100 protein-coding genes (1 of these 100 running past the window's edge) are annotated in these 115,343 nt (G+C 72.7%); 67 read left to right on the forward strand and 33 right to left on the reverse strand.

Translation table 11 applies throughout. The features are described 5' to 3' along the window. Positions 1-161: 161 nt before the first annotated feature. The 3 genes from ACFO4E_RS16625 to ACFO4E_RS16635 all read left to right on the forward strand — a co-directional run bounded on the left by ACFO4E_RS16625 (position 162) and on the right by ACFO4E_RS16635 (position 10,339). Positions 162-4,037, forward strand: coding sequence for a DNA-directed RNA polymerase subunit beta' (locus ACFO4E_RS16625; protein WP_378575878.1), 3,876 nt, complete (start codon positions 162-164; stop codon positions 4,035-4,037). 156 nt (positions 4,038-4,193) lie between these two features. Further along, the gene (locus tag ACFO4E_RS16630; RefSeq protein WP_378575880.1) at positions 4,194-7,976 is read left to right on the forward strand and encodes a hypothetical protein; all 3,783 of its coding nucleotides are present in this window, start codon (positions 4,194-4,196) and stop codon (positions 7,974-7,976) included. A gap of 419 nt (positions 7,977-8,395) precedes the next feature. Continuing rightward, positions 8,396-10,339: an ABC transporter ATP-binding protein gene (locus tag ACFO4E_RS16635; protein WP_378575882.1), complete on the forward strand. Its 1,944-nt coding sequence runs from the start codon at positions 8,396-8,398 to the stop codon at positions 10,337-10,339. Between the two features lie 88 nt (positions 10,340-10,427). Here the strand turns inward: ACFO4E_RS16635 and ACFO4E_RS16640 are convergent, their stop codons facing one another. Continuing rightward, complete coding sequence (locus ACFO4E_RS16640) at positions 10,428-11,678, reverse strand: DUF418 domain-containing protein (RefSeq protein WP_378575884.1); 1,251 nt, start codon at positions 11,676-11,678, stop codon at positions 10,428-10,430. Positions 11,679-11,792: 114 nt separating this feature from the next. Here ACFO4E_RS16640 and ACFO4E_RS16645 point away from each other — a divergent pair, with 114 nt between their 5' ends. The 39 genes from ACFO4E_RS16645 to truA all read left to right on the forward strand — a co-directional run bounded on the left by ACFO4E_RS16645 (position 11,793) and on the right by truA (position 37,417). Beyond that, entirely contained in the window at positions 11,793-12,581 is a 789-nt protein-coding gene (locus ACFO4E_RS16645) for a TetR/AcrR family transcriptional regulator (RefSeq protein ID WP_378575886.1), read from the forward strand. 214 nt (positions 12,582-12,795) lie between these two features. Next, the gene (locus ACFO4E_RS16650; RefSeq protein ID WP_378575888.1) at positions 12,796-13,956 is read left to right on the forward strand and encodes a Flp family type IVb pilin; all 1,161 of its coding nucleotides are present in this window, start codon (positions 12,796-12,798) and stop codon (positions 13,954-13,956) included. Further along, the gene (locus ACFO4E_RS16655; protein WP_378575890.1) at positions 13,937-14,497 is read left to right on the forward strand and encodes a hypothetical protein; all 561 of its coding nucleotides are present in this window, start codon (positions 13,937-13,939) and stop codon (positions 14,495-14,497) included. Before ACFO4E_RS16650 ends, ACFO4E_RS16655 begins: the two co-directional genes overlap by 20 nt. A gap of 433 nt (positions 14,498-14,930) precedes the next feature. Continuing rightward, positions 14,931-15,302: a 30S ribosomal protein S12 gene (rpsL, locus tag ACFO4E_RS16660; RefSeq protein WP_067964557.1), complete on the forward strand. Its 372-nt coding sequence runs from the start codon at positions 14,931-14,933 to the stop codon at positions 15,300-15,302. 2 nt (positions 15,303-15,304) lie between these two features. Further along, positions 15,305-15,775, forward strand: coding sequence for a 30S ribosomal protein S7 (gene rpsG / locus ACFO4E_RS16665; protein WP_378575892.1), 471 nt, complete (start codon positions 15,305-15,307; stop codon positions 15,773-15,775). Positions 15,776-15,819: 44 nt separating this feature from the next. Then, the gene (gene fusA, locus ACFO4E_RS16670) at positions 15,820-17,934 is read left to right on the forward strand and encodes an elongation factor G (protein WP_378575894.1); all 2,115 of its coding nucleotides are present in this window, start codon (positions 15,820-15,822) and stop codon (positions 17,932-17,934) included. A gap of 53 nt (positions 17,935-17,987) precedes the next feature. After that, positions 17,988-19,181 (forward strand): elongation factor Tu, encoded by a 1,194-nt coding sequence (gene tuf / locus ACFO4E_RS16675; RefSeq protein ID WP_378575896.1) that lies wholly within the window; start codon positions 17,988-17,990, stop codon positions 19,179-19,181. 259 nt (positions 19,182-19,440) lie between these two features. Next, positions 19,441-19,749, forward strand: coding sequence for a 30S ribosomal protein S10 (gene rpsJ / locus ACFO4E_RS16680; protein WP_013156110.1), 309 nt, complete (start codon positions 19,441-19,443; stop codon positions 19,747-19,749). 13 nt (positions 19,750-19,762) lie between these two features. Further along, positions 19,763-20,413 carry a 50S ribosomal protein L3 gene (gene rplC, locus ACFO4E_RS16685; protein ID WP_378575898.1) on the forward strand — a complete coding sequence of 217 codons (651 nt, stop codon included), beginning with the start codon at positions 19,763-19,765 and terminating at the stop codon, positions 20,411-20,413. 2 nt (positions 20,414-20,415) lie between these two features. Then, a complete protein-coding gene (gene rplD, locus ACFO4E_RS16690) occupies positions 20,416-21,087 on the forward strand; it encodes a 50S ribosomal protein L4 (protein WP_378575900.1) in 672 nt (223 codons plus the stop codon). After that, a complete protein-coding gene (rplW, locus tag ACFO4E_RS16695) occupies positions 21,084-21,374 on the forward strand; it encodes a 50S ribosomal protein L23 (protein WP_378575902.1) in 291 nt (96 codons plus the stop codon). Before rplD ends, rplW begins: the two co-directional genes overlap by 4 nt. 67 nt (positions 21,375-21,441) lie before the next feature. Then, positions 21,442-22,275, forward strand: a complete 834-nt coding sequence (gene rplB / locus ACFO4E_RS16700) for a 50S ribosomal protein L2 (protein WP_378529506.1) — start codon at positions 21,442-21,444, stop codon at positions 22,273-22,275. Positions 22,276-22,287: 12 nt separating this feature from the next. Further along, on the forward strand, positions 22,288-22,566 hold the full coding sequence (gene rpsS, locus ACFO4E_RS16705) for a 30S ribosomal protein S19 (RefSeq protein WP_378529507.1): 279 nt from the start codon (positions 22,288-22,290) through the stop codon (positions 22,564-22,566). 69 nt (positions 22,567-22,635) lie between these two features. Next, positions 22,636-23,013 carry a 50S ribosomal protein L22 gene (rplV, locus tag ACFO4E_RS16710; protein ID WP_378576088.1) on the forward strand — a complete coding sequence of 126 codons (378 nt, stop codon included), beginning with the start codon at positions 22,636-22,638 and terminating at the stop codon, positions 23,011-23,013. Beyond that, positions 23,013-23,843 carry a 30S ribosomal protein S3 gene (gene rpsC / locus ACFO4E_RS16715; protein WP_378575904.1) on the forward strand — a complete coding sequence of 277 codons (831 nt, stop codon included), beginning with the start codon at positions 23,013-23,015 and terminating at the stop codon, positions 23,841-23,843. Before rplV ends, rpsC begins: the two co-directional genes overlap by 1 nt. A 3-nt stretch (positions 23,844-23,846) precedes the next feature. Continuing rightward, a complete protein-coding gene (rplP, locus tag ACFO4E_RS16720; RefSeq protein ID WP_378529509.1) occupies positions 23,847-24,263 on the forward strand; it encodes a 50S ribosomal protein L16 in 417 nt (138 codons plus the stop codon). Further along, a complete protein-coding gene (gene rpmC / locus ACFO4E_RS16725) occupies positions 24,263-24,511 on the forward strand; it encodes a 50S ribosomal protein L29 (protein WP_378575906.1) in 249 nt (82 codons plus the stop codon). The genes rplP and rpmC overlap by 1 nt, the downstream gene beginning before the upstream one ends. Next, the gene (rpsQ, locus tag ACFO4E_RS16730) at positions 24,508-24,792 is read left to right on the forward strand and encodes a 30S ribosomal protein S17 (RefSeq protein WP_378575908.1); all 285 of its coding nucleotides are present in this window, start codon (positions 24,508-24,510) and stop codon (positions 24,790-24,792) included. The genes rpmC and rpsQ overlap by 4 nt, the downstream gene beginning before the upstream one ends. Before the next feature lie 100 nt (positions 24,793-24,892). Continuing rightward, positions 24,893-25,261, forward strand: coding sequence for a 50S ribosomal protein L14 (gene rplN / locus ACFO4E_RS16735; RefSeq protein ID WP_067964586.1), 369 nt, complete (start codon positions 24,893-24,895; stop codon positions 25,259-25,261). Between the two features lie 3 nt (positions 25,262-25,264). Beyond that, on the forward strand, positions 25,265-25,570 hold the full coding sequence (gene rplX / locus ACFO4E_RS16740; RefSeq protein WP_378575910.1) for a 50S ribosomal protein L24: 306 nt from the start codon (positions 25,265-25,267) through the stop codon (positions 25,568-25,570). Next, complete coding sequence (gene rplE / locus ACFO4E_RS16745; protein ID WP_378575912.1) at positions 25,570-26,145, forward strand: 50S ribosomal protein L5; 576 nt, start codon at positions 25,570-25,572, stop codon at positions 26,143-26,145. Before rplX ends, rplE begins: the two co-directional genes overlap by 1 nt. An 11-nt stretch (positions 26,146-26,156) precedes the next feature. Beyond that, positions 26,157-26,342 carry a type Z 30S ribosomal protein S14 gene (locus ACFO4E_RS16750; RefSeq protein WP_184079638.1) on the forward strand — a complete coding sequence of 62 codons (186 nt, stop codon included), beginning with the start codon at positions 26,157-26,159 and terminating at the stop codon, positions 26,340-26,342. Positions 26,343-26,615: 273 nt separating this feature from the next. After that, positions 26,616-27,014 carry a 30S ribosomal protein S8 gene (rpsH, locus tag ACFO4E_RS16755; protein ID WP_067964593.1) on the forward strand — a complete coding sequence of 133 codons (399 nt, stop codon included), beginning with the start codon at positions 26,616-26,618 and terminating at the stop codon, positions 27,012-27,014. Between the two features lie 16 nt (positions 27,015-27,030). Then, entirely contained in the window at positions 27,031-27,567 is a 537-nt protein-coding gene (gene rplF / locus ACFO4E_RS16760) for a 50S ribosomal protein L6 (RefSeq protein WP_378575914.1), read from the forward strand. Between the two features lies 1 nt (position 27,568). Next, on the forward strand, positions 27,569-27,955 hold the full coding sequence (gene rplR / locus ACFO4E_RS16765) for a 50S ribosomal protein L18 (protein ID WP_378575916.1): 387 nt from the start codon (positions 27,569-27,571) through the stop codon (positions 27,953-27,955). A gap of 33 nt (positions 27,956-27,988) precedes the next feature. Further along, the gene (rpsE, locus tag ACFO4E_RS16770; protein WP_378529517.1) at positions 27,989-28,591 is read left to right on the forward strand and encodes a 30S ribosomal protein S5; all 603 of its coding nucleotides are present in this window, start codon (positions 27,989-27,991) and stop codon (positions 28,589-28,591) included. 2 nt (positions 28,592-28,593) lie between these two features. Then, positions 28,594-28,779 carry a 50S ribosomal protein L30 gene (gene rpmD, locus ACFO4E_RS16775; RefSeq protein WP_378575918.1) on the forward strand — a complete coding sequence of 62 codons (186 nt, stop codon included), beginning with the start codon at positions 28,594-28,596 and terminating at the stop codon, positions 28,777-28,779. Then, positions 28,776-29,240 (forward strand): 50S ribosomal protein L15, encoded by a 465-nt coding sequence (rplO, locus tag ACFO4E_RS16780; protein ID WP_378575920.1) that lies wholly within the window; start codon positions 28,776-28,778, stop codon positions 29,238-29,240. The genes rpmD and rplO overlap by 4 nt, the downstream gene beginning before the upstream one ends. 345 nt (positions 29,241-29,585) lie before the next feature. After that, the gene (gene secY / locus ACFO4E_RS16785) at positions 29,586-30,899 is read left to right on the forward strand and encodes a preprotein translocase subunit SecY (protein WP_378575922.1); all 1,314 of its coding nucleotides are present in this window, start codon (positions 29,586-29,588) and stop codon (positions 30,897-30,899) included. An 11-nt stretch (positions 30,900-30,910) separates the two neighbouring features. Then, complete coding sequence (locus ACFO4E_RS16790) at positions 30,911-31,549, forward strand: adenylate kinase (protein ID WP_378575924.1); 639 nt, start codon at positions 30,911-30,913, stop codon at positions 31,547-31,549. Continuing rightward, complete coding sequence (gene map, locus ACFO4E_RS16795) at positions 31,549-32,370, forward strand: type I methionyl aminopeptidase (RefSeq protein ID WP_378575926.1); 822 nt, start codon at positions 31,549-31,551, stop codon at positions 32,368-32,370. The genes ACFO4E_RS16790 and map overlap by 1 nt, the downstream gene beginning before the upstream one ends. A 200-nt stretch (positions 32,371-32,570) precedes the next feature. Continuing rightward, on the forward strand, positions 32,571-33,023 hold the full coding sequence (locus ACFO4E_RS16800) for a DUF1707 SHOCT-like domain-containing protein (protein ID WP_378575928.1): 453 nt from the start codon (positions 32,571-32,573) through the stop codon (positions 33,021-33,023). A 269-nt stretch (positions 33,024-33,292) separates the two neighbouring features. Further along, a complete protein-coding gene (gene infA / locus ACFO4E_RS16805) occupies positions 33,293-33,514 on the forward strand; it encodes a translation initiation factor IF-1 (protein ID WP_017593374.1) in 222 nt (73 codons plus the stop codon). Positions 33,515-33,573: 59 nt separating this feature from the next. Then, positions 33,574-33,687, forward strand: coding sequence for a 50S ribosomal protein L36 (gene rpmJ / locus ACFO4E_RS16810; RefSeq protein WP_082206327.1), 114 nt, complete (start codon positions 33,574-33,576; stop codon positions 33,685-33,687). Positions 33,688-33,873: 186 nt separating this feature from the next. Further along, positions 33,874-34,254 (forward strand): 30S ribosomal protein S13, encoded by a 381-nt coding sequence (gene rpsM / locus ACFO4E_RS16815; protein WP_378575930.1) that lies wholly within the window; start codon positions 33,874-33,876, stop codon positions 34,252-34,254. Positions 34,255-34,319: 65 nt separating this feature from the next. Beyond that, a complete protein-coding gene (rpsK, locus tag ACFO4E_RS16820; protein ID WP_179645417.1) occupies positions 34,320-34,724 on the forward strand; it encodes a 30S ribosomal protein S11 in 405 nt (134 codons plus the stop codon). A gap of 162 nt (positions 34,725-34,886) precedes the next feature. Beyond that, entirely contained in the window at positions 34,887-35,906 is a 1,020-nt protein-coding gene (locus tag ACFO4E_RS16825) for a DNA-directed RNA polymerase subunit alpha (protein ID WP_378575932.1), read from the forward strand. 75 nt (positions 35,907-35,981) lie between these two features. Continuing rightward, positions 35,982-36,512, forward strand: coding sequence for a 50S ribosomal protein L17 (gene rplQ / locus ACFO4E_RS16830; protein WP_378575933.1), 531 nt, complete (start codon positions 35,982-35,984; stop codon positions 36,510-36,512). 74 nt (positions 36,513-36,586) lie between these two features. Further along, positions 36,587-37,417: a tRNA pseudouridine(38-40) synthase TruA gene (truA, locus tag ACFO4E_RS16835; protein WP_378575934.1), complete on the forward strand. Its 831-nt coding sequence runs from the start codon at positions 36,587-36,589 to the stop codon at positions 37,415-37,417. Positions 37,418-37,713: 296 nt separating this feature from the next. Here the strand turns inward: truA and ACFO4E_RS16840 are convergent, their stop codons facing one another. Next, positions 37,714-39,774, reverse strand: a complete 2,061-nt coding sequence (locus ACFO4E_RS16840; RefSeq protein WP_378575935.1) for a hypothetical protein — start codon at positions 39,772-39,774, stop codon at positions 37,714-37,716. A gap of 1,144 nt (positions 39,775-40,918) precedes the next feature. Between ACFO4E_RS16840 and rplM the strand changes: the two genes are divergently transcribed. The 3 genes from rplM to glmM all read left to right on the forward strand — a co-directional run bounded on the left by rplM (position 40,919) and on the right by glmM (position 43,476). After that, positions 40,919-41,368, forward strand: coding sequence for a 50S ribosomal protein L13 (gene rplM / locus ACFO4E_RS16845; protein WP_378529529.1), 450 nt, complete (start codon positions 40,919-40,921; stop codon positions 41,366-41,368). Between the two features lie 35 nt (positions 41,369-41,403). Beyond that, positions 41,404-41,919: a 30S ribosomal protein S9 gene (gene rpsI / locus ACFO4E_RS16850; RefSeq protein WP_378575936.1), complete on the forward strand. Its 516-nt coding sequence runs from the start codon at positions 41,404-41,406 to the stop codon at positions 41,917-41,919. A 213-nt stretch (positions 41,920-42,132) separates the two neighbouring features. Continuing rightward, positions 42,133-43,476 carry a phosphoglucosamine mutase gene (gene glmM, locus ACFO4E_RS16855; RefSeq protein ID WP_378575937.1) on the forward strand — a complete coding sequence of 448 codons (1,344 nt, stop codon included), beginning with the start codon at positions 42,133-42,135 and terminating at the stop codon, positions 43,474-43,476. Between the two features lie 77 nt (positions 43,477-43,553). On the opposite strand, the gene ACFO4E_RS16860 is transcribed toward glmM, so the two are convergent. Together ACFO4E_RS16860 and glmS are read right to left on the reverse strand one after the other, a co-directional pair. Continuing rightward, entirely contained in the window at positions 43,554-45,071 is a 1,518-nt protein-coding gene (locus ACFO4E_RS16860) for a M1 family metallopeptidase (protein ID WP_378575938.1), read from the reverse strand. A gap of 329 nt (positions 45,072-45,400) precedes the next feature. Beyond that, positions 45,401-47,254, reverse strand: a complete 1,854-nt coding sequence (glmS, locus tag ACFO4E_RS16865; protein ID WP_378575939.1) for a glutamine--fructose-6-phosphate transaminase (isomerizing) — start codon at positions 47,252-47,254, stop codon at positions 45,401-45,403. A gap of 351 nt (positions 47,255-47,605) precedes the next feature. Between glmS and coaA the strand changes: the two genes are divergently transcribed. Continuing rightward, positions 47,606-48,511: a type I pantothenate kinase gene (coaA, locus tag ACFO4E_RS16870; protein WP_378575941.1), complete on the forward strand. Its 906-nt coding sequence runs from the start codon at positions 47,606-47,608 to the stop codon at positions 48,509-48,511. 43 nt (positions 48,512-48,554) lie between these two features. On the opposite strand, the gene ACFO4E_RS16875 is transcribed toward coaA, so the two are convergent. Then, positions 48,555-49,076 (reverse strand): DUF4913 domain-containing protein, encoded by a 522-nt coding sequence (locus ACFO4E_RS16875; RefSeq protein ID WP_378575943.1) that lies wholly within the window; start codon positions 49,074-49,076, stop codon positions 48,555-48,557. Positions 49,077-49,305: 229 nt separating this feature from the next. Here ACFO4E_RS16875 and ACFO4E_RS16880 point away from each other — a divergent pair, with 229 nt between their 5' ends. Both ACFO4E_RS16880 and ACFO4E_RS16885 read left to right on the forward strand, forming a co-directional pair. Then, entirely contained in the window at positions 49,306-50,010 is a 705-nt protein-coding gene (locus tag ACFO4E_RS16880) for a Uma2 family endonuclease (RefSeq protein WP_378576090.1), read from the forward strand. 156 nt (positions 50,011-50,166) lie between these two features. After that, the gene (locus tag ACFO4E_RS16885; protein ID WP_378575945.1) at positions 50,167-51,663 is read left to right on the forward strand and encodes an NAD(P)H-hydrate dehydratase; all 1,497 of its coding nucleotides are present in this window, start codon (positions 50,167-50,169) and stop codon (positions 51,661-51,663) included. 78 nt (positions 51,664-51,741) lie between these two features. On the opposite strand, the gene ACFO4E_RS16890 is transcribed toward ACFO4E_RS16885, so the two are convergent. Together ACFO4E_RS16890 and ACFO4E_RS16895 are read right to left on the reverse strand one after the other, a co-directional pair. Beyond that, the gene (locus ACFO4E_RS16890; RefSeq protein WP_378575947.1) at positions 51,742-52,236 is read right to left on the reverse strand and encodes an NUDIX hydrolase; all 495 of its coding nucleotides are present in this window, start codon (positions 52,234-52,236) and stop codon (positions 51,742-51,744) included. Positions 52,237-52,379: 143 nt separating this feature from the next. Beyond that, complete coding sequence (locus ACFO4E_RS16895; protein WP_378575949.1) at positions 52,380-53,027, reverse strand: TetR/AcrR family transcriptional regulator; 648 nt, start codon at positions 53,025-53,027, stop codon at positions 52,380-52,382. A gap of 127 nt (positions 53,028-53,154) precedes the next feature. Here ACFO4E_RS16895 and ACFO4E_RS16900 point away from each other — a divergent pair, with 127 nt between their 5' ends. The 4 genes from ACFO4E_RS16900 to ACFO4E_RS16915 all read left to right on the forward strand — a co-directional run bounded on the left by ACFO4E_RS16900 (position 53,155) and on the right by ACFO4E_RS16915 (position 59,679). Further along, positions 53,155-54,216, forward strand: coding sequence for a hypothetical protein (locus tag ACFO4E_RS16900; protein ID WP_378575951.1), 1,062 nt, complete (start codon positions 53,155-53,157; stop codon positions 54,214-54,216). A 598-nt stretch (positions 54,217-54,814) separates the two neighbouring features. Continuing rightward, positions 54,815-56,167 carry a methyltransferase family protein gene (locus ACFO4E_RS16905; protein ID WP_378575953.1) on the forward strand — a complete coding sequence of 451 codons (1,353 nt, stop codon included), beginning with the start codon at positions 54,815-54,817 and terminating at the stop codon, positions 56,165-56,167. Positions 56,168-56,832: 665 nt separating this feature from the next. Then, positions 56,833-59,001: a PrsW family intramembrane metalloprotease gene (locus tag ACFO4E_RS16910; RefSeq protein WP_378575955.1), complete on the forward strand. Its 2,169-nt coding sequence runs from the start codon at positions 56,833-56,835 to the stop codon at positions 58,999-59,001. A gap of 207 nt (positions 59,002-59,208) precedes the next feature. After that, on the forward strand, positions 59,209-59,679 hold the full coding sequence (locus ACFO4E_RS16915; protein WP_378575957.1) for a DUF6194 family protein: 471 nt from the start codon (positions 59,209-59,211) through the stop codon (positions 59,677-59,679). Positions 59,680-60,150: 471 nt separating this feature from the next. Here the strand turns inward: ACFO4E_RS16915 and ACFO4E_RS16920 are convergent, their stop codons facing one another. After that, positions 60,151-61,233 carry a hypothetical protein gene (locus tag ACFO4E_RS16920; protein WP_378575959.1) on the reverse strand — a complete coding sequence of 361 codons (1,083 nt, stop codon included), beginning with the start codon at positions 61,231-61,233 and terminating at the stop codon, positions 60,151-60,153. Between the two features lie 405 nt (positions 61,234-61,638). Here ACFO4E_RS16920 and ACFO4E_RS16925 point away from each other — a divergent pair, with 405 nt between their 5' ends. The 4 genes from ACFO4E_RS16925 to ACFO4E_RS16940 all read left to right on the forward strand — a co-directional run bounded on the left by ACFO4E_RS16925 (position 61,639) and on the right by ACFO4E_RS16940 (position 65,758). After that, a complete protein-coding gene (locus tag ACFO4E_RS16925) occupies positions 61,639-63,012 on the forward strand; it encodes a sensor histidine kinase (RefSeq protein WP_378576091.1) in 1,374 nt (457 codons plus the stop codon). 3 nt (positions 63,013-63,015) lie between these two features. Beyond that, positions 63,016-63,735 carry a response regulator transcription factor gene (locus ACFO4E_RS16930; RefSeq protein WP_378575961.1) on the forward strand — a complete coding sequence of 240 codons (720 nt, stop codon included), beginning with the start codon at positions 63,016-63,018 and terminating at the stop codon, positions 63,733-63,735. Continuing rightward, positions 63,732-64,661 (forward strand): DUF4097 family beta strand repeat-containing protein, encoded by a 930-nt coding sequence (locus tag ACFO4E_RS16935; protein WP_378575963.1) that lies wholly within the window; start codon positions 63,732-63,734, stop codon positions 64,659-64,661. Before ACFO4E_RS16930 ends, ACFO4E_RS16935 begins: the two co-directional genes overlap by 4 nt. A gap of 386 nt (positions 64,662-65,047) precedes the next feature. After that, positions 65,048-65,758: a M50 family metallopeptidase gene (locus ACFO4E_RS16940; protein ID WP_378575965.1), complete on the forward strand. Its 711-nt coding sequence runs from the start codon at positions 65,048-65,050 to the stop codon at positions 65,756-65,758. A gap of 99 nt (positions 65,759-65,857) precedes the next feature. Here ACFO4E_RS16940 and ACFO4E_RS16945 read toward each other — a convergent pair whose 3' ends face one another. Further along, a complete protein-coding gene (locus ACFO4E_RS16945; protein ID WP_378575967.1) occupies positions 65,858-66,223 on the reverse strand; it encodes an STAS domain-containing protein in 366 nt (121 codons plus the stop codon). A gap of 511 nt (positions 66,224-66,734) precedes the next feature. Here ACFO4E_RS16945 and ACFO4E_RS16950 point away from each other — a divergent pair. Continuing rightward, positions 66,735-67,574, forward strand: coding sequence for a TauD/TfdA dioxygenase family protein (locus ACFO4E_RS16950; RefSeq protein WP_378575969.1), 840 nt, complete (start codon positions 66,735-66,737; stop codon positions 67,572-67,574). Here ACFO4E_RS16950 and ACFO4E_RS16955 read toward each other — a convergent pair. Next, positions 67,540-69,921, reverse strand: coding sequence for a hypothetical protein (locus ACFO4E_RS16955; RefSeq protein ID WP_378575971.1), 2,382 nt, complete (start codon positions 69,919-69,921; stop codon positions 67,540-67,542). The two genes, ACFO4E_RS16950 and ACFO4E_RS16955, sit on opposite strands and share 35 nt — an antisense overlap. Positions 69,922-70,322: 401 nt before the next feature. Between ACFO4E_RS16955 and ACFO4E_RS16960 the strand changes: the two genes are divergently transcribed. Further along, a complete protein-coding gene (locus ACFO4E_RS16960) occupies positions 70,323-71,015 on the forward strand; it encodes a DUF6879 family protein (RefSeq protein ID WP_378575973.1) in 693 nt (230 codons plus the stop codon). A 258-nt stretch (positions 71,016-71,273) separates the two neighbouring features. Here ACFO4E_RS16960 and ACFO4E_RS16965 read toward each other — a convergent pair whose 3' ends face one another. From ACFO4E_RS16965 to ACFO4E_RS17050, 18 genes are all read right to left on the reverse strand, one after another. Then, on the reverse strand, positions 71,274-72,239 hold the full coding sequence (locus tag ACFO4E_RS16965) for a TIM barrel protein (RefSeq protein ID WP_378575975.1): 966 nt from the start codon (positions 72,237-72,239) through the stop codon (positions 71,274-71,276). Positions 72,240-72,384: 145 nt separating this feature from the next. After that, on the reverse strand, positions 72,385-74,505 hold the full coding sequence (locus ACFO4E_RS16970) for a PQQ-dependent sugar dehydrogenase (protein ID WP_378575977.1): 2,121 nt from the start codon (positions 74,503-74,505) through the stop codon (positions 72,385-72,387). Between the two features lie 38 nt (positions 74,506-74,543). After that, complete coding sequence (locus tag ACFO4E_RS16975) at positions 74,544-75,548, reverse strand: sugar phosphate isomerase/epimerase family protein (RefSeq protein ID WP_378575979.1); 1,005 nt, start codon at positions 75,546-75,548, stop codon at positions 74,544-74,546. Positions 75,549-75,645: 97 nt separating this feature from the next. Next, positions 75,646-77,031 (reverse strand): alkaline phosphatase family protein, encoded by a 1,386-nt coding sequence (locus ACFO4E_RS16980; RefSeq protein WP_378575981.1) that lies wholly within the window; start codon positions 77,029-77,031, stop codon positions 75,646-75,648. Positions 77,032-77,407: 376 nt separating this feature from the next. Further along, on the reverse strand, positions 77,408-78,577 hold the full coding sequence (eboE, locus tag ACFO4E_RS16985) for a metabolite traffic protein EboE (protein ID WP_378575983.1): 1,170 nt from the start codon (positions 78,575-78,577) through the stop codon (positions 77,408-77,410). 4 nt (positions 78,578-78,581) lie between these two features. Beyond that, positions 78,582-79,469, reverse strand: coding sequence for a TatD family hydrolase (locus ACFO4E_RS16990; protein ID WP_378575985.1), 888 nt, complete (start codon positions 79,467-79,469; stop codon positions 78,582-78,584). Continuing rightward, the gene (locus ACFO4E_RS16995) at positions 79,469-80,299 is read right to left on the reverse strand and encodes an EboA domain-containing protein (protein ID WP_378575987.1); all 831 of its coding nucleotides are present in this window, start codon (positions 80,297-80,299) and stop codon (positions 79,469-79,471) included. The genes ACFO4E_RS16990 and ACFO4E_RS16995 overlap by 1 nt, the downstream gene beginning before the upstream one ends. Before the next feature lie 616 nt (positions 80,300-80,915). Beyond that, the gene (locus tag ACFO4E_RS17000; protein ID WP_378575989.1) at positions 80,916-81,800 is read right to left on the reverse strand and encodes a sugar phosphate isomerase/epimerase family protein; all 885 of its coding nucleotides are present in this window, start codon (positions 81,798-81,800) and stop codon (positions 80,916-80,918) included. A 103-nt stretch (positions 81,801-81,903) separates the two neighbouring features. Then, positions 81,904-83,049, reverse strand: a complete 1,146-nt coding sequence (locus tag ACFO4E_RS17005) for an SCO3242 family prenyltransferase (protein WP_378576093.1) — start codon at positions 83,047-83,049, stop codon at positions 81,904-81,906. 164 nt (positions 83,050-83,213) lie between these two features. Next, on the reverse strand, positions 83,214-84,395 hold the full coding sequence (locus ACFO4E_RS17010; protein WP_378575991.1) for an inositol-3-phosphate synthase: 1,182 nt from the start codon (positions 84,393-84,395) through the stop codon (positions 83,214-83,216). A gap of 796 nt (positions 84,396-85,191) precedes the next feature. Beyond that, a complete protein-coding gene (locus ACFO4E_RS17015; protein WP_378575993.1) occupies positions 85,192-85,959 on the reverse strand; it encodes a hypothetical protein in 768 nt (255 codons plus the stop codon). Between the two features lie 549 nt (positions 85,960-86,508). Beyond that, a complete protein-coding gene (locus ACFO4E_RS17020) occupies positions 86,509-91,293 on the reverse strand; it encodes a ThuA domain-containing protein (RefSeq protein WP_378575995.1) in 4,785 nt (1,594 codons plus the stop codon). Between the two features lie 135 nt (positions 91,294-91,428). Next, entirely contained in the window at positions 91,429-92,295 is an 867-nt protein-coding gene (locus tag ACFO4E_RS17025) for a sugar phosphate isomerase/epimerase family protein (protein WP_378575997.1), read from the reverse strand. Beyond that, a complete protein-coding gene (locus tag ACFO4E_RS17030) occupies positions 92,295-93,500 on the reverse strand; it encodes a substrate-binding domain-containing protein (protein WP_378575999.1) in 1,206 nt (401 codons plus the stop codon). Before ACFO4E_RS17030 ends, ACFO4E_RS17025 begins: the two co-directional genes overlap by 1 nt. A gap of 13 nt (positions 93,501-93,513) precedes the next feature. Then, the gene (locus ACFO4E_RS17035) at positions 93,514-94,587 is read right to left on the reverse strand and encodes an ABC transporter permease (RefSeq protein ID WP_378576001.1); all 1,074 of its coding nucleotides are present in this window, start codon (positions 94,585-94,587) and stop codon (positions 93,514-93,516) included. Further along, complete coding sequence (locus ACFO4E_RS17040; RefSeq protein ID WP_378576003.1) at positions 94,584-95,699, reverse strand: ABC transporter permease; 1,116 nt, start codon at positions 95,697-95,699, stop codon at positions 94,584-94,586. Before ACFO4E_RS17040 ends, ACFO4E_RS17035 begins: the two co-directional genes overlap by 4 nt. Then, entirely contained in the window at positions 95,696-97,231 is a 1,536-nt protein-coding gene (locus ACFO4E_RS17045) for a sugar ABC transporter ATP-binding protein (RefSeq protein WP_378576005.1), read from the reverse strand. The genes ACFO4E_RS17040 and ACFO4E_RS17045 overlap by 4 nt, the downstream gene beginning before the upstream one ends. After that, complete coding sequence (locus ACFO4E_RS17050) at positions 97,210-98,349, reverse strand: Gfo/Idh/MocA family protein (RefSeq protein WP_378576094.1); 1,140 nt, start codon at positions 98,347-98,349, stop codon at positions 97,210-97,212. The genes ACFO4E_RS17045 and ACFO4E_RS17050 overlap by 22 nt, the downstream gene beginning before the upstream one ends. Before the next feature lie 114 nt (positions 98,350-98,463). Between ACFO4E_RS17050 and ACFO4E_RS17055 the strand changes: the two genes are divergently transcribed. Beyond that, positions 98,464-99,699, forward strand: a complete 1,236-nt coding sequence (locus tag ACFO4E_RS17055) for an ROK family transcriptional regulator (RefSeq protein ID WP_378576007.1) — start codon at positions 98,464-98,466, stop codon at positions 99,697-99,699. Between the two features lie 28 nt (positions 99,700-99,727). Here ACFO4E_RS17055 and ACFO4E_RS17060 read toward each other — a convergent pair whose 3' ends face one another. Together ACFO4E_RS17060 and ACFO4E_RS17065 are read right to left on the reverse strand one after the other, a co-directional pair. Further along, entirely contained in the window at positions 99,728-100,432 is a 705-nt protein-coding gene (locus ACFO4E_RS17060) for a DUF6069 family protein (RefSeq protein WP_378576008.1), read from the reverse strand. A gap of 58 nt (positions 100,433-100,490) precedes the next feature. Then, positions 100,491-101,804 carry an aminotransferase class I/II-fold pyridoxal phosphate-dependent enzyme gene (locus tag ACFO4E_RS17065; RefSeq protein WP_378576010.1) on the reverse strand — a complete coding sequence of 438 codons (1,314 nt, stop codon included), beginning with the start codon at positions 101,802-101,804 and terminating at the stop codon, positions 100,491-100,493. A gap of 413 nt (positions 101,805-102,217) precedes the next feature. Between ACFO4E_RS17065 and ACFO4E_RS17070 the strand changes: the two genes are divergently transcribed. From ACFO4E_RS17070 to ACFO4E_RS17085, 4 genes are all read left to right on the forward strand, one after another. Then, positions 102,218-103,873: a glycine/sarcosine N-methyltransferase gene (locus ACFO4E_RS17070; RefSeq protein ID WP_378576011.1), complete on the forward strand. Its 1,656-nt coding sequence runs from the start codon at positions 102,218-102,220 to the stop codon at positions 103,871-103,873. Positions 103,874-104,012: 139 nt separating this feature from the next. Beyond that, positions 104,013-104,915 carry a universal stress protein gene (locus ACFO4E_RS17075; RefSeq protein WP_378576013.1) on the forward strand — a complete coding sequence of 301 codons (903 nt, stop codon included), beginning with the start codon at positions 104,013-104,015 and terminating at the stop codon, positions 104,913-104,915. A gap of 73 nt (positions 104,916-104,988) precedes the next feature. After that, entirely contained in the window at positions 104,989-105,801 is an 813-nt protein-coding gene (locus tag ACFO4E_RS17080; RefSeq protein ID WP_378576015.1) for a dioxygenase family protein, read from the forward strand. A 39-nt stretch (positions 105,802-105,840) separates the two neighbouring features. Further along, positions 105,841-106,998, forward strand: coding sequence for an anhydro-N-acetylmuramic acid kinase (locus tag ACFO4E_RS17085; RefSeq protein ID WP_378576017.1), 1,158 nt, complete (start codon positions 105,841-105,843; stop codon positions 106,996-106,998). Positions 106,999-107,055: 57 nt separating this feature from the next. Here ACFO4E_RS17085 and ACFO4E_RS17090 read toward each other — a convergent pair whose 3' ends face one another. Beyond that, positions 107,056-108,534, reverse strand: coding sequence for an NADH-ubiquinone oxidoreductase-F iron-sulfur binding region domain-containing protein (locus ACFO4E_RS17090; RefSeq protein ID WP_378576018.1), 1,479 nt, complete (start codon positions 108,532-108,534; stop codon positions 107,056-107,058). Beyond that, positions 108,531-109,385, reverse strand: coding sequence for a hypothetical protein (locus tag ACFO4E_RS17095; protein ID WP_378576020.1), 855 nt, complete (start codon positions 109,383-109,385; stop codon positions 108,531-108,533). Before ACFO4E_RS17095 ends, ACFO4E_RS17090 begins: the two co-directional genes overlap by 4 nt. A gap of 314 nt (positions 109,386-109,699) precedes the next feature. On the opposite strand from ACFO4E_RS17095, the gene ACFO4E_RS17100 reads away from it, so the two are divergent. The 4 genes from ACFO4E_RS17100 to ACFO4E_RS17115 all read left to right on the forward strand — a co-directional run bounded on the left by ACFO4E_RS17100 (position 109,700) and on the right by ACFO4E_RS17115 (position 114,370). Further along, positions 109,700-110,320 carry a hypothetical protein gene (locus ACFO4E_RS17100; protein ID WP_378576021.1) on the forward strand — a complete coding sequence of 207 codons (621 nt, stop codon included), beginning with the start codon at positions 109,700-109,702 and terminating at the stop codon, positions 110,318-110,320. Between the two features lie 153 nt (positions 110,321-110,473). Beyond that, positions 110,474-111,112: a DUF4142 domain-containing protein gene (locus ACFO4E_RS17105; RefSeq protein WP_378576023.1), complete on the forward strand. Its 639-nt coding sequence runs from the start codon at positions 110,474-110,476 to the stop codon at positions 111,110-111,112. 109 nt (positions 111,113-111,221) lie between these two features. Further along, entirely contained in the window at positions 111,222-112,355 is a 1,134-nt protein-coding gene (locus ACFO4E_RS17110) for a DUF1996 domain-containing protein (protein ID WP_378576024.1), read from the forward strand. Positions 112,356-112,561: 206 nt separating this feature from the next. Further along, positions 112,562-114,370: a phosphoenolpyruvate carboxykinase (GTP) gene (locus ACFO4E_RS17115; protein WP_378576026.1), complete on the forward strand. Its 1,809-nt coding sequence runs from the start codon at positions 112,562-112,564 to the stop codon at positions 114,368-114,370. A 70-nt stretch (positions 114,371-114,440) separates the two neighbouring features. Here ACFO4E_RS17115 and ACFO4E_RS17120 read toward each other — a convergent pair whose 3' ends face one another. Further along, positions 114,441-115,343, reverse strand: the 3' portion of a protein-coding gene (locus ACFO4E_RS17120) for an FAD-dependent oxidoreductase (RefSeq protein ID WP_378576028.1). 255 nt of this gene lie beyond the right edge of the window; the window shows 903 of its 1,158 coding nt (coding positions 256-1,158); its start codon lies off the right edge, out of view — the gene reads right to left on this strand; the stop codon is at positions 114,441-114,443.

The raw sequence follows: 115,343 nt of genomic DNA on the forward strand, positions 1-115,343 counted from the left end.
GAGGTGCTGTCCAGCGACGGTATGTCCATCGAGATGCGGGACACGGACGAGGATGTCTTCCGTGCGGCGGAAGAACTGGGAATCGACCTGGGTCGGCGCGAGCCGAGCAGTGTCGAAGAGGTCTGACTTTCCGCGATCTTCAAGAGCAGGGGACGAAATAAGTGCTCGACGTCAACTTCTTTGACGAGCTGCGAATTGGCCTCGCGACCGCCGACGACATCCGCCAGTGGTCGCACGGCGAGGTCAAGAAGCCGGAAACCATCAACTACCGAACCCTGAAGCCGGAGAAGGACGGGCTCTTCTGCGAGAAGATCTTCGGCCCCACCCGCGACTGGGAGTGCTACTGCGGTAAGTACAAGCGGGTCCGCTTCAAGGGCATCATCTGCGAGCGCTGCGGCGTCGAGGTCACCCGCGCCAAGGTGCGGCGCGAGCGCATGGGCCACATCGAGCTGGCCGCGCCCGTGACCCACATCTGGTACTTCAAGGGCGTGCCCAGCCGCCTGGGGTACCTGCTGGACCTCGCCCCGAAGGATCTGGAAAAGATCATCTACTTCGCGGCGTACATGGTCACCTGGGTCGACGCCGAAGCCCGCGAGCGCGACCTCCAGTCCCTGGAGGCGCACATCTCGGTCGAGCGGCAGCACCTGGAGCAGCGCCGCGACTCCACCGTCGAGGAGCGGCACAAGAAGCTCGAAGCCGACCTCGCCGAGCTGGAGGAGCAGGGCGCCAAGGGCGACGCCCGGCGCAAGGTCCGCGAGTCCGCCGAACGCGAGATGCGGCAGATCCGCGACCGCGTGCAGCGTGAGATCGACCGCCTCGAAGAGGTCTGGACCCGGTTCAAGAACCTCAAGGTCCAGGACCTCGAGGGCGACGAAATGCTCTACCGCGAGATGCGGGACCGCTTCGGGAAGTACTTCCGCGGCGGCATGGGCGCCCAGGCCATCCAGGAGCGGCTCGCCAACTTCGACCTCGACGCCGAGGCCGAGAAGCTGCGCGAGACCATCCGCAGCGGCAAGGGCCAGAAGAAGGCCCGCGCGCTCAAGCGGCTCAAGGTCGTCTCGGCGTTCCTGAACACCCGCAACAGCCCCATGGGCATGGTCCTCGACTGCATCCCGGTCATCCCGCCGGACCTGCGCCCCATGGTGCAGCTCGACGGCGGCCGGTTCGCCACGTCGGACCTCAACGACCTGTACCGGCGGGTCATCAACCGCAACAACCGGCTCAAGCGGCTGCTCGACCTCGGCGCGCCCGAGATCATCGTGAACAACGAGAAGCGGATGCTCCAGGAGGCCGTCGACGCGCTGTTCGACAACGGCCGCCGGGGCCGGCCCGTCACGGGCCCGGGCAACCGCCCGCTCAAGTCGCTGTCCGACATGCTCAAGGGCAAGCAGGGCCGGTTCCGGCAGAACCTGCTCGGCAAGCGCGTCGACTACTCCGGCCGTTCGGTCATCGTCGTCGGCCCGCAGCTGAAGCTGCACCAGTGCGGCCTGCCCAAGCAGATGGCGCTGGAGCTGTTCAAGCCGTTCGTGATGAAGCGGCTGGTCGACCTCAACCACGCGCAGAACATCAAGAGCGCCAAGCGGATGGTCGAGCGCTCCCGCCCCGTGGTGTGGGACGTCCTCGAAGAGGTCATCACCGAGCACCCGGTGCTGCTCAACCGTGCGCCGACCCTGCACCGCCTGGGCATCCAGGCGTTCGAGCCGCAGCTGGTCGAGGGCAAGGCCATCCAGATCCACCCGCTCGTGTGCACCGCGTTCAACGCGGACTTCGACGGTGACCAGATGGCCGTGCACCTGCCGCTGTCCGCCGAGGCCCAGGCCGAGGCGCGGCTGCTGATGCTGGCCACGAACAACATCCTCAAGCCGTCCGACGGCAAGCCGGTCACCATGCCCACCCAGGACATGATCATCGGGCTCTACTACCTGACCACCCTCAAGGAGGGTGCCAAGGGCGAGGGCCGGGCGTTCCGCACGCCCGCTGAGGCGATCATGGCCTACGACCTCGGCGACCTCGACCTCCAGGCGAAGATCCGGCTCCGGGTCGAGGGCGACGCCCCGCCGCCGCGCGACTGGGTGCGCCCGGAGAACGTGGAGGCCGGGGAGTCCTACGTCCTGGAGACCACGCTCGGCCGCTACCTCTTCAACGAGACCACGCCGACCGACTACCCGTTCGTCAACTACCAGGTGGGCAAGAAGCAGGTGTCCGCCCTGGTCAACGAGCTGGCCGAGAACTACCCCAAGGTCCACGTCGCGACCACCCTGGACGCGCTCAAGGACGCCGGGTACCACTGGGCCACCCGCTCGGGGCTGACGATCGGCATCGACGACGTGCTGGCGCCGCCGCGCAAGCAGGAGATCCTCGAGGGCTACGAGCGCCAGGCCGACAAGATCCAGCGCGAGTACGACCGCGGTCTGATCACCGACGACGAGCGCCGGCAGGAGCTCACGGAGATCTGGACCAAGGCCACCAACGAGGTCGCCAAGGAGATGGAGGACAACTTCCCCGCCGAGAACCCGGTGTGGATGATGGTCCAGTCCGGAGCCCGAGGCAACCCGATGCAGGTCCGCCAGATCGCCGGTATCCGCGGCCTGGTCTCCAACACCAAGGGCGAGACCATCCCGCGGCCGATCAAGTCCTCCTACCGCGAGGGCCTGTCCGTGCTGGAGTACTTCATCTCCACGCACGGCCAGCGCAAGGGCCTGGCCGACACCGCGCTGCGCACCGCCGACTCCGGGTACCTCACCCGGCGCCTGGTGGACGTCGCGCAGGACGTCATCGTCCGCGAGATCGACTGCGGCACGGACCGGTCGCTGTGGCACGAGATCGGCGAGAAGAACGCCGCCGGCGTGGTCGTGCGCAAGCACAACGTCGAGAACACCGGCTTCGGCCGGACCATCGCCGAGGACGTCGTCGTCGACGGCCAGGTGCTGACCCCGGCGCTGACCGACACCTCCGAGCAGATGATCGACAAGCTGGTCGGCGCGGGTGTCGAGCGGGTGCGCGTGCGCAGCTCGCTCACCTGCGAGGCCAAGATCGGCGTCTGCACCACCTGCTACGGCCGCTCCATGGCCACCGGCAAGCCGGTGGACGTCGGCGAGGCCATCGGCATCATCGCGGCGCAGTCGATCGGTGAGCCGGGCACCCAGCTGACCATGCGGACCTTCCACATGGGCGGCTCGGCCGGCCAGGACATCACCCACGGCCTGCCGCGTGTCACCGAGCTGTTCGAGGCCCGCATCCCCAAGGGTGTGGCCCCGATCAGCGAGCTCGACGGCCGGATCCGGATCGACGACACCGAGAAGAGCCGCAAGATCGTGCTCATCCCGGACGACGGTTCCGAGGAGATCGCCTACCCGGTGCCCATGCGCGCGCAGCTCCTCGTGGGCGAGGGCGAGCACGTCTCCGTCGGCCAGCAGCTCATCCAGGGCGCGATCAACCCGCACGAGGTGCTCCGCATCCAGGGCCCGCGCGCGGTGCAGCAGCACCTGGTGTCGGAGGTGCAGGAGGTCTACAAGTCGCAGGGTGTCTCGATCCACGACAAGCACATCGAGATCATCGTGCGGCAGATGCTCAAGCGGGTGAACATCCTGGAGTCCGGCGACACCGAGCTGCTGCCGGGCGAGATGGTCGAGCGCCCGAAGTTCGAGGCGATCAACCGCCGCGTCGTGGCCGAAGGCGGCCAGCCGGCCGCCGGCCGCCCGGTGCTCCTGGGCATCACCAAGGCGTCGCTGGCCACCGAGTCGTGGCTGTCGGCGGCCTCCTTCCAGGAGACCACCCGGGTCCTCACCGAGAACGCGATTCACGGTAAGAGCGACCCGCTGGTCGGCCTCAAGGAGAACGTCATCATCGGTAAGCTCATCCCGGCCGGTACCGGCTTGCCGCAGTACCGCAACATCCGGGTGGAGCCGACCGAGGAGGCGAAGGCGTCGATGTACTCCGTTTCGGGCTACGAGGAGCCGAGCGAGTACACCTTCGGTCAGGGATCCGGCGAGGCCGTCCCGCTGGAGGAGTACGACTTCGGCCCGTATAACCGGTGACACAGATATCACCGGTGGGATCGGAGCGTTGACCTGACGACGGCGGTAGTTCCACCCCAAGTGGGGTGGAACTACCGCCGTTCGTCGTTGACGGTCGGCATACTCGTAGACGGATGGGGACTTGAGCGCTCACGCGCGGTCGGGAGAACGAGAACAGTGACGGACAACGGGGGAGCGCGGTTCGGGTCGTCCGGTGACGAGAACGAGCCCCGGCAGCAGCAACAGGGCTCGTGGTTCACTCCGGCCGGAGACCGCTCCCACACGGAACCGGACGGCCGGGACGGCCAGGACGGGCGGCAGGAGCAGGGCGCACCGGGCGGCGACGCCGCAGGGCGCCCCGCGGGCAGTCCCTTCGGCGGATTCCCCGCCACGGGCGGGTTCCCGGGGCTGAGCGGTGAGCGGCCGGGTATGGCCGAGCCCTACCCTGCGGCGCTGAGCGGTCTCGGGACACCCGCAACGGGGACTACCGACGCGCTTCCGCTGGGCGGCATCGGGTCGCAGACTCCCGAGCAGCAGCCCCAGGCGGGACGCCCCTACGTCCCCGCGGACACCGGGGCGCCGGGTGCGCCCGGCGGCGACCCGGGCGCTCCCGGCCGCGACCTGGGGGCGGTCCCTCCGGGGTCGCCGACGACCGAACCGTTCGCCGCGGGGCCGTCGTACCCCGACCCGCTCGCGGGCCCCGCCCGCGGAGACGGCGCGTCCGACCGCCCCGGCGCCGGGTCCGCATGGCCGGAGACCGGCCGGTCCGGGGCTCCGGAGCCGGGCGACCCCGCAGCGGGCGTGTACCGGATGCCCACGGGCGGCTGGCCGGCGTCCAGCCTCGGCGGAGGCGGCGCCGAACCGCCCGCCGGCGGCACCGGCGGCTACCCCGGTTTCGGTACCAGCGCGCGGCGCGGTGACCTTCCGGGCGGCCCCGGCGATCCCGAGCGCCCCGGCCGCGACGACCCGGCGGGCACGGGGAGCGGTACCCACGACCGGCACCCCGGTGCCGGGGCCGGCTGGTCCGACTCGCCCTCCCCCGGATACGGGCACGACCCGTTGGCCCCCCCGTCGGCGTCCCCCGGAGCCGGCGCCTCCTATGACATCTCCTCGGGCGGTTACGACGCGCCCGAGACCGCGCCTTTCCGGTCCACGGCCGACGCCGACCCCCTCGCCGCACCGAGAGCGGGAGGCCCCGCCGACCGCGCCGGCGGCGGGCGCCACGAGGCGCAGGGACCCTACGGCGACGACCTCTACCGCGGCACCCCCGCCGCGGGCTCCGGCGGCTACTCCGATCCCCTTGGACCGGGCGATCAGGGCGCGCGGGCGGGCGATTCCCACCGCGCGCACTCGGACCCCGGCACAGCGGGTTCGGGCGGTCCGGGCGGCTACTCCGATCCCCCCGGCGCCGGCGGTCCCGGGGCGTGGTTGGGCGATTCCTACCGCGGCGCGTCCGACCCCGGTCAGACCGGCTCGGGCGGCGGCCATTCGGACGTCTCCGGATCGGGTGATCCGGGGGCGTGGGGCGGTGACGCGTACCGCGGGCCGTCGGACATCGGTTCGGCCGGCCCGGGTGGTACCGGCGGTTACCCGGACACCCCCGGTTCCGGCCTCCTCGGCGCGGGCGGCCCGTCGGGCACCCCCGCGTGGGACGCGCCCACGGCGCACACCCCCTCGGGCACGGGCTACAGCGGTGAGCCCTACGGTTCCACCCAGCGCCCGGTTTCCGCCGGCTCCGACTCCCTCTCCGACCCTCTCGCCGACCCCCTCGCGCCGGGCGCGCCGCGTGCTGGGCGCGACACCCCCGCTGCGCCGGGGCAGGGCCCGGCGGACGGGGCCCGACGCGACCCCGCCACCGAGCCCTGGGCGAGCTCGCCCTCCCAAGACGGCGCCGGCGCCGGTCGCGGCGACGGGCCGTCGTCCGGCGGTCACCCGGACAGCGGCGCGGACCGCGGCTCCTACCCGGGGCCGGCCCAGGCGCGCTCCTACGACGCCCCCGGCGGCGACCCGCTGAGCGACCCCTTGGGGGCTCCGCGGGAACGGCCGCTCGGCGACCCCTCCGGCGGCCCGCTCGGCCAGTCCGTGCCGCAGTGGGGCGACGGCCCGGGTACCTCCGCCGGTCCCGCCTCCACGGGCGGTGACAGTTGGGGAGCCTCGTCGCGTTACGACGGCTCCGACCGCTATGGCGACGAGCTCTCGGCGGGCCCACGGTTCTCCCCGGGGGGATTCGAGGAGCGCGGCCCGGGCAGCGAGCCGCTGGCCGACGCGCTCGAGTCGTCCTTCCGCGGCGCGGGGACGGAACCGAAGGCCCCGGCCGACCGGTGGAGCGGATCCAGGGGCGCCGGCGACGACCCGGCCGCCGCCTACTCCGGGTCCGGCCTGGACGGCCCGGCCCCCGCGCCCGACGGCCTCCGGTCCGACGACCCCGAGTCCCCGGCCGGGCCGCGCACCCCGGCGCGTCCCGCCAGTGAGCAGACGGGCGACCTGGGCACCGGCAGCGGCAACACGTGGGCGTTCAGCCGCGACGACCCCCGGCTGCCCGCGAGTGTCCGCGAGGCGGCCATCAACGCTCAGCAGAAGCGGCGCGACGGCTCCCCCGAGCACACCACGCACGACTTCGGGGCGGCGTTCGAGGCACCGAAGCCCCCGGGTTCCGGCCGCGGGCCGGGCGAGGGCGACCCGCTCGGAGCGGACCCGCTCGGAGGGGACACGGCGTCGAAGCCGTGGGACCGCGTCGGCGACGGCCTCGGCGCGGCTCCCGGCCAGGCGGACTTCGGCCGCCCGGGATGGGACACCACGGGGGGGCCGGACTACGGCCAGGCCACCCAGGCCATCCCCGCGGTCTCCGATGAGCTGGGCCCCGACCACCGGGCCGGCCGCGACGACGCACCCTACGGGGGGTACCGTTCGGGCGCCGCAACGGGCACCGGGCAGGAGCCCGCACCGTGGGGAGCCCCCCGGGAACCGGACCACCTCGACCCGGTGCACGGGACCCAGGCCATCCCCGCGATCCCCGACGAACTGGGGGGCGGGTACCGTACCGGCGACCCCGGCGGCTACGGCTCCGGGTCCGAACCGGGCGGCTACGGCGGGGGAACCGACTTCGGCGACTCCGGGCGTTCCGCGGAGTACGGCCAGAGCCCCTACGGCAGCCCGCTCGCCGACGACGGCCGAGCCGGGTTCGCCGGCAGCGGCTACGACTCCGGCGTGCAGCCCGCGTACACCGGCGGCCCCGGGGGCGGCTACGAACCGCAGAACGGCCCGGACGCCCCCGGGCGCGGCGGTTCCGACGACCGGTTCGGCCCGGGCTACGGCCAACCGGGCCCGGAGCAGGGCTACGGCCGCCGGGACGACGGCTATGGCGGCCCGGATGACGGCTATGGCCGTCCGGACGACGGGTACGGCCGCCCCGAGGACGGGTACGGACGTCCGGCGGACGGCTACGGCCGCCCCGAGGACGGGTACGACGCTCCCGCGGACGGGTACGACGCGCCTGGCAACGGGCACGGCGGCCCGGAGCAGGGCTACGGCGGACCGGGCCATGGCGGCGACCCGGGCTACGACGGCCCTTCGGGGCCGCAGGCCCCGGCCGGCCAGCGGAACCGCCGCGGCCGCGATGCCGTCTCCGACGAGTTCCCCGGGTTCGACGGCCCTCCGGGCGGCGACTCCGGCGGCGACTACCCGGGCTACGACAACGTCGACTACTGGGGCCCCGAGAACGCTCCGGGCGCCTCGGCGACGCTGTGGCTCGGCATCGCCGGGTTCGTCCCGCTGATCGGCCTGTTCACCGCCATCGCGGCGCTCGTCGTCGGCTCCGGCGCGCGACGCGCGATCCGCCGGTCCAACGGCGAACTGGAGGGCGGCAACCTCGTCACGATCGGCACGGTCCTGGCCTGCATCAGCCTCGGACTGACCGTGGTCGGCGCGATCGGCGGCGTCGTCTCCCTGTTCCTCCTCTAACGGACACCTCCCGAGGGACACCGTGTGCCCGGTACGGCTCCGGCCGTACCGGGCACACGCGTTCTGCGGCGGCTGTAGCCCTCGGGCCGGCGGACCCGCGGGGAGCCGCGCCGGGCGGGCGGCGGGTTCCTCGTTTGTGGCCTGTGATCGTGTGGTGCGGGTGGCCGGGGGAGGTGTGGCGCGGGGGTGCGGGGGCGGGGTGATGTGGTCCGGTACTTAACCGGGGGACTCGGAGTCGCCGGGAGCGGACCGTGGGGGGCATCGGGGGAGGGGCGGCGCGACCGGGGTGGGATTCGGGCGGATACGGTCGCGACCCAACCCCGCCACCCCCGGTGACGCCCTGTCATCGCACGCCTACACTCTCCATCGTCGTCCTCGAACGTGTGTTCCCCGTCCCCGGACATGCCACTGGAGTCCGTATGCGCCTGCGCCGCCGCACCGCCCGACCCGCACCGGAACAGCCCGAAGTCAAAGCGAGCCGCTACAACCCCTGGGTCCATGAACTGGAGGCCGCGTCCTTCTGGGTGGTCGCCACCCGCCTGCCCGCGATGATCGCCCTCGCTCTAGGGCGGGCCTGGCGCGCCAGCCGTATCGACACCCTCGCCACCGTCGGGCTGAACCTGGGGGCCGGGGTGGCGAGCGCCGCCGGCCTGCTGGCGGTGTCCGGTGTCCTGGAGGAGCTGTTCGCCGCGGGCCCCACCCCCGATCGCGTGCGCGACGCGCTGCCCGCTCTCCTGGTCGTCGCCGGCGCGGCCCTGGTCCGCGGCGCCCTCAGCGCGGCCGCCGGATGGGCCCAGGCCCGGCTGGAGCCGCAGGTGGAGCGGGCGGCCGAGCTGGAGCTGTTCGACCTCACATCGCGCATGCGCCTGGAAGCCTTTGACGACTCCGACCTCGCCGACGCGATGTACCGGGCCCGCGACCGCGGTGTCGGGGAGGTCGCGCGCACGGTGACGTGCGCCATCGACATCCTCAACGGGGTGATCAGCCTGCTGGCCGTCGCCGGGGTGCTGACCGTGCTGCACCCGCTGCTGCTGGGGCTGCTCGTGCTCACGGTCGTGCCCGACGGCTGGGCCGCGGCCCGCGCCGCCCGGCTGCGCTACACCCGGATCCGGGAACTCACCACCACCCGGCGCCGCCAGTACATCATCGGCGCCCTGCTGGCCGAACGCCAGTCGGCGGCCGAGCTGCGCTCCTACAACATGCGGACCTTCCTGCTGGCGGAATACACCACCATCGCCGACCACGTCCGCGCCGTGCTGCTGGCGGTCGCCCTGCGCCAGACCCGGGTACGCGTCGCCGGCGACGCAGCGGGCGGGATCGCCGCGGTCGCCACCTACTGCGCGCTCGGGGTGCTGCTGCTGTCGGGCAGCATGCCGCTGGCGGTGGCCGGGACCGCCGTCCTGGCGATCCGCCAGGGGCAGGGCTCGCTCGCCCAGCTGCTGTACTCGGTGAACTTCTGCTACGAGTCCGCGCTGTTCTTCAACGACTTCCTGGAGTTCTGCCACCAGGCCCGCACCCGCCTGCCCGCACCGTCGTCCGGCGTGGACCCCGGTGAGCTGCGCGAGCTCACCGCCCGCGGCGTGGTCTTCGCCTACCCCGGCGACGAGGAGCGGCCCGTGCTGCGCGGGGTGGACATCGTCCTCCGCAAGGGGGAGATCGTCGCGCTGGTCGGCGAGAACGGCTCCGGCAAGAGCACCCTCGCGCGGCTCCTGGCCGGCCTCTACCTCCCGCACCAGGGCACCATCGCCTGGAACGGGACCGACACCGCGGACCTCGACCCCGAGAAGCTGCGCGACCGGATCGGGCTGATCAGCCAGGACTACACCCAGTGGCCGCTGTCCGCGCGCCGCAACATCACCATGTCGGCCGACTCCGACGACGGCCGCCTGCTGCGCGCCATGCGGCTCAGCGGCGCCGACGCCGTGGTCGGCGAGCTGGAGGACGGCCTGGACACCCTCCTGGACAAGAGGTTCGTCGGCGGCGCCGACCTGTCGGGCGGCCAGAAGCAGCGCATCGCAGCGGCCCGCGGCCTCTACCGCCGCGCCGACCTCGTGATCGCCGACGAGCCGACGGCGGCGCTGGACGCCAAGGCCGAGAAGCGGCTGTTCGACACCCTGCACGCCGCCGCGCAGGACACCACCGTCCTGCTCATCACGCACCGCCTGGCCTCGGTCCGCATGGCCGACCGGATCTACGTTCTGGACCACGGGCGGGTGATCGAGCACGGCACCCACGACGAGCTGATGGCCATCGCCGACGGCCGCTACCGCGACCTGTTCAGCCTCCAGGCCGACGCCTACACCGGCATCGCCGGCAGGGCCGAGCCCCCCGACCCCGCCCTCCCCGGCGCCGCGGCGGGCTGACCGCGGGCCCGTGCGGGTACGGCCCCGGGCCGGCCGTGCGTGTTCCCGCCGCCCCCGTGACGCGGGAGCACGCACGCGCCCCGGCCGGTCAGCCCCGGCGGCCGTAGGCGAGCCGGCGCAGGAGCACCTCGGCGGGGCCGCGGAGGGACCGGCGGTGCATCAGGTAGGCGGCGACGACCGTGGCCAGCCAGACGCCGACCGCGCATCCGGCGGCGGTGAACGCGGTGCTGCCGGAGGACGACCCGCCCAGCGCGAGGGCGTACGGCGACACCAGCACGAGCCATGCCGCGGACTGCACCAGGTAGCCGCTCAGGGAGCGCTGCCCCAGTGCGGTCAGCGCGTCGACGACCACACCCGGCCGCCCGGCCGCGTGCCGCTTCGACAGCGCCAGGGCGATCAGCCCGAACAGCGCCACATAGCCGATCCCGCCGAACTGGCCGGACGCCTCGTACAGGAGCTTGATCGTGCCGGCCGCGGCCACGTCGGCGTGCAGCCATCCGGCGCTGAACAGGCCCATCGGCAGGCCGCCGGCGACTCCGATGCCGATGCCCGCGGTGGCGGTCCACAGCAGCAGCCGCCGGTGGGCGGCGGGGTCCTCCAGGATCCGGCGGCGGGCGGCCCACGCGCCCAGCCAGACGACGAGGATGACCCCCGAGATGTAGAGCGTGTGGGTCGGCCACTCACTGAGGCGGGCCGCGACGGAGGCGGCGTAGGTGGACGCCTCCATGGACGGCCAGCCGGTGGCGATCTCGCGGATGGGCATGACGGCCGGCACGTCGGAGGAGGCGGCGACGGTCCACCAGGCCCATGCGGTGAACGCCAGGACGTAGGCGGCCTGCAGGCCCCAGATCCACAGGATGATGCGGTGCACGCGCTCCCGGCGGCCGAGGAGCAGGAGCGCGAAGACGATCCCGACGATCCCATAAGCGCCGAGGATGTCACCGGAATTGAGCAGCAGCCCGTGGGCCAGACCGAAGACGAGCAGCCACGCGCTGCGCCGCAGCAGCGCCGCGCGGCCCGCGCCGGATCCGCCGGCCGCCGCGTCCCGCCTGCGGGCGAGCTGGACCAGCCCGTAGCCGAGCAGGAAGGCGAACATCGGGTAGCCGCGTGCGTGGACGAACACGAACATGAAGACGTTGAGGACGCGCTCAAGGCCCTGTGGCGCCGGCTCGATGCCGGGTGCGGCGAGGAAGAAGGCCCCGGCGCAGTTGGCCAGCGCGATGAGCAGCAGCACGGCGCCGCGGGCGAGGTCGGGCGCGAGTGCCCGCTGCGCCCGCGGCACGGGGCCCTCGGCCCCGGTTCCGGGGCGCGGGGCGTGGATGTGGTCGTCGACGGACACGGGTCCCCCTGTCGGTTGGTGGCATTAATTTATGAGCGAAACTAAGGTAACGCAAGCGGGGGAGGCCGACGTACGGCGAGAAGGGACCCGTGGCCGGCGCGGTAGCGTGTACGCATGGCCCACGAGGATGTGCCCGCCGAGCTGGGGCGGCTGTGGCGGCTGCCGGCGGCGGCCCCGGTCGGCCGCCCCGCGGAACTCGGCGTCGACCGCATCGTCGGCGCGGGCATCGCCGTGGCCGACCGCGAGGGCCTTGCGGGGGTGTCGCTCGCGAAGGTCGCCAAGGAGCTGGGCTACACCGCGATGTCGCTCTACCGCCACGTCGGGTCGAAGGACGAGCTGTTCGTCCTCATGGGAGACGCGGCGGAGGGCGCGCCGCCCGCGTTCGGCCCCGGACCCGTCGAATGGCGCGACGGTGCGCGGCGGTGGGCCGCCGTGCTGCGGGAGCGGTTCCTGCGCCATCCCTGGCTGGCCGACCTGCCGGTCCCCGGGCCGCCGAGCGGCCCCAACGCGGTCGCCTGGCTCGACGCCGGACTGCGCGTCCTGCGCGACACCGGGCTCGGCTGGGGCGACAAGGTGGGCATCGTGTCCGTGCTCTCCGGCTACGTGCGCACCATGAGCTCGATGGCCCGGCAGATGGAGGAGGGCCGGCGGGGGACCGGCCTCGACCAGGCGCAGGTCGAGCGGGACTACGGCAGGTCGCTCCTCGGACTCGTCGACCCGGACCGCTTCCCCGACGCCGCGGCCCTCTTCGCCTCGGGCGTCTTCGAGACCGCCCCGGAGGCGCCCCCCGAGCCGGCCGACGGGCCCGGCGACCACGACTTCGCCTTCGGCCTCGAACTCATCCTCGACGGCGTTGCCGCGGCGGTCCGGGCGTCGGTCCCGCCCGTTTCCCCGGCGCCCTGAATCGCGCCGCGCACCCATGGGGCGCGTGAGGTGGATTCCGCGATTCGTGGCCGAATCCGGCCGGTGGTACGCGGAACGGGTTCAGTGGCTGCGGGCGTCAAAGGACCGATGATGTATTCGACGAAATGTCATAGGCCATCGGCTCGCTGACCTCCCCGCCTGCCCGATCAATTCGATCCCGGACCGTCCCCCACCCAGGATTGCGAATTCCATCATGCGCAGAACATTCCGGGTACCCCTGCATTCCGAACACGGTGCGACCTATGTCGAATACGGGGCCGTGATCCTTTTGGTGGCCGCGATTCTCGCGGTGGTCGCCGGCCCTGTCTCCACCCGCGTCCGCGACTTCCTCGACGGCGCGCTCGACGGGGTGACGGCGTCCGGCGAGACGGGGGAGCCGCGTCCCGACCGCACCGGCCCTCCCGCACCGGCTCCGCAGCGGCCGGAGGGCGACGAGCCCCCGGCATCAGGGGACGAGCCCGCCCCCGGGATCGACCCCGATCATCCGGATATCGACCAGGGCAGCACCTGGCCCGCCGGCCATGCGTCCACGGCGGCCAACTACGACCCCGGCGGAGGCGGGCCGCCGGAGGAGGAGGGCCCGCTCTTCGTCGACCCCGGCCCGAGCCCGCAGTTCGACGCGTTCGAGATCTCGGAGGACGACTTCGAGAGCGAGGGGCAGGGGAAGGTGTCCCCCGGCTGCTGGCCGTGGAGCGACGACTGCTGCCCCGGGCGCACCTGCACCACACTGGGCGAGGTCCGCGATGTCATCCGAGCCGTCGAATTCGCCTGCTTCACCGGTTGGGACCGGCTGGCGTCACGGTGCCTGCCGGACGCGGCGGACTACTTCGATCACTTCCTCAATGGAAACGGCGAGCCGGTGGAGCTCGACATGGACCGGTTCATGGACGACCTGCCCGAATTCGAGGAGGCGGTGGGTGATCACCAGGATGAGCTGGTGGCCACCGCCATCGCGGAGGCAGAGGACCAAGGGGCCGACGGCCCGGTGACCTTCCCCATCAGCACCGAATGGCGGAACTACGGCTATCCGCCGGACGACATCAACGGAACCGATTTCGTCTATGCCGACACGAACTGGGCGAACGCGATCGGGAGCTTTCATTACAATCTCACCGGCGAGGTGACGGTGACCCCTCCCGCGGATCCCGGCGGGGAGTGGACCTACGAGATCAGCACGGACGTGAACCTGGAGAAGATGTACGACTGGGAACGCGACGAGGACTCCAACGCACTCAACGGCCTGCCGGGTGAGCTATGGGCCTTCAGCCAGAGCGACCTGGCCGAGCTCCACCAGTGGGGAATGGCCGAGGAGTTCTGGATCGAGGGGAGCCACAATGTCACGCGAACGGGGTGAGCGCGCGGTGCGGGTGCGCGACGCGGTCCTGGTCCTGGTGGCGGCCGGCGCCATGGTCTCGGGATGCTCCGGCCCGGACGACGGTCCCGCGCCGGAGCCCTCGGTGTCCGCCTCCCCGCCCCCTACGGGGATCCCGGAACTCCAGGCGGCGTTCGAGGAGCTGAGCGGCCTGGACGTCCCGTCCGACGCCGCGGACATGGAGGCCGAGGGCGAGGTCTCCGACGACGGCCGCCGCTACGCGTACCGGCTGCGGTTCGCGACCACGCGGGGCGGTGCCGAAGTGATCTGCACCGCCGACAACCTCACGGCCCTGCGCGCCGACGGCCCGCCGAGCGCGGAGCGCCGCGAGCTGTACGGGCCGCGCGAGGACGACGACGAGATCGCGTCCGTGGTCGAATGTCGGGGGGATCACCCGACGGATCCCGTGATGCGCGGAGTCCTGGTGGTGTTCACCGAGGACGGGACGCGCAACGACGACGGCACCCCCGACGGCGGCGACGAAGCCGTCGTCTACGCCTACGCCAACCAGACCCCGGGATAGCGCGCCGCCGCGGCTCCTCAGCTTCGCGATCCCCTGATATTCGTTTGGGCACCCCTTGGGACGGCGTACACTGTGTAGTGGCCTTCGATAGATCGAGGATGCGAAGCGCGGGTACCACGGGCGGCCGCTGTCGTTTTGACCGGCTCTCGCCGGTTCGGTACTCTTCAACTTCGTGCCCGTGAGTCGACGGGTCATACGCGCGCGCTGTTAGGTCGGACCCGTACGCCGGGCGGCGAGTGAGAGCGGCGCGTAACACCTCCTCCCATGAAGTTTCGACCGCCAGGTCGGGCTCAATCGGTTCCGCCATGCTTCAGGCAGAGCGCGACACGCCCGGATACGGGGGTCGGCGGGAACCAGAGGAATAGCAGGTCAGCAGCGACATCGGCTAACGGCTAACAGAACCGGCGTAGGTCACGAGAAAGACGGAGACGCGGTGCCCACCATCCAGCAGCTGGTCCGTAAGGGCCGACAGGACAAGGTCTCGAAGAACAAGACCCCGGCGCTGAAGGGGAGTCCGCAGCGTCGTGGTGTGTGCACGCGTGTCTACACCACTACGCCCAAGAAGCCGAACTCCGCTCTGCGCAAGGTCGCCCGTGTGAAGCTCAGCAGCGGGATCGAGGTCACGGCCTACATCCCCGGTATCGGGCACAACCTCCAGGAGCACTCCATCGTGCTCGTGCGCGGCGGCCGTGTGAAGGACCTGCCCGGTGTCCGTTACCGGATCGTCCGTGGCTCGCTCGACACCCAGGGCGTCCGCAACCGCAAGCAGGCGCGCAGCCGTTACGGCGCGAAGAAGGAGAAGTAAGCATGCCGCGCAAGGGCCCGGCGCCGAAGCGCCAGCTGATCACCGACCCGGTCTACGGATCGCCGCTGGTCACCTCTCTGATCAACAAGGTGCTGCTCGACGGCAAGCGCTCCATCGCCCAGGGGATCGTCTACGACGCCCTCGAGGGCGCCCGTGAGAAGACCGGGCAGGACCCGCTCGTCGTGCTGAAGCGCGCGCTGGACAACGTGAAGCCCGCCCTTGAGGTGCGCAGCCGCCGTGTCGGTGGCGCGACCTACCAGGTGCCGGTCGAGGTCCGTTCGTCCCGCAGCACCACCCTGGCCCTTCGCTGGCTGGTCAGCTACTCCCGCCAGCGTCGTGAGAAGACGATGACCGAGCGCCTGATGAACGAGCTGGTCGACGCCAGCAACGGTCTCGGCGCCAGCGTCAAGCGCCGCGAGGACACGCACAAGATGGCGGAGTCCAACAAGGCCTTCGCCCACTACCGCTGGTAACCCCCGCGGCTGAATCGACGAGAGACCGAGAGAAGACGAGCCAGATGGCTACCACTGCTCTTGACCTTGCCAAGGTCCGCAACATCGGGATCATGGCGCACATCGACGCGGGCAAGACGACGACGACCGAGCGGATCCTCTTTTACACCGGTGTGAACTACAAGATCGGTGAGGTTCATGAGGGCGCGGCCACCATGGACTGGATGAAGGAGGAGCAGGAGCGCGGCATCACGATCACGTCCGCCGCGACCACCACTCACTGGGACGACCACACGATCAACCTCATCGACACGCCGGGCCACGTCGACTTCACCATCGAGGTCGAGCGGAACCTGCGCGTGCTCGACGGCGCGGTCGCGGTGTTCGACGCCAAGGAAGGCGTCGAGCCGCAGTCCGAGCAGGTGTGGCGCCAGGCGGACCGCTACGGCGTTCCGCGGATCTGCTTCGTCAACAAGATGGACAAGATCGGCGCGGAGTTCCAGCGCTGCGTCGACATGATCGTCGACCGCCTGGGCGCCAACCCGTTGGCGATCCAGCTGCCGATCGGCGCCGAAGGCGAGTTCAAGGGCGTCATCGACCTCGTCCGCATGAAGGCCTACGTCTGGAGCGACGAGGCCAGCAAGGGCGAGATGTACGACACGATCGAGATCCCCGACACCCACGTCGAGGCCGCTCGTGAGGCGCACGACAAGATGATCGAGACGCTGGCCGAGGCCGACGACGAGATCATGGAGCTCTACCTGGAGGGCGTCGAGCCCACCGTCGAGCAGGTCGTGCCCGCCATCCGCCGCGTGGCGATCGCCGGCACCGCCATCCCGGTGCTGTGCGGTACCGCGTTCAAGAACAAGGGTGTCCAGCCCCTGCTCGACGCGGTCGTCGCCTACCTCCCCTCGCCCCTGGACGTCGAGGCCATCGCCGGCCACGACCCCAAGGACGAGACCGAGGCGCCCGACCTGGTCCGCCGGCCGAGCGAGGAAGAGCCGCTCTCCGCGCTGGCCTTCAAGATCATGAGCGACCCGCACCTGGGCAAGCTGACCTACCTGCGCATCTACTCCGGTGTGCTGACGGCCGGCTCGCAGGTGCTGAACAGCGTGAAGGGCCGCAAGGAGCGCATCGGCAAGATCTACCGGATGCACGCCAACAAGCGCACCGAGATCGCGCAGGTTGGCGCCGGCGACATCATCGCCGTCATGGGCCTGAAGGACACCACCACCGGCGAGACGCTGTGCGACCCCGCGCAGCCGATCGTGCTGGAGTCGATGACCTTCCCGGCCCCGGTCATCGAGGTCGCCATCGAGCCCAAGACCAAGAGCGACCAGGAGAAGCTGGGCACCGCGATCCAGCGCCTGGCCGAGGAGGACCCCTCCTTCCAGGTGTCCTCTGACCAGGAGACCGGCCAGACCGTGATCTCCGGTATGGGCGAGCTGCACCTTGAGGTGCTCGTCAACCGCATGCGCGACGAGTTCAAGGTCGAGGCGAACATCGGTAAGCCGCAGGTGGCCTACCGCGAGACCATCCGCAAGAAGGTCGAGAAGGTCGAGTACACCCACAAGAAGCAGACGGGTGGCTCCGGCCAGTTCGGCCGCGTCATCATCGACCTCGAGCCCATCGTGGCCGATGCCGATGGCGACAGCGCCGGCTACGAGTTCGTCAACAACATCAGCGGCGGCCGGATCCCGCGGGAGTACATCCCCTCCGTCGACGCCGGATGCCAGGAGGCCGCCGAGTTCGGCGTGCTCGCCGGGTACCCGCTCGTCGGCGTGAAGGTGACCCTGCAGGACGGCGCCTACCACGATGTCGACTCCTCGGAGCTCGCGTTCAAGGTCGCCGGCTCCATGGCGTTCAAGGACGCGGCTCGGCGGGCGAAGCCCGTCCTGCTGGAGCCGGTCATGGCGGTCGAGGTCACGACTCCCGAGGACTACATGGGAGACGTGATCGGCGACCTCAACAGTCGGCGCGGGCAGATCCAGTCCATGGACGAGCGCGCCGGCGCGCGGGTCGTCAAGGCCCAGGTGCCCCTGTCGGAGATGTTCGGCTACGTGGGTGACCTGCGCAGCCGCACGCAGGGTCGAGCCAACTACACGATGGTGTTCGACTCCTACGCGGAGGTCCCGTCCAACGTCGCAGAAGAGATCGTGGCGAAGGCCCGCGGCGAATAACCGCGACACGTAACCAAGTCAGCTAGCAACCCTGTACGTCTAGGAGAAATCCAGTGGCGAAGGCCAAGTTCGAGCGGACCAAGCCGCACGTCAACATCGGCACCATCGGTCACATTGACCACGGTAAGACCACTCTTACCGCGGCCATCACCAAGGTCCTGCACGACGCGTTCCCGGAGCTCAACCCCTTCACGCCGTTCGAGGACATCGACAACGCTCCTGAGGAGCGCGAGCGCGGTATCACCATCTCCGTCGCCCACGTCGAGTACCAGACCGAGGCGCGTCACTACGCGCACGTCGACTGCCCCGGGCACGCCGACTACGTGAAGAACATGATCACCGGTGCGGCGCAGATGGACGGCGCCATCCTGGTGGTGGCCGCGACCGACGGCCCGATGCCGCAGACCAAGGAGCACGTGCTCCTGGCCCGCCAGGTCGGCGTTCCCTACATCGTCGTCGCGCTGAACAAGGCCGACATGGTCGACGACGAGGAGATCTTCGAGCTGGTCGAGCTCGAGGTGCGCGAGCTCCTCAGCGAGTACGAGTTCCCGGGTGACGACCTCCCGGTCGTCAAGGTCTCGGCGCTCAAGGCGCTCGAGGGCGACGCCGAGTGGGGCAAGTCCGTCCTTGAGCTGATGAAGGCCGTCGACGAGAACATCCCGGAGCCGCAGCGCGACATCGACAAGCCCTTCCTGATGCCGATCGAGGACGTCTTCTCGATCACCGGCCGCGGCACCGTCGTGACCGGCCGCATCGAGCGCGGTGTCATCAACGTCAACGAGACCGTTGACATCGTCGGCATCAAGGAAGAGAAGCAGACCACCACGGTCACCGGTGTCGAGATGTTCCGCAAGCTGCTCGACCAGGGTCAGGCGGGCGACAACGTCGGCCTGCTCCTGCGCGGCACCAAGCGCGAGGACGTCGAGCGCGGCCAGGTCGTCATCAAGCCGGGCACCACGACCCCGCACACGGAGTTCGAGGCCCAGGTCGTCATCCTGTCCAAGGACGAGGGTGGCCGCCACACGCCTTTCTTCAACAACTACCGTCCGCAGTTCTACTTCCGCACCACCGACGTCACCGGCGTCGTCACGCTGCCGGAGGGCACGGAGATGGTCATGCCCGGTGACAACACCGAGATGACCGTCAACCTGATCCAGCCGGTCGCCATGGAGGACGGCCTGAAGTTCGCCATCCGCGAGGGCGGCCGGACCGTGGGCGCGGGCCGCGTTACCAAGATCAACAAGTAGCACGAGCGCGCGGGGACGGCGCCGGCGGCGACGCCGGAACCGTCCCCGGGTGGCGGTCGGGTCGCACACCGGCCCGACCGCCACACCATGAACGACGTCATCGGGCTCTGTAGCGGTGATGCACCTCAGGGGACAGCCCTGTAGTGGTTTCTCAGGTGAATAGGGCCTCGAAGAGACAAGGGCATCCCCCTGCGGGCACAGGGCCGGTCAACTGGCACGGCGCCTCTACGGACACTAAGCGAAGGACGAAAAGGCCACCATGGCGGGACAGAAGATCCGCATTCGGCTCAAGGCCTATGACCACGAGGTCATCGACAGCTCGGCTCGAAAGATCGTCGAGACCGTGACGCGGACCGGCGCGCAGGTCGCTGGCCCGGTGCCGTTGCCGACGGAAAAGAACGTTTACTGCGTCATCCGATCGCCGCACAAGTACAAGGACTCGCGCGAGCACTTCGAGATGCGCACGCACAAGCGGCTGATCGACATCATCGACCCGACGCCGAAGACCGTCGACTCGCTCATGCGGCTCGACCTTCCGGCCGGCGTCGACATCGAGATCAAGCTTTAAGGGACGCACAGACATGGCCACCAAGCAGATCAAGGGAGTCCTGGGCGAGAAGCTCGGCATGACCCAGGTCTTCGACGACTCGGGCAAGATCGTGCCCGTGACGGTCCTGAAGGCCGGTCCGTGCGTCGTGACGCGCGTCCGCACTCCGGAGACCGACGGCTACACCGCCGTCCAGCTCGGCTACGGGCAGATCAACCCGCGCAAGGTCAACAAGCCGCTCGGCGACTACCTGCGCAAGCACGACCTGACCCCGCGCCGCCACTACGTCGAGGTGCGCACCTCCGACGCCACCGAGTACACGCTCGGCCAGGAGGTCACCGCCGAGACGTTCGAGGCGGGCCAGAAGGTCGACGTCACCGGCAAGAGCAAGGGCAAGGGCTTCGCGGGCGTCATGAAGCGCCACGGGTTCCGCGGCCTCAGCGCCACGCACGGTACCCAGCGCAAGCACCGGTCGCCCGGTTCCATCGGCGGCTGCGCCACGCCCGGCCGCGTGTTCAAGGGCCTGCGGATGGCGGGGCGCATGGGCAACGTGCGCAAGACCATCCAGAACCTCACCGTCCACGCCGTGGACGTCGAGAAGGGCCTCATCCTGGTGAAGGGCGCGGTGCCCGGCCCCAACGGCGGGCTGGTGCTCGTCCGCACCGCCGCGAAGGGGGACAAGTAACCATGGCGACCATCGAGGTCAAGAACCCCGAGGGCGCAGCCGGGCGGAGCGTCGAGCTCCCGGCGTCGATCTTCGAGCAGAAGGTCAGCATCCCGCTGATCCACCAGGTCGTCGTCGCGCAGGAGGCCGCCGGCCGCCAGGGGACGCACTCCACCAAGACCCGCGGCGAGGTCCGCGGTGGTGGCAAGAAGCCGTACCGCCAGAAGGGCACCGGCCGCGCCCGCCAGGGTTCGACCCGCGCCCCGCAGTTCACCGGCGGCGGCACGGTGCACGGCCCCAAGCCGCGCGACTACAGCCAGCGCACGCCCAAGAAGATGAAGGCCGCCGCTCTCCGCGGTGCCCTGTCCGACCGGGCCCGCCACGGCCGTGTGCACGTCATCAGCGCGTTCGTCGCCGAGGACACCACGGCCAAGCGCACCCAGACCGCCCTCAAGGCGCTCCGCCAGGTCACCGACTCCTCCAAGGTGCTGGTCGTCCTGGAGCGCGCCGACGAGGCGAACCGCCTGGCGCTGCGCAACCTGCCCGAGGTGCACGTCCTGGACGCCGATCAGGTCAACACCTACGACGTCCTGTACGCCGACGACGTGGTCTTCACCGAGGCCGGCTACGAGGAGTTCGTGGCGCACGCCACCGGCGCCGCGCAGGCTGCGACGTCTCAGGAGGACGACCAGTGAGGATCCCCGACCCTCGGGACATCATCATCGAACCGGTGATCTCCGAGAAGAGCTACGGGCTCATGGACCAGAACAAGTACACGTTCGTGGTGCAGCCCGATGCCAACAAGACGCAGATCAAGATCGCGGTGGAGAAGATCTTCGACGTGAAGGTCACCAGCGTGAACACGATCAACCGTCAGGGCAAGCGCAAGCGGACGCGGTTCGGTTTCGGGAAGCGTCCCGACACCAAGCGCGCGATCGTGAGCCTGCGGGACGGCGACCGGATCGACATCTTCGGCGTCTGATCCGGGGCGCCCCGCGCCCGCCCGACCGCTTCACACCGAGTAACACGTAAAGGAATGCGCGAAGAAGATGGGCATTCGTAAGTACAAGCCGACGACGCCGGGCCGTCGCGGCTCCAGCGTGAGCGACTTCGTCGAGATCACACGCTCGGAGCCCGAGAAGTCCCTGGTGCGTCCGCTCCACTCCAAGGGCGGGCGGAACGGCCACGGCCGTATCACCGCTCGCCACCAGGGTGGGGGTCACAAGCGCGCTTACCGCGTGATCGACTTCCGCCGCCACGACAAGGACGGCATCCCCGCCAAGGTCGCCCACATCGAGTACGACCCGAACCGCACCGCGCGGATCGCTCTGCTCCACTACATCGACGGCGAGAAGCGCTACATCCTCGCTCCGGCCGGCCTCAAGCAGGGCGACCGCGTCGAGAACGGGCCGACCTCCGACATCAAGCCGGGCAACTGCCTCCCGCTGCGCAACATCCCCACGGGTACGTTCGTGCACGCGGTCGAGCTGAAGCCGGGCGGCGGCGCCAAGCTGGGCCGCTCCGCCGGGACGCAGATCCAGCTGCTGGCCAAGGAGGGCGCCTACGCCACGCTGCGCATGCCCTCGGGCGAGATGCGCCAGGTCGAGGTCACCTGCCGGGCCACGGTCGGCCAGGTCGGCAACGCCGAGCAGTCGAACATCAACTGGGGCAAGGCCGGCCGCATGCGGTGGAAGGGCAAGCGCCCGACCGTCCGCGGTGTCGCCATGAACCCGGTCGACCACCCGCTCGGCGGTGGCGAGGGCAAGAGCTCGGGTGGCCGTCACCCGGTCAGCCCGTGGGGTAAGCCCGAGGGGCGTACCCGCAAGCCGAACAAGGGCAGTGACCGGCTCATCGTGCGTCGGCGTAGCAAGAAGAAGCGGTAAGGAGCACGTCTGATGCCACGTAGCCTTAAGAAGGGTCCCTTCGTCGACCACCACCTCATCAAGAAGGTGGAAGGGCAGAACGAAAAGGGCACCAAGAACGTCATCAAGACGTGGTCGCGGCGGTCCATGATCATCCCCGAGATGATCGGCCACACGATCGCCGTCCACGACGGTCGCAAGCACGTCCCGGTGTTCGTGTCCGAGTCGATGGTCGGCCACAAGCTCGGCGAGTTCGCTCCCACGCGCACTTTCCGGAGCCACGTCAAGGAAGACCGCCGTAGCCGCCGTTAGCGGTTGCAGTAGGAGTAGAAGCCGATACCCCACGGTGGTGGGGTGAATTCCGTGAGCGAGGGAAAAGCGATGGGAACGAGGGCACAGGCACGGTTCGTCCGTGTTACGCCCCGAAAGGCCCGCCGGGTGGTGGACCTTATTCGCGGGTTGCCCGCTGACGAGGCACAGGCGGTGCTCCGGTTCGCGCCCCAAGCGGCGAGCGAACCGGTGGGCAAGGTGCTCGCGAGCGCCATCGCCAATGCCGAGCACAACGACAAGCTGGACCGCGAGACGCTGATCGTCGGCGGCGCGTGGGTGGACGAGGGTCCGACCCTGAAGCGCATCCGTCCGCGGGGCTTCGGCCGCGCCTTCCGTGTCACCAAGCGGACAAGCCACATCACCGTGGTCGTTGAGTCGCGCGAGAGCGCGGGCGCCTCGTCCAAGAAGACGAAGGAAAGGACCCGATAGTGGGGCAGAAGGTCAACCCGCACGGGTTCCGACTTGGCATCACCACCGATTACAAGACCCGGTGGTACGCCGACAAGATGTACAAGGACTACGTCAAGGAAGACGTGGCCATCCGCCGGATGCTGAACCGCGGCATGGAGCGGGCCGGGATCTCCAAGGTCGAGATCGAGCGCACCCGCGACCGCGTCCGCGTCGACATCCACACCGCCCGGCCGGGCATCGTCATCGGCCGCCGCGGTTCGGAGGCCGACCGCATCCGCGCCGACCTTGAGAAGCTGACCAACAAGAAGCAGGTCCAGCTCAACATCCTCGAGGTCAAGAACCCCGAGACCGACGCGCAGCTCGTCGCCCAGGGTGTCGCGGAGCAGCTGTCGAGCCGCGTCGCGTTCCGCCGGGCGATGCGCAAGGCGATGCAGAGCGCCATGAAGAGCGGTGCCAAGGGCATCCGCATCCAGTGCGGCGGCCGTCTCGGCGGCGCCGAGATGTCGCGCTCGGAGTTCTACCGCGAGGGCCGCGTGCCCCTGCACACCTTGCGTGCCGACATCGACTACGGGTTCTTCGAGGCCCGTACGACGTTCGGCCGCATCGGCGTCAAGGTCTGGATCTACAAGGGCGACGCCCCCGCGACCCGCGCCGAGCGCGAGGCGGCCCAGGCCGCTCAGCGCGCGCCGGGCGGCGGCGGCGGTGGTGGCGGCCAGCGGCGCGAGCGCCCGCAGCGCCGTCGCCGCGGCGGCCAGCAGGGCGGCCCCAACCAGCAGGCCGAAGGCAAGCCCGCGGTGTCGGCCGAGGCCGGCCAGGGTGCCGAGAAGTCCGGGAACGAGGGGAGCTGACCGATGCTCATTCCCCGCAAGGTCAAGCACCGCAAGCAGCACCACCCGTCCCTGAGCGGGCGCGCCAAGGGTGGCACCAAGGTCAACTTCGGTGAGTACGGGATCCAGGCTCTGGAGTCCGCCTACGTCACCAACCGGCAGATCGAGTCCGCTCGTATCGCCATGACCCGCCACATCAAGCGCGGCGGCAAGGTCTGGATCAACATCTTCCCGGACCGCCCCATCACCAAGAAGCCGGCCGAGACCCGCATGGGTTCGGGTAAGGGCTCCCCCGAGTGGTGGGTCGCCCCGGTCAAGCCGGGCCGCGTGATGTTCGAGCTCTCGGGTGTGCCGGAGCCCATCGCCAAGGAGGCGTTGCGGCGTGCGATGCACAAGCTCCCTATGAAGTGCAAGTTCGTGAAGCGCGAAGTGGAGGCGTGATGGCGAAGTCCCTGACCGCCCAGGAGCTGCGGACCGAGTCCCAGGAGGACCTGGTCACCAAGCTCAAGGAGGCGAAGGAGGAGCTGTTCAACCTCCGCTTCCAGGCCGCCACCGGGCAGCTCGACAACCACAACCGGCTGCGCACTGTCAAGCGCGAGATCGCGCGGATCTACACGATCATGCGGGAGCACGAGCTGGGCATCATGCCGCTGGCGTCGGCTGAGGAGACGAAGGAAGCAGCCGAATGAGCGAAGAGAAGGCTCTGACCCGCGACCAGGAGCGCAACTACCGCAAGGTGCGCGAGGGCCTGGTCGTCAGCGACAAGATGGAGAAGACCGTCGTTGTCGAGGTGGAGGACCGCGTCAAGCACGCGCTGTACGGCAAGGTCATCCGCCGCACCACGAAGTACAAGGCCCACGACGAGGCGAACTCCTGCGGAATCGGCGACCGGGTTCGCCTGATGGAGACCCGCCCGATGTCCGCGACCAAGCGCTGGCGCATCGTGGAGATCCTGGAGAAGGCTAAGTAGACCCCTGTCCGGCGGCCGGTTCGTGGAGATCGGTCGCCGGGGGGTGAGACCACCTAGCGCGCGAGCGGAGTGATTTCGCGCGCACATATCAGGAGCAGACGTGATTCAGCAGGAGTCGCGACTCAAGGTCGCCGACAACACGGGGGCCAAGGAGATCTTGACCATCCGTGTCCTCGGCGGCTCGGGTCGGCGCTACGCGGGCATCGGCGACACCATCGTGGCGACCGTGAAGGACGCCCTTCCCGGCGCGGGCGTGAAAAAGGGCGATGTCGTCAAGGCCGTGATCGTGCGCACCACCAAGGAGCGCCGCCGGCCCGACGGCTCCTACATCCGCTTCGATGAGAACGCCGCCGTGCTCATCAAGGACGGTGGGGACCCGCGGGGCACCCGCATCTTCGGCCCGGTCGGGCGCGAGCTGCGGGACAAGAAGTACATGCGCATCATCTCGCTGGCGCCGGAGGTGCTTTAGGCGATGAAGATCAAAAAGGACGACGAGGTCATCGTCATCGCCGGCAAGGACAAGGGTGCCACCGGGAAGGTCCTGCGGGCCATTCCCAAGGAGCAGCGTGTCATCGTCGAGGGCGTGAACCTCATCAAGAAGCACAAGAAGGCCAACCCGGCGGGCGGCCAGCAGGGTGAGGTCGTCACCAAGGAGGGCCCCATCCACGTGAGCAACGTCGCGCTCGTGGAGGACGGCAAGCCCGCCCGTGTCGGTTACCGCTTCGAGGAAGACGGAACCAAGGTTCGGGTCTCCCGCCGTACCGGTAAGGACATCTGATGACGGTCACCACTGACACCGCCGCCCCGGCGATGCCGCGGCTCAAGGAGAAGTACCGCACCGAGATCATCGCCGGTCTGCGCGAAGAGTTCGACATCGGCAACATCATGCAGGTCCCCGGTCTGACGAAGATCGTGGTCAACATGGGTGTCGGTGAGGCCGCGCGCGACGCGAAGCTGATCCAGGGCGCGATCGCCGACCTGTCGGCGATCACCGGGCAGAAGCCGAAGATCAACCGGGCGAAGAACTCCATCGCGCAGTTCAAGCTGCGCGAGGGCCAGCCGATCGGCGCCAGCGTCACGCTGCGCGGCGACCGGATGTGGGAGTTCCTCGACCGCCTGCTCTCGCTGGCGCTGCCCCGGATCCGCGACTTCCGCGGGCTCTCCCCGAAGCAGTTCGACGGCCGCGGCAACTACACCTTCGGCCTGACCGAGCAGGTCATGTTCCACGAGATCGACCCCGACAAGGTCGACCGCCAGCGGGGCATGGACATCACGGTCGTCACCACGGCGACCAACGACGATGAGGGGCGCAGCCTGCTCAAGCGGCTCGGTTTCCCCTTCAAGGAAGCCTAGGGGGATCGACGATGGCTAAGAAGGCGCTGATCGCCAAGGCGAACAGGAAGCCCAAGTTCGCTGTTCGCGCGTATACTCGTTGCTCGCGGTGCGGTCGTCCGCGCGCCGTCTTCCGGAAGTTCGGCCTGTGCCGTATCTGCTTCCGCGAAATGGCGCACCGGGGCGAACTGCCGGGCATCACCAAGTCGAGCTGGTAGCCGCCGGCAGGGCCGGCTGCGGGCATCCGCGGCCGGCCCCGGCTTGAGGTCGCCGCCACAGCCGTACCGGCCTGGCGCGACCGCTACATCGAAGCGGCCGGTAGGACACCGCCGCGAACCACAATGAACCGACCGGGCACGGTGCGTACAACCCGCACGGTGCCCATGACCACGCCGTAGGTCCTAGAGGAATCCGCGCCCGGCGCGCGGGACCAGGCCATGAGGGAATGGCCTGCCCTTGGGGAAACCGCGGTGAGGAAGGGCCAATCGGCCATGACGATGACCGACCCGATCGCAGACATGCTCACGCGTCTGCGTAACGCGAATTCGGCGTATCACGACACCGTGTCAATGCCGTATTCCAAGATCAAGGCGCACATCGCCGAGATCCTCCAGCAGGAGGGCTACGTCCAGGGCTGGCGTACCGAGGAGGCCCCCGTGGGCCAGAACCTCGTCGTCGACCTGAAGTACGGGCCCACGCGTGAGCGTTCCATCGCCGGCGTCCGCCGGGTCTCCAAGCCCGGTCTCCGGGTCTACGCGAAGAAGGACAACCTTCCGCGGGTCCTGGGCGGCCTCGGCGTGGCCATCATTTCGACGTCCGGCGGCCTGATGACGGACAAGCAGGCCAAGAAGCGCGGCGTGGGCGGCGAAGTCCTCGCCTACGTCTGGTAGAGGGAGAGATTTCCGCATGTCGCGTATCGGACGACTGCCGATCTCGGTCCCCAAGGGCGTCGAAGTCACGATTAACGGGCAAGACGTCAACGTCAAGGGGCCGAAGGGCGAACTGAAGCACACCGTCGCCGCTCCCGTCACCGTCTCTCAGGAAGACGGTACGGTCCAGGTGGCGCGCCCGGACGACAAGCCTGAGAACCGCTCGCTGCACGGGCTGACCCGTGCGCTGATCGCGAACCTCATCGAGGGCGTGTCCAAGGGCTACAGCAAGACGCTGGAGATCCACGGCGTCGGCTACCGCGTCCAGGCGCGCGGCTCCAACCTGGAGTTCTCCCTGGGCTACAGCCACCCCGTCGTGGTGGAGCCGCCCGAGGGCATCACCTTCCGCGTCGAGAAGCCGACCCTGCTGCACGTGGACGGCATCGACAAGCAGCTCGTGGGCCAGGTCGCCGCCAACATCCGCGGTCTGCGCAAGCCCGACCCCTACAAGGCCAAGGGCGTGCGCTACCAGGGCGAGCACATCCGCCGCAAGGCCGGAAAGGCTGGTAAGTAGCATGGGCAAGAGCTCGACGCCGGTCCGCAAGGGGACGGCATCGCGCACGGCTTCCCGTGCGCGGCGGCACCTGCGAGTCCGCAAGAAGATCTCGGGTACGGCGCAGCGTCCGCGCCTGGTCGTCACCCGCTCGTCCAAGCACATGGTCGCGCAGATCGTCGACGACACCAAGGGCCACACCCTGGTGTCCGCCTCGACGCTCGACCCCTCCGTGCGCCACGACGAGAGCAAGAAGTCCGAGAAGTCGCAGAAGGTCGGCGAGCTCCTGGCGCGGCGCGCCCAGGACGCCGGCATCACCGCCGTCGTGTTCGACCGCGGCGGCTTCCGGTACCAGGGCCGTATCGCGGCGCTCGCCCAGGGTGCGCGTGACGCCGGGCTGGAGTTCTAGCGATATGAACATCGACGGGAAGAGGAACCACTGATGGCCGCAGCTCCTCGGCGCGGCGCCGGTGGCGAGCGGCGTGACCGCCGTGACGATCGCCGCGGCGGCGCCGCAGACAAGGGTGTCTCGTACATCGAAAAGGTCGTGACCATCAACCGGGTCGCCAAGGTCGTCAAGGGTGGTCGGCGCTTCAGCTTCACCGCGCTGGTCGTCGTCGGCGACGGCAACGGCATGGTGGGCGTCGGCTACGGCAAGGCCAAGGAAGTCCCCGCGGCCATCGCCAAGGGTGTCGAGGAGGCGAAGAAGAACTTCTTCCGCGTCCCCCGCATCCAGGGCACGATCACGCACCGGGTCCAGGGCGAGGACGCCGCCGGCGTCGTCCTCCTGCGTCCCGCCGCCCCGGGTACCGGTGTCATCGCCGGCGGTCCGGTGCGCGCGGTGCTGGAGTGCGCGGGTATCCACGACGTGCTGAGCAAGTCGCTCGGCTCGTCCAACCCGCTGAACATCGTGCACGCGACCGTCGCGGCGCTCAAGGGGCTCAACCGTCCCGAGGAGATCGCGGCCCGCCGCGGCCTGCCGATCGAGGACGTCGCTCCGGCGGCCATGCTCCGGGCCCGTGCGGAAGCGAAGGCGGGTGCCTGACCATGGCGAAGCTGAAGATCACGCAGGTCCGTTCCAAGATCGGCGGGGTGCGCAAGCAGCACGAGAGCCTGCGCTCCCTCGGTCTGGGCCGGATCGGCAAGTCGGTCGTCCGTGACGACCGCCCCGAGGTCCGCGGCCAGATCAACGTGGTCGCACACCTCGTGACTGTCGAGGAGGTCAGCGAATGAGCGACTACAACCCCGACGAGCTGCTCAAGCTCCACCACCTGCGGCCCGCCCCCGGCGCCAACAAGTCCAAGGTCCGCAAGGGCCGCGGCGAGGCGTCGAAGGGCAAGACCGCGGGTCGCGGTACCAAGGGAACCAAGGCGCGCAACACCGTGCCCGTCGGCTTCGAGGGCGGCCAGATGCCGCTCATCCGCCGGGTCCCCAAGCTCAAGGGCTTCAGCAACGCCCGGTTCACGACCGTCTACCAGGTCGTCAACCTGGACAAGCTGAGCGAGCTCTACCCCGAGGGTGGCGAGGTCACCGTCGAGGGGCTCGTGGCCAAGGGCGCGGTCCGCAAGAACGAGCTCGTTAAGGTGCTGGGCACCGGTGAGATCTCGGTGGCCGTCCAGGTGAGCGTGAACGCGTTCTCCGAGTCGGCCAAGGCCAAGATCACGGCCGCCGGCGGCACCGTCACCGAGCTGTAGGCCGGTTCGACGTGACGTTCCAGGGGCGTCCGCAGGCAGAACCCATGAGATGGGTCCGCCGGCGGGCGCCCCTGCGCGTTGTGGCGGGGCGGTTCACGCCGGTTCCGGCCATTGTCGCCGTATCCGCTGTACCCCGAGGGGACGGCGCGTGCGTGCGATCGGGCGGACACCGGTTGTTATCAGCGTGATCCTGCTTACCCGCCGAATCACTGTTACAGTGCGATACTGCTTCACCGATGACTTCCGAGCACCGGGCGGACGCCCGGCGCTGACGCTCTACGACGATTCAGGATCGGCCGCGATGTCTCGAACCGGTTCCGCCGCCGAAGCCTCGCAGGAGGAGACGTGCTAGGTGCGTTCGTCCGTGCGTTCCGCACGCCCGACCTGCGTAACAAGCTGTTGTTCACGCTGTTCATCCTGACCATCTACCGGCTCGGGTCGGTCATCCCCGCCCCGGGGATCAACTCGGCGGCGATCAGGGACCAGCTGGAGGCCGTGCAGAACGCCGACACCACCGGTGTCTACGCGCTCGTCAACCTCTTCAGCGGCGGCGCGCTCCTCCAGCTCGCCGTCTTCGCCCTGGGCATCATGCCCTACATCACGGCGAGCATCATCATCAACCTGCTCACCGTGGTGATCCCGCGGCTCGAAGCGCTGAAGAAGGAGGGGCAGGCGGGCCAGTCGAAGATCACGCAGTACACGCGCTACCTGACCCTCGCCCTCGCGGTCCTGCAGTCCACGAGCATCGTCGCCATGGCCCGCACCGGCCAGCTCTTCCAGAACCAGATCCCGGTGTCGGCGTACATGCCCAACCAGGACATCCTCACCCTGGTCACCATCGTCTTCACCATGACCGCGGGCACCTGCGTCATCATGTGGTTCGGCGAGCTCATCACCGAGCGCGGCGTCGGCAACGGCATGTCGCTGATGATCTTCACGACCGTCATCGCGATGTTCCCCTCCTCCATCGCCACGATGTACCAGGAGCAGGAGACCTGGATCTTCGCGCTGATCTGCATCGCGGGCCTGGTGCTCATCGCCGGCGTGGTCTTCATGGAGCAGGCGCAGCGCCGCATCCCGGTGCAGTACGCCAAGCGCATGGTGGGCCGGCGCATGTACGGCGGCAGCTCCACCTACATCCCGCTGAAGGTCAACCAGGCCGGCATCATCCCGGTGATCTTCGCCTCCTCGCTGCTCTACCTGCCGCAACTCGGTGTCGGCCTGCTCGGGCAGGACTCCGACAACGCGGCCGTGCGGTTCCTCAACGAGTACTTCGTCAGCGGGTCGCACCCCGTGTACATGGCGACCTTCTTCGTCCTCATCATCGGGTTCGCCTTCTTCTACGTGGCCATTACCTTCAACCCCACTGAAGTGGCCGACAACATGAAGAAGTACGGTGGGTTCATCCCGGGTATCCGTCCGGGTCGTCCGACCGCCGAGTACCTCGACTACGTCCTGACCCGGCTGACGACCCCCGGCTCGCTGTACCTGGGTGTGATCGCTCTGCTTCCGATGATCGCGATGGGCGCGTCCGGCGCGTCCCAGAACTTTCCGTTCGGCGGCACGAGCATCCTGATCATGGTCGGTGTCGGGCTGGACACGGTGAAGCAGATCGAGAGTCACCTCCAGCAGAGGAACTACGAAGGTTTTCTGCGATAGTGCGTGCCGTATTGGTGGGACCGCCTGGGGCCGGAAAAGGCACCCAGGCCCAGATCCTGGCGTCAGAATTGTCCATCCCGAAGGTGTCCACTGGCGACATCTTCCGTGCCAACGTGAGCGGTGGCACCGAGCTGGGTCAGCAGGCCAAGGCGTACATGGACCGCGGTGACCTCGTCCCCGACGAGGTCACCAACGCCATGGTGCGGGACCGCCTGGCGCAGGAGGACGCCCGAGGCGGCTTCCTGCTCGACGGCTTCCCGCGCAACGTCGCGCAGGCCGAGACCCTGAACAAGATCCTCGACGACCTCGGCGCACGCCTCGACGTGGTGCTCGAACTGCGCGTCGACGAGGAAGAGGTCGTCAAGCGGCTCTCCGGCCGGCGCTCCTGCCGGAACTGCGGGCACGCCCAGCACGTCGTCTTCGACCCGCCGAAGACCGACGGCGTCTGCGACTCCTGCGGCGGCGAGCTGTTCCAGCGCGAGGACGACAAGGAGGAGACGATCCGGCACCGGCTGGACGTCTACCGCGAGCAGACCGCTCCGCTCGTGCAGTTCTACGAGAGCGAGGGCATCCTGGTGACCATCGCGGCGGTGGGCGACGTCAAGGACGTCACCGCGCGGGCGCAGGCGGCGCTGGGACGCGCCTCCTGATGTTCCGCAGAGCCGACCCCGAGATCCAGCTGAAGACCTCGGAAGAGATCGGGAAGATGCGGGCGGCGGGGGAGATCGTCGCCCGCACCCTCGACGAGCTGCGCGCGGCGGTGCGCCCGGGGATCAGCACCCTGGACCTCGACGCCATCGCCGAAAGCGGCATCCGCGCGGCCGGCGCCGTGCCGTCCTTCAAGGGCTACCACGGCTTCACCGGTTCCATCTGCGCCTCCGTCAACGAGGAGGTCGTGCACGGCATCCCGCGCGCCGACCGGGTGCTGGCAGATGGCGACATCATCTCCATCGACTGCGGCGCCATCCTCGACGGCTGGCACGGCGACTCCGCGATCACGGTCGCCGTCGGCGCCCTGGCCGAGGACGACCGCCGCCTCATGGAGGTGTGCGAGGAGTCCATGTGGCAGGGCATCGCGCAGCTGCGCCCCGGCAAGCGCCTCGGCGACATCGGGCACGCGATCGACGGCTACATCCGCTCCCAGGGCCGCTACGGCAACGTCCAGGAGTACGGCGGCCACGGCATCGGCACCGAGATGCACATGGAGCCGCACGTCCTCAACCACGGCAAGCGCGGCCGCGGGCTCGAACTCGTCGAGGGGATGTGTCTGGCGATCGAGCCCATGGCCAACCTGGGGACCCGCCACGTGCTCCAGCTCGACGACGGCTGGACGGTCGTCACCCGCGACGCCGAGCGCTCGGCGCACTTCGAGCACACCGTCGCCGTCACCGCCGAGGGCCCGCGGGTGCTCACCGCCCGCGCCGAGAACCGCGAGAAGATCGCCGCCCTGGGCCTGCCCGACCCCGGGTAGCGGGTCCGCCCGCTGGGCCTGTGGGGCGCCCCCGGCACGCCGCCCGCATCCGGCGCACCGCTCCTCCGCACCGCCTGCGGGGCCGGGCCTCCGGGCCCGGCCGGGGCCGCGCAGCGCTCCCGGAGACCGCTTCGGGAACACGGCTACGATGGGGCGTGCGGCCGTCCGGCCCGACACGTCTTCGGTGAGGAAGGTGGGCGATGTCCGAGCAATCGCCTGAGATCAGGGCCTCGGACTCCGACCGCGACCGTGTGGCCAAGCTGCTCCAGGAGCACTTCGCCCAGGGCAGGCTCGACAGTGAGGAGTTCAGTGGGCGGCTGGAGAGCGCGTACCGGGCGCGGACCCACGGCGACCTGCGCCCGCTCACCGAGGACCTGCCCGAGCGCGACCTCGCCGACCTGCCCGCCGAACCCGTCCGCCCGGCCGCGCGCGGCGACCAGCCCGCGCTGCTGCGCGACCCCGCTCTGCTCATCCCGTGGGGGCTGTGGGCGGGGGTCAACACCCTCTGCTTCACCATCTGGCTGATCCTCTACCTCGCAGAGGGAGCCACCTACCCGTGGTTCCTGTGGGTGCTCGGCCCGTGGGGGATCGTCATGGTCTTCATCACCCTGGCGGCGGTGGCCACCGACCGCGGGGCCGACGCCGCCGAGTGAGCCCGGTCCGCCCGGCCGCACCGGGCGCGACCGCGCCGCGTCGGAAGTGGTGGCGCGGTGCGGGTAAGATGGCCGTGCCCACACTCGGGCTGTTGGGTCAGGCTGCCTTTACTCGCGTGCGTTCGGAGTCCGGCGTATGCTGTTGCAGTTGACCTGATTTCTCAGTGTCTGTGTTTGAAATTCAGCTCAAAGGTACGGGGCCGCCTTCGGTCGGCCCCTGACTCGTTGTTACCCCGCGCAGGCGGGGGTGATCCCGAAGCGTGGAGGATATGGCAAAGAAAGACGGCGCCATCGAGATCGAGGGCTCCGTTATCGAGTCCCTACCCAACGCCATGTTCCGAGTGGAGCTCGACAACGGGCACAAAGTCCTCGCCCACATCAGCGGGAAGATGCGGATGCACTACATCCGGATCCTCCCCGACGACCGTGTCGTCGTGGAGCTCAGCCCGTACGACCTCACGCGCGGGCGCATCGTTTACCGCTACAAGTAGACCGTCACGCGAGGCCGGCCCTGTCGGCGGCCACGGTGACGGCTGAGTCCGGAGCCACCATGAAGGTCAAGCCGAGCGTCAAGAAGATCTGCGCGAAGTGCCGAGTGATCCGCCGTAACCGCCGGATCATGGTCATCTGCTCGGACCCGCGCCACAAGCAGCGTCAGGGCTGACCGACGCCGCGACCGCAGGACCGCCGCACGGCCCCAGCGCCGTCGGCGGGAGATAGAGACCCGTTCCGATCCGCTCCCATGGGGAGCGGACCACCCCCGGTCGGAGGCCGGGGCCTCGTCGATTGGGCGACGAGAGGGCAGTGGAACGGGTGAGACCTCCGCACGAGCACGAAGGAGTTCGCCCACATGGCACGCCTTGCCGGCGTCGACCTCCCCCGCGACAAGCGGGTGGAGATCGCTCTCACCTACGTTTTCGGGATCGGGCGCACCCGCGCCATCGAGACCCTGAAGAACACGGGCGTCAGCCCCGACACCCGTGTCCACCAGCTCTCCGAGGACGAGCTGGTCAGCCTGCGCGACTGGATCGACGCCAACTACAAGGTCGAGGGTGACCTCCGCCGTGAGGTCCAGGCCGACATCCGCCGCAAGATGGAGATCGGGTGCTACCAGGGCATCCGGCACCGTCGCGGCCTCCCGGTCCACGGTCAGCGGACACAGACCAACGCCCGCACCCGCAAGGGCAAGAAGAAGACCGTGGCCGGCAAGAAGAAGGCCGGCAAGAAGTAGTCCGTCCGGACGCAACGCCAGTGTCCGGGACGCCAACGGACCGATGATCTTGGGAGTTTTGAGGTATGCCGCCTAAGGGCCGTCAGGGCGCCGCACGCAAGGTGCGCCGCAAGGAAAAGAAGAACATCGTCCACGGGCATGCTCACATCAAGAGCACGTTCAACAACACGATCGTGAGCATCACCGACCCCACCGGTGCGGTGATCTCGTGGGCGAGCTCCGGGCAGGTCGGCTTCAAGGGTTCGCGCAAGTCCACCCCGTTCGCGGCGCAGATGGCCGCCGAGGCCGCGGCCCGCCGCGCGCAGGAGCACGGGGTGCGCAAGGTGGACGTCTTCGTCAAGGGCCCCGGCTCCGGCCGTGAGACCGCCATCCGGTCGCTCCAGGCCACCGGCCTGGAGGTCGGCTCCATCCAGGACGTCACCCCGGTCCCGCACAACGGCTGCCGCCCGCCGAAGCGCCGCCGGGTCTGACCGGGCCCATGCCGCGCCGCCACGCGGGTCCGCCGCACCATGTGTCGGCAGGCCCGCGCGGCCGGGTAGAGAACCGGGTAGCACGATGATGAGGCCCCGCGACCGCGGGGCCGTCCAGTGGCCGTCAAATAGCGGGCGGCCGTGGGAAAGGAATCACGGACCATGTTGATCGCTCAGCGTCCAACGCTCAACGAGGAATCGATCTCGGAGTTCCGCTCGAAGTTCGTCGTCGAGCCCCTGGAGCCCGGCTTCGGGTACACGATCGGCAACTCGCTGCGGCGCACCCTGCTGTCGTCCATCCCCGGTGCCGCTGTCACCAGCATCCGCATCGAGGGCGTCGAGCACGAGTTCACCACCGTGCCCGGCGTCAAAGAGGACGTCACCGAGGTCATCCTGAACCTCAAGGGCCTGGTCGTCAGCTCCGAGCACGATGAGCCGGTGCTCATGTACCTGCGCAAGCAGGGCCCGGGCGTCGTCACCGCCGCGGACATCGCGCCGCCGGCGGGGGTCGAGGTGCACAACCCCGACCTGCACATCGCCACGCTCAACAGCAAGGGCAAGCTGGAGATGGAGCTGACGGTCGAGCGCGGCCGCGGCTACGTCTCGGCGACCCAGAACAAGCAGCCGGGTCAGGAGATCGGGCGCATCCCGATCGACTCGATCTACTCGCCGGTTCTGCGGGTCACCTACAAGGTCGAGGCCACCCGTGTCGAGCAGCGCACGGACTTCGACCGGCTGATCGTGGACATCGAGACCAAGCCGAGCATCCGCCCCCGCGACGCCGTCGCGAGCGCCGGTAAGACGCTGGTCGAGCTGTTCGGCCTGGCGCGCGAGCTGAACGTCGACGCCGAGGGCATCGACATGGGCCCCTCGCCCACGGACGCCGCTCTGGCGGCCGACCTCGCGCTGCCGATCGAGGACCTGAACCTCACGGTCCGGTCCTACAACTGCCTCAAGCGCGAGGGCATCCACAGCGTCGGCGAACTGGTCGCACGCTCGGAGCAGGACCTCCTCGACATCCGCAACTTCGGCGCGAAGTCGATCGAAGAGGTCAAGCAGAAGCTCATCGACATGGGGCTGTCGCTGAAGGACTCCCCGCCCGGATTCGACCCGAGCAGCGCGGCCGACTCCTACGGTTCCGACGACGAGGACGAGTCCTTCGTCGAGACCGAGCAGTACTAGAAGACCTTCGTCGCCCAAGGTCCCCGGCGTACGGGAAAACACGCCGGGGACCGGCACCCCTAGGAGAACGACACCATGCCCACGCCAACGAAGGGGCCTCGCCTGGGTTCCGGCCCGGCTCATGAGCGGCACATTCTGGCGAACCTGGCGACCTCGCTGTTCCAGCACGGCCGCATCAAGACCACGGAGGCCAAGGCCAAGCGCCTGCGCCCCTACGCGGAGAAGCTCATCAGCCTGGGCAAGCGCGGCGACCTGCACGCCCGCCGCCAGGTGATGACCAAGATCGCGGACAAGTCGGTCGTGCACGAGCTGTTCACCGAGATCGGCCCCCGCTACGAGAACCGCCCGGGCGGCTACACCCGGATCACCAAGATCGGTCCGCGCAAGGGCGACAACGCGCCCATGGCCGTGATCGAGCTGGTCGAGGCCGGCCCGGCCACCGCGGCCGCGCCGCGTGCGGCCGCCGCCCCCGCCGAGCAGGCCCCGGCCGCGGACACGGCGGAGGAGACCGCCGCCGCTCCGGTCGCCGGGGCGGCCGACACCGAGAAGGCCGAGGACGACACCCCGGCCGCGGAGACCAGTGAGGACAAGGGCGAGGACAAGTAGCCTTCGCGTCGTGGTCATCCGGTGCCCGATCCCCGCACGGGGGTCGGGCACTCTGTCGTAGAGGGGCGAAGGACATGAGTGGGGCCGGAGCGGTCCGGGTGCGGCTGGACATCGGCTACGACGGCACGGAGTTCTCCGGCTGGGCGGAGCAGCCGGGGCGGCGCACCGTCCAGGGGGAGCTGCAGGAGGCGCTGGCGCGCGTCCTGCGGGTGGAGGCGGCGCGGCTCACCGTCGCCGGGCGCACCGACGCGGGCGTGCACGCCCGCTGCCAGGTGGCGCACGTCGACCTCCCGGCCGGCGTGTGGGAGGCGGAGGGGGACCGGCTGCTGCGCCGGCTGGCCGGGGTGCTGCCCGCCGATGTCCGGGTGCGGGAGGTGGCCCGCGCCCCCGAGGGCTTCGACGCGCGGTTCTCCCCGATGTTCCGCAGGTACGTCTACCGGGTCAGCGACGCGCCCGGCGGCGTGGACCCGCTGCGCCGGCGCGACGTCCTGTGGCACAAGCGCCCGCTGGACGTCGACCGGATGAACGCCGCGGCGGCCGAGCTGATCGGGGAGCACGACTTCGCCGCGTTCTGCCGCAGGCGTGAGGGTGCGACGACCATCAGGGAGCTGCTGCGCCTGTCGTGGGAGCGCGAGGGCGACCACCTCTACGCGGGCACCGTCCAGGCGGACGCGTTCTGCCACAACATGGTGCGCGCCCTGGTGGGTGCGCTGCTGGCGGTGGGCGACGGCCGCCGCGGGCCCGACTGGCCGCGGCGGGTCCTGACCGCCGGGGTGCGCGACTCCGCGGTCCACGTGGTGCCCCCGCACGGCCTCACCCTGGAGGAGATCCGCTATCCGGCCGAGACCGGCCTCGCGGCCCGCGCGACCGCCACCCGGCGCGTGCGCACCCTTCCGGGGGTCTGAGGGGGCCGCCGCGGAATCGAGTGGAGCCCCGGCGGATCCGGCGCCGGGATGACCGGAGGCGGGGCCGTGTACAGCTGCCGTCGCCCCTCAGCGGGGGCGGCGGCGTTCGGGCACCGGGATGCGGGACCGCGCCGGGCGGAGGGGACGGATCGGATCCCCGCGCCGTTGGGGACGGCAGGGCCCCGATCGGCCCGGACCGGCGCCTCGCCGCCCCGCCGCCGAGCGGGATGAACCGGGGGGCGCCGGAGCGCGGCCGGGGCCGGCCCGGGTGCGGTGTCCCGGGCCGGCCCGCCGGGTCAGCCGGACTGTTCGGCCAGCGGCTCCATCGGGACCTCGACGAAGTCGTCGCTGAGCTCCGACAGTTCATCGGACTGGCCGGCGGCGGCACGGCCGTCGCTGTTGGCGGCCAGGGAGTACAGCAGGTAGGGGCCCCACTGCCCCCCGGAGCCGTGCCCCGCGGCGAAGGCCATGCGCTCGGCGCCGGTGCCCTCCTGGCCGGCGAGGCCGGCGAACCACTCACCCTCGCCGGGGTCCTGCGCCTCCAGCGCGGCGCCGGCGTCCTCGGGGGTGCCCATGGCCGCGATGCCGACGGTGACCGCCCGTGTGGCGTCCTCGTTGACGTAGGTCGCGCGGACGATCTGCCGGCAGTCGTTGTCGGCGAGCACCTGGCCGTATTCGCCGTGGGCGACGGTGTCGCAGTCGGTGGTGTCGTCGGTGATGGCGAGCGTGTAGGGCTGCCCCGCGACCTCGACGTCACCGGGGAAGAGGTCCCCCGATTCGAGGGACGCGGGAGAGGCCGGAGCGTCGCCCCCGGCGATCCCGGCGCCGCCGGAACCGCCGCTGGTGGCCACCCAGAACGCCCCGCCGCCGCCTGCCACGAGTAGCACCACGAAGCCGACGCCCATCAGGACCTTCGCGGTGGTGCTCAGCCCGCCGCCGGATCCGCGATCGGAGCCCCGGCCGGGACCGGGCGGGGGCGTGTAGTCGTCCATGCCCGACAGGTTGATCTCGGCCGTGGCGTCACCGCCGCGCGGCGACTCGTCGCGGAACATCTGCCGGCCGCCGTACTCGGCGGTCACCGGCGGGATGGCCTGGGTGGCGCCGTCGTCGACGACCGCGTTCATGTTCTGGGTGGCCGCCCCCGCATCGGGCGGGAACACGGGCGCTTCCTCGACGGAGTCGGGCACGGGCGTGCCGGGCTGCACGATGCGGCCCTGAAGGGGCTGCTGCGGGTCGGCGGGGACGGTGCCCCAGGGGCCGCCCATGGGCTGCCGGCCGCCGGTGGGACCGCCCATGCCGCCCATGGGAGGGTGCCCGCCTGTGGGCCCGCCGGGGTAGGTCGGCGCGCCGGTGGGGCCGCCCATCGGCCGCTGTCCGCCCGTGCCCGCCCCCGGGTAGGCCGGCGCACCCTGCGGCGGCTGCTGGGGGCCGGTCGCCGGGGCCGCGCCCAGGGGGAGCGGGGCGGCGGGCAGGCCCGGCCGGGCCGGAGCCGGCGCGGGGCCCTGCCCGCCGGGGAACCCGCCCTGCTGGACGGGGCCCGGCGCCTGGGCGCCGTAGGGGCCGCCGGGGTAGCCCGGCTGCGCGTTCTGGTGGCCCGGGTCCCCATAGGCCGGGGGCTGGGGCGCGCCGGGGCGGCCGGGGGCGGTGAAGGGCTGCTGCCCGCCCGTTGGGGAGGGCGGGGCCATGGGGCCCTGGCCGGCGGCCGGGTCCATGGCGGGCCGGTGCCCGCCGGACGACGCGCCCACCTGGTACTGGTCGGCATCGGGCGCGCCGGTGGGCTGCCCGTGCAACGGGTACTGGCCGCCGGTCGGGGGGACGTGCGGCTGCGGCGGCTCCTGCCCGGGCGCCGGCCACTGGCCCGCGGCGGGGTAGGCCGGCGCCCCGGGGGCCGCCGACATCGGGTACTGGCCGCCCATGTGCTGCCCCTGTCCCTGGGCGTCGTACTGCGGCCCGTGGGGCCCCTGCGGCCCCCGGGGCTGCTGCGCGGCGGCGGACGGGCCCATGGGATGCCGGCCGCCGGTGGGCGAGGGCATCGGCGGCTGTCCGCCGGCGGGCCCCGCCATGGGGTACTGGCCGCCCGTTGGCGGCCGCCCCGGCGGGTAGGCCGCCGCGGGCGGTGCGCCGTGGGGCTCGCCGGGGTGCCCCGGCGGGACGGGGCCGTGCGCCGCCGGCCCCTGCGGGGGGTACTGCGGGCCCGAGGCGGCCTGCGGCGCCCCGTGCGCCTGGGGCCCGCCCGGAGCGGTGTAGGGCCCCGGCGCGCCGGGGGCGTCGGCCCCGTACGGCGCGGCCGGTGCCGGGTCGGGGGGCGGGGCGATGGGGAAGGGGTGCGTGGAGTCGTCGGCGGGACCCTGGCTCATGGCGTCACCTTGGCGCTGCGGTCGGCCATCGGGGCCAGGGCGGCCGTCATTGGGATCATCTGCAGACTCCTTGCATGGAACCCCCGGTCGCGGCCGGAGGGCGAACACATCCTGGGACAGGCGCGTGTGATAGCTTCAACACGCTCGGTTAGGGAAATCCAAGGTATCCGGGCCTACCGCCCGGTCGGCGGCGAGTGATGTCTACGGGGCTCGGGTGCGACCACTGGGCGTTACACCGTCCATTGCCTCGGTTCGGGGGCGGCTGCGGGCCGGGGCGGACATCCGGTCCGCCGGTGCGGGATCCTCCGTTCACGGGGGAAGGACGCCGGGCGGGTGCGGGGCGATGACCCGAAGCGTTCGTTGGCGGGACCCGTCCATGTGGCTCCAGGTGAGGCCGTAGGCGTCGATCGGCGGGCGACCGGGCCGGAGCTGCCGGCCGCGGCGCGCCTCCCACCCCGGGTATCGGCTGTGCGGGCCGACGATAGCCGCTCGACGCGGGACGGCCCGTGGTGGTGGGCGTCGGCCCCGGTCTCCGGTGGCGGTCCCTCGCCGTTCGGGAGGCGCCGACACGGGCGTGCCGCGTGCGGCCGGAGTGCCCACCGGGGTCGGGGCGGTGCGCGCGGCGCGCCGGGGAGAGGCCGCGGCGTGTGCGCGCTATGCTCGCATCCGACTTTAGCGCCCCCTTCGACACGGGTGGGCGAGTATGACGGTAATCTCCCAAGTCCTGATATCCGGTTCGTATCGCGCACCGGCGGCCGTGCCCCTGCCGGGATCCCGCCCGACCCGCCCCCGCTCCGAGGGCGGGCGGCGCCGTGATCCGGCCAAACCACTCATCGGGCAGGGCATAATGAGAGTGGAGTAATCACGGATCGCGGTGTCGCCAGGGTTGGGTCCAAGATCGAGCAGAGTACGATCGTGGGCCGTTTTGACCTGTGGTGCCTCCGATCGGTATGATACTCCGTCGTTGTGCGTTGAGTTGCCGTGGGTTCCCGCGCTTTCCGCTGGGCGCCGATCACGCATCATTGTCTGCGCACTCAATCGTCGGTACGTCCCTCATACGACGGACCGCCGGCCCGGAAATTACGAGTTCTCCATCTCCGTCCGCGGGGATGGACCCCGCCGACTGAGACGAAGGCATACGATCGTGCGCACATACAGCCCCAAGCCCAACGATGTCCAGCGTCAGTGGCACGTCATCGACGCCAGCGATCTCGTGCTCGGACGGCTGGCCAGCCACGTCGCCACGCTGCTCCGGGGCAAGCACAAGACCTACTACGCGCCCCACATCGACACCGGCGACTTCGTGATCATCGTGAACGCCGACAAGGTGGCGCTGACCGGCCGCAAGCTGGAGCAGAAGCGGGCCTACCGGCACTCGGGCTACCCCGGCGGTCTGCGTTCCGTCGCCTACAGCGAGCTGATGGCGAAGCAGCCCGAGCGCGCCGTCGAGAAGGCCGTCAAGGGCATGCTGCCCAAGGGTTCCCTCGGCCGCCAGATGGCCAAGAAGCTCAAGGTGTACGCCGGCGCGGAGCACCCGCACCAGGCTCAGAAGCCGGTGCCGTTCGAAATCAAGAAGATCGATCAGCCCGCTTAGGCGTTCGCGAGAGTCAAGGAATTACGAGGAGAACCGTGGTCGAGCCCACCGGCATCGAAGACGCCGCAGCACAGGACTTCGAGGAGAACTCCGAGGAGTTCCCCGCGGAGTACACCACCGAGACGCCTGAGGCGTCCGTCGAGGGATACGTCCCCACCGCGTCCGGCCCCGGCGCCGGAACCGGCCGCCGCAAGCAGGCCATCGCCCGCGTCCGCATCACCCCCGGCTCCGGGGAGTGGAAGGTCAACGGCAAGCCGCTGGAGGAGTACTTCCCCGACAAGGTGCACCAGCAGCTCATCAAGGAGCCCCTGGTCACCCTCGGCTTCGAGGAGGCCTACGACGTCTTCGCGCGGCTGAACGGCGGCGGCCCCAGCGGTCAGGCCGGTGCGCTGCGCCACGGCATCGCGCGTGCGCTCGCCGGGCTCGACCCCGAGAACAACCGCCCGCCGCTGAAGAAGGCCGGCTACCTCACCCGCGACTCCCGCGAGGTCGAGCGCAAGAAGGCCGGTCTGAAGAAGGCCCGCAAGGCTCCGCAGTACTCCAAGCGGTAACAACCCCGCCGGGAGCCGCGCGGACCACGGTCCGCGCGGCAGGCTAGGCCCGCCGGTCCCCCCGCTCAGGGGGTGGCCTGTGCGGGCCACAGCTGTTTCCGGGTGGGTGGTGCGGGGCCGGGGCGTCCGGTCGCGGCCCCGCGGACCGCACGCGGCTTCCCAACTCGATGCTGTCCGCTTAGCTGTCTGCTTATACGAAGGGGCGAATGGTCCGTGGCTCGGCTGTTTGGTACCGACGGAGTCCGGGGGGTCGCCGGGCGCGACCTCACCGCCACCCTGGCGCTCGATCTCGCCGCGGCGGCGGCACGGGTGCTCACCCCCGAGGCGCGTGACGAGGGGGCGCGGCCGAAGGCGGTCGTCGGCAGGGATCCCCGCGCCTCCGGGGAGTTCCTGGAGGCGGCCGTGGTCGCCGGCCTGGCGGGCGCCGGCGTCGACGTCGTCCGGCTCGGGGTGCTGCCCACGCCGGCGGTGGCCTACCTGACAGCGGAGCTGGACGCCGACTTCGGGGTCATGCTGTCGGCCAGCCACAACCCCGCCCCCGACAACGGCATCAAGATCTTCGGCCGGGGCGGGCAGAAGCTCGCCGACTCCGCCGAGGACGAGATCGAGGAGGCCGTCGGCGTCGCCCACGAGGACGCGGTGGGTGCCGCCGTCGGCCGCGTCACCGATGCCGACGACGGCGCCGAGCGCTACATCGCCCACGTGGTGGCCTCGCTCGGCCAGTCGCTGAACGGCCTGCGCGTGGTGGTCGACTGCGCGAACGGCGCGGCGTCCTCGGTCGCCCCCGAGGCGCTGCGCCGCGCGGGGGCCGAGGTCATCACCATCGGCGACGCGCCAGACGGCCTCAACATCAACGAGGGCTGCGGCTCCACCCACCTGGAGGAGCTCCAGGAGGCGGTCCGCCGGCACGGCGCCGACGCGGGGATCGCCCACGACGGCGACGCCGACCGCTGCCTGGCGGTGGCGGCCGACGGTTCGGTCGTCGACGGCGACCAGATCCTCGCGATCCTGGCGCTGGAGCTACAGGAGTCGGGCCGCCTCGCCAAGGACACGCTGGTCGTCACGGTGATGTCCAACCTGGGGCTGAAGCTGGCCATGCGCGAGGCCGGGATCACCGTCGTCGAGACCCCGGTGGGGGACCGGTACGTCCTGGAGGCCATGCGCGAGGGGTCGTTCTCGCTGGGCGGCGAGCAGTCGGGGCACGTGGTGCTGCTCGACCACGCCACGACCGGCGACGGCCTGCTGACCGGGCTGCACCTGCTGGGCGCCATGAGCCGGCGCGGCCTGGCGCTGGGCGAGCTGGCCAAGGTCATGACCCGGCTGCCGCAGGTCCTCATCAACGTCCGCGGCGTCGACCGGACCCGCGCCGCGACCTCGCGGGAGCTGGCCGCGGCGGTCCGCGAGGCGGAGGCGGAGCTGGGCGAGTCCGGCCGCGTCCTCATCCGCCCCAGCGGCACCGAGCCGATGGTCCGCGTCATGGTGGAGGCCGCCGCCGAACCCCACGCCCACGAGCTCGCCGAGCGCCTCGCCGGGGTCGTCCGCACGACGCTGGGCTGATCGTCCGGCCGTACACCGGCCGGTGCGTGTGGGGCGCCCCCTGCCCGGGGGCGCCCCACACGCGTTCGGGCGCCCGGTCAGCCGGTGCCGGCGGTGTGCAGCAGTTCGTGGTTGTCGCGGATCCGCTGCCAGGACGCGGGCTGTTCCGGGGCGGAGCGGGTGGTGACCGCCGACGCGGCGGCGGTGTCCAGGGCGGGGCGGCCCGGGGTGTAGAGCCAGGCGTCGTAGAGGTCGCCGAGGTCCCGGCCGGAGATCTTCTCCGACAGGGCGGTGAACTCCGCCACCGAGGCGTTGCCGTGGGCGTGCTCCTCCTGCCAGGTGGTGAGGAGTTCGGTGAAGGCGTCGTCGCCGATCTCCTGGCGGAGGGCGTGCACGGCAAGGGCGCCGCGGTCGTAGACGGCGGGGTGGAAGACGTTCTCCGGGCCGGGGTCGCCCGGGGCGACCTTCCAGAACCCGTCGTCCTCGGGGTACAGGTGGTAGGTGTAGTCGGCCAGTTCCTGGGCGGTGCCCTCGCCCTCTTCCTCCGACCACATCCACTCGGCGTAGGTGGCGAAGCCCTCGTTGATCCAGATGTCCTGCCAGCCGGCCACCGAGACGTGGTCGCCCCACCACTGGTGGGCGAGCTCGTGGGCCACCACATAGGTGTTGGAGCCGCGTGCGAAGAACGCGTGGCTGTAGACCGGCCGGGTCTGGGTCTCCAGGGCGAAGCCGAGGTCGGCCGCCGGGCCGGCGACCACGCCGCCCACGGCGTTGTAGGGGTAGGGGCCGAAGCTCTCCTCCTGGAACCCGATGATCTCCTCGCCCCGCTCGATGCTGGCCTTCGCCGGGCCGGCCAGTGACCCGAGGCCGTCGCTGTAGGCGTTGTAGACGGGCAGCCCGGAGGCGGTCTCGTCCTCGTGGGTCTCGTAGCCGCCGATGGCCAGGGTGGCGAGGTAGGTGGCCGACGGCTCGTCCTGGCGCCACGTGGAGGTGGTCCGGCCGGCGCGGGTGGTCTCGCCGGTCAGGACGCCGTTGCTCACCGCGCTGGTTCCTTCGGGGACGGTGATCGCGACGTCGAAGGTCGCCTTGTCGCGCGGGTGGTCGTTGGCGGGGAACCACCACCACGACGCCTCGGGCTGGCCGAGCGCGATGGCGCCGTCGGGGGTGCGGTTCCACCCGGTGAGTGAGCCGTCGCCCCACTGCACGGTCGAGGGCACGTCTGCGTACTTCACGACGACGGTCAGCCGCCCGCCCTCGGCGATCGGCCGGGCCGGGGTGATGACGATCTTGTGCTCGCCGCTCCGCTCGGCGTCCGCCGCCTTGCCGTTGACCCGGACGGAGTCGACGTCCAGCAGGAAGTCCAGGCTGAAGGAGTCGAGGTCCTCGGTGGCCTCGGCCACGAGCGTGGCGGTGCCCGTCAGCCGGTCGGTGCGCGGGGTGTAGCCGAGCCGCAGGTCGTAGTGGGCGACGTCGTAGCCCGTGTTGCCGTAGGTGGGGAAGTACGGGTCGCCGATGCCGTCGCCGGGGGCCGCGGCCGCCGCGGTCCCGGGGGAGGTGGCCAGCAGGAGCGCCGCCAGAACGGTGATGCCGCCGTGTCGGAGCCGACGTCGTGGCATGTGGTCGTCCTTCCGTGTGCGATGGGGCGCCGTGGGCGCCGGTGGGGGCGGTGCGTTCGCCGTGCCCGCCCGCGACCCGGCGGCGGGCCGCACCATCCCTGTGCCGCGTGCGCCGCGCCGTGCCGGGCGCTGACCATGCGATACCTCGGCGCTCCCGGAGTCAAGCCCCGTGCGAAGCCGTGCGCCCCCCTGCGCGCGGCCGGAAGCGGACACGCGCGGGGGAGGCCCGCGGAGGCGTGCCCGGACGCGCGCACGGGGACGCACGGAAGGGGCGGGCCCGTGTCCACGGGCCCGCCCCCTCCGGCGGTCTGCGCTCCTGCGCCGGCCGCCTACTCCACGGTCACGCTCTTGGCGAGGTTGCGGGGCTGGTCGACGTCGTTGCCCTTGGCCAGGGCGAGCTCGCAGGCGAACACCTGCATCGGGATCGTGGCCACCAGCGGCTGGAGCAGCGTGGGGACGGCGGGGATCTCGATCAGCTCGTCGGCGAACGGCCGCACCGTGTCGTCGCCCTCCTCGGCGATCACGATGGTGCGGGCGCCGCGGGCGCGGATCTCCTGGATGTTGGAGACGATCTTGTCGTGCAGGACGCCGCGGCCCTCGCGCGACGGAACCACGACCACCACCGGCAGGCCGTCCTCGATCAGCGCGATCGGGCCGTGCTTCAGCTCGCCGGCGGCGAACGCCTCGGCGTGCATGTAGGCCAGCTCCTTGAGCTTCAGCGCGCCTTCGAGGGCGACCGGGTAGCCCACGTGGCGGCCCAGGAACAGCACCGTGCCGGAGTCGGCCAGCGAGTGCGCCAGCTCCCGGACCGGGCCGACGGTCCCGAGGACCCGCTCGACCTGGGCCGGCATGTTCGCCAACTGCTCGATGACCGCGTTGATCTCGTCGCCGAACTTGAGGCCGCGCACCTGCGCCAGGTACAGGCCCACCAGGTAGCAGGCCACCAGCTGGGTGAGGAAGGTCTTGGTGGCGGCCACGCCGACCTCGGGCCCGGCGTGGGTGTAGAGCACGCCGTCGGACTCGCGCGGGATCGTGGAGCCGTTGACGTTGCAGATGGCCAGCACGCGGGCGCGCTGCTCGCGGGCGTAGCGCACCGCCATCAGGGTGTCCATGCTCTCGCCCGACTGGGAGATCGCGATGACCATGGTCTGCCGGTCCAGGATGGGGTCGCGGTAGCGGAACTCGCTGGCGACCTCGACCTCGCAGGGGATGCGGCACCAGTGCTCGATGGCGTACTTGGCGATCAGCCCCGCGTGGTAGGACGTGCCGCACGCGATGATCACGATCTTCTCGATCTCGCGCAGCTCCGACGGTGCCAGCCGCATCTCGTCGAGGGTCAGCGTGCCGTCGACCCCGACCCGGCCCAGGAGGGTGTCGGCGACCGCCTGCGGCTGCTCGACGATCTCCTTGAGCATGAAGTAGTCGTAGCCGCTCTTCTCGGCGGCGGAGGCGTCCCAGTCGACGTGGAACTCGCGCACGTCGGCGGGGTTGCCGTCGTAGTCGGTCACGGTCACGGAGTCGCGGCGCAGCTCGACGACCTGGTCCTGGCCCAGCTCGATGGCGTCGCGGGTGTGGGCGATGAAGGCGGCGACGTCGCTGGCGAGGAAGTTCTCGCCCTGGCCCCGCCCGACGACGAGCGGGGAGTTGCGGCGCGCGGCGACCACGAGCTCGGGGTCGTCGACCGACATCGCGACGAGGGTGAACGCGCCCTCCAGGCGGCGGCAGACCGCGCGCATGGCGGCGGTGAGGTCGGCGTCGCCCTGCGCTTTGAGCTCCTGCGAGAGGAGGTGGGCGGCGACCTCGGTGTCGGTCTCGGAGGTGAACTTGCAGCCGCGCTCCTCCAGCTCCAGGCGGAGGGGGGCGAAGTTCTCGATGATCCCGTTGTGGATCACGGCGACGCGGTTGTCGCCGTCGGTGTGCGGGTGGGCATTGACGTCGTTGGGCGCGCCGTGCGTCGCCCAGCGCGTGTGCCCGATGCCGATCCCGTCGGCCGAGCGGGGGGCCTGCTCCAGGGCGGCCCGGAGGTTGGCGAGCTTGCCCGCGCGCTTCTCGGTCTCCAGCCGGCCGCCGGACAGGACGGCGATCCCCGCGGAGTCGTATCCGCGATACTCCAACCTTGCGAGACCGTCCACGACGACCTCAAGCGCCGGTTGCGGCCCGACGTAGCCAACGATTCCGCACATGGCCGCCAGCGTAGCCAATGATCGGCCGTTCTCCGACCTTCCACCGAACCAGACCATTCGTCGTTTTCCCAGGTAACGGTATAGACCACTGGGTGGTGGGCGGGTAGACCGCGCACGTCAGGAGGGCATCGGCGGCCTCCGGTGCGGCCCGCCCCGAGGCGCGGACGGGCCCGAAAAAAAATCTCCCGGCGTGTCTGATTCCTCCCGGGGGATCCGCTCCCGTGTACGCGCCCGGCGGCGCCCGCGGAGCGTTCCCGGCTCCGGGGCGGTGCGGGGGGCGCCCGATGCGCTCGTCTAGTGTGGACAAACGTGGCCAATCAAGCGACGAAGAATGGCGTCTCATCGCCGTATGTGGAGCTGGACCGGCAGGCATGGGCGGCGCTGCGCGATTCCACCCCGCTCTCCCTGACCGAAGCCGAGCTGGAGGACCTGCGCGGGACGACCGATCCCACGTCGCTCGATGACGTCCGCGACATCTACCTTCCGTTGTCGCGGCTGCTGAACCTGTACGTCAAGGCGACCCGGCAGCGGCACGCGGCGGTGCGGGGGTTCCTCGGCGAGGACGACCGGCCCGCCCCGTTCATCATCGGCGTCGCCGGCAGCGTCGCGGTCGGCAAGTCCACCACCGCCCGGCTGCTGCGGACGCTGCTCGCCCAGTGGCCCGACCACCCCAACGTGGAGCTGGTCAGCACCGACAACTTCCTCTACCCCAACGCGGTCCTGAAGGACCGCGAGATCATGAACCGCAAGGGCTTCCCGGAGAGCTACGACCGGCGGGCGCTGGTGCGGTTCGTCTCCGAGGCCAAGGCCGGCGCGCCGCGCATGGACATCCCCGTCTACTCGCACCTGGCGTACGACATCGTGCCCGGCGCCGTGCAGACCGTGCACCGCCCCGACATCCTCGTCCTGGAGGGCATCAACGTGCTCCAGCCCCCGCTGCCCGGGCGGCTGGCGGTGGCCGACTTCTTCGACTTCTCCATCTACGTCGACGCGAGGGTGGAGCACATCCGGTCCTGGTACCTGGACCGGTTCCTGGAGCTGCGGCGGACCGCGTTCTCCGACCCCCGCTCCTACTTCCACGCGATCGCCACCACGGTGGAGGAGGAGCGCGCCAAGGAGTTCGCGCTGAACACGTGGCGCACCGTCAACGAGGTCAACCTCGTGGAGAACATCCTGCCGACCCGCGGGCGGGCCACGCTCGTCCTCTACAAGGGCGAGGACCACCGGATCCGCCGGGTGCGGCTGCGCAAGACCTGACGCCCTGCCCGGCGGGCGCCGGGGCGGGGCACCGGGACCGCGGTCAGCGCGCCGGCGTGCGGGCGGGCGCCAGGCGGCGGCGCTCGACGTGCCCGGCGGGGGTCAGGCAGGCGGCGAAGGGGCCGCTGCCGGAGCACACCCGGTCCAGGAACGGGTCGAGGTGGTCGCTGTGCCACCGGCCCGGGCCCGAGGCGCCCACGGCGGCGGTGTCGGTGAGCTCGTCGTAGGCCAGCCGGAGTGCGTGCAGCCGGCCGACGGCCTCGTGGTGCTCCCACCACACCGGGCACCAGCCGGCGGTCTCGCCGACGTAGACGGGCACCAGGAAGTCGTTCACCCAGCTGACCAGCGAGGCGAGCTCGCCCCGGTAGGCGTCGCGGGACATGTTGAAGATGAACGGCGTGGAGTCGTCGGGGTCGGGCCGGGGCGGCGTGGCCGCGGCCAGCTCGGTCAGCTGTGTCTGCAGCCTGATGACGTCTGCGCCCAGCTTGTGCATGGCGTTCTGGAGGTGCGCGACACGCTTCGACAGCCCGTCGTCGGTCGCGATGCGGTCGTCCGTGGAGGTCATGCGGCGAGTCCCGTACTGCTGTCCGTGCCCGAAATGGCGTTCAGGCTAGTAAACCAGTGCCCGGGGGTCCGCCCGGGCGACGATGGGAAGGCTGCTTCGACCGTACGCCACCCCAGACACCGCCGGGGGCCACCCGCCTCCGGTTCGCGCCCGGACCTGCGGGTAGGTTCCGGGCTGCTGCGTGCGGCGATGGAAGAATCGACGGAAACACCATGACGGGATGACATCCATGGTTACTCTGGGCGACGAAAACGATCCGACCACCGGAGGTAGTGACATGGGCGCGCTCTCCGCGACCGCACCGAAGGCATCGGAGACGGAGGCACCAGAGGCCGAGGGGCACGGTGCTCCCGAGATGCCGCGAACTCAGGCCACTTCGTGGCCGGTGCCCCCGCCCGATGGCTACACCGCCGACGACCTCGACCGGCTTCCGGATCTCCCCCCGCATACCGAGTTGATCGACGGGAGCCTCGTCTTCGTGAGTCCGCAAAAGCTGTTCCACATGCTGGTCCTGCGTCTGCTGGAGCGGTCCCTCGAACCCGCCTGCCCGAAAGGTCTCCGTGTGCGCCGCGAGATGACCGTGCTTCTCGGTCCGCAGCAGCGGCCGGAGCCCGACATCATGGTAGTCCGGGCCGATGCCGAGACGGGCAGTGACCAGACGTCCTACCCCGCCGATTCCGTCCTATTGGCCGTCGAGGTGGTCTCGCCCGACTCTCGGGCGCGCGATCGCGAGCGGAAACCGCAGCTCTACGCGAAGGCCGGCATCAAGCACTTCTGGCGGATCGAGGACGAGCAGGGAGGCGTGGTCGTCTACGTCTACGAACTGGACCCCGCCACCGGCGCCTACGTCGCCACCGGCGTCCACCGCAAGGAACTGAAACTCGGTGTGCCGTTCGACATCGAGATCGACCTGACGGAGATCGACGGGATGTAGTGCCGGTGTTCCGGGCCGTCCACGGGGCGGCCTTTTCCGTTGTGCACCGTGGTCGTTTCCGGCGGGCCGTATTCCGCCTGTCAGTCGCGTGGGGCATGCTCTCAGGAAGGGCGGGCGGAGGCCGCACCGACCGCCACGATGCCTGAGGAGGCCCCGGTGCGCCAGGCACACACGGTCGATACGGTCCGGGCCGCCGAGAACCGGCTGATGGCGCGGCTGCCCGACGGCGCCCTGATGCGGCGCGCCGCCGGCGCGCTCGCCACCGTCTGCTCCCGGATGCTCCCCCGTGTCTACGGGGCCCGTGTGGTCCTCCTGGTCGGCAGCGGCGACAACGGCGGCGACGCCCTCTACGCGGGAACGAACCTCGCCCGCCGCGGCGCGTCGGTGCGCGCGGTCCTCGCGGGATCGCGGGTGCACGAGGCCGGGCTGGCCGCCCTGCGGGGGGCGGGCGGGCGGGCGCTGTCCGTCCGGGGTGAGGAGGAGCAGGCGCGCGCCGACGCCGAGGCCGAGATCGCCGCCGCGGACCTGATCGTCGACGGCCTGCTGGGCATCGGCGGACGCGGCGGCCTGCGCGCGCCCCATTCCGCCCTCGCCGCGTGCGCCGAGGGCGCGTCCGCACCCGTGGTGGCCGTCGACCTGCCCAGCGGCATCGACGCCGACACCGGGGCCGTCGAGGGCGCCGCGGTGCGCGCCGACGTCACCGTCACCTTCGGTACCCACAAGCCCGGCCTGTTCGTCGACCCCGGGGCCGAACGCGCGGGCGTCGTGGAGTTCGCCGACATCGGGCTGGGCCCGGAGCTGCCCTTCGCGCGGCTGGAGGTCCCGCAGGCCGCCGACATCGCCGCCCTGCTGCCGTCCCCCGGCCGCGAGGCCGACAAGTACCGCCGCGGCGTCCTCGGCGTGGCGGCGGGCTCCCAGCGCTACCGCGGGGCGGCGGTCCTCACGGTCGGCGGGGCGCTGCGCGGGGGCGTCGGCATGGTCCGTTACGCGGGCCACGCGGACGCCGTCACCGAGGTGCTGCACCACTGGCCCGAAACGGTGGCGTCGGAGCTCGACCCGGTCGATCCGCTCGCCGCCCTTCCGGGGCGGGTGGCCGCGTGGGTGATCGGCCCGGGCCGCGGGCTGCACCCCATGTCCGTCCTGGAGCTGGAGGCGGTGCTCGACACCGCGCTTCCGGTCCTCGTCGACGCGGACGCGCTCACGCTGGTCGCCCGCAGCCCCGACCTGGTGCGCGCGCGGACCGCCCCGACCCTGCTCACCCCGCACGCCGGTGAGATGTCCCGGCTGCTGCGCGGCACCGACCGGGCCGCCATCGAGGCCGGCCGGCTGGAGCACGCCACCCGCGCCGCGGAAGAGTACGGCTGCACCGTGCTGCTCAAGGGGTCCACGACCGTGGTCGCCGAGCCGGGCCGGCCCGCTGTGGCCAACCCGACGGGCACCTCCCTGCTGGCGACCGCGGGGAGCGGCGATGTGCTGGCGGGGCTCACCGGCGCGCTGCTCTCCGGCGGGCTCGCCCCCCGCGAGGCGGCGGTGTGCGGCGCCTACCTGCACGGGCTGGCGGCCCGGCTGGCCCATGACGGCGCCCCGATCTCGGCGTCCGACCTCGTCCCCGCCATCCCCGAGGCGATCGGCACGGTGCTCGCCGCCGGGTGACGCTCCCGGAGGGGACGCCCGGCCCCACCCCGGCCGCCGCGGGGCGTGCCGCACGCCTCCGGACCGGGCCGGTGCCGGTCAGGCGCGGAGCGTGCGGGCGCGGCGCAGGGCGATGCCGACGATGTCGGCGATGAAGTAGTCGCCGGGGTCGCGGTGGTCGTGCAGCAGGTGCAGGTCGGCGTCCTCGACCCACAGGAACTCGGTGTGCTTGCCCGGCTCCAGCCGCGGGGCCGCCAAGTCGCCCTCGACGCGCACGAGGTAGTCCACCTCGTGGCGTTCGACGCCGTCGTCCGGGGTCCACACCAGCCGGTAGATCTCGGCGAGCACGCCGGTCAGCCGCCAGCCGGTCTCCTCGGCGATCTCCCGGGTGAGGGCGTCCAGCACGGTCTCGCCCGGCTCGACGTGCCCGCCGACGATGTCCCAGCAGTGGGGGAACACCTTGCGGCCGGGGGAGCGGCGCTGGGCGAAGGCCCGCCCGCTGTCGTCCACGATCACGGCGGCCGCCACCCAGCGGTTCCCGTCGTCGGTCGCGGGGAACACGATGTCCTCCGCCACCAGCACGTCCGTGCCCATCGGCCGCCTCCTTACTCCCCTACGGCGGCCGCCACCGGCGTGGCGGCCCGACCCGGCCGGCGCGGGCTCCGCGCGCCGGCCGGAGCCGTCCGCGTGCCCGTCCGACCGGCTCGGGCGCGCTTGTCCCGCCGGTCCGACCGACGCTACACCCCACCCGTCCCCGAGGAGCGCCGAGGGAGCCGGAGGGTGAGCAGCCTCGCGCGCGGGGCCAGCCGCGCCGCCAGCTCGAACACGCCCTCGGTGCGGCTGTGGTCGGCGTCCAGCACGGAGAACAGGTTCGCGCCGAGGTAGTAGGTGATCGCGCCGTAGGCGACCTCCCGGGCCGGGAGCAGCCGGGCCAGCGGCGACCCGCCCAGGACGCGCTCCCAGTTCTCCTCGATGAGGGCGATCCAGGGTTCGGCGCGCGCGTTGATCTCCGCGCGCAGGTCGGGGTTGGCGACCGCGGCGGCCACCAGTTCGCAGAACTCGGCGAGGTAGCCGCCCTCCAGGTCGGTGCGGTAGATCTCCACCGCCACCTCCACCAGTTCCTCCAGCGATGTGGCGCGGGCGGCGGCGGCGCCGTGCAGGGCCATGCGCTTCTCCGAGGAGCGGTCCAGCGCCGCGAGCAGCACCTGGTCGACGCCGCCGAAGTGGTAGAAGACCAGCGCCGAGTTCACCCCCGCCTCCTTGGCGATGGCCCGCGCCGAGGCCGCGGCGTAGCCGTCCTCGCGCAGGACCTTCCCGGCCGCCGTGATGAGGCGGTCGCGCGTCTCCTCGCTGGTCCGCTTGGTGTGCGGGGTGCTCTTGGCCACGGTGTGTCCCCCATGCGATGTCCGAGGCGCGGACGGCCGCCGCCGCGCCATCGCTTCATCATATGGTTTAATCAAGCGATTAAATCGCCTGCCGAACAAGGCGGCGGACGGGATGGAGGGAGCGACCGTGGACCAGGATCTTCCCCCGGATGGAGAACGGCCCGGCGGAGCCGGAGAGACCGGCGGAACCGGTGGCGCGGGATCCGGCGCCATCGGCTCCGGGCCGCCCTGCGAACCCGACCGCACCGCGGGCGCCCGCGCCCGCCTGCTCCTCGCCGGGGCGCTGACGGCGCTCTTCGGCGCGCTGCTGGCCTACCGGGTGCTCAAGGCCGGGAACCTGGAGCAGACGGCGCTGTTCTACGTCGGCATCCCGGCGGTCATCGCGCTCACCGTGGTGTTCACCGCGCGCCCGCGCTCGACGGCCGGGATCGCCATCGCCGTGACCACGATCGGGCTCCTGCTGGCGGGCCCGCTGCTCGACGAGGGGTTCGTCTGCCTGCTGATGGCCGCACCGCTCTTCTACCTGGTCGCGATGCTCGTCGGGTGGATGGCGGGGGAGGCGCGGCGTGGCGGCCGCCGGTCGCGGTGGCACGCCGCGGCCCTCGGCCCCGTCCTGCTGCTGCTGTGCGCCGAGGGCGTCGCCGGGGTCGCCTACCTCCCGCCGGCCGGTGAGGGGCGGGCCGCGGTGGTGGTGCCCGCCCCGCCCTCCGCGGTCACGTCCGCGCTGGCCGCGGAGCCCGACTACGCCCCGCCGCGGGCGCTCCTCTTCCGCGCCGTCCCCTTCCCCCGCCCCACCGCCGCCGAAGGGACCGGACTCGATGTCGGCGACCGGCGGCACATCGCGTTCACCCCGCGCCGCTCGCTCGGCCTGAACGCCGAGCCGACCCCGCGGGGCATGCTGCTGGAGATCACCGAGAGCCGGGTCGACGCCGATGGCGGCCGCGTCGTCTTCACCGTCGTGGACGACACCACGCTGGCGCGCTGGCTGGATCTGCGCGCGGCCGAGGCGACCTGGCGCGCGTCGGACGACGGCACCCGGATGGCCTGGACGCTGCACTACCACCGGACGTTCGAGCCGTCCTGGTACTGGTCGCCGGTCCAGCGCCACGCGATGGACCGGGCGGCGGGCTACCTGGCCGACACCTTCGCCGCCGGAGCGGCCGCCCCCGGGGAGGTGCCCGCGCCGTGAAGACCGCCCCCCGAAGCGCCCCCCGCCCCGAGCCCGCCCCCGCGACCGCGGACACGCGCGCGGCCGAGGCCCGCCGCCGCGGCTCCCCGGGGAGCGGCGGACGGCCGGGTACCCGGCGCAGGACCGATGGCCCCGCGGCGCCCACGCCGCGAGGAGCGGCCCCACCCACTCGACTCACCGCGGCGCCCGGGCCGTGGCGACGGCGCCGTTCGTCCGTTGATGCGGATGCGGAGCCGCGCGGACTCCGCCGCCCACGACGTCCGGGGCGGGAGGTCGAACCCGGACTGCGCCGGCCCGCGGCCGTACTCCCCCGGCCGGGCGCGGCCGGGGCGCGGGCGGTGCCCCGGGCGGTGACCCCGCCCTCCATATCGGTGAGCCGAGCGGCGACGCCATGGGGGATCGCCGGGCGCGCGGGGCCGTGGACGGCCTCCTCGCGGAGGCGGGACGGGAACCCGCGGCAGCCGTCGGCGGTGCGGCCGAGCGGGAGCGGCGGGTCGCACCGGATGCCTCGTGGCGGGACGGCGGCGGCCGGCCTCCGCTGCCCCGGGGGCCCGGAGACACCGGCCGGAGCAGAGCGCGGCCCGGCACGGGGCCTCCGATGACCGGCCCGGGGCCGGTCGCGATCGCGAGCGCGGCGGTCGCGGCCGCCGCGCCGCCGGGCGTCGTGCGGCCGGGCGGCCTGCCCGAGCTGTGGCACGATCCCGCACTCATCCGCGCGGTCGCCCTCTTCGGTCCGCTCGTGGCGGTCCTCGCCCTGGTGGCGGCGGCGCGCCCCACCGCGCGCGAGACCGCCGCCGCTGTCGTCGCGACGGCGTGGAACGCCGTGGTCCTCCTGCCGCTCAACCTGGTCGCCATCGACGCGGGCTGGTGGACGTTCCACGCCGAGGGCGCGGTCGCCCGCGGCGGACTGCCCGTCGACCTGTGGCTGGGCTGGTCGCTGCTGTGGGGGGCGCTGCCCGCGCTGCTCCAGCGCGACCTCCCGGCGCCGCTGGTCGTCGGGGTGCTCACGTGGCTCGACCTCATCCTCATGCCGCTGGCCGCCCCTATTGTCCGGCTGCATGAGGCGTGGATGCTCGGCGAGGCCGTCGGAATCGCCGTCGGGCTCGTCCCCGCCGTCGTACTCGCGAAGTGGACCCTGCGCGACCGGCGGCTCGGGCCGCGGGTCGCCGTGCAGGCCGTCCTGGCGGGGGCGCTCCTCCTGGCCCTGCCGCTCTACCTGGCCGGAATGCGGCCGGCGCCGGTGCCTCCGGTGCTCATGGGGATCGGCGTCCAGGTCGCGGCCGTGCTGCTGCTGCCCGGACTCGCCGCGGCCCGCGAGTTCGCGGTGGCCGGGCGCGGAACCCCGCTGCCCTTCGAACCACCCGTCCGCGTGGTCGACACCGGCCCCTACGCCTTCGTACGCAACCCGATGCAGCTCTGCGTCGTCCTCGGCTATCTGTCCTTCGCCCTCCTCGCCTGGGACGCGCGCCCGCTGATCGGCGCAGTGGTGGCCTTCGCGTGCGCGGCGGGCCCGGCGGCGGCCCATGAGGACGAACGCCTGCGCCGTTCCTTCGGCCCCGCCTGGGACCGCTACCGGGCGGGCGTGCGGCCGTGGCTGCCGCGCCCGCGCCCCTGGCCGGGCCGTACCCCGGCGGTGCTGTACGTGGCACGGGGGTGCGCCGTCTGCGCGCCGGTGGAGGGCTGGCTGGTGAGGCGGCGGCCGACCGCCTTGAGGGTCGCGGCGGCCGAAGCCCATCCCCGGCCGCTGCGGCGGCTCACCTACGAATCGGCCGACGGACTGCGCGCCACCGGCATCGCGGCGTTCGGTCGCGCGCTGGAGCACCTGCACCTGGGGTGGGCCCTGCTGGGCTGGGTGATCGGCCTCCCGGGGGTGGCCCGGTGCCTGGGCCTCTGCGCCGACGCCTTCGGCGCGGGCCCCCGCACCACATCACGAGCCGCCCCCGACGCCTGATCCGCCCGCTGATCTCCACCGCCCGGTGACGGGCGCGGTGCGGAGAAGCCGGCCGTCCTCGGAGCCGGGGCGCACGTCCACCGCGGCGCACCCGGTGCGCCCGTCCCCGACCGGGTGCGCGCGGAACGCGCCGCGCCGGCGGGACGGTCCGCACCGCGTCGGCGGCTGTCGGCACTGCGGCGGAGCCGCGCCCCCGCGCGGGGTATCGGGGCCCGGCATCGACGGCACGGCGGCTCCAGCGGCCCGTCGGTCCTGGCCCGATGGGCCGCTGGGGCCCGGTTCCCCCGCTGCCGTGGGTCGCGCGGTGGAGGTGCGCACGCGGGGCGGCCGTCGCCGCATCGGCGCCAGGGCGGGGGCGGCCGGTGCGGTTGCCCGGCATCCGAGGCACGGCCGGTGCGGGGCGGGCGCCGGGCCTGGTCGGGCGGGTGGGGGAGCCGTGCCGCGGCCCGGGGCGGGCGCGCATTGGGCGGTGCGGGGGATCGGACGGGCGGACGGCTGTGAGGGGTGAGGTCCGAGAGGCTTGGTGGCGGGCCGGATGCTCGCGATAACGTAGGCGATCCGCCGGTGGTATGCGCTCCGGCGCGAACGGCGCACCCCAAGCGGGCTGATACCGAACCTCCCCCCGGATCCGGGCACGCGTAAGGGACCTTATGGACGAACAGGCCATGATCACCCGAGACCTCGTGTTGCGCGTCTGCGCGAACGCAACCGAGTTCGACCAGGGGTGGACCCAGGCGGACCGCAAGATCGTCGTTCCCTTCACCGCCCCCCGCGACACCGCGCTCATCGCCCGGATCGTGGCGGCGGGCCGGGCGGTGGGGGCCGACCGGCTCCTGCTCTGCCGCACCCGCGCGGAGTACGCCTATGAACCCGTGACCGAGGTCTACCCCGACGTCGCCGGCGTCGTCCAGGTCATCCGCGGGTGGGGGGACGAGCCCACCGACCTGCTGGTCGCGGTCGAGGACTTCTCGGCCGCCGTCCTGGTCACCTCGACCGATCTGACCGTCGCCGCCGGTCCGGTCGACTTCCTGCGCCCGCTCATCGGCGCCGACACCGCCGAGGCGCGCACCCGCTTCGGCGAGGAGGCGCGCGACCAGCGCGACCCCGAACTCCTGAGCGCGGCACAGCGCTACGGCTGCCTGGAGCAGGGCGCCCGGCACGCGCGCTCCCCGCGCGGCCCCGGCGCCGACATCGCCGAGCGCCTGACGGTGCGCGTCCGCTCCTTCCGGGAGAAGCGCCCCGGCGCGGTCACCGCCTTCCGCGCCGCCCGCGGCGTGTGGGGCTGGGCGATGCTGGCGGCCCTCCTGCTCGCCCCCCTCATGGTCCCGGGGCTGTCGCCGCTGCTGCCCGTGGTGGCCGGTGTACTCTGGCTCGTCACGCAGATGGCCTGGCTGTCGCGATCGCGCACCGTCGGCTTCGCCACCCTCGTCCGGGTGCTGCTGCTCGGCGCGCTCATGCTCTGGCCGATCGCGCTCGCCGAACGCGCCCTGGCCGCACTCGTGGGGGCGTCCCCCGACGACTGGGTCGGCGCCACCTACATCGCGGTGCCGGTCGAGGAGATCGGCAAGCTCGTCCCGCTGCTGTTCGTGCGGCTGCTGGCGCGCCGCCGCTTCCGCCGCTTCGCCGCCGTCGACTACCTGCTGCTCGCCGCCGCCTCCGGAGCGGGGTTCCAGCTCGCCGAGGAGTCGCTGCGCGCCGTATCCGCCGCCTCCGCGGGCGCCGTCCTTCCCTCCGAGTTCGGGCTGTTCACCCTCTTCCCCGGCGCGACCCAGATCGCGGACACCGGGGTGTACTTCTCGGGGCACGGCGTGACCACCGCCCTGATCGGGGCGGCCTTCGGCCTGGCCGCGGTCGGGTGGCGCGCCTACGGGGCGTGGCTGTGGCTGCTGCCGGTCGCGGCCGTCTGGGTGGCGGGCGTGGAGCACATGGTCTTCAACGCGGCCGCGGGCGGTACGGAGCCCACCGCGGTCACCGGGGCGGTCCACGCGCTGATCGGCGGCGGCGCCGCGACCCGCTGGATCCTGCTCGTGCTGCTCGTCGCCGCCGTGCTGATGGACTACCGGATCGCCCGTCCGGCGGCGGACGGAGCTCCGCCACTGCCGGGCGAGCCGCCGCTCGCCGGCGCGCGCCGGTGGGCCTACGGCCGCGCCATCCGCCACGGGGTGCGGGTCCCCGGCGACATCGCCCCGCTGTTCCGCCGCATGGCGCTCGCCTGGGTGCGGCTGCCCATCGGCCTGACCCAGACGCTGTCGGCGATGCTGCACGAGTTCGCCGTGCTGCTGGTCGCCGCCCGCAGCGGGTTCCCGGCGCTCGCCGGATCCTGGCGCTACCTGCGGGAACGCCGTGGTTACGCCATGGGGGCGGCGCGGGCGGGCGAGAAGCCGTGGCGCCGCTTCCCGGCGCGGGACGATCTGAGCAGAACCGGCCGCGACCTGGAGTCCGCGCTCGGCATCAGCACCGCGGCGGCGGCCGCCGTGGCGATCGCCGCCGGATGGCTGACGGTGGTGCACCCCTGGTCGGTGCACGGCGCCGTCGACGGCACCGCATACGCGGCGGCGGTCCTGGGCGATGTCACCCGGTGGTACGGCGAGGTGCCGGCGTCGGACCGGGCATGGGTGTGGGTGGCGCTGGTCGCCGTCGTCAGCCTGCTGGGGTCGGGATGGACCCCGCCCGAACGCTTCCCCAGCATGGGGGACTTCCTGCGGGAGCCGGCCCGGGGGGCCGGCCGGTTCCTGGGCGCGTTCGCGCCCGGCCAGGTGGGCTACGCGGTCGCCGGAGCGCTGGGAGCGGTCCTCCCGCGCGGCACCGTGCGCCTGCTGCGGCCGCGCGCCTGAGCCCTCGGTCCCGCCCGCACCGCTGCGCCGATCCGGACGGGGAACCGGGACGAAGGGCCGCGCCCCGAACCGCGATCCTATGACGCGATTTTAGGGTTGTCGGTGAGGAAACCCCCATGTCCTGGGGTGTTGGCGACACAACCGCCAAAAAGCACTTCAATGTGACACTTGAAGGGTCGTATCTTCCGACCCGAAGGGGGCATTGGCGTGGACGCCGATGACATGAAGCGCCACATCTGCGAGGCGTTCGAGGGAGTGAGCGTCGCCGAGAGTTCCGGCGACATGTTCTTCAGCTACGACCCCGACGGCGATGTCGTCGCATCGGAGAGCTGGACCCCGTTCATCACGATCGTGACCGGCGACACCTACGACAGCGTCTCCGACCTGAGCCGGCCGGGCGCCTACCGGCTGAACATCGGGCTGACGAAGGCCACCTACACCGCCCGGTTCGGTGCCCCGCCGCAGGAGCGCGATGAGCACGGAGTCCTGGCGACCGGGTTCGACCACGCCGCGCGCGACGAGGTGATCCCGCATCCCGTCTACGCCTCGCAGTACTGGGTGTGCGTGGTCGAGCCCCGCAGGACCACGCTCGACGACGTCCGGCCGCTGCTCGACGAGGCGTACCAGCGGGCGGTCCGCGCCCACGCCGCCCGGCGCACGCGGCGGGCATCGGCCTGACGGCCCGCGCCGGCCCGGCCGGCCCGGCCGCGTGGGCGCCCCGAGCCCCGTGGTGCGTCCGTGCGCCCGGCCGACGACGACCGGTGGCCGGCCCGCACGTATCGGGACGGAGACGGCCGCCGGCATCCCCGGGAGGGCGGCGGCATGATCGGCCGAACGGCGCTCATACGGACGCCGCCCCCGGGCTCCGGCGAGCGCCTAGGTGGAACGGGTGGTGCGGAGAGCGGGGGAGGCCGACCGCGGTGAAAGGGGGCGCGGCCGCGCGCCGTGCGCCGCCCGGTGACGGTGCGCCGCGCTGCGGTCGGCCTGAGGCCGGTGGGGAGCGCGGGCGGGGGTATTCGGAGGCGGGGGATAGGCAGGTGGTGGAGCGCGGGACCGCCGCGAACAGCGGCCCCGCGCGTGCGACCCGTTCGCGGACGGGTCGCGGTCCGGCGCATTGCGGGTACGCCGGGCCGCGGCCGATGGCCGCGTCTACTCTTCGCCGCCCCAGCCCTCGTAGCCGTGGCCGTGCTCCTCGCCGTGCCCGCCGTGGCCGTGCTCGCCGTGGTGGCCGTGGCCGTGCTCGTCGGCCTCGCCCTCGCCGTGCTCTTCGCCCTCGTGACCGTTCCCGTTGCCGTACCCGTGCCCGTCGGGACCCTCGTGCTCGTGCGGGCCCTCGTTCGTCACCCGGTCCTCGGGCTTGGTGTCCTCGCCCTTGACCTCGTCCTCGTCCTTGGCTTCGCCCTCCACGGCTTCGCCGTGGCCGTGCTCGTCGCCGTGGGCGTTCTCGTCCCCGTGCGACTCCCCGTGCCCGTGGCCGTGCCCGTGCTCGTGGTCGTACCCGTGGTCGTGCCCGTGGCCGTGGCCCTCTTCGGGCTTGTGGTCCTTGCCCTTGGGCTCGTCCTCGTCCTCGGTCTTGCCGGGCTTGTCGTCCTCGTCCTTGGCTTCGTCCTCGACGGCTTCGCCGTGGCCGTGCTCGTCGCCGTGGGCGTTCTCGTCCCCGTGCGACTCCCCGTGCTCGTGGCCGTGGTCGTGCCCGTGGTCGTGGCCGTGGTCTTCCTCGGGCTTGTGGTCCTTGCCCTTGGGCTCGTCCTCGTCCTCGGTCTTGCCGGGCTTGTCGTCCTCGTCCTTGGCTTCGTCCTCGACGGCTTCGCCGTGGGTGCTCTCGCCCTCGTGCGATTCCCCGTGCTCGTGCCCGTGGCCGTGGCCCTCTTCGGGCTTGTGGTCCTTGCCCTTGGGCTCGTCCTCGTCGTCGGCCTTGCCGGGCTTGTCGCCCTCGCCCTCGTCCTTGAAGCCCTCGCCCTCGGCCTCTTCTTCCTCCTCCTCTTCCTCTTCCTCAGCCTCGACGACCGCGTTGATCCAGTCCAAGCCGAGCCACTCCAGGACGGCGAACCCGATCTCCCGGTTCTCGCGCTCGTCGCCGTTCCCCTCGTGCTCGCCGTGGTGGCCGTGCTCGTTCTCATGCTCGTGGTGCGGGCGCTCATCCGCGATGGCGGGAGCCGACCCGAGCAGGCCGAGAGCGGTGCCGGCAGCGGCAGCCAGAACGGCCGTGCCGACGTTGTGCTTCAATGACACGTCAATCCCTTCCTCTGTGTGATCGCAATGTGACTCTACGTGGTCACTTTAGGCATGCGTTCGGCCGTTCCTCCAGCTCATCGGCTTGTTCGCGGTCAACGTCGGCAACGTTCGGCGGACCGGATCCGGGGGTTCCGGTCCTTCGGATTCCGCCACGCCGGTCCCGTCGCCGTTTCGGGCGCGGACGGCCGCGCGCCCCCCGCCCGTCAGGGGACGTCACGGGCGATTCCCGACGTCCCCCGCCATCATGGGGTGATCACCCACTCGGTCACCCGGGTACGGACCCGCTGCTCGTGGGGTGGGCGGGGAGTGCTGGCACTACTCCCGCGCGTTGTGGTGCCGTCATGGCGGCACCGCGCGCCCGCTCCTAGATTGGTGGGTACGGACGGCGGAAGAGGGCGCATGATGACGGGCACGCTGGCGACCACGGCCTCGGCCGGGTTCTCGGCCGCCCGCGCCGCGGTCCGTGCCCCCCGCACCCGGACCGACCGGCTGGTCGGCCTGCTCCACCTGCTGACCACGCTGGCGCTGTCGCTCCTCTACCTGGCGCCCGCCGGGATCCTGGTCTTCGTGATGCCGTGGGTCTCGGTGTGGCTCGCCGGCGGGGTATCGGGCGTCTTCGCCCCGGACCAGAGCGGCGATCCGTGGCTGCTGGCCGCCGGGCTCCTCCTGCTGCCCACCTCGGCGACACTGCTCGCCCGGCTGTCCTGCCGGATCCAGCGCAGCCGGCTGGAGAGCGTGTTCGGCATCGTCGAGACCCGTGTCCCCGACCCCGTCCCGCCCGAATCCGCGCCGGTCCGCGCGCTGACCTTCCTCTACGGGCGCGAGGCGTGGGCGGCCGTCCTGTACAGCACCGTCGCCGGGGTGCAGGGTGTCCTGGCGGGCGCGGTCACCGTGGTCCTGGTCGTCTACGGCGCCGCGGCCGCCGCCGGGTCGGTGCTCGGCATCGGCTACTCCTTCGCCGTGGGGTCGCTCGGGGACCTCTCCGACCCCCTTGTGCTCGCCCCTCTCGTGCTCACCCTCGTCGGCCCGCTCGGCGTGGTCGCCGGGATCCGCCTGGAGCCGCTGTTCGTCCGGCTGGAGGTCGAGGTGTCCCGGCGGATGCTGCTCGACGCGCCCGAAGAGCGCATCCGCCGCCGCCTGGCCCAAGTGCAGGACAGCCGGCTGCGGATGGTCGACGCCGCCGAGGCGGAGCGCCGCCGCATCGAGCGCGACCTGCACGACGGCGCGCAGCAGCGGCTGCTCGCCGTGACCATGACGCTGACCCGGGCGCGCGCCCGATTCGATCGCGACCCCGAGCAGGCCCGCGAGCTGCTGGACCAGGCGCGCACGGAGGCCAAGGCGGTCATGGCCGAGCTCCGTGAGGTCTCCCGCGGACTGCACCCCCGGGTGCTGACCGACCACGGCCTGGAGGCCGCGCTCCCCGTCGCCGCCGGGCGCTGCCCGCTGCCGGTGCGGGTGCACGTGGAACTGGACGAGCGGCCCTCGGCGCGCGCCGAAGGCGTGGCCTACTACGTGGCGTGTGAGGCGCTGACCAACGTCGCCAAGCACGCCGCCGCCGCGTCGGTCGAGGTCCGCGCCGAGCGCGTCGCCCGCCGCCGCGGCGACCTGCTGCGGCTCAGCGTGCGCGACGACGGCGTCGGCGGCGCGGATCCCGACGCCGGGACCGGGCTGTACGGGCTCTGGGACCGGGTCAACGCCGTGGACGGCGCGCTCGACGTGCACAGCCCCGCGGGCGAGGGGACCCTCCTCACCGCCGACATCCCCTGGAGGGCGTGAGACATGCGGATCATCATCGCCGAGGACTCGGTCCTGCTGCGCAGCGGCATGGCCCGGCTCCTCGCCGACGCGGGTGTGGAGATCCTCGCGCAGGCCGGCGACGCCGATGAGCTGATGGCGGCGGTGGACCGGCACCCCGATGCGGACCTGTGCCTGATCGACATCCGGATGCCCCCCGGCTACTCCGAGGAGGGCATCCAGGCGGCCATCGAGATCCGCCGGACCCATCCCGACATGGCCGTGCTGATGCTGTCCCAGCACGTGGTCGGCCGCTACGCGGCCGAGCTCCTCGGCGGCGGTTCGGCCAAGGTCGGCTACCTGCTCAAGGACCGGGTGGCCGACATCGACGAGTTCCTGGCGACCCTGCGGCGCGTCGCCGCCGGAGGCGCCGCCATCGACCCCGAGGTGGTGTCCCAACTGCTCACCCGTACGCGTGACAGCGCCCTGGACCGGCTCAGCCCCCGCGAGGGCGAGGTCCTGGGCGTCATGGCCGAAGGGCTCAACAACGCCGGCATCGCGGCCCGGCTGTTCATCACCGAGCGCGCCGTCGAAAAGCACATCCGCGCGATCTTCACCAAGCTCGACCTCGGCCAGGCCGACCACGACCACCGCCGGGTCCTGGCGGTCCTCGAATACCTGCGCACCACCGACCGGCACGCCGGCGGTCCCGTTCGCCGAACACAGGGCGCGGCACGCAGCCGCCCCGGAGAGGCTCTCGCATGACGTTCACCGGCAGGGGGCTGTACGCCTCCTCTAGCAAGGTTCCGCGCCCGCGCAGGGGGCGGCGGCTGGGCTGGCTGGCCATCGGGCTGGTGGTGGCGGTCGTCGTGCTCATCATCGGCGCGACCAAGGCCATCTCGTCCGTGCCGCTGTCCAAGGAGCCGCGCAGCGACGCGTTCGCCGGCGTCCGGCTGCTCTCCCTGGAGAACCAGACGTTCGGCGACGTCACGGTGGTCGGCACCGACGGCGATGAGCTGACGGTCGACCGCACGCTCGACGGATCGCCGCTGGCCGATCCCGACGACGAGATCGAGCAGGAGTCCGGCGCGCTGGAGGTCGAGGGGCAGTGCCAGGGGCCGCCGTTCGGCGGCGACTGCCGGATCGACTACGAGATCGGCGTGCCCGCCGGCACCGACCTGGAGATCGAGACCGTCGCCGGCGACGTGGAGATCAGCGGCGTCGAGGGCGACATCTCCGTGGAGACGTTCGCGGGGGCCATCAGGCTCGACGGCGTCGACGGCAGCGTGGACGTGGAGACCCGGACCGGCAGCATCAGCGCCGAGGGGTCGGGCGATTCGATCGCCGCGCAGAGCACCGCGGGCTCGATCGACCTCGCGGGCTTCGACGCCCGCACGATGGAGGTCGAGACCACGGCGGGGCGGGTCGACATCGAGGGCGCGTTCGACACCGCCGAGGTCGAGTCGACGGTCGGATCGGTCGACGTCCGCGCCACCGAGCGCTTCGACCTGCTGGAGGTCGAGTCGACCGCCGGTTCCGTGGACCTGCGCGTGCCAGACGGCGCCTACCAGGTCAGCGGCGAGTCCGTCGCGGGGTCGCGCACCGTCGAGGTGCCGACGGACGCCGGAGCGTCCGCCGTCATCGACGCCTCGACCACCGCCGGGTCGCTGGCCGTGCGCCACGGCGACTAGGTCCCGGACGGAGCAGCGGAGCCGGGGCGGCCCGCGTGTCCTGCGGGCCGCCTCCTGCGCTCCCCGCGGGGGTCCCGCATTCCCTATGGGCGGCCGCGTCCTCGCTACGGGCGGCCGCGCGCTTTCCACGGGCGGCCCCGCGCCGCCGCCCCGCCCGGCCCCCTCCGCCGGCGCCGCCGCTGTGCCGCTCCTCCGCCGGTTCCGGGGGGCGCCGCGGAGTGCATATGCCCGCGCGGCATGCCCTACAGTTCGCCTAGGTCGTCTTTCGGGCGGTTGCGGCCCCTTCCGCCGAGCGCCCGACGGGACGCCCCCCAATGCGGCCGCCCGGGCCCGGCCGGAGCGCCGGCCCGGCCCGCGTGTGCCGAGCGGAACGGAGAACGGGGCTCATGGAGGGAACTTCCCTGGCGGAGGTGTGGCAGGACGTCTTCCAGGTCCAGTCGGCGCCGCCGCCGTGGCTCGTCATCGCGATGGGCGTGGTCGCGCTGGCCGTCGTGCTGGTGCGCGGTCCCTGGCGCATCGCGCGCAACGTGGTGACGATCGCCCATGAGGGCGGGCACGCGCTGGTGGCGGTGCTCAGCGGACGCACGCTGACGGGGATCCGGCTGCACTCGGACACATCGGGGGTCACGGTCTCCCGGGGGCGCCCGGACGGGATCGGGATGATCCTCACGGTCGCGGTGGGCTACATCACGCCGTCGCTGGTGGGGCTGTTCGGCATCCTGCTGCTGCTCGACAACCGGATCACCGCGCTGCTGTGGCTGAGCATCGTCATCCTGGCGGCGATGCTGCTGCTGATCCGCAACGTCTACGGCGTGGTGTCGGTGGTCGGCACCGGCGCGGTGGTGTTCCTGGTCTCGTGGTTCACGCCGGCCGATGTGCAGGCGGGGTTCGCCTACCTGTTCATCTGGTTCCTGCTCTTCGCCGGGGTGCGCCCGGTGTTCGAGCTCCAGGCCCAGCGCCGCCGGCAGCCGTCGCCGCAGTCCGACGCCGACCAGCTCGACCGGCTCACCGGCGTGCCGGGGACGGTGTGGGTGTTCTTCTTCGGCCTGGTGAACGTGGCCGTGGTGGCGCTCGGCGTGTGGCTGCTGCTGTTCTGAACCGCCGGGCGCGGGGACCGGGATCCGAGGGGATTCCGGGGAGACGGGGCGGGGAGAGCAGGGGAGGGGGCGGTCCGGCACCGGGTACCGGTGCGGCGCTCACGCGCCGTTGGGGCTCCCCATGGGGGCGGCCAGGGCGGCGTCGACGGTGCCGAACACCGGAACGCGGGTGTCGATCGCGGTGACGCGCAGCACCTGGGCCACGCGGTCGATGGGCGCGGCGACGGACACGGTGCTGTGGTTCTGCTTGGCCATGCGGTGGCCCTGGATGAGGACGCGCAGGCCGCTGGAGTCGATGAAGGACAGGCGGGCGCAGTCGAGGACGACGCGGCCGTCGGGCCGCTTGTCGATGGCGGCGCTGAGGGCCTTGTGGAACAGCTGCTCGGTGGCCATGTCGATCTCCCCGTCGATCACGAGGACGAGGGCGTCGTCGTGGGGGCGGGGGGTGATCTTCAGCGCGGGCATGTTCGCTCCGGAGTGGGGCGCGGGTACCGCCGCTCGTGCGGGGGGCGCGGCGCTGTGGCGCGCGCCCGCGGTCCGGGGACGGGCGCCTAACCGGCCGGACAGCACGTGGGCGGGCGCGCCGCTATCGCGAGAGCTCTGGTTCATTGCTTGCTACCCCCATGCCGACAGCGGGAACCTGTCAGACACATGCGTGAATCGTCGTCGTATGCCGTAGGCACCGGCATCGGCTCGGGTGGCCGGGTCGTGTGGATGGCTCGGGCCGTTTCGGCCTGCTGGGCGGCCTGTAGGGAACAGGTCGCGCTCCCCCTCATTCCTAAGGTGCTTAGAACAAGCATCCGCCCCGGACCCTACCACACCGCCGTGTTCATTTCGTGACTTGGGGGGCGTGGCGCGGTGCGGGCGGGCGGCGTGCGGGGCGGCCGAAACCCCCGCCGGGACTGGGGTCCGGGGTGCCGCGGTGCTACGCTCAACCGAACCAAGCAACTGCTTGTTTCTCGATCGGGAGGCGACCATGACCATCGAGTTCGGCAAGGCCACGGCCCGTATCGGCGCCTACGTCACCGGCATCGACCTCCGCGCCGACCTCTCCGGCGAGGAGGTCGCCACCGTCCACCGCGGCCTCCTGGACCACGGGGTGCTGTTCTTCCGCGATCAGCACATCAGTGACGAAGAGCATCTCCGCTTCGCCCTCAGGTTCGGCGAACTCAGCGTTCCCCCGATGAAGTCGGCCAAGGCCACCGGCGACCCGGTCACCGACTCCGTCCACGTGCTGAACCAGACCAGCCCCAAAGGGGAGGGCGGCGACAACTGGCACGCCGACAACACCTTCATGCCGAGGCCGCCGATGGGCTCACTGCTGCGTGCGGTCAAGCTCCCCGCGGTCGGTGGCGACACCCTGTGGTCCAGTGCCTGCCACGCCTTCGACGACCTCTCCCCGGCGGTCCGCGACCTCGCCGAGAGACTCGTCGCCGTCCACGACATCACCCCGGGCGTGGTCAAGGCGATCGCCAAGGGTCACCCGCTCGACCTGGAACACCTCCAGAAGGCGTTCCCGCCCCGCGAGCACCCGGTGGTGCGGGTCCACCCCGAGACCGGGCGCAAGCTCCTCTACGTCCACCGCAGCTCCGTGGTCCGCCTCAAGGGCCTCAGCCCGTGGGAGAACGAGGCGCTGCTGCCGCTCCTGTGCGACCAGATCCGCCACCCCGAGTTCCAGGTGCGGCTGACCTGGGCCCCCGGCACGCTCGCCTTCTGGGACAACCGCGCCGTGCAGCACTACGCGGTGCCCGACTACACCGAGCGGCGCGAGATGCACCGCGTCACCGTCGACTTCCCGGTGGGGTTCGCCGACTGACGGCGGGCGCCCCGGCATCGGCGGGCGGCGCCGGCGCGGCCGCCGGCGACCCCGGCCCGTCCTGCTGGAGCGCCCACGCGCACGCCGACAGCGCCAGCGGCACCGCCACCGTGAGCGCCAGCGCCGGGATCGCGATCCCGGAATCGTTCACCGCGAACCCGGCCAGGGCGGAGACCAGCGAGCCGGTGAGGCCGGCGCGCAGTGTCGGCGCGTACTCGTAGGCGCGCTGGAGCGCGCCGACCTTCCAGTCGGTGGGCTTGTTGAGCACCACGAACAGGAACAGCAGCGCGCACGCCGACAGCAGGGTCAGCTGCCAGTTGCCGAGGGAGCCCAGCATCGCCTCCAGCTTGCGGTCGAGCACCGTCCACGCCGCGCCGTCGGCGATCTGGTCGGCGAACAGGCCGAAGTGGCTGCGCTCGCTGGGCGGCCGGAGGTAGTCCAGGTAGGAGAGGGCGCCGATGATCAGCACCGCCAGCACCGCGACCCCGGCCATCCACCCCGCCGTCACGCGCCGACCGGCGATCATCAGCACGGTAACCGTCAGGCCCGGGACCAGCGCGAGCACTCCGCCGAAGTCGGTGCCCAGCCCGGGCCAGCCCACGACGAACAGGGTGGCCGCCCCGACCACGGGCGGCACCGCCAGCGCCCACGCCCGCAGCCCGCGGCGCAGCAGCGCGTGCGCCACCCCGGCGACGGCCATCAGCATCCCCGTGGCGAACGTCGCGGAGGCGATGTTGCCCAGCCCGTAGAAGCGGCCCCCGACGATCGCCGTGTAGCCGGTGGGCGAGTTCATCTGGAGGTTGGCACCGGTGCACGTGTCGATGAACAGCACCGCGGTGGTCACCCCCGCGACCACCGTCATCGGGCCCAGGATGTCGCGCCGCCACGGGCCCGCGACGGCCACGGCCACCACCAGCACGTCGGTCAGCAGTACGCAGGCCGGCAGCGCGATCTGCGGCACCGGGGAGGACCACCAGGGGATGAGGTTGGCCAGGTAGCTGGAGACCGGGAACGCCGCTCCCCCCAGGGCCACGGTCCGCGTCATCGTCAGTACCGCCGCGCGCTTGGCGCGGTCGCGCGCGCCATAGCGGTGCAGCGCGTAGGCCGCGGCGGCGTAGATCAGCAGCTGGATGGCGACGAGCAGGCTGAAGAACCCCGCCATCAGCGACTGGACGACCTGCGCCGCCGTGGTGAAGTCGGCCAGGCGGTCCACCGCCGCGCGCGTGTCGGGCGGGCCGGGCTCCTCCAGCCAGGCGCGGCCCACCATGCCCGGCTGTGTGGGCAGCGCCATGGCGTGCAGCAGGGTCGTGGTGGTGTCGGTCAGCGTCACCAGGCCCTCGCGGCGGGTGGACTCCGAGGTCAGGAAGCCGCCGTCGTAGTCGGTGCCGCCGGGGCCGGGGCCGTGCATCAGCGCCGCTGTCAGCTTGGACGCGCCCGCGTCCACCGAGACCCCCGCCACCAGCACCGGCGATCCCTCGGGCAGCACGTCCAGGAGGCGGCCGGCCTGCGCGTCGATCGCGGAGAGGGCGGCCAGCCGGTCGTCGTCCTGGACGGGATCGGGTTCGGGCTCGGCGGCGGGATCGGGCGGGGGCGCGCCGTCGACGTCGTCGCCGGACGGCCGGTCGTCGGGGACCGCGGGCTCGGCATCGGGGTCTTCGGGCGGGTCGAGGTAGAGGTCGGCCAGGTCGTCGAGGTCGACCACGGCGAGCCAGGAGCCGTCGAGGTCGGCGCGTTCCAGCTCCTCCACCCCGGGCAGGTAGCGGTCGACGCGGCCCTCGGCGTCGGCCGCGGCCAGCGCGGCGCCGGGCCCGACGGCGAGGGTGGAGCCGCCGGCGTCGCGCACCGCCTGGCCGAGCAGCCCCACGCGCGCGGCATAAGACGACGCGGCGTTGTCGGCCACGTGGTCGCCGTAGTCGCCGACGACCGCGCCGCTGTCGCCGTCGGGCTCGGGGGGCACCGGGAGTTCGCAGATCGAGTGGCGCTGGCGCTCGCTGGAGGCGCGTTCGCCGGCCGACACCGTCAGCCACCCGTCCACCGGGCAGGTCCGGGAGGTGACGGTGCGGATCGACATGTCGCCGATCGCGCTGTGCTCGGCGAGGCCCCACAGGTTGGGGGTGATCCGCGGGCCCATCTCCTCCCACAGGAGCCCCGGGACGCCGACCAGAACCACCGGGCCGTCGGGTCGCTGCGGAGCGGGCGCACCGGGGGACGCGGGCGAAGCGGCGGCGGAGGCCGCGGGAGAGGCGGCGGCAGGGGCGGCGGTGAGCGCCAGCGCCGCGGCGACCGCGGCGCCCCCGGCAAGGGCCCGGCGCGCAAGGGCACATAACGGCAGCCCCCGCAGAGCCACGGCCCCTCCCCCCTCGCCCCGCGCACGCGCACGAGACCGCCCTCACATTAGCGGCCGACCCCCCGCCATCGTGGGAGGTGAGCCCACGCGCGCCCAGTGGTTCCGCGGCCGGGAGCAGTGGGATCGTGAGTCGGGAATCCGATGGAGAATACAAGGAAATGAGATGTGCGTTATATGCGAATCTCCGGACATTCTTCTCTGTTCTCTTCCATTGCTCCTTGGGGGATCTGGTTTCATGACGGCCGACGATTCCGGCGCATGAGGCTACGAGGCCGCGGGGTCCGCTAGGCTGATTTCTCCGGTCGATCATGGCCTGATCCCACCGTTTCCCAGGGCACGGTGTCCCCGTCCGGGGAGCGGGAGGGTTTACGGATCCGACCCTTGAACCCGGGAGGACCCACGTGGACCGTTCACGGGATGTCGACCCGTCCGCCCGGTTCGGACGGCGTCTTGGCAGGACCGCCCCCGGACTCGACGTGTTCGGTCGCGTCCGGGCCGCACAGGGCGCGGTCATGGATCGCGGCGCCTACCATGCCGATGCCGCCGCTTTGCGCGCGAGTGACCAGGTCACCGGAGATATCTGGAAGCTCGAACGGTCCCAGGTCTTCTTCGAGGCCGGTGATTCGGCGTGGGAGGCGTTCGCCTCCGGCGACTGGGAGCGTGTGCTCGATATATTCGACGGCGAGCGTGCCGCCATTCGGGACGATGTGGCCAGGTACGCCCGATTCGGACTCCGGCTGCGCCGGCTGCGCATCGTGGAACTTCCGCCGACGCCCTACCTGCAATGGGAGATGCACAGCCACCGGATATTCGTCGAGAGCGGCTTCGAGATCCGCGTACTCGGCGCCGAGCGGGTACGCCATTTGGAAGGCGAGCAGCCACTGCCCGAGCTCATGGTGTACGGCGGCCGGACGCTCTACCACGTGCGCTACGACGAACGCTGGGCTCCGATCGGCGCGAAGCGCATCGACGACCCCGCCTTGGCGGAGTCCGCCGCACACGCGATCACCGCGCTCTACGACCAAGCCGAACCGCTCATGGACTTCTTCCAACGGGAGATCGCCGGACGGACCCAGGTGGCCGGCCGCGGCTGATGCCTCCCGGTCGGCGGATCAGGGCGGCGTGCGCGTGCCGCCCACGGTCGCGGTGCTTCTGCGCAACGCTGTACTGCGCCAACGCTCGTCGGGCTGCGCCGGTCCCCGAGTCTCATCCTCGGGGACCGGGGCGGTCGGGTTCGGGGTCGGGGTGTTCGTCGCCGGGGTGGCGGCGGGGGTGGTCGGTGCTGTTCTGCGGGGGAGGGGCCGGCCGGCCGCTCTCGGGGCGGGGGAGAGGGCCGGCCGGCGGGGGAGGGGTCAGTAGCAGAGCTCGCGGAGGTAGCGGTAGCCGACCTCGGCGGTGTTCTCGGGGGTGTCGTCGGGGGTGTCGTTCTCGACGATGTACTCGCGGACCTTGTGGGCGCGGAAGATGCGGGCGAAGTCGATGATGCCCGTGCCCAGGTCGGCGGTGTCGCCGTCGGCCTCCGCGCGGTCCTTCACGTGGAACTGGAGCGTCTTCTGCCGGGCCGCGCGGATGACGTCGAGCGTGAAGCGCTCGGGGTCGTCGGCGCCGTCGCCGCTCTCGATCCCGCCCGTCACCGCCCAGTAGATGTCGATCTCGAAGTGCACCAGCCGCGGGTCCAGCTCCTCGGTCAGCACGTCCCAGGGGGTGCGGCCGTTGCCCAGGTCGGTCGTGAACTCGTGCGCGTGGTTGTGGTAGCCGTAGCGCAGGCCCACCGAGCGGGCCGCGGCGGCCTCGACGTTCATCTGCTCGGCCCAGCGCTTCCAGTCGTCCTCCTCCGCCGAGACGAGGTAGGGGACGACCATCGACCACTGGCCGAGGGTGAGGGCGTTGTCGAGCTTGGTCTCCAGCGCCTCCTCGCTGTCACTGATGCCCTCGTGGCTGGAGCCGGGCTCGATGCCGAGCCCGTCGAAGAACGTCCGCAGCTCCGCCGCCGTGCGCCCGTAGTAGCCGGCCACCTCCACGCGGGGGTAGCCGATGTCGGCGATGTGGGCGAGCGTCTGGTCGAAGCCGGGCTCACCGCCCAGCGAGTCGCGCATCGTGTAGAGCTGGATGCTGATCTTGTCGGCCGGGACGCGCCGGCCCCATCCGCGGCCGTGGCCGCTGTCGGCGACGGCGGGCGCGGCACCGCCGAGGCCGGTGGCGGCGAGCCCGGTGGCGGCCAGCACGGCGGCCGAGCCGCGCAGGAAGGACCGTCGGTCGCCGCCGTTCCCGGCTCGGGATCGTGCCAGCGCCGCGTGTCCGTCATACCCGTAGCACATGCAGTGCTCCTGTCTGTGACTGGTGGTGGGGGCGGGTCGTGGAGAGGTCGGAGAGGGGGCCGGCCGCGGCGGGCCGGTCCGGCCCGCCGCGAACGGGCCGGACCGGGCACCCGCGCGGCGCGGACCGCGGTGCCGGGTGCCGGGGTCAGGGCATCACGGGGGTGAGCACGGCCTCGTCGGTGCCGGTCAGCGGGGGCAGGCCCTCGCCGCCGGGGTCGGTGTAGGAGGCGACGAACACCCCGCGGAGGTTGTCGTGCTCCGGGTCGTGGCCCTCGGGGTCGGACGTCTGGATCGTTCCGGTGCAGCCGCTGGAGGTCGTCTGCGGGTGGCCGTGGTCGTCGTGGCCGAGGATGTAGGTGACGGTGACCATGTCGCAGTTCACTTCCTGGTCGTCGGTCACCTCGACCTCGAAGGGCACGGCGTCGCCGAAGGAGAACGTGTCGCCCTCCGCGGGCCGCACCAGCGTCACCTGCGGCGCCTCGTTGCCGACCACCACGCGCACGGACGCGGACGCCGACCGGCCGCGCGGGTCGGTCACCTTGAGCGCCACGTTGTAGAGGCCGTTCTCGGTGAACGTGTGCGAGGGGTTGCGCTCGCGGGAGTCGACCCGGCCGTCGTCGTCGAAGTGCCACTCATAGCGGAGCCGGTCCCCGTCGGGGTCCTCGGTGCCCTCGCTGGAGAAGTCCACCTCCAGCGGGGCCTGCCCGTCGGTGGCGCTCGCCGCCGCCTGCGGCACGGGCGAGCGGTTGCCGTCGCTGCCGATGTAGTCGATCCGCGACAGCTGCGCGTCGGGGTTCTCCGCGAAGAAGCCGTCGCCGTACTCCAGGACGTACAGCGCGCCGTTGGACCCGAACTCCAGGTCCATCGGGTTGTCGAAGACGAACGACGGCAGTACCGGCTCGATGCCGGCGACGCCCCCGTCGTCGCCGAGGGGGAAGCCCTTCACATAGTCGCGGGTGAACTCGTGGAACAGCGGCATGCCGTCGTAGTACTCGGGCCAGCCCACGGCGGTGCGGCCCTTGGTGTTGCGCCGGTCGAAGTCGTAGGCGGGCCCGGCCATCGGGCCGATGCCGCCCGTGCCGAGTTCGGGGAACAGCTCGGACTCCCCCTCGCCGTACCAGACCTGCGGCTGGGCCACCGGCGGCAGCTCGGTCAGGCCGGTGTTGTTCGGGGACTCGTTGACGGGCGCGGCGCAGTCGAACGCCTCGCCGGACTCCCCGGTCGCGAAGTCGTAGTCCACGTAGGGCATGTCCGGGGTCACGCAGTAGGGCCAGCCGAAGTTGGCGGGCTCGCGCACCGCGGCCCATTGCCCGTGGCCGGCCGGGCCGCGGGCGGGATCCGCCTCAGGGGCGTCGGGCGAGTAGTCGGCGACGAACAGGTCGCCGGTGGTGCGGTCCAGCTCGATCCGGAACGGGTTGCGCAGCCCCATCACGTAGATCTCCGGGCGCGTGTCCTCCGTGCCCTCGGGGAACAGGTTCCCGGAGGGGATCGAGTAGGACCCGTTGCGCCCCACGTCGATGCGGAGCACCTTGCCCCGCAGGTCGTTGGTGTTGGCCGAGGTGCGTTGCGCGTCGAAGGCCGGGTTGGAGTCCGGCCGCTCGTCGATGGGGGTGTAGCCGCCCGAGGAGAACGGGTTGGTGTCGTCCCCGGTGGACAGGTAGAGCAGGCCGTCGTCGTCGAAGACGATGTCGCCGCCCACGTGGCAGCAGATGCCGCGGTCCTGCGGCACGTCCAGGATCTGCTGCTCGCTGGACATGTCGATCTTGCCGTCGTCGAAGCGGAACCGGGACAGCCGCACCACCCCCTCGAACGGGGCGAAGTCCTCGGGTGAGCCGGTGGTCGGCGCGTCGCCCTCGTTGATGTCGGGCGTGGAGGGGTCGTCCTCGGGGGTGTCCATGGGCGGCGCGTAGTACAGGTAGACCCAGTCGGACCTGCCGCCCCGCTGACCGAAGTCCGGGTCGAGCGCGATGCTCTGCAGCCCCTCCTCGTCGTGCTGGTACACGTCGAGTTCGGCGGCCAGGGTGTTCAGGCCGGTCTCGGGGTCGTGCATCCACACCTGGCCGCCGCGGGTGGTGTGCAGCACCCGGTCGTCGGGCAGCACCGCGAGGTCGATGGGCTCGCCGGGGGTGTCGTTGAGGGTGACCTTCTGGAACAGGTCCTCGGGCGGGGGGCCGTCGGCGGGGTCCGCCAGCGCGGGGGTGGGTGACGCGAGCAGGATGAGGGCGGACATCGCAGCCCCCGCCACGAGGCCGGCGCGTCTGTTCATGGTGTTCCCTTCAGCGTTCGGCGCGAGCCGATGGGCGATCATTCGGATCCGAAGGCGGAGTCGAAGGACGATTCGGGCGGATCGAAGGCGTTGGCGCGAACGAACCGGACGGCCTCAGCGGCGCCGGTGAGGCGGTCCATCCCGGCGTCCTCCCACTCCACGGAGATGGGGCCCTGGTAGTCGATGCTGTTGAGGGTGCGGAAGCAGTCCTCCCACGGGACGTCGCCGTGGCCGGTGGAGACGAAGTCCCATCCGCGGCGGGGGTCGCCCCAGGGCAGGTGCGAGCCGAGCCGCCCGTTGCGCCCGTTGCCGGTGCGGCGGCGCGTGTCCTTGCAGTCCACGTGGTAGATCCGGTCGCGGAAGTCCCACAGGAACGCGGCCGGGTCGATGTCCTGCCACACCATGTGGCTGGGGTCCCAGTTCAGCCCGAACGCGGGGCGGTGCCCGATCGCCTCAAGGGTGCGCTCGGTGGTCCAGTGGTCGTAGGCGATCTCCGAGGGGTGCACCTCGTGGGCGAAGCGCACACCGACCTCGTCGAACACGTCGAGGATCGGGTTCCAGCGCGCGGCGAAGTCGGCGTAGCCGTCCTCGATGACCGAGGCGGGGACCGGCGGGAACATCGCCACGTACTTCCAGATCGAGGAGCCGGTGAACCCGACGACGGTCGACACCCCCAGGCGGGCGGCGGCGCGGGCGGTCAGTTTCATCTCCTCGGCGGCGCGGGTGCGCACGCCCTCGGGTTCGCCGTCGCCCCAGATGCGGGACGGCAGCATGTCCTGGTGGCGCAGGTCGATGGGGTCGTCGCAGACGGCCTGGCCGGTGAGGTGGTTGGAGATCGCCCACACCTTGAGGCCGTGCCGCTGGAGCGTCGCGAGTTTCTCCTTGACGTAGTCGTCGTCGGCGGCGGCCCGGCGAACGTCCAGGTGGTCGCCCCAGCAGGCGATCTCCAGGCCGTCGTAGCCCCAGGACGCCGCCAGCCGGCACACTTCCTCGAACGGCAGGTCGGCCCACTGTCCGGTGAAGAGGGTGATCGGTCGGGCCATGGTCGTGCTACCTCCAGAGATGGGTGGGAGTCGGTGGTCGGGGGGTCGGCCGGTCTCGGGGTCAGGGGGGCGGGGCCCGGCCGCGGGGCCGGGCGGGTCAGGCCGGCCTCGCCGGTGCCGGCACACCGACGAGACCGAGCATCAGGTCGCGGACATCAGTGGCGGCCATGCGGTCGCGCGCCTCGGCGCGGTCGGTGCACAGGACCACCGGCCCGTCGTCGGGGTCGTCGGGCAGCCGGCCGTGGGTGCCGCGCACCCACTCGGCCTCCATCGGGACCACGTTCATCGCGTAGCGGAGCCCGAGCTTCTTCTTGGCCAGGCCGAGGGCGGCACGCGCCTTGGCGGTCGGGTCGGCGGGGTCGAGGAACAGCTCGGCCGGGTCGTAGCCGGGCTTGCGGTGGATCTCCACCCCGCGGGCGAAGTCGGGCGCCCGGGCGTCGTCGCGCCAGTAGTAGTAGGTGAACCACGCGCCGGGGGCGGCGACGGCCACCAGCTCCCCGGAGCGGGCGTGGTCCAGGCCGTGGTCGGCCTGGCCGGCGCGGTCGAGCACCAGGTCCACGCCGGGCAGGCCGGCGAGCAGCCGGGCGACGTGCGCGACGTCGGCCGGGTCGGCGACGTAGACGTGCGCGGCCTGGTGGTCGGCGACCGCGAACGCGCGCGACGCCCACGGGTCCAGGTACTCCATGCCGTGCTGGGTGTAGACCTCCAGCAGGCCGGCCTCGCGCAGGACCCGGTTGACGTGCACGGGCTGGTGCGCACGGGCGATCCCGTACTCGCTGAGCACCAGGACCTCGGCGCCCAGGGCGCGCGCGTCGTCCAGGAGGGGGGCGAGCGCCGCGTCGGCGTCGCGCACGGCGGCGTGGGCCTGCGCGGAGTCGGGGCCGTGCCGCTGGAGGTCGTAGTCGAGGTGGGGGACGTAGCAGAGGGTCAGGTCCGCCTGGGGCAGCAGCCGCCGGGTGGCGGCCACGATCCAGGAGGTGGAGGCCAGCGACGCGGTCGGCCCCCAGTACTGGAACAGGGGGAACGGGCCGAGCGCCGCGGTCAGCTCGTCGTGCAGCGCGGGCGGGCGGGTGTAGCAGTCGGGGGACTTGCGGCCGTCGGCGTGGTAGACCGGGCGCGGGGTGACGGTCCAGTCGGTGGAGGCGCCCATGGCGTACCACCAGCACACGTTCGCGGTGGTGAACCCGGGCCGGTGCCGGCGGGCGGTCTCCCACACCTTCTCCCCGCCGACGAGGCGGTTGTGCTGCCGCCACAGCATGACCTCGCCGAGGTCGCGGAAGTACCAGCCGTTGCCGACGATGCCGTGGTCGCGCGGCAGCGCCCCGGTGAGGAACGTCGACTGGACAGGGCACGTGACCGCCGGGAGCACGGTGTCCAGCGGAGCCTGCCAGCCCTCCTGGGCCAGGGCGCGCAGCCGGGGGGCGTGGGCGAGCAGGCGGGGCGTCAGCCCGACGACGTCGATCACGAGCAGCCGTCGTGTCATGCGGACCTCCTTGTGAGCGGCCCCCGGCCCCCGCCGGGGGCGGCCGGGAAGGGCGGGGGCGCGTCCGTTGCCGCGAACACGCGGTGGCGGCGCGGCCGGCGCCGAAGGGGGGCCGCCGGTCCGGCGGGACCGGGCGGTCGCGGGGCGGGCAGGTGCGCGGCGAGCGGAGGGAAGCCCGGACGCGGCGGCATGGCGGAGCCCGCGGGCGCGCCCGGGGCCGGGAGCGCGGCCGGGGACGGGTCCGGCCGCGGGCAGGGGCGGAGGCAGGCCGGAACGGCCCGCCCGTGGTCGAGGGGCGGTGGTCCGGCGTGGGCCGTCGGACGCAGGGGAGCGCGGCGCGGCCGGTGCCGGCCGCGGGCGGCGGGGGCGGTCGCGGTCACAGGGCCTCCAGTCCGAGCGCGGTCAGCCGGTCGCGGGTCCACGCGATCTCCCCGGCGATCCCGGCGATCAGGCCCGCGGCGCCTTCCGGGCGCTGTGCGGGCGGGAGGACCGACCACGTGTAGGTCTCCACCTCGACGTGGTCGGTCAGCGCGGCGGGGCCGCCGAACACACGGCCGAGCGTGGCGGCGAGGTGGTCGCCCGTTCCCCGCAGCGGTTCGGCCGGCGGCGCGTGCACGGGGACGTGGAAGTGCACCCGCCACGGCCCCTCGCCGGGCAACGGCGCCTCCCCGCCCAGAGCGCCGGGCAGGTCGTCGCGCGCCGAGGTCGTGCCGCCGGCGTGCTCGCGGACCTGGTGCAGGAAGCGGTCCTCGGCGAACGCCGCGAGGGCCGCGCGGGTGGCGGGCTCGTCGGGGCGGGCCGCCTCGACCGCCGCCGACGCCTGGAGCTTGACCACGGGCAGCCCGGCGGCGCCCAGCCGGTCCAGGGCGGCCCCCGGGTCCTCGAAGGCGACGGCCAGATGGCAGGTGTCCAGGCAGACGCCCAGCCGGTCGCCGGGCAGGCCGGCCAGCAGGGAGGCCGCCTGGGCGGAGGTCTCCACCACGCAGCCGGGCTCGGCCTCAAGGCCCACCCGGATCGTCCGCCCCTCCGACTCCGCGACCGCGCCCAGGCCCTCGGCGAGCCGGTCGAGGTGCTCGCGCGCCGCGCGGTGCCGGTCCGGCGACCACGGGGTGCGCCACGCCAGGGGGACGGTGGAGATGCTGCCGCGTGCGGCGTCGTCGGGCATGATGCGGGCAAGTACGCGGGCGCAGTCCAGCGTGTAGTCCAGCCGCGCGCGCTCGGTCCAGTCGGGGTGGTAGACGTCGTGCTTCACCGTCGGCGCGTGGAACCCGGCGTAGGGGAACGCGTTGAGCGTGACGACCTCGCAACCGGCCGCGTCGAGCGCGGCGCGCACCCGCTCCGCCCCGCGCGGGTCGCCGGCCAGGCCGGCGGCGGCGCGGGCGGGCAGCCACAGGCCCAGGCCGAGCCGGCCGGCGCCCAGCGCGGCGCGGACGCCCCCGCCGTACGTGCGGATCTGCTCGATCAGGCCGTCGACGTCCTCGGCGGGGTGGACGTTGGTGCAGTAGGCGAGGTGGACCACGGTCCCATCGGGGTGGCGCAGGCGCATCGGATCACCCCTCCCCCGGGTCGGGGCGGGCGCCGCGCAGGATCGAATTGCCCGCGAACGTGGCGGAGCGGTCGGGGGCGGCGTCCCCGTCGCCGTCGCCGGCGAGCAGCAGCCGCCCGCTGCGGCCGAAGAACTCCACCGGGTTGCGCCACAGCACCCGGTCCACGTCGTCCTCGCCGAACCCCGCGGCGAGCATCTCCCGGCCGGTGTGGGCGGTGCTCAGCGGGTCGCTGTGCCCCCAGTCGGCCGCGGAGTTGACCACCACGCGCTCCAGGCCGCGCTCGGCGAGGATGCGCACCATGCGGCCGGGGTCCATCTTGGTGTCGGGGTAGATGGAGAAGCCGAGGGTGCAGCCGGCGTCGTCGACCATGGCGACGGTGGTCTCGTTGAGGTGGTCGACCAGGACCATCTCCGGGGGCAGGCCGGAGGCCGCGACCAGCTCCAGCGTGCGCCGGGTGCCCGCGGCCTTGTCGCGGTGCGGAGTGTGCACGAGGACCGGCAGCCCGTGGTCGGCGGCCAGGTCGAGCTGGTACCGGAACGCCTTCTCCTCCTCGGCGGTCTGGGAGTCGAAGCCCACTTCGCCGACCGCGACCACCCCGTCCTTGGCCAGGTAGCGGGGCAGGACCTCCAGGACTCCCGCGCAGCGGGGGTCGTTGGCCTCCTTGGGGTTGAGCGCGATCGCGCAGTGGTGGCGGATCCCGAACCGGGCGGCGCGGAACCGTTCCCAGCCGACGAGCGCGTCGAAGTAGTCCACGAAGGACGCCACCCCGGTCCGCGGCTGCCCCAGCCAGAAAGCGGGCTCGACGATCGCGCGCACCCCCGCGGCGTGCATCCGCTGGTAGTCGTCGGTGGTGCGGGACTGCATGTGGATGTGCGGGTCGAAGATGCGCATCACGCCTCCTTCTGGGGGTCGCCTGGAGCGTCGCGTTCGGCGGTGGTCAGAGGGCTGGGGACGGTGGGGCGCCGCGCGGCCGTACCGCCGCCGCCGGGAGCCCCGGCGGCGGATCCGGCCGCGGCGGTTCGCGCGGTGCCGGGCGGACCGTCCTCGACGGGCGGGGCACCGGCCCGGACCAGGCGTTCGACGGCGGCCCGCGGGCCCGGGTGGGCCGCCAGGAGCGGCGCCGCGTCAGCGGGCACGGTGCGACCGGCGGCGGCCCGTTCGGCGGCGAAGTCGGCGACCATGCGCGCGAGTTCGGCGTCGGTGTCGGCGCGCTCGCGCACCCCCCACACGCAGGCGAGTGGAACCTCGGTGAACAGGCATTTCAGGATCGCCTGCCGCCACGCGGCGGCGTCCAGCCGCGCCGCCGCCGGGGTACCGACGGCGGCGGCGATCAGCCGCGGGTCGTTGCTGCGCAGCGCGTCGTCGAGGAGCGGGACCGCGCGCACCCCGTCTCCGAGGTGGGGCAGCGCGCGCAGCACCGCCCGCTTCTCCTCGGCGTCGCCGAAGCGGTAGAGGGCGTCGACCTCGTCGGCGAGCCGGCCGGGCGGTACGGAGTCGCGCAGCGCCACGAGCAGTTCCGTGCGCACGAGGTCGTCGAGCGTGGGCCCGGCGATACCGTCGGGGTCGGCGCTGGGCCCCGGCCCCCGGGCGACCCGGCGGGCCGCGGCGGGAAACACCACGGCGATCCGCTGCGGAGCGGCGCCGACCTCCCGCACCAGCTCATCGAGGCGTTCCCGGGCCTCCCCGTCCAACGGCGCCCGCGCGTTCCCATCCGGCGTCATCGTGCTCCCCCCTTCAGCGACACGTCTCGTTCCCGGCCGTCCGTGCGAGCGGCGGTCCGCGGACCGCCGGGACGGACGTCCACGGTGGTGCGGCCCAGCGGGCCCGGCGGCCACGGCCCGGCCGCGTGCCCCGGCGGCCCGGCCGTGCATCCCCGTGGTGCGCCCAGGCGTTCCCGCGGGGCCGCCCCACGCGGCGCGACCACCACGGGGAGCGCGGCGGGACACGCCGCCGCAGGAGCGGGCGTGCGGTCGTGCGGACCGGCGGAGCCGCCGTCCGTCCCACCGCGCCCCGCGTCCGCGGCGGCTCGGCGCCGAGGCCGGGTGTGCGCCGATTCCCCTGGGCGTTCCGGACGGCCTGCGGAGACGGACCGGCCGGGCCCGCCCTCCCGCCGCACCGGACCGCCCCGTGGGCGCGGCGCACAATCACCCGGGGGAACCGGCGCGCCGCCGGGCACCCCGCCTACCGGGCTCCGCCGTGTCGGGTGACGCGGGAGCGCGCGCCCGCCGAGCGGCCCGCCGTCGGGTTCCCGGCGCCGGTGGCGGCCGGGCCGTTCCGCCCGGCCGGGCGGATGGACGGCGGCGGGACCCGGAGCGTCGTCGCGCGGTATGGAGACGTTCACGGCGCCTCCGATCCGGTGGCGCGGAGGGCGCCGCGGTCGGCCTCGGCCCGGTGCAGGGCGGTGCGGAGGGCGTCCAGCGACCTGGCCGCGACCGCCGGAGCGGCGTGTCCGTGCCGGGGGAGTTCCACCGATGCCAGCCCGGTGTAGCCGGTGTCGAGCAGGGCGCCCAGCACCCCGGGCAGGTCGATCTCCCCGTCGCCGAACTCCAGGTGCTCGTGGACTCCGGGCCGCATGTCGTCGAGCTGGACGTTGGCGATCAGCGCCCCCGCGCGGCGGACCGCCTCCGGGGCGGGCAGCGGCTCATTGCAGACGCAGTGCCCGATGTCGACCGTCACCCGGAGCCGGTCCGGGTCGCCCAGGCGGCGGCGCAGCTCCGCGACATCGGCGAGGGTCGCGGCGAACATCCCGGGCTCGGGTTCGAACGCGCAGACCACGCCGGCGCGTTCGGCTTCATCGAGGACGTCGGCGACCCCGGAGGTGAGCCGGTCCCATCCCGTCGCCGCGGAGACGCCGGGGGGCAGGACGCCCGACCAGAAGGAGACGGCCTCGGCGCCGAGTTCGGCCCCGATCCGCACGGCCCGCCGCAGCAGCTCCACCCGGAGGTCGCGGCCGTCGTCGGAGACCAGGGTCGGCTCGTGCTTGCGCCACGGGTCCAGCAGGTACCGGGCGCCGGTCTCGATCACCGCGGCCAGGCCCAACTCCCCGAGGCGCGCCCCGATCGCCGCCGTACGCGGCGCCGCGTCGGGGGCGAAGGGGTCCAGGTGCGGGTGGTCCAGGGTCAGGGCGACACCCTCATAGCCGAGGTCGGCGATGATCGCGAGCGCGTCGTCGAGCCGGTGGTCGCCGAATCCGTTGCTGCCGTATCCGAAGCGCAGGCTCATGCGGGCCCCCTTCGGCCGCGGGGACCGGACGGCGCCGGCGGCCGGAAGCACGGCGTGGCGCTGTGGCGGGGGGCGTCGCCTCGCGGCTCGCCGGTCGACGGCCTCACGTCGGCGACACCACCTTCGACGCGGCGGTGACGACCGGGGTCATGGCGAGGAGGGCGGCGGCGGGGGGCAGGGATCCCGTTCGGGCGATCAGGGCCGCCTGGAGGGGGATCATGCCGTGGATGCCCGCCCCGGTGGCCGATCGCACCGAGGCGGCCCGGAGGTCGCGGGCCGCGCGGGCCTGGGCCCGGCCGACCGCGAAGACGAAGCGGGCGGCGAGGAGCGCGGCGGCCCCGGCGGCGACCGCGTCCCCGCGGTGGCCGGTACCGCAGAGGGCGGAGGCGGGCGTCCGCACCGGCTCCCGGTGCGCGCCCGGACCGGCCGTCCGCCGGGGGGCGGGGGCCGGAACAGGTACGGACCCGCCGGGGCCGCGCGCGCTTGCGGTCCGCCGGGCCGATGCCCCGGTCGCCCACCGGACCGGCGGCCGTCCCGGGCGCCCGGCCGCTCCCGGTCCCGGTGCGGGGTGCCCGGCCGCGCCCACTGCGGTCGTGCGCCCCGCGGGCGCCGCCGCCAGCAGTGCCGCGGCGGCCGTCCCGGCCAGGGCGGCGCCCGCGGTGGCGCGGGAACCGCCGTGCACCTCGCCCCGGCTCAGCGTCGTCACCCCCAGGGTGTGGACGGCGAGCGCGGCGGCCGGGAGCGCCGCCGCGCGCGGCCGCGGTCCCGCGCCCAAGAGCACGTCGAGCGCGCGCGTGGCCGCCATCCCCGGCGGGCCCAGCGGCGTCGCCTTGAGGAACAGGTCGTAGCTCCACACCGCCGCCGCCAGTGCGGTGGCCGTCCCGGCGGACCGCCGGCCGCCCACCGCCCCGGCCACGGCCACGCCCGCGGTGGTCAGCCCCACCGCCAGGGCCAGCGCCTCACCCGGGCGCACCCGGCCCGAGGGGATGGGCCGCTCGGGGCGCTCGACGGCATCGAGCTCGCGGTCGGCGTAATCGTTGAGCGCCATCCCCGCCCAGTACAGGCAGGCGGAGGCGAGGGGCAGCGCGTAGGTGCGCCGGCCGAGCGGCCACCCCGCGGCGGCGGCACCCGCGAGGGTGTCGCCGGGCACGGTGAGGGCGGCGGGGAGCCGCACGAGCTCGGCGAGGTCGCGCCACCGCGGCGCCCCCGCCGCCCGCCGGGTGCGGCGCCCCCGCGGCCCGGTACTCAGCGGGGACGGGGAGGCCGTGTCCCGTCGGCGGCGCCGGTCCCCGGTCGCGTCCCGGCCCTGCCCGGAGGGCTCGGCCCGGGCGGCCCCGTGCGCGGGTTCGCCCGCCGGAGCGTCTCCCGCGGCGTGCCGCGGCCGGCCCCGTTCCGTGTCCCGCTGGGCGCGCGTCACGGCGCCACCCCCGTGCCGTCCGCCGCCGAGCCCAAGCGGGCGCACCACGCGACCAGGGCGTCCCACTGCGCGGCGAGCCGGTGCTCGTCGCTGTCCGCCGGGTCCTTGAAGAAGAACCCGAGCGCCGGCAGCGGGCCCGTCTCGCCGGCCTCGTGGGCCCGTGCGACCAGCCGCGCCAGGTCCAGCACCAGCGGGGCGGCGAGCGCGGAGTCGATGCCCGCCCAGGTGAACTGGAGCGTCATCCGGGTGCCGAGGAACCCCTCGAAGGAGATGTGGTCCCAGGCCGTCTTCGCGTCGCCCATGTCCGGCACGTAGTCGATGTGCAGAGGGCCGTCGACGGCGTGGCCGAGGATCTGCGCCAGGCCGTGGGCCTTGGACGCGGTCTTGCTGTCGGCGTTCGCGGGGTCGGCCAGGGTCTCCCCGTCGCCGCCGCCGAGCAGGTTGACCGACGACCAGGAGCGCACCCGCAGGGCGCGCGTCGCGAACATCGGGGCCAGGGCGCTCTTCAGCAGCGTCTCGCCGGTCTTGCCGTCGGATCCGGCCCAGGGCAGGCGCCGCGCGGCGGCGGCCGCGGCGATCGCGGCCGGGCGCGGCCCCGGGCTGGGGGTGAAACCAACGAACGGGCACCCGGCGCGGAAGGCCGCATAGGCGTAGAGGCAGCTCGCCGGGAGCACGGGGACGGGGCCGTCCAGCGCCGCCTCCAGTGCCTCCGGCGACGCCGTCGCGGCGGCGGCCTCAGCGCTCAGGGGCGGTTCGGTGCTGGAGACGTCGATGACCACGACCTGCTCCAGCCCGTTGGCGGACCGGAATTCCCGCAGGTCGGCCTCGATCCGGTCGGTCGAGGACCGTTGCGGCCCCTGGCCGGCGAGGACACCGTGCCGGATCCGCGTGTCGACGGCCGCGAGGCCGTCCACGACGGCGGCGGGCAGATGGGCGGGGACCACACCGGCCTGGGCCAGGGCCTCGGCGCGTTTGGGCAGCGTGGCGGTGGTGACGTCGTGCCCGCCGAAGACCAGCTCGGGGATGTCGGGCGCCCCGGCCGCATCGGGCCCGGGCAGGTCGGCGACGCATCCGATGCGCTCCGCCGCACGCGCACCGATGGCGAGGGCGCCGATGACCGTCGTCGTGGCGACGGACCCCCGCGCGCCGATGAACCAAACACCGATACGGCCGTTCATGCCGATTCTCCTTGCCTTGCGGTGCAGCCCTGATCGATCGCGCCGGCCCCCGGACGGGCCGCCCGGACCCGGTCCCCCCGAGCCCGCGCCCCGTCCCCGGACCAGGCGACCCGGCGGCCCGCCTCCTGCGGGGCGGACGGGCCGGCTACCGGCGCAACGGCGCCGGACGGCGCCGTGTGCGGCGCGCGCCCCGACACGTGCGGCGGCTCGTCGCGCGGTCGCCGGAAGCCCGGCCCGCCGCTGCGGCGGCGCTCCGGCGAGATCGGCGGAGTCCTCTCGCCGTCTCGCGCCCGCGCGCGATCCGCCGGACCCCACGCGTCCGTGGCGGTGCGCGGCGCGGCACCCGCGGGGCCGGGCCCGCGGCCCCTGGCGAGGACGGCGGTGTGCCGCTGCCGGTGCGCGGCGCGGCGCCGCCGCGCGGAAGCCGGGGCGGCGCGGGCGCGGGGTGGCACGCCGGTGCCGCCCGCGCCGGTGGAAGCGGCGGTATGCGCGGGGTCGTTCGGGCCGGCTCGCGGTGTGGGGGGCGGTGCCGGATGCGGGGGAGCCGCGCTCGCAGCGGTGTGCGGCAGGGCGGTGGTCGTGTTCTCGCTGTTCGTGTGTGCGATGCCGGCCGCGACACGTGGCGGCGTGGGGGGCGCGGTCGGCCGTGCGGCGCCCTGGGTGCGGGTGCGGCCTCGGGGGGCGTCCGCTGCGGCACGCGAGGACGTGGTGCGGGCCTCCGCCGGCTCCGGGGATGGGCGGGCGCGGCCGTGTCCGGGTGCGGTGCCGCCGGGTCTGGGCGGGTGGGCAGTGGGGGTCATGAGGTCGGCTCCTCCCGTGCGTCGGTGCCCTCGGGGGCGGAGTCGGGGATGAGCGCCTCGCTGCCCGGCTGGGCGGGCAGGAAGATGTGCACGTGCCCGTGGCCCGCCTCGACGGCGACGACGTCGAGCTGGGTCGCGGCCACCGACCACGCGCGCACCGCCTGGGTGCGCAGGTCGGCGGCGAGCTCCAGCAGCCGGTCGCGCTGGTCCCCGTCGGCCGCCTCCGCGCTCTGGTAGACCTCCACCGAGGACGCCAGCAGCTCGACCGCGCTGCGCAGACCGCCTCGGGCGACGTTGTGGCCGGTGTCGCCGGACGGCGAGGTCGCGAAGCCGGCGGCAACGTCGTCGACGGTCGAGCGCCAGTCCGCCACCTCGTCGCCCCCGGGACCGTCCGAGGGAGGCGCCCCCTCGGCGGGCAGGGCCGTGTCGAGTCCTTCGAGCACCGGGACCAGGTCGTCGTGGGCCGTGCGGGTCTGGTCGATCAACTCGCCGATCTGCGTCACGTTCTGCGCGTCCTCCGACGCCTCCAGTTCGGCGACGCGTTCGGGGTCGGGGCCCGGTGGCGGTTCGCGGGTCAGCACGATCGCCGCGACGACGCCGCCGGCGACGACCAGGCACCCCAGCACGGCGGTCGCCGCGCGCCACGCACCCGGCCCCCGGCCCGGCGGCGCGGCCTTGCCGGTCCCGCCGCCCCCGCCGGAGCCGCTCGCCTTGGCGGACCTGCCCGCTTTGGCGGACGCCTTCGCCTTGGCGGGCCCGTTCACTTTGTCGGATCCGCCTCCTCCGCCGCCGCGCGAGCCTGGTGAGCCGGTCGCGCCGGAGCCTGATCCGGTCTGCCCGGGGCGCCGGCCGGGTGTGCGCGTCTTCTCCGGTCCGCCGGCCGCTCCACCGGCCTCTCCACCGGTCGGTCCGGTCGGACCGGTCGGCGTTGTGCCGGTCTCCGTTGATCGAGCTCCCATCTCGCCACCCCTCTCCGTGCGGCCGGGCCGCACCACGGCGCCGCCTTCCGGCGGATCGACCTGCCTGTCCTGCCACCGGTCACCGCTCCCGGCGGGGCATCGCCCGCCGTACCGGTCACCGGTCACCGGGCCGCCGTCCCCCTCTCATTCGCTCCGGAGACCTCCGGCCCTGGCGCCCATCGATTTGCGTTCGTTCGGTCACGCTCTGTCGTTGCGATCGTGTTGACCAGCTGCTACTCGTCGTGGGCGGCTTGTCGTCGGGTCGGGTCGGGTCGGGTCGGTCGGTCCCTCCCGCCCGCCCCGAAGGGCGGGCGGGAGGGTGAGGGGAGCCCGCCGCCGCGGGCTCCCGGTCTGTTACAGGTCGGACCTCAGGGCTTCGGACACGGCCAGGAGCATCGACCGGGCGGCGTCGTCACCGACGCCCTCCGCCGCCGTGTCGAACCGGTCCAGGGCCCGGCGGGCCTGGGATTCCCGTCCGTGCTCGGCGAAGCGCTCGGCGGTCTCCAGGTGGAGGTGGAGCCGTGCCGCCTGGCCGCGGCTCAGCACCCGTTCCTCGCGGTAGTCGTCGATGATCTCGCCGGCCTCCTCGTAGGTCACCGTGATCTCGAAGGCCGCCGCGGCCTCCGCGGTGTTGCCCGCGGTGTCGGCGGCCTGGGCGGTCAGCGTGTGCTCACCGGGTTCCAGGCCCTCAAGCGACGCGGGGGACTCGATCTCCTCTCCGTCGAGCGCGAGCGTCACCGACGCGACGCCCGATGTCCGGTCCTGTGCCGACGCCTCGACGTCGAGTGCGTCGCGCACGCTGTAGGCGCCGCCGTCGTCCACACCGGTGACGGCGACCTCGGGTGCGGACGTGTCGACCCGCAGCTCCAGCGAGCCCGTCTCGGAGGTGCCCGCGTCGTTGGCGGCGCGGTACTCCAGGGTGTGCTCGCCGTCCTGGTCGACGGTGACCGGCGCGTCGTAGCCCGTCCACGCGCCGTCTCCGAGGCGGTACTCGATCGCGGCCTCGGGGTCGTCGGCCTCCAGCGCCACGGTGACCGGCGAGGTGTACCAGCCCTCCGCGCCGTCCGGCTCGCCCGGGTCGGCCGTCGCCGTGACGGTCGGGACCTCCCCTTCGGGCCCGCTGTCGAGCCGGAAGCCGGAGAACTCGGCGCGGGCCGTCTCCTCCGTGGAGTGGGCGGTCACCGCCATGCCGATGTCCAATCGCTCCGGCGCCGCGACCGTCGCCTCCTCGACCGCCGTGAACTCCTCGCCGTCGGTCGAGTAGGACCCGGTGAAGGTGTCGCCGTCGCGCTCCAGCCGCAGCCACAGCGGACGCTCGGCGTCGGCCGCGCCGAACTGCGACGACTCCAGCCGGCCGTCGCCGTCGGCGTCCCACAGCATCTCCGGCCCGTCGCCGCCGGTCGTGGTCACGGCCACGTATCCCGGCGACTCCCCGGGCAGGGTCATGTCCTCGCGGACGATGATCCCCGCCTTGGCGCGCGGGTGTGCCGCGTCGAGCGCGTCCACCCGCACCGTCGCGGTGAACGACCCGCCCGCCGCGCCGGGCTGGAAGACGGCCCCGTACTCGTCGGTGGCCTGCCACATGTCGGCGCCGTCGGACTCGATGGTGAAGGCGTCGTCGCCGTACTGCGCGAACTCCGCCTCGCCGGTCGCGTGGGTCGTCCAGGGCGGGCGCACGTCGTCGCCGCCGACGACGATGGCCGCCCGCCGCGAGTCCCGGGTGGCCCCGGTGTCGCTCGTGGCGCGCGCCCGGATCTCGTGGCGGCCGTCGGGGGCGTCCCAGGACAGCTCGTAGGGCGCCTCCGTGACCTCGCCGATCACCGTCGATCCGGAGAGGAACTCGACCTTCTCGATCTCGTTCAGTTCATCGGTGGCCTCGGCGGCCAGTTCGACCGTGGCCCCGCTCTCGTAGGCGGCTCCGTTCTCCGGCGAGGTCAGGGTGACCCGGGGCCGGCTGTCGACCGCGACGCCGCGGCCGCCGAACTCGATGAAATTGAGGGTGAACAGGTCGGCGCCGGACCCGGTGAACACCAGGTACAGGTCGACGGTCCGCCCGGGGTCGGTGACGTCCACCGTCACGTCGTCCCAGGTCTGCCACCCGCCGGTGGGCTCCACATCGGCGGTGCCCAGCAGTTCGCCGTCGGGGGCGTCCGCGCGGACCTCGATCGACCCGCCCGCGCCGCCGGAGGCGACCCGGAAGGTGAGGTCGTCGATCCCGCTGAGGCTCATCGGCGCGTAGGCGACGTGGTCGCCGTCGTCGATGCCCGCCAGGTGCAGCCCGCCGCCCTCGATGTCGGTGGTCGGCGCGGTGCTCACGCCCTCGGCCGCGCTGTAGTGCTCGGCCTGCTTGACCTTGGGCTGGAGCATGGCCTCGGCGCGGCCGGTCAGCGGTGCGACCGCGCCGTCCGCCCCGCCGCTGTCCGCGTACTCGGCTGCGATCACGTAGTAGAGGTTCGCCTCGGCGCCGTGCCCGTCGTCGGCGAGCGTGGGCACCGTGGCCTCGCAGCCCGAGAACTGGTCGACCAGGTGGGCGTGCTCGTCGTGCCCGAGGGACGCGGTGATGGTGACGTCCGCGCAGTCGATGCCGCCGTCGGCGGTCGACCCCTCCTCGGCGTCGGTCACGGTGACCTCGGCCTCCACCTCGTCGCCGAATTCGAACAGCCCGCCGTCGGGCGGCAGCGAGATCTCCACTTCGGGCCGGGTGTTGCCGACCGACACCCCGACGTTGGCGGTCGAGGTGAGCCCCGCGGAGTCGGTGGCGGTGAGCTGGGCGGTGTAGTTTCCGGCCTCGGTGTAGGTGTGCACCGGGTCGGCTTCGGTCGACGTGGAGCCGTCGCCGAAGTCCCAGCTCAGCTCGATGTTCTCGCCGGGGTCGGGGTGGTGGCTGCCGTCGGAGGAGAACCGCACCTCCAACGGCGCGCCGCCGCTGTCGGGGTCGGCGGAGGCGACCGCGACCGGGTACTTCACCCCGCCCGTGTAGTCGATGCGGTAGAGCCCGGAGTCGCCGCCGGTGCCGAAGCCCGCCCCCCATTCGAGCAGGTAGAGGGCGCCGTCCGGACCGAACTCCATGTCCATCGGCTGGTCGAACTCCATGTCGGGCACGAACGCCGTGACGTCGAGGACATCCCCCTCGTCGTCGAGGCCGACCTCCTTGATGTAGTTGCGGCCCCACTCGTAGAAGAGGTTCTTGCCGTCGAGGTAGGCGGGGAACTTGCGGGTCGACTCCAGGTCCGCGTCATAGCGGTACACGGGGCCGGCCGCCGGCGCCGCCGGCCCGGTGCCCAGCTCCGGCCAGTCCTCGGAGGGCCCGTAGCCGTAGTGGAAGCCCGGGGGCACCGACGGCGGAAGGTCGGTGAGGCCGGTGTTGTTGGGGGACTCGTTGACCGGCGCGTCGCAGTCGAAGGCGTCGCCGGAGACCCCGGTCGCGAAGTCGTAGTCGCGGTAGGGCAGGTTGGGCCCGTGGCAGTAGGGCCACCCGAAGTTGCCGGGCTCGCCGACGGCCATCCACTCCACCAGGCCCTCGGGGCCCCGGTCGGCGTCGGCCGCGTTCGCGTCGGGCCCGTAGTCGGCCACCAGCACGTCGCCGGAGGCGGGGTCGACGGAGAACCGGAAGGGGTTGCGGAAGCCCATGGCGTAGATCTCGGGCAGGGCCAGCTCGGGGTCGTAGGTGCCGCCGGGGAAGAGGTCGTTCCAGGCGCCGCCGTTGAACAGGTTGTCCTCGGGCACCGTGTAGGTGCCGTCGTCCTGCGGGGTGATGCGCAGGATCTTGCCGCGCAGGTCGGCGGTGTTGGCGGAGGTGCCCTGGGCGTCCCACGGCTCGCGGCCCGGTCGCTCGTCGATCGGGGAGTAGCCGTCGGAGGCGAACGGGTTGGTGTCGTCGCCCACGCCGATGTAGAGGTCGCCTTCAGGGCCGAACTCCAGGCCGCCGCCGGTGTGTCCGGGCTCGTTCACGCGCAGCGCCGGGATCTCCAGCAGCACCGACTCCGACTCCATGTCGAGCCGGGTGCCGTCGTCGGTGACCGTGAAGCGGGAGACCCGGTTGGCCATGTTCGCCGGATCGGTGTCGTCCCCGCTCGCGGGTGCGTAGTACAGGTACAGGTGCCCGTTATCGGCGAAGTCGGGATCGAGGGCGACCCCCACCAAGCCGTCCTCGCCGCCGGTGTAGACGTCGAGGGTCCCGATGGTGGAGCTGAGGTTGGTGGCGGGGTCGAACACCCGCACCTGGCCCTGCCGCTGCACGTAGACGACGCGCCCGTCGTCGGCGACCGCCAGCCCCATCGGGTCGTAGGTCTCGGTGTCCAGCGACACCTTCTCGTAGTTGTCCCAGACGGTGCCGCCGCAGTCGGACTCGACGACGCCCGCCGCGCTGCGCACGCCCCCGAGCAGGTGGTCGATGAACTCCGGCTCGCTGTAGGCGGCGGTGGGGTGGCCCATCGACGTCGCCCAGATCGGCGCGCCGCCGACGTCGCGGCACCAGGAGATGGGGTGGTCGTGGCCCATGGCGTCGGGGCCGGGGTCGTAGGTGGACTCGTCGGCGGTGACCAGCACCTGCACGTCGCCGCGCACGTTGACGTCGAAGTTGTACCACTCCTCCTCGCGCTCCCAGACGGCCGGCAGGCCCTGGGTGGAGGGGTGGACGCGGTCGGCGACCTTGGCGGTCCCGGGCAGCACCCCGGGGGAGTGGGTGGGCATGTGGGCGCCGGCGTTGACCAGGTCGTCCCACCACGGGAAGTCGTTCTCGATACCCATGTCGGTGGCGTTGTGCACGGCCGCGATCCCGCCGCCGCCCTCGACGTAGTCCTGGATCGCCTGGCGCTGGGCGTCGTCCTCCCAGACCATGCCGGAGGTCTGGAACATGATGACGACGTCGTAGGTCGCCAGGTCGGCGTCGTTGAAGACCGAGGAGTCCTCGGTGTGCTCGATGGCGAAGTCGTTGTCGGCGGCGAGCCGCTCGAACAGGGCGATGCCCGCGGGGATGGAGTCGTGCCGGTAGCCCGCCGTCTTGGTGAACAACAGGGCGCGGAACTCGGGCTCGTCGCCGGTGTCGGCGTTGGCGACGGCGGGGGCGAGGGCGAATAGGAGTAGGCAGGAGACGAGTACGGCGCCGAGTGATCGCAGGCGTCGCAAGCGTGCGCTCATGGAAGAAACCTCACCGGTCGTGAAAACGTCGGGAAAGGGTCATCCGTGCGGCGTGCCGGCGCCGACGGGCAGGCGGTCCCGGCGTGGGGCGCCGGTCCCGCCCGGGGGGAACCCGTGCGGATCACATGTCGGGCATCACCCGTCCTCCTGGTGGTGCAGTCGGCGCAGGAACGCGAGCCCGTCAACGGCGATCGCGTCCTGGGTCGGCGCGAGGGGGCGCCAGATGGACGCGGCCGTGGCGATGGCCGCGTTCTCCGCGGTGAAGGATTCGATCACCAGCGGGCCGGTGTACCCGCTGTCGTCCAGGGCCGCCAGGATGCCGGGCCAGTCCAGGTGGTCGGTGCCGGGCGCGCCCCGGTCGTTGGCGCACACCTGCACGTGCGCGATCCGGCCGGCGGCCCGCCGGATCGCGGCGGCGGGGTCGGTCTCCTCGATGTTCATGTGGTAGACGTCCAGGGCCAGGCCGCAGCCGTCGGCGGGCAGCCCGTCCAGGGCGGTGAGCGCCTGGTCGACCGTGTTGAGCAGGCTGGTCTCGTAGCGGTTGAGCGGTTCCACCGCCACCCGCACCCCCGCGGCCGAGGCGTGCTCGACCACGGGGGCCAGGTTCTCGGCCAGCTCCGCGTAGCAGTCCGCCCGCTGGGCGGGGGTCATGCGCCAGGTGCGGCCCACCGAGGCGTAGGCGGGGCCGGCGATGACCGGGGAGCCCACCTCGGCGGCGGCGTCGGCCACCCGGCGCAGGTAGTCGCGGGTGGCCGCCGCCGTCGCGGGGTCGGTGGCCACGAGTTCGCGTCCGGCGCCCATCACCAGGGTCACCGTCGCGGACAGGCCGAGCCCGTCGAGCAGCCGGGCCGCGCGCGCGGGCGTCCAGTCGCCGATGTCCTCCACGGGGAGCTCGACGGTGTCGAACCCCCAGTCGCGGATGCGCGGGGCCAGCCGCTCCAGCCCCGTGTCGGACAGCGGCGAGGTCCACACCCAGGTGTTGACGCCCAGCGCGCGCCGCATCAGCGGTCCTGCCAGGCTTCGGGGAACCCGGGCAGGTCCTCGCCGCCGAACTGGGCGTAGTGCAGGCTCGGCATGTCGGCGTTGCGCTCCAGGTACTCGTCGCGGTCGGCCTCGGTGATCGGGTTCTGCGGGAGCACCCACTCCTGGGGGACCTCCTCGCCGTCGAGGATCCGGTCGGCGGCGAGCACCGGTGTGCGCCACTGGAAGTTGGAGTACACCGGGGCGAGCGCCGTGATGTCCTCCTCCTGCCACTTGCGCATGAAGCTCAGCTCGTCCTCGCCCGAGAACACCGGGTAGGGCTGGCCGGCGTCCTCGAACGCCTCCAGGGCGGCGACGGCGCCGTCGCCGGCGTCCATCCAGATGCCGTCGACGTCGCCGCGCTGGAGGTGCTGGGTGACCAGGTCCTTGATCTGGGCGCCGTCGCCCTCGGTGAACTCGTAGCCCAGGACCTCCAGCTCGCTGTCGCCGAAGACCTCCTGGGCGGCCGCCCAGCGGTGCTCCAGCACGTCGACCCCGGGCAGGATGCGCAGTGCCAGGACGGTGGAGCCGGGCTCCAGCTCCTCGACCAGGAACTCCGCGGCGTCGGCCCCGTAGGCGTAGCCGCCGATGGGGTGGATGAAGGTGACGGCGCAGTCGGTGTTGACACCGCGGTCGAAGACGATGACCGGCGCCCCGCTCTCACAGGCCGCCTCCACCGCGGGGGTGAGGGTGGCGGTGGTGGACGGCGAGATGATGATCGCCGCGCAGTCGCCGGCGTCGACGAACGCCTGGATGTCGGAGATCTGCTGGTTGTCGTCGTCGGCGGCGTCGGAGACCCGGAACTCGCCGATGTCCCCGCTCTCCTGCAACGCCTCCACCTGCTGCTGCATGGTGATCCAGCCGGTGACCCGCCACGGGTTGGAGACCGAGGCGTTGGAGAAGCAGACGGTGGGCTCCTCGGCGGCGTCCCCCTCCAGCCGGTACTCGCTGGTGTCGACCATCTCCGGATCGATGGCCTGGAGCCAGGGCTGGTCCTCGGGGCCCTCGGGTTCGATGTCGCGCTGGGCGAGCTGGGTCTCGTACTCCTCGGCGTCGAACCAGTCCTGCTCCGGAGAGGCGCTTTCCTCCGGGGCGGAGGCATCGGTGGGGGCGTCGGTGGTGCACGCCGTCATGAGCAGCATGCTCACGGCGGCGCCTCCGGCAAGGGCGGCGCGGGGGATGCGCATCGTCTCGGACCTCCTAGCGGGTGCCGCCCGCGGGCGGCACCTCCGTCGGCTTGTCCGGCCCGGGGAGCGCGGGCTCCGCGGACCGGGGGGATCGGATGGGGCGCTCGCGGGCCGCGTAGGCGACCGCGGCGATGATGATGAGGCCCTGGACCGTCGGCTGGATCGTCGACGGCAGACTGAGCTGGTTGAACAGGGTGAACAGCGCCTCGACGGTGAGCGCGCCGGCCATCGCGGCGATGACGGTGCCGCGCCCGCCGCCCAGGACGACCCCGCCCAGCACCACGGCGGTGATCGCCGCGAACTCCAGGCCGTCGCCGACCTGGGCGGTGACCCCGGCGAATCCGCCGATGAGGATCCCGGCGAGGGTGGCCAGCAGGCTGGAGCCGACGAAGGCCAGGGTGCGCACGCGCCACACCCGCGCGCCCGAGAACGCGGCGGCGGTGTCGTTGTCGCCGGTGGCCACGAGCGTCCGCCCGAAGGGGGAGCGCATCAGCGCGACCACCGCGCCGCCGACGGCCAGCAGGATGAGCAGTGCCCACGGGAGCTGGCCGATGAAGGGCAGGTCCTCGATCCCGCCGCGGCCGGCGACCCGGAACTCGTCCGAGAGCGCGCCGGTGGGCGCGCCGCCGGTCCACAGCCGGATCGCCCCGTAGAGGACCAGCATGGTGCCGAGCGTGGTGATGATCGAGGGCACCTTCAGCAGGGTGGTGACCAGCCCGTTGACCAGGCCGACGGCGGCGCCGAAGGCGATCATCAGCAGCAGGACGGGCACCGTGCGCGACGCCTCGCCGTCGATGAGCGCCGCCGCCAGCACCACCTGCGCGCCCACGAGGGAGCCCACCGACAGGTCGAGCTCGCCGGAGACGATCACCAGGTACTGCCCGGCGGCGAGGATCACCAGGGGCGCGGCGGCCTTGACGAACGCGAGGAGGGACGGCGGCGCCGCGAAGGAGGGGTTGAGCGTGAAGATGATCGCGAAGATGAGGATGAGCAGCGCGAACACCGTGCCGCTGCCGCCTCCGGCGAGTCGGCCCACCAGGTCGCGCGCCGTGGCCCCGGGGCCCGTCCGAACGGCCGTGCCCGTCATGGCCGGCCCCCTTCCCGCGCCGTTTCCAGTGTGGCCGGCCGCTCCGCGTCCGGGCCGGTCTCCGGTTCCGGGCCCGGCGGTCCCGCGGTGCCGACGCCGGCGCCGCCGCCTCCGGCGAACCGGGGCCGGCTGAGCGGGCGGGCGAACTGCCGGCGGGCGTAGATGGCGACCGCGGCGATGACGATGACGCCGCGCAGGACGTCCTTGAAGAACGGGTCGACGGCCAGGATGTTGAAGAGGGTGTCGAGCACCGCGAGGATCAGCACCCCGGCGACCGTGCCGGCCACGCCCCCGCTCCCGCCCATCAGGTAGGTGCCGCCGAGGACGACCGCGGCGATCGACTCCAGGTCGTAGCCGGAGGAGTAGACCAGGCTGCTGCCGGTGCCGAAGCGGGACGCGATGAGCAGCCCCGCCACCCCGGCCGCCATCGAGCACAGCACGTGGGCGGTCACGACCGGCCGGTCCACCCGGATCCCCGACATCCGCGCGACGTCGGCGTCGCCGCCCACGGCGTAGATGTGGTATCCGGTCCGCGTCTTGCGCAGGAACAGGATGGCCGCGACCGCCACCGCGAGCATCACCGCGGTCGACAGCGGCACGAAGCCGATGCGCGTGTAGCCGAACGCCTGGAACGCCGCGGGGACCTCGCCCGTGGGCCCGGCGTACTGCGTGTCGAGGTAGCCCTTGATGACCAGGCCCATGCCCAGGGTCGCGATGAACGCGTTCACCTTGAGCTTGGTGACGATCAGCCCGTTGGCCAGGCCGATCAGCCCCGACACCAGGAGGACCGCGGCGATGCCCAACCCGATGCGCGCCGGGTCGCCGGCCATCGTGGTGGCGGCGACGATGCTGCACAGGGCCATGACGTAGCCCACCGACAGGTCGAGCGACCGGCACAGGATGACCAGGGTCTGGCCGATCGCGACGAACCCCAGCAGGCTCGACCGGGTGAGCATGTCGACCGTGCTGGCCGTGCCCAGCAGGTTGTGCCCGCGGGTCGCGGCCAGGACGGCGCCGACGGCGACGATGAGCACCAGCGCCGCGTAGACCATGCCGGTGGTGCCGAGCCGCCGCGGGGCGCCGCGCAGCCGCGCCGTGATGCCCGCGCTCATGAGGCCGCCCTCCTCGCGCCGCTGTGGTGACCGGTGGCCAGCGCCATGACGTCCTCCTCGCCCGCGCCGCCGGGCAGTTCCCCGGCGATGCGGCCGTCGTGGAGCACCACGACGCGGTCGGCGAGGCCGATCACTTCGGGCAGCTCCGATGAGATGAGCAGGATCGCCACACCGGCCTTGGCGAGGTCGCGGATGAGCGTGTACACCGCCCGTTTCGCGCCGACGTCGATACCGCGCGTCGGCTCGTCGAGCACCATGACGGCGGGGTCGGTGGCCAGCCACTTGGCGAGCACGACCTTCTGCTGGTTGCCGCCGGACAGGAAGCGGACCTCTTGGCCGGTGTCGCGGGCGACGAGCTCCAGCGAGCTGAAGAACCCGGGCAGCCGGCGCGCGCCGGCCCGCGCGGCCGAGGGGCGGACCGCGTCGAGCACCATGCGCCCGTTGGCGAGCACGGACTGGTTGAGCGCGAGCCCTTCGGCCTTGCGGTCCTCGGTGACCAGCGCGATGCGGGAGCGCACCGCCTGGTTGGGGGAGCGCAGCCGTACCCGCCGGCCGTCGACCCGCAGCTCGCCCCGGGTGAAGCGGTCGATCCCGAACAGGGCGTGGGCGAGCTCCGTCCGCCCGCTGCCCTGCAGGCCGGCCAGCCCCACGATCTCGCCGCCGCGCACGCGCAGCCCGATCCCGTCGAGCCGGTCGTTGCCGCCGCCGGTGACCTCCAGCCGCACCGGGCCGGGCGCGGTGCCCTCGACCGGGCCGGGGAACAGCGTGCTCACCGGCCGGCCCACCATCATCCGGATGAGGTCGTCGGAGGTGGTGGCCGCGGTGTCGACCGTTCCGACCCGCCGGCCGTCCTTGAGGACGGTGATCCGGTCGCACAGGTCGAAGATCTCCTTCAGCCGGTGCGAGACGTACAGCACGGCCACGCCCCGTTCGCGCAGCCGCCGGACGAGCCCGTAGAGCAGGTCCACCTCGTGGTCGGCCAGCGCGGCGGTGGGCTCGTCCATGGAGATGACGCGGGCGTCGTGCGACATCGCCTTGACGACCTCGACGATCTGCTGTTCGGCCACCGATAGCGAGCGCACCCGGGCGCCGGGGGACAGTCCGCCCAGGCCGAGGTCGTCGAGCAGCCGCGCGGTGTCCTCGGTCATCCGCCGGGCGTCGACCGCCCCGCGGCGGCGCGGCTCGCGGCCCAGGTACACGTTCTCGGCGACGGTGCGCTCCGCGAGCAGGTTGAACTCCTGGAAGACGGTGGAGACCCCCGCCTGCTGGGCCTGCACCGGGTGCGAGAAGGACACCGGGGAGCCCGAGAGCTCGACCGTGCCGGCGTCGGCCTGGTGGACCCCCGCCAGGATCTTCATCAGGGTGGACTTGCCGGCGCCGTTCTCGCCGACCAGGGCGTGCACCTCGCCCGGGCGCACCTCCAGGTCGACGCCGCTGAGCACGCGGACACCGAGGAACGACTTCCCGATGCCGCGCATGCGCAGCAGAGGGGCGTCGCCGGGCGCGCTGCTCACGCGGGGACCTCGACCCATGCGTTCTCGGCCGCGGCGGTCAGCACGGCCTCGGCCAGGTGTGCGGCGCGCAGGCCGTCGGTGAAGACCGGCAGGCCGTCGGGGGCGTCGCCCGCGATGGCGTCGCGGGTGTCGGCCACGAACGCGTCGAAGCAGTCCTGGTAGCCCTGCGCGTGGCCGGCCGGGACCCGGGCCAGCCGCCCGGCGGCGGGGCTGAGGGTGTCGGGGTCGCGCATGAGCAGTCCGCTCTGCTCGCGCCCGCCCTGCCAGAGCAGCTCGGGCTGCTCCTGGTCGAAGGAGAGCGTCATCTCGGTGCCGGAGACCTCCAGCAGCAGCCGGTTCTTGCGCCCCGCCGAGACCTGGCTGATGACCGCGGCGCCGACCACGCCGGCGCGGGTCTGGAACTGGAGGGTGACGACGTCCTCGGTGTCGACGGGCCGGCCGTCGCCCGAGCCGCGGCTGCCGTTGACGGTGGAGGTCTGCGCGGCCACGCGGGCGATGCGGTCGCCGGTGACGAACTCCAGCAGGTCGCACCAGTGCGAGCCGATGTCGCCGAAGGCGCGCGTGGGGCCGCCCAGATCCGGGTCGACCCGCCAGTTGTCGTCGCCGGGGCGCAGCAGCCAGTCCTGGAGGTAGCTGCCGTGGGCGAGGGTGAGCCGGCCCACCGCGCCCGAGCGGACCTTCTCCCGGGCCTCGCGGACCATCGGGTGGAACCGGTAGACGAAGGGGACGGTGGCGACGCGCCCGGCGTCGGCCGCCGCGGCGACCATGCGGGCGGCGGTGTCGGCGTCGGTGCTCAGCGGCTTCTCGCAGACGACGTGCTTGCCTTCGGCGATGGCGGCCAGGGAGAGCGGGGCGTGCAGGTGGTTGGGCGTGCAGACGTGCACGACATCGACGTCGTCGCTGGCGATGAGGGCGGCGGCGTCGGCGTAGGCGCGTTCGGCGCCCAGCGGGCCGAGTGCGGCCTCCGCCTTGTCGGGGGTTGACGCGGCGACACCGACCACCCGGCCGCCGGACACCCGGATGGCCCGGGCGTGGACCCGTCCCATGAACCCGGTGCCGATGACCGCGGCGCGGTAGCCGCCCCGCTGCGCGGCACCGGGGTCCGGGGGCGCGCTCGGTTCTGTGATGTGACTCACTGCCATGGTGGGAAGGTAAACGGGACTTATGACGAACGTCAAGCAGAAGATGCGACGCAGAGTAGAAATAGCTGGTCGACGTATCTGAAATAGTTCCTGTGATTCACTGGTCGGGTGACAGAAGACGCGCTGATCCCCGCAGGAGCGCTGAGCTCCACCCCCGGACAGGTCTCCCCCGGTGCCGCCCCCGCGGCCCCCGGTGCCGGCACACTGCTGCGGCTGCTGCGCGACGGACGGCCGCGCACCCGGTCCGAGCTCGCGGGGATCACCGGGCTCGCGCGTTCGACCGTCACCCAGCGCATCGACGCCCTGCTCGCAGGGGGCCTCATCGGGCCGGCGGGCGAGGCCGCCTCCACCGGTGGCCGCCCGCCCACGACGTTCGCGTTCGTCCCCTCGGCCCGCGTGGTCCTGGCCGCCGACCTCGGCGCCACGGCCGCGCGGTTGGCCCTGACCGACATGGCCGGGGAGGTCCTCGCCGAGACCCGCGACCACCTCGACATCGCCGACGGCCCCGTGGCCGGGCTGGACTGGGTCATCGACCACGGGCGGATGCTGCTGCACCGCGCCGGGCGCTCCGAGCACGACGTCCTCGGCGTGGGCATCGGCCTGCCCGGCCCCGTCTCACACTCCACGGGGCGCGCGGTCAACCCGCCGATCATGCCGGGCTGGGACGGCTTCGACGTGCCCGGCTACATCGAGGAGCGCTTCGCCGGCCCGGTCCTGGTCGACAACGACGTCAACATCATGGCCCTGGGCGAGCACTTCGCGCGGTGGCGCGACGCCAGCCACCTGATGTTCGTCAAGGTCGCCACCGGGATCGGCTGCGGCATCATCAGCGACGGCGGCGTCTACCGCGGCGCCAAGGGCGCCGCCGGCGACATGGGCCACATCCAGGTCCCCCACGGCGCCGGGCACCCCTGCCGGTGCGGCAACACCGGCTGCCTGGAGGCGGTGGCCAGCGGCGCCGCGATCGCGGCCGAGCTGGCCGGGCAGGGCATCGAGGCCCGCACGGCGCTGGACGTCGTCGAACTCGCCCGCTCCGGCTCGGTGGCCGCCCTGCTCTCCCTGCGCCAGGCCGGCCGCGACGTCGGTGAGGTGCTGGCGGCGTCGGTCAACATGCTCAACCCGTCGATCATCGTCATCGGCGGCTCCCTGGCGCTGGCCGGCGACCACCTGCTCGCCGGCGTGCGCGAGGTCATCTACCAGCGCTCGCTGCCCCTGGCGACCGAGGACCTGCGGATCGTCTCGTCGCAGATGGGCGAGCGCGCCGGCGTCATCGGCGCCGCCGTCATGGTGATCGAGTACGGCCTCAGCCCCGAGCGGATCGACGCGCTGGTCAGCGGCGGATGACCCCCGCGCGGCCGCCGTGGCGGCCGCGTCAGTCGTGCCCGCTCTGGGCCGTGGGGTCCGGGTAGTGGCGGCGCGGGGCGCCGCTCGTGTTCGCGGGGCCTCCGGCCGCGCCGCCGTCCGACGCGTCGCGGCGGCCGGCGTCGTAGGCCGGCCCGTCCTCCGGCGGGCCGCCGTCCGGGCCGTGGTCCCAGGCCGGCGTGTATCCGACATCGGGCAGCGCGCCCTCGGCGCGCAGCAGCGGCCGGGTGCCGCGCGGACGGCGCACGGCGCCGGCGCCGACCCCGCCCAGCAGCGACGTGATCACCAGGCCCGTGACGGCGTTGACGATGCCGGTGGCGATCTGGCCGCCCGCCGGCGCGTCCTGTGTGACCGGGCCGACCGCCGCCACCAGGGTCGCCAGCCCCACGATCCAGCCGAAGAACGTGGCCGGCCGCGGCGCCGTCAGCAGCAGCGCGTGCAGCAGCCCCGTGGCCGCCAGTGCCGCGACGGCGGCCATCAGCGCATAGCCGCCCACGACCACGCCGCCGAGGAGGCCGGCGTCGTGTGGCGCGAGGACCGGCACCCCCAGCACACCGCGGATCAGCAACATCCCCACCAGGGCGATCAGCCCGGCGACCACGGCCGTGGCCAGGCCCCCCGACCACAGCCGTGTGGTGTCGATCGGTCGCTCACTCTCGAATCCGCCCATGCCGGTACCCCCCGATACGGCGTAGAACGCGGTCGATGCCCCCATACCCGTAGTCACGGTACGTAATCGTCAAATCGCCCCAAGTCATATCGGAGGGCGGTTTTCAGACCGCGGGTCCCGCCGGCCGGGCGGCCGCCGCGATGTCGGCGGCCAGGCGGGGCATGTCGCCGGCCTCCAGCGCCGATACCGTCACCCGGATGCCCGGCGCGGACTCCAGGCGGAAGTTCCGGCCGGGGGCCACCGCCCACCCCCGGGCCAGCAGCGCGGCGACGGTCGCGGCCTCGTCGGCGACCGGCACCCACACGTTGACCCCGCTGCGCCCCCGGGCGGCGACCCCCGCCTCGGCGAGCCGGTCGATCAGGGCGCCGCGGCGCTCCCCGTAGCAGCGCGCCACCTCGCCCGGGACGATCCCGCCGTGCCGCCACACCTCCACGAACGCCTCTTGGAGGACGCGGCTGATCCAGCCGGTCCCCGCCTGGAGGAGCACCCGTACCCGGTCGACCGTCGAGGCGTCGCCGGCCACCATGGCCAGCCGCAGGTCGGGGCCGTACCCCTTGGCCACCGACCGCACCACCGCCCACCGCTCCGCGGCGCCGTGCACCCCATGGAACGGCTGCCCGGTGAACCCGAACCCGTGGTCGTCCTCGACCGTTAGCACATCGGGGTGGTGCGCGAGCGCGGCGCGCAGCAGGCCCGCGCGCTCGGCGGAGACGGCGGCCCCGGTGGGGTTCTGCGCACGGGAGGTCAGCACCACCGCGCGGGCGCCGGCGCGCAGCGCGGCGGTGAGCCCGCCGGGCTCCATGCCGTCGTCGTCGACCGGGACCCCCAGGCGCTTGAGTCCCAGGCCGGCGACCATGTCGTACAGCGCGGGCCAGCCGGGGTCCTCCACCGCGACGGCGTCCCCCGGGCGCAGCGAGGAGCGCAGCAGGCGCTCGATGCCGTCGAGCGCCCCCGCCGTGACCGTGAGGTCGTCGGCGGGGACGCCGTCGGCCGAGAAGACCTCGTGCGCGGCCTCCAGCAGCCCGGGGTCGACCGGCGGGTCGCCGTAGAGCGGGTGGTGCCCGCTGCGCCGCCGGGCGACGGCGGCCAGGGCGGCACCGAGATCGGGCAGCAGCCGGGGGTCGGGGTTGCCGTTGGCGGCGTCGCGGGTGCCCGGGGGGACGCGGCCGGCCTCGGTCTCGCGGGGCCGGCCGGCGGGCCGGCCGCGCACCCGCGTACCCCGGCGCCCCCCGGTCTCGACGAGGCCGCGGTCGCGCAGCAGCCGGTAGGCCGCGGCCACCGTGTTGGCGTTGACTCCGAGGTCCCCGGCGAGGTCGCGGATCGGCGGGAGCGCCGTTCCGGCGTGCAGGTCCCCTCGGGCGATCTCCCTCTCGATGCTGGCGGCGATCTCCTGGGAGCCGCGTCCACTGATGGCCATCCCCGCATTATCCAGCAGCGCGGCGCCGAGGCACACGCGCGCCGGTGCGGGCGGGCCGGGAGCGGCGGAGGGCGTCCCGGCGGCAGCGGCGGCGGTGTAGCACGGAGATGATTCACCATAATTTCGCTGTCGTGTCGAATAATTTCACGGTGCGCGTTGCGCAATGGGTTGCGCCATGCGATTCGATGCCGCCTTCAAGAATTGCTTCCGGGTGCGTCGGGGATGCCGGAGGCCCAGGTTCACGGTGCTCGAACGCGTTCTCGTGAAGATCGAATTTATGCGGTCTGACCTGCGAATACTCTGGAAATCACGAATCTTGCCCTTGTATTACCACGGGGGTCATGCTTTTCAATGTATATGCGCGAGGTTTCACCCTCGGCGTCGTGTGTGCACAGCGAGAGGGTGTTTCGAGTGTGAGGAGTCGATCTATCAACGGGCAGGATCAGCAGCGATTCGGGGATGACCCGCTCGCCGTTCGCGACACCGACCACTACAAAGCGGAATACGTCACCGGGTTCGTCGAGAAGTGGGACGAGCTGATCGACTGGAAGCGACGCTATGCCAGCGAGGGCCGCTTCTTCATCGAGCAGTTGAAGGCACGGGGGGTCCGCGAGGTCCTCGACGTCGCCACGGGCACGGGGTTCCACTCCGTGCGCCTGGTGGAAGAGGGGTTCGACACCGTCAGCGCGGACGGCAGCCCCGAGATGCTGGCCAAGGCGTTCGCCAACGGCCTCGATTTCGGCGGGCACATCCTGCGCGTCGTCCACGCCGACTGGCGCTGGCTGAACCGGGACGTCCACGGCACCTACGACGCCATCATCTGCCTGGGCAACTCGTTCACCCACCTGTTCGCCGAACGCGACCGGCGCAAGGCGCTGGCGGAGTTCTACGCGATGCTCAAGCACGACGGCGTGCTCATCCTGGACCAGCGCAACTACGACGCCCTCCTCGACGGCAAGTACGGCAACACCCACACGTACTACTACTGCGGGGAGGAGGTGTCGGCCGAGCCCGAGCACGTCGACGAGGGCCTGGCCCGGTTCGTCTACCGGTTCCCCGACGCCTCGGAGTACCACCTCAACATGTTCCCGCTGCGCAAGAACTACATGCGGCGGCTCATGCGCGAGGTCGGCTTCCAGAAGGTCGACACCTACGGCGACTTCCAGGAGACCTACCAGGGCGACGAGCCCGACTTCTTCATCCACATCGCCGAGAAGGCCTACCACCGCGACGACCAGCGCGCGGAGTCCTACTCCGCGGCCGTGCAGACCGCGCGCGACTACTACAACTCCAGCGACGCCGACACCTTCTACCACTCCATCTGGGGCGGCACCGACATCCACGTCGGGCTCTACCGCGGCCCCGACGACGACATCGCCGAGGCCAGCCGGCGCACGGTCGAGCGCATGGCGGGCAAGCTGCCGCTGACCGCCGACACCGCCGTGATCGACCTCGGGTCCGGGTACGGCGGATCGGCGCGCTACCTCGCGCGCACGTTCGGCTGCCGGGTCACCTGCCTGAACCTCAGCGAGGTCGAGAACGAGCGCAACCGGGAGCTGAACCGCGAAGCGCGCCTGGACCACCTGATCGAGGTGGTGGACGGGTCCTTCGAGGACATCCCCGCGCAGGACAACGGGTTCGACGTCGTGTGGTCGCAGGACGCCCTGCTCCACAGCGGGGACCGGACCCGGGTGCTCGAAGAGGCGAGCCGGGTGCTGCGCAGCGGCGGCCACTTCGTCTTCACCGACCCGATGGCCGCCGACGGCGCGCCCGCCGGGGCCCTGCGGCCGATCCTGGCGCGGCTGCACCTGGACAGCATGGGCACGCCCGCCTTCTACGACCGCGAGGCCGGCCGGCTGGGCCTGGCCAAGGTCGAGTTCGACGACCTCAGCGACCACCTGCCCACCCACTACGCCCGGATCCTGGCGGAGACCGAGCTGCGCGAGCACGCGCTGGCCGGGAGCATCAGCGACGGCTACCTGTCGCGGATGAAGACCGGCTTGCGCAACTGGGTCGAGGGCGGCGCCTCCGGCGCCCTGGCCTGGGGCATCCACCACTACCGCAGCTGACCCGCCGTTCGCATGGCCGCCGGCCCCGGCGCCGAGGTGCTCGGTGCCGGGGCCTTTTGCGCCGCGCGCGCCTGAAGCGGGCCTGTGCGGGTACTCATCCCCGCAACCGGAATCCGGGAGACGAGGAGGAGGCGCCGCTGTGAATGCGACACCGGAGGCCCGCTGGGTGGTGGTCGGGGTGGACGGCTCCGACTCCAGCCGCTACGCACTCGAATGGTCGGCCAATCAGGCGACGCTGGCGGGCCTGGGCGTGCGCATCGTGACCGCCGTCTGGCCGCGCGACGCCGAGGGGCCCTGGCGGGAGGTCATCGTCTACGACGACCAGCCGCAGCCGCGCCACCAGGACGCCCAGGCGCTCCTGGACTACGCGCGCGACTGGATCCTGCGGATCTTCCCCGAACTGCGGGTGGAGACCGAGCTCGCCGAGTCCCGCCCGGCCGAGTCCCTGCTCGACGCCGCGTCCCGGCCCGATGCGGCGGCCGTGGTGGTGGGATCGCGCGGGCTGGGCGGGCTGGCGAGCGCGTTCGTGGGGTCGGTCGGCGTGGAGCTGGCCGCCCATGCGCCGGTCCCCGTGGTCGTGCTGCCCAAGAAGCACGAGGAGGCGCACGGGGTGAAGGGGCGGGTCGTCGTCGGCGTGGACGGGTCGGAGCAGAGCAAGCGCGCGGTGGACTTCGCGTTCGCGCAGGCCGACAGGGTCGGCGCCGAACTCATCGCCGTCTGCGCCTGGCAGCCGATGGCGGCCTTCGCGTCGTCGATGGGGCCCGTGCCGCCCGAGGCGTTCGACGACGACGCCGTGGAGGCCGCCGCCCGCCGCACCGCCGAGGCGGAGGTCGCCGACGCCGCACGGCGCCACCCCGATGTCAGCGTCGACCCGCGCGCGGTGCGCGGACACCCGGTGGTGGCGCTGCTGGAGGCGGCCACCCCGGCCGACCTGGTCGTGGTGGGCTCGCGCGGGCGCGGCGGGTTCGCCGGCCTGCTCCTGGGCTCGGTCAGCCAGTCGGTGCTGCACGGGGCCCACGGCCCCGTCGCGATCGTCCACTGACGGCTCCCCTGAGGTAGTCTCTTTCTGGGAAATGATTTTCCAGAAAGAAATTCCTCGGGCGAGGGGAGCCCCCGTGAACCGCACCGCACACCAGGCACCGCAAGGCCGGGCGCCGGCGCCCGTGCTCTACTTCGGCCACGGGGCGCCGCCCCTGGCCGACGACCCCCTGTGGACCGGGCAGCTGTCCTCCTGGTCGCAGGGGCTCGGCCGGCCGCGGGCCGTGCTGATCGTGTCGGCCCACTGGGAGGCGGCGCCGGTGACCATCGGCGCCACCACGACCGTCCCGCTCACCTACGACTTCCAGGGCTTCCCCCGCCGCTACTACGAGGTCGCCTACCCCGCGCCCGGGGCGCCGGAGCTGGCCGCATCGGTGCGCGGCCTCCTCGGCGGCGGCCCGGTACCCGTGGCCGAGGCACCCGAACGGGGGCTCGACCACGGCGCCTACGTGCCCCTGAAGGAGATGTACCCCCGGGCCGACGTCCCGGTCCTGCAGATCTCCATGCCCACCCTCGACCCGCGGGAGTTGTTCGACCTCGGCCGCCGGCTCTCCCCGCTGCGCGACGAAGGCGTGCTGATCATGGGCAGCGGCTTCCTCACCCACAACCTCTCCCGCATCGACATGAAGCGGGGCACCGACGCGGCCGCACCCTCGTGGTCGGCGGAGTTCGACGACTGGGCGGCCCGCGCGGCGGAATCGGGCGACGTCGACGCGCTGCTCGACTGGCGCGAGAAGGGCCCGGCCGCCGAGATCGCCCACCCCCGCAGCGAGCACCTGGCGCCGCTGTTCGTCGCGCTGGGGGCGGCGCAGGCCGGCGGGGAGACCGCCCGCACCGTCATCGACGGCTTCTGGTTCGGCCTGGCCAAGCGCGCCTTCCAGTTCGGCTAAGGCGGGCGTGCGCACCCCGGGGCGGGGAAGGACTCCGGGATGATCGTGATCGGACTCTCCTCGGGAACATCGGTCGACGGCATCGACGTCGCCGTCGCCGACCTCCGGCTGGCGGGCGGCGACGTGGTGCTGGCCCCCATCGCCCACCGCGAGGTGCCCCATCCCCCCGCTCTGCGCGAGGACATCCTCGCCGCCCTGCCGCCCGCGCCCACCACCATGGCCGAGGTGTGCCGGCTCGACACCCTCATCGGCCAGGCGTTCGCGGACGCCGCCCGCGGCGCCATCGCCGACCTGTGCCCCGGGCGCGCCGCGGACCTCGTCGTCTCCCACGGCCAGACCGTCTACCACTGGATCGAGGACGGCCGCGCCCGCGGCACCCTGCAACTCGGCCAGCCCGCGTGGATCGCCGAGGCCACGGGCGTGCCGGTGGTCTCGGACGTCCGCGCCCGCGACGTCGCCGCCGGCGGCCAGGGCGCCCCGCTGGCCAGCACCTTCGACGTCCTCTGGCTGGCCGGCCGCGACGCCCCGGCCGCAGCCCTCAACATCGGGGGAATCGCCAACCTGACCGTCGTGGCGCCCGACCGCGACCCGCTGGCCTTCGACACCGGGCCCGGCAACGCCCTGCTCGACATCGCGGCGTCGCGGCTCGGCGCCGGCGCCGAGCGCATGGACCGCGACGGCCGGCGCGCCCTGCGCGGGCGGGTGCACGGGGGACTGCTCGCCCGGCTGCGCGAGGACCCCTACTACGCGCGCCCCGCACCGAAGTCCACCGGCAAGGAGGTGTTCCACGGCGGCTACCTGGACGCGGCGCTGGCCGGGCTCGACGTCGCCGAGGACGACGTGTTCGCCACCCTCGTCGAGCTCACGGCGACGACCATCGCCGACGCGTGCGCCCGCCACGGGGTGGCCGAGGTCGTCGCCTCGGGCGGCGGCCTGCGCAACCCCGCGCTCGTGGCGGCGCTGCGGTCGGCGCTCGGCCCCGCCCCGCTGCGCTTCTCCGACTCCCTCGGGATCGACCCCGATGCCAAGGAGGCGTACCTGTTCGCCCTGCTCGGCTTTCTCACCTGGAACGGCATCCCCGGGACCGTTGCGTCGTGCACCGGTGCCGCGCGCCCCACGCCCGTGGGCCGGATCAGCCCGCCGCAGCGGCCGCACCCGGGGCGCCTGCGGCTGCGGCTCGGCCCGGGAGCGGGCTGACGCCGGGCGCCGTGTCCCCCGGGGCGGACCGCCGCGCCGGGGGACACGGGAAGCGGATCAGGGCGCCGTCGCCTCGTCGATCCGCAGGGCCAGCGCCGGGCACATCTCCACGGCCTTCTCCGCGGTGTCGCGGAACTTCTCCGGGACCGCCATGACCGTCTTCTGCGGGTAGCCGTTGCCGTCGAGCTGGACGAGGTCGGGCGCCAGGACCGAGCACAGGCCGTGGCCGTCGCAGCGCGACCAGTCGAGCAGCATCTTCGACGCCCCGGTGGTCACGGTCGACAGCGGCAGCACCTTCTTGGTGCGCGGGTTGCAGGAGCCCGCCGCCGCGTGGATGGCGATCTCGTCGGGGAACGCCGCCAGCGCCGACCGCGCGAACCGGGCGGTGCCGTCGGGGTGCGAGCACGCGCCGCGGCCCTCGCCGATCAGCGCCGCCTTCAGCACCGCCTCGGGCTCGCCTTCGCCGGCGGCCAGCTCGCTGAAGGTGCGGGCCAGCTCGGGCAGCCCGCGGAAGCAGGGCCCGCACTGGTCGGCGCTCTCGCCCGCCATGTAGTGGAGCACGCGCGCGGTCTCCTCAAGGGGGCAGGCGTCCTCGCTCAGGGGGGCGACGATCCCCGCCCCCAGGGCGGCGCCGGCCGCCTTCATCCCGGCCCGGGAGACCCGCACGGTGTTCGCGGCGTCGGCCGACAGCCACGCGCCGTGGTAGCCGCCGATCAGCACCCCGCGGCCGGCGGTCGTGCCGCACAGTTCCAGGACGTCGCGGAGCAGGACGCCCGTGGGGGTCTCGACGATCGTGGGGTCGCCGTTCCCCGGCACGCTCACCGTGAGCAGGACGGTGCCCGGCTCGGTGGGGATGCCGACGGCCGTGTACAGGTCGGCGCCGAGCTGGGCGATCAGGGCGAGTTGCGCGTAGGTCTCGGCGTTGGAGAGCAGGGTGGGCACCCCGCCGACACCGCTGTCCGCGGCGCGGACCTTGCGGCCCGGCGGGATGGGGACCTGGCCGTTGATCGCGCGGACCAGGGCGCCGCCCTCGCCGGAGATGAACCGCTCGGGCACCCGCACCACGTGGAACGCGAGGTCGGAGTCGCGCTCGTCGATGGCCTCCAGCAGCGACCGCTCGCCCGGGCCGTCGGCCACGCCCACGATGACCTCGGGCGCGTTGAGCGACCAGGCCGCGAGTTCGGCGCCGTCGAGGACGAGGTGCGGGGCGCGGGTGAGGAGCATCTCGTCCTTGCGGGCCGCCGGCTCGCCTTCCGTGGCGTTCACCACGACCCGCACCGGCGACTGGCGGCGGTGCGCGGAGCGCAGCACCGCCGCGTACTTGCGGGCGAAGGGGAAGCCGGCCCCGCCGCGTCCGCGCAGGTCGGCGACTCCCGCGAGGGCCATGAGGTCATCGGGGGGCAGCTGCGGCGGGGTGCCGTGCACCGCCCGGTGCTCGAGTATGCCCAGCCGGGTCCGGGTCTCGAGGCCGGAGGTGATCCGGGCCGGTCCGATGTTGCGGACCGTCAGGGCCTCCTCCCCGGGTTCGAAGATCACGGGTTCCTGCTCCCTTCGCGGATCGCCGCCCAGAACTCCGCGTCCTCCGCCATGGCGGGCTGCGGCTCGGCCGGGGCGTCCGCCATGCCGTTGCGGACCACGGTGACCGTGCGCTCCGGCTTCTCCTCGGGCTCCGGCTCGGGCTCCGCCGTGCGCTCCGGAACGCTCACGACCATGCGCAGCACCAGCATCGTGGCGACCGCGAGCATGCACAGCGTGTACCCGAGGATCACCCACCACGCGGGGGTCCGCCCGGCGGTGAGCCCGTGCACCATCGCCATCGGCCAGCACACGTAGGCGGAGACGTGCAGCGCCCGCCACATCCACGGGCGCGACAGGCCGACGAAGCTGGACCGGAACACGCCCGTGACGATGATGAAGAGCAGCAGGTCGGACGCCAGCACGCCGAAGAGGACCGACGCGTCCAGGCCGATGGGCACGAACGCGTTGTAGAAGCGCGGTGCCCCGTAAGCGATTTGCAGCGTGATGTGGGCGATGAGGAAGCCGACCGCCGCGATCGCCGACGACCGGTGGACCACCTGGAACCAGACGCGGTCGTGGATCGTCGCCACGAGGCGGTCGGTGGCGGCGAGCCCGAAGACGACGGCGCCGGTCAGGCCGACCAGGGCGAAGACCCCGGAGTAGGTCCAGAGGAAGTCCTGGACCAGGCGCAGGAAGCTGACCTGGTTGGGTGCCGCCACCGCGATGACGCTGTTGGCGGCGACCGCTGCGAGCAGGAGCGCCGCCCACAGCCATGGGCGCTGGAACGAGCGCGTGGCGTCTCTCGGGGCGGCTTCCGTGGGGGTTGTAGTGGTGTTTTGGGGGGGCCGCGGTTGGCGCCTTTCGAACATGTCCGTCCTCCACCGTAGCGGTCGAATGGATGCCCTGTGCGGGGACACCGTTGTGCCGCTGGGGTTCATGGAATGGAAGGGCTGCGCGCTGGAAGACACTAGCACCAGCTACGCCGGTTTTGTCGTTGAATCGTGCCGATCCGCACCGGCCCGCAAGAGGGGTCTTTCGTCCCTTCCCAACGAAGTTCCCGAAGAACGCCCAGCTCACGAGACCCGGGCGTAACTTCTTTCGCCGGCATTGAACCGATCGCGCCGTCCTTACGTATCTCCAACCGATAACGGCCCGACGAGGGGCCACCTACACGAAGCCCGGAATGGAAGAGACTGTGGACGCACGCACCACGAGAACCCTGCTGCTGACCGGGGGCGCCGTCGTCGTCCTCACCGCCGCGGGCTGCGGCTACGGCGGCGACGCGGGGGCGACCGGCGACCCCGCTCCCGCGGGTGAGGCCGGTGACGCCCCGGCGACGGGCGGCGCAACGGCGATCAGCGTCGATTCCGAGACCGCCCTCGGGTCGGTCATCACCGATGCCGACGGCTGGACCCTCTACGTGTTCACCGAGGACTCCACCGAACCCCCGACCTCCACCTGCGTGGACGACTGCGCCGAGCAGTGGCCGCCGGTCGTGGCCGAGGGCGAGGTCGCGGCGACGGGGGTCGAGCAGGCGCTCTTCGCCTCGACCGAGCGCGAGGACGGCACCGAGCAGCTCACCATCGCCGGCTGGCCGCTCTACCGCTACGCGGGCGACGCCGCTCCCGGCGACGTCAACGGCCAGGCGTTCGCCGACCAGTGGTACGCCGTGACCCCCGAGGGCCAGATGGTCGAGGGCGCCGGCGGAGGCGAGCCGGCCGGCGGGGCGGAAGGGGGAGAGGAGGCCGAAGGCGGCGGCGATTCCACCGGTGGCGGAGACGGCTACAGCGGCGGGGGTTACTGAAGCGAGATCGCCGTGTAGTGTGCCGGACTGCCGGATATCGGTGACGGCGGAAACGGCGTCGCGGGCTTCCCGCCCCGGACTTTTCAGGTCCTGACCAGCCGATATCCCAGATCCCCCGAGCTTCACGGAAAATCCCCGGAAAGGAAACGGCCTGTGCGCAAGCTCCAGATCCGGTCGTTGAAGTACATCGAATTCGCGGGCGTCGTGGCGTTTCTCATCGTCTCGTCGCTGACCATTTTCATGGTCGTTCCCAACGGCGCGACCTCGGTCGCCGGCGTCTTCTGGCAGGACTGGAAGTCGACGGAATTCGGCCCGCTCGGCCCCGCCGACGTCGACGCGTTGATCAAGGTCAGGCAGGCCGGCCTCTGGGAGATCCCGGTGGGCCAGCAGGCGGCCGACCGCGCGGCCAGCGACGACGTCAAGGACGTCGGAGCGCTGCTGGCCGCCGACCACATCAAGCTCGACGAGCAGGTCCGCGGCGTCGCCGAACAGCTCGACGTCGTCCTGCCCAGCCTGCCCAACCCGCAGCAGCAGGTCTGGATGGACGAGCTGTCCGGGCTGTCGGGAGAGGAGTTCGACCGGGTCTTCGTCAACCGGCTGCGCGCGGCGCACGGGTCGGTCTACGAGGCGCTGGCCGAGGTCCGCGCGGGTACCCGCAACGAGCTCGTCCGCAGCTTCATCCAGAGCGGCCTGCTGGTCGTCATGCGCCACATCACCCACCTGGAGAGCACAGGGCTCGTCGAGTACGAGAAGTTGCCCGAACCCCTGCCGCCCGAGCGGCGCCCGGCCTGACCCTTCTCCATCACCGTGATGGAGGGGAGAGGAGAAGCGAGAGATGCGAGAACCCTGGAGAAACGACCGTAAGAACCGGGAACCCGGATCCTGGAAAGGGATCCGGGCCATGCCCGTGATCGGGGTCACCGCGGCGGCCGCACTGGTGCTCGGCATCATCTTCCTGGCCCCCGTGAACGACGGCGGATCCCTCGCGCAGAACGTCGGAATCGGCCAGAACAGCCACGGCGGCGGCCACGACGGCAACGAAGCCGCGTGGGGCGGCGACGGCGGGCAGGGCGGCGAGGACGGCCAAGGAGGCGACCAGGGCGGCGATCAGGGCGGCGAGGACGGCGGGATCGGCGGCGGCGGAAACGGGCCGGTCGCCGAGGACTTCGTCGACATCGCCCAGGTCCCCGCGGTCGCGCCCCCGCCCGAAGCCCAGGAGGGCGGTTCCACCGGGACGTTCGTCACCGAGTGCGGTGTCAACGCCAACGGGCTGTTCAACTCCGAGAACGTGATCGTCGCCCCCGGTGTCGAGCACGGGGCCCAGCACACGCACGACTACGTCGGCAACCAGAACGTCAACCAGTTCACCGAGGACATCGACGCCAACAACCAGCTCCTGCTCCAGGGCGAGAGCAGCTGCGACAACGGCGACAAGTCCATGCACTACTGGCCGGTGCTGCGCGACACGACCCAGGAGGGCGCCGACGCCGATGTCTCCGGCGGCGGCCTCGACGGCAACATCGGCCGGATCATCACGCCGTCGCAGGCGACCTTGGAGTTCCGCGGCAATACCGTGTCCGATGTCACGGAGATGCCCGAGTTCCTCCAGATCATCACCGGCAACGCGCGCGCGTTCACGACCAACGGCGCCAACGCCAACGCGCAGTGGACCTGCACCGGGTTCGAGGACCAGATCTCCGGCGACAAGTACCCGCTGTGCCCCGAGGGCAGCGACGTCGTGCGGATCATGGACTTCCCGAGCTGCTGGGACGGCCAGAACATCACGAGCGAGGACAAGCGCTCCCACATCGTCTTCCCCGACGGCGCGGGCGCCTGCCCCGGCGGCACGCAGGCGGTGCCGCAGCTCCGCCAGACCCTCGTCTACGAGGTGCCGGAGGGCGCCAACTTCGCCGTCGACGGATTCCCCGAGGAGCAGCACAAGCCCATCACCGACCACTCCGACTTCATCAACGTGATGCCGCAGGAGCTGATGGCCACCGCGGTCGAATGCATCAACAGCGGACGCGACTGCTGACGATCGCGGTAGGCGCCCGGCGGCCGACGGGAAGTTCCCGGCCGCCGGGCGCCGTCGTGTCCGGGACCGCCGCGCGGCCCGTCACCGCCGCCGCGGGAACTCGAAATAGACCATTGGTCTCTACCTCTTGTCTAGGCCAACTGGCCTGATCGCGGGGGTATCACCGATGATGCGGAGCAGACCGACGAAAAGGAGCCGCTGTGTCTATGAGTGTCCCTGGCGATGAGGCCGCCCCCACTGGCCATAGAGAGTTGCTCACCTGGGTCCGCGAGGTCGCGGACCTGACCCGGCCGGACGAGGTCGTCTGGTGCGACGGGTCCGACGAGGAGTGGGAGCGCCTGACCGGTCTACTGGTCGAGCAGGGCACGTTCATCCGGCTCAACCCGGAGCTGCGGCCGAACAGCTTCTACTGCCGGTCCGACCCGGGCGACGTCGCTCGGGTCGAGGACCGCACCTTCATCTGCTCCGAGCGCGAGCAGGATGCGGGCCCGACCAACAACTGGGTCGCCCCCGCGGAGATGCGGGCCACGTTCGCCGGCGTCTTCGCCGGGAGCATGCGCGGCCGGACCATGTACGTGGTGCCGTTCTGCATGGGCCCGCTGGGCGGCGACATCTCCCAGCTCGGGGTCGAGATCACCGACTCGCCGTACGTGGTGGTGTCGATGCGGATCATGGCGCGCATGGGCGCCGCGGCGCTGCGCCTGATCGAGGAGAGGGGCGACTTCGTCAAGGCGGTCCACTCCGTGGGCGCCCCGCTGGAGCCCGGCCAGGCCGACGTCGCATGGCCGTGCAACACGACCAAGTACATCTCGCACTTCCCGGAGACGCGGGAGATCTGGTCCTACGGCTCCGGGTACGGCGGCAACGCCCTGCTCGGCAAGAAGTGCTACGCGCTGCGGATCGCCTCGGTCATGGCCCGCGACGAGGGGTGGATGGCCGAGCACATGCTCATCCTGAAGATCACCCCGCCGGAGGGAGACCCCCGCTACATCGCGGCGGCCTTCCCGAGCGCCTGCGGCAAGACCAACCTCGCCATGCTCCAGCCCACCATCCCGGGCTGGAAGGTCGAGACGGTGGGCGACGACATCGCGTGGATGCGGTTCGGCGCCGACGGGCGGCTGCGCGCCATCAACCCCGAGGCCGGCTTCTTCGGCGTCGCCCCGGGGACGGGCGAGGCCACCAACGCCAACGCCGTCGCCACCCTGTGGGGCAACAGCATCTTCACCAACGTCGCGCTCACCGACGACGGCGACGTGTGGTGGGAGGGGCTGACCGAGGAGCCGCCCGCGCACCTGACCGACTGGCGGGGGCGCGACTGGACGCCGGCGTCGGCGGATCCGGCCGCCCACCCCAACGCCCGGTTCACCACGCCGGCCGGCCAGGCGCCGACCATCGCCGCCGAGTGGGAGGACCCCGCGGGCGTGCCGATCTCGGCGATCCTGTTCGGGGGGCGCCGCGCGACGGCGGTTCCGCTGGTCAGCGAGGCGTTCGACTGGCAGCACGGGGTCTTCCTCGGCGCCAACGTCGCCTCGGAGAAGACCGCCGCGGCCGAGGGGGCCGTCGGCGAGCTGCGTCGCGACCCCTTCGCCATGCTGCCCTTCTGCGGCTACAACATGGGCGACTACTTCGCCCACTGGCTCAAGATGGGCGCCGCCGGCGACCCGGAGAAGATGCCGCGGATCTTCTACGTCAACTGGTTCCGCAAGGACGACGACGGCCGCATCGTGTGGCCCGGCTTCGGCGAGAACATCCGGGTCCTCAAATGGATCGTCCAGCGGCTCCAGGGCGCGGCCGACGCGGTGGACACCCCGATCGGCCGGCTTCCGGCCGCCGACGGGATCGACACCGAGGGCCTGGACCTGACGCCCGGCGAACTGGAGTTCCTGCTCTCGGTCGACCGCGGCACCTGGCGGCGCGAGGCCGAGCTCATCCCGGAGTTCTTCAAGACCTTCGGCGACCAGCTCCCCGACGCGCTGTGGGAGGAGTACAGCGCCCTGCGCGACCGCCTGGCCTGAGCGGAGCCCGGCCCGCCCCCGCCCGTCCTGCGGCGGGCGGGCCGGGCGCCTCCGGCCGGGCGGGTCCGCGTCACCGCCGTACGCGGGCCCGGCCGACGGCCAGCTCGGCGGCGCGGACCGCGCTGTTGACGGAGATCTCGCCGCGCATCCCGGGGGCGGCCACCATGTCCCCGGCCAGGAACACACCGTCACCGCGGTCGATCGCGGGCCGGTCGCGCCACGTCGCGCCCGGCGGGTCGACCGCGCCGGTGCGGCCCCGTGCCACGGCGGTGCGCCGCCACGTCGTCCGCTCCTCCCAATCGGGGAGCGCCGACCCGACGAACCGCTCCAGCCGGGCCTCGGCATCGGCGCGGGACTCTCCGGGGCGGATCGGGATGTCGGCCTGGTACAGCGACTCGCCCGGGGGCGCGACGGAGGGGTCCTGCATCGAGTAGCACTCGATGAACGCGCCTTCGTCCAGGTCGAACAGGATGAAGAGGTCGCGCCGGGTGCCGCGCACGGCCGCGTCGAGCATCAGGCAGTCGCCGCTCTCCCACCGCAGCGAGTCGTCGCCCAGCAGGACGCGGGCCGACGACAGCTCGGTGGCCACGACCACCGGTCCGGTGGAGGGCGGCTCGGTGACACGCGAGCCGGTCTCGACGCGCACGCCGAGATCCCGTGCGCGGGCGGCCATCCGGTCGGTGACGCTGTTCCAGCCGCCGGCCACCCACCGCACGGCCGGGAGGCGGGGGGCGAACACCCGGTGCAGGAGCCCCCACACGAACGCGGCCGAAAGCGCTCCGGTGTCGGCGCGGTAGGTCACGACGGAGATGGCCGACGCCGCCTCCGCGGCGGCGCGCTCGCCGTAGCGCTCGCCGGCCCAGCTCTGGAAGTCGCGGTCCACCGGGGCGGGGCGATTGCGGTCCCGGACCATCCGCAGCAGCCCGGCGGTCGGCACCCGCCGCACCCGGCCGCCGGACCGGAAGCCCAGCTT

The organism is Nocardiopsis mangrovi, from assembly GCF_042653925.1.
Taxonomy (GTDB): domain Bacteria; phylum Actinomycetota; class Actinomycetes; order Streptosporangiales; family Streptosporangiaceae; genus Nocardiopsis_B; species Nocardiopsis_B mangrovi.

Coding starts and splice junctions, on each gene's coding strand:
- rplQ (WP_378575933.1), top strand. CDS start 35,982: ATGCCCACGCCAACGAAGGGGCCTCGCCTGGGTTCCGGCCCGGCTCAT.
- ACFO4E_RS17030 (WP_378575999.1), bottom strand. CDS start 93,500: ATGCGCATCCCCCGCGCCGCCCTTGCCGGAGGCGCCGCCGTGAGCATG.
- rplE (WP_378575912.1), top strand. CDS start 25,570: ATGACGGTCACCACTGACACCGCCGCCCCGGCGATGCCGCGGCTCAAG.
- glmS (WP_378575939.1), bottom strand. CDS start 47,254: ATGTGCGGAATCGTTGGCTACGTCGGGCCGCAACCGGCGCTTGAGGTC.
- ACFO4E_RS17020 (WP_378575995.1), bottom strand. CDS start 91,293: ATGAGCGCACGCTTGCGACGCCTGCGATCACTCGGCGCCGTACTCGTC.
- ACFO4E_RS16910 (WP_378575955.1), top strand. CDS start 56,833: ATGATCACCCGAGACCTCGTGTTGCGCGTCTGCGCGAACGCAACCGAG.
- rplC (WP_378575898.1), top strand. CDS start 19,763: ATGGCCACCAAGCAGATCAAGGGAGTCCTGGGCGAGAAGCTCGGCATG.
- ACFO4E_RS16990 (WP_378575985.1), bottom strand. CDS start 79,469: ATGCGCATCTTCGACCCGCACATCCACATGCAGTCCCGCACCACCGAC.
- ACFO4E_RS16925 (WP_378576091.1), top strand. CDS start 61,639: ATGACGGGCACGCTGGCGACCACGGCCTCGGCCGGGTTCTCGGCCGCC.
- rplX (WP_378575910.1), top strand. CDS start 25,265: ATGAAGATCAAAAAGGACGACGAGGTCATCGTCATCGCCGGCAAGGAC.
- ACFO4E_RS17000 (WP_378575989.1), bottom strand. CDS start 81,800: ATGAGCCTGCGCTTCGGATACGGCAGCAACGGATTCGGCGACCACCGG.
- truA (WP_378575934.1), top strand. CDS start 36,587: ATGAGTGGGGCCGGAGCGGTCCGGGTGCGGCTGGACATCGGCTACGAC.
- ACFO4E_RS17115 (WP_378576026.1), top strand. CDS start 112,562: ATGAGTGTCCCTGGCGATGAGGCCGCCCCCACTGGCCATAGAGAGTTG.
- ACFO4E_RS16965 (WP_378575975.1), bottom strand. CDS start 72,239: ATGTGCTACGGGTATGACGGACACGCGGCGCTGGCACGATCCCGAGCC.
- rpsS (WP_378529507.1), top strand. CDS start 22,288: ATGCCACGTAGCCTTAAGAAGGGTCCCTTCGTCGACCACCACCTCATC.
- ACFO4E_RS17040 (WP_378576003.1), bottom strand. CDS start 95,699: ATGAGCGCGGGCATCACGGCGCGGCTGCGCGGCGCCCCGCGGCGGCTC.
- rpmJ (WP_082206327.1), top strand. CDS start 33,574: ATGAAGGTCAAGCCGAGCGTCAAGAAGATCTGCGCGAAGTGCCGAGTG.
- ACFO4E_RS16890 (WP_378575947.1), bottom strand. CDS start 52,236: ATGGGCACGGACGTGCTGGTGGCGGAGGACATCGTGTTCCCCGCGACC.
- rplF (WP_378575914.1), top strand. CDS start 27,031: ATGTCGCGTATCGGACGACTGCCGATCTCGGTCCCCAAGGGCGTCGAA.
- ACFO4E_RS16750 (WP_184079638.1), top strand. CDS start 26,157: ATGGCTAAGAAGGCGCTGATCGCCAAGGCGAACAGGAAGCCCAAGTTC.
- eboE (WP_378575983.1), bottom strand. CDS start 78,577: ATGCGCCTGCGCCACCCCGATGGGACCGTGGTCCACCTCGCCTACTGC.
- ACFO4E_RS17065 (WP_378576010.1), bottom strand. CDS start 101,804: ATGGCCATCAGTGGACGCGGCTCCCAGGAGATCGCCGCCAGCATCGAG.
- ACFO4E_RS16940 (WP_378575965.1), top strand. CDS start 65,048: ATGGAGGGAACTTCCCTGGCGGAGGTGTGGCAGGACGTCTTCCAGGTC.
- ACFO4E_RS16645 (WP_378575886.1), top strand. CDS start 11,793: ATGGCCCACGAGGATGTGCCCGCCGAGCTGGGGCGGCTGTGGCGGCTG.
- ACFO4E_RS16880 (WP_378576090.1), top strand. CDS start 49,306: ATGGTTACTCTGGGCGACGAAAACGATCCGACCACCGGAGGTAGTGAC.
- ACFO4E_RS17095 (WP_378576020.1), bottom strand. CDS start 109,385: ATGTTCGAAAGGCGCCAACCGCGGCCCCCCCAAAACACCACTACAACC.
- rpsH (WP_067964593.1), top strand. CDS start 26,616: ATGACGATGACCGACCCGATCGCAGACATGCTCACGCGTCTGCGTAAC.
- rpsE (WP_378529517.1), top strand. CDS start 27,989: ATGGCCGCAGCTCCTCGGCGCGGCGCCGGTGGCGAGCGGCGTGACCGC.
- ACFO4E_RS17045 (WP_378576005.1), bottom strand. CDS start 97,231: ATGGGTCGAGGTCCCCGCGTGAGCAGCGCGCCCGGCGACGCCCCTCTG.
- ACFO4E_RS16905 (WP_378575953.1), top strand. CDS start 54,815: ATGACCGGCCCGGGGCCGGTCGCGATCGCGAGCGCGGCGGTCGCGGCC.
- ACFO4E_RS17010 (WP_378575991.1), bottom strand. CDS start 84,395: ATGAACGGCCGTATCGGTGTTTGGTTCATCGGCGCGCGGGGGTCCGTC.
- fusA (WP_378575894.1), top strand. CDS start 15,820: ATGGCTACCACTGCTCTTGACCTTGCCAAGGTCCGCAACATCGGGATC.
- ACFO4E_RS16875 (WP_378575943.1), bottom strand. CDS start 49,076: ATGACCTCCACGGACGACCGCATCGCGACCGACGACGGGCTGTCGAAG.
- ACFO4E_RS16950 (WP_378575969.1), top strand. CDS start 66,735: ATGACCATCGAGTTCGGCAAGGCCACGGCCCGTATCGGCGCCTACGTC.
- ACFO4E_RS16975 (WP_378575979.1), bottom strand. CDS start 75,548: ATGGCCCGACCGATCACCCTCTTCACCGGACAGTGGGCCGACCTGCCG.
- ACFO4E_RS16935 (WP_378575963.1), top strand. CDS start 63,732: ATGACGTTCACCGGCAGGGGGCTGTACGCCTCCTCTAGCAAGGTTCCG.
- ACFO4E_RS16995 (WP_378575987.1), bottom strand. CDS start 80,299: ATGACGCCGGATGGGAACGCGCGGGCGCCGTTGGACGGGGAGGCCCGG.
- ACFO4E_RS17100 (WP_378576021.1), top strand. CDS start 109,700: ATGGAAGAGACTGTGGACGCACGCACCACGAGAACCCTGCTGCTGACC.
- map (WP_378575926.1), top strand. CDS start 31,549: ATGTTCCGCAGAGCCGACCCCGAGATCCAGCTGAAGACCTCGGAAGAG.
- rplP (WP_378529509.1), top strand. CDS start 23,847: ATGCTCATTCCCCGCAAGGTCAAGCACCGCAAGCAGCACCACCCGTCC.
- ACFO4E_RS17035 (WP_378576001.1), bottom strand. CDS start 94,587: ATGACGGGCACGGCCGTTCGGACGGGCCCCGGGGCCACGGCGCGCGAC.
- ACFO4E_RS17085 (WP_378576017.1), top strand. CDS start 105,841: ATGATCGTGATCGGACTCTCCTCGGGAACATCGGTCGACGGCATCGAC.
- rpsJ (WP_013156110.1), top strand. CDS start 19,441: ATGGCGGGACAGAAGATCCGCATTCGGCTCAAGGCCTATGACCACGAG.
- ACFO4E_RS16825 (WP_378575932.1), top strand. CDS start 34,887: ATGTTGATCGCTCAGCGTCCAACGCTCAACGAGGAATCGATCTCGGAG.
- rpsQ (WP_378575908.1), top strand. CDS start 24,508: ATGAGCGAAGAGAAGGCTCTGACCCGCGACCAGGAGCGCAACTACCGC.
- rplR (WP_378575916.1), top strand. CDS start 27,569: ATGGGCAAGAGCTCGACGCCGGTCCGCAAGGGGACGGCATCGCGCACG.
- rpsK (WP_179645417.1), top strand. CDS start 34,320: ATGCCGCCTAAGGGCCGTCAGGGCGCCGCACGCAAGGTGCGCCGCAAG.
- ACFO4E_RS16860 (WP_378575938.1), bottom strand. CDS start 45,071: ATGCCACGACGTCGGCTCCGACACGGCGGCATCACCGTTCTGGCGGCG.
- rplO (WP_378575920.1), top strand. CDS start 28,776: ATGAGCGACTACAACCCCGACGAGCTGCTCAAGCTCCACCACCTGCGG.
- rpmC (WP_378575906.1), top strand. CDS start 24,263: ATGGCGAAGTCCCTGACCGCCCAGGAGCTGCGGACCGAGTCCCAGGAG.
- rplB (WP_378529506.1), top strand. CDS start 21,442: ATGGGCATTCGTAAGTACAAGCCGACGACGCCGGGCCGTCGCGGCTCC.
- rpsG (WP_378575892.1), top strand. CDS start 15,305: ATGCCGCGCAAGGGCCCGGCGCCGAAGCGCCAGCTGATCACCGACCCG.
- ACFO4E_RS17025 (WP_378575997.1), bottom strand. CDS start 92,295: ATGCGGCGCGCGCTGGGCGTCAACACCTGGGTGTGGACCTCGCCGCTG.
- rpsM (WP_378575930.1), top strand. CDS start 33,874: ATGGCACGCCTTGCCGGCGTCGACCTCCCCCGCGACAAGCGGGTGGAG.
- ACFO4E_RS16800 (WP_378575928.1), top strand. CDS start 32,571: ATGTCCGAGCAATCGCCTGAGATCAGGGCCTCGGACTCCGACCGCGAC.
- ACFO4E_RS16980 (WP_378575981.1), bottom strand. CDS start 77,031: ATGACACGACGGCTGCTCGTGATCGACGTCGTCGGGCTGACGCCCCGC.
- ACFO4E_RS17060 (WP_378576008.1), bottom strand. CDS start 100,432: ATGGGGGCATCGACCGCGTTCTACGCCGTATCGGGGGGTACCGGCATG.
- ACFO4E_RS16840 (WP_378575935.1), bottom strand. CDS start 39,774: ATGAGCCAGGGTCCCGCCGACGACTCCACGCACCCCTTCCCCATCGCC.
- ACFO4E_RS17110 (WP_378576024.1), top strand. CDS start 111,222: ATGCCCGTGATCGGGGTCACCGCGGCGGCCGCACTGGTGCTCGGCATC.
- ACFO4E_RS16650 (WP_378575888.1), top strand. CDS start 12,796: ATGCGCAGAACATTCCGGGTACCCCTGCATTCCGAACACGGTGCGACC.
- infA (WP_017593374.1), top strand. CDS start 33,293: ATGGCAAAGAAAGACGGCGCCATCGAGATCGAGGGCTCCGTTATCGAG.
- rplV (WP_378576088.1), top strand. CDS start 22,636: ATGGGAACGAGGGCACAGGCACGGTTCGTCCGTGTTACGCCCCGAAAG.
- rplD (WP_378575900.1), top strand. CDS start 20,416: ATGGCGACCATCGAGGTCAAGAACCCCGAGGGCGCAGCCGGGCGGAGC.
- ACFO4E_RS16635 (WP_378575882.1), top strand. CDS start 8,396: ATGCGCCTGCGCCGCCGCACCGCCCGACCCGCACCGGAACAGCCCGAA.
- ACFO4E_RS16945 (WP_378575967.1), bottom strand. CDS start 66,223: ATGCCCGCGCTGAAGATCACCCCCCGCCCCCACGACGACGCCCTCGTC.
- ACFO4E_RS16930 (WP_378575961.1), top strand. CDS start 63,016: ATGCGGATCATCATCGCCGAGGACTCGGTCCTGCTGCGCAGCGGCATG.
- ACFO4E_RS16970 (WP_378575977.1), bottom strand. CDS start 74,505: ATGAACAGACGCGCCGGCCTCGTGGCGGGGGCTGCGATGTCCGCCCTC.
- rpmD (WP_378575918.1), top strand. CDS start 28,594: ATGGCGAAGCTGAAGATCACGCAGGTCCGTTCCAAGATCGGCGGGGTG.
- ACFO4E_RS16655 (WP_378575890.1), top strand. CDS start 13,937: ATGTCACGCGAACGGGGTGAGCGCGCGGTGCGGGTGCGCGACGCGGTC.